The sequence below is a fragment of the Aeromonas sp. 602396 genome, assembly GCF_049173735.1.
Classification (GTDB): domain Bacteria; phylum Pseudomonadota; class Gammaproteobacteria; order Enterobacterales; family Aeromonadaceae; genus Aeromonas; species Aeromonas veronii_A.
In genome coordinates this window covers 1-115,343 of the sequence record NZ_JAAKSD010000006.1, presented here as the reverse complement: position 1 = coordinate 115,343, position 115,343 = coordinate 1, and the positions used below count along the sequence as shown (strand labels likewise).

At 58.8% G+C, this 115,343-nt stretch carries 102 protein-coding genes, 4 tRNA genes, 1 pseudogene and 1 other annotated feature (1 of these 108 running past the window's edge); of the genes and pseudogenes, 51 read left to right on the top strand and 56 right to left on the bottom strand.

Features of this window, described 5'->3' with window-relative positions:
* The 3 genes in view from plsX to yceD are tightly spaced (at most 19 nt apart) and all read right to left on the bottom strand, a layout consistent with a single transcriptional unit that may run on beyond the window.
* Positions 1-250 carry the 5' portion of a phosphate acyltransferase PlsX gene (plsX, locus tag G5229_RS09800; RefSeq protein ID WP_224970102.1) on the bottom strand. 770 nt of this gene lie to the left of the window's left edge, so the window shows 250 of its 1,020 coding nt (coding positions 1-250); it begins with the start codon at positions 248-250; the stop codon falls past the left edge of the window.
* A gap of 9 nt (positions 251-259) precedes the next feature.
* The gene (rpmF, locus tag G5229_RS09795; protein ID WP_005300935.1) at positions 260-427 is read right to left on the bottom strand and encodes a 50S ribosomal protein L32; all 168 of its coding nucleotides are present in this window, start codon (positions 425-427) and stop codon (positions 260-262) included.
* Positions 428-446: 19 nt separating this feature from the next.
* Positions 447-968 carry a 23S rRNA accumulation protein YceD gene (yceD, locus tag G5229_RS09790; RefSeq protein ID WP_421209031.1) on the bottom strand — a complete coding sequence of 174 codons (522 nt, stop codon included), beginning with the start codon at positions 966-968 and terminating at the stop codon, positions 447-449.
* Between the two features lie 118 nt (positions 969-1,086).
* Between yceD and G5229_RS09785 the strand changes: the two genes are divergently transcribed.
* Entirely contained in the window at positions 1,087-1,668 is a 582-nt protein-coding gene (locus G5229_RS09785; protein ID WP_421209030.1) for a Maf family protein, read from the top strand.
* Positions 1,669-1,768: 100 nt separating this feature from the next.
* Here G5229_RS09785 and G5229_RS09780 read toward each other — a convergent pair whose 3' ends face one another.
* On the bottom strand, positions 1,769-2,431 hold the full coding sequence (locus tag G5229_RS09780; protein ID WP_421209029.1) for an HAD family hydrolase: 663 nt from the start codon (positions 2,429-2,431) through the stop codon (positions 1,769-1,771).
* Positions 2,431-3,372, bottom strand: a complete 942-nt coding sequence (rluC, locus tag G5229_RS09775) for a 23S rRNA pseudouridine(955/2504/2580) synthase RluC (protein ID WP_421209028.1) — start codon at positions 3,370-3,372, stop codon at positions 2,431-2,433. The genes G5229_RS09780 and rluC overlap by 1 nt, the downstream gene beginning before the upstream one ends.
* Before the next feature lie 413 nt (positions 3,373-3,785).
* On the opposite strand from rluC, the gene rne reads away from it, so the two are divergent.
* Positions 3,786-6,878, top strand: a complete 3,093-nt coding sequence (gene rne, locus G5229_RS09770) for a ribonuclease E (RefSeq protein WP_421209027.1) — start codon at positions 3,786-3,788, stop codon at positions 6,876-6,878.
* Between the two features lie 446 nt (positions 6,879-7,324).
* Here the strand turns inward: rne and G5229_RS09765 are convergent.
* From G5229_RS09765 to apbC, 5 genes and pseudogenes are all read right to left on the bottom strand, one after another.
* A pseudogene (locus G5229_RS09765) lies at positions 7,325-7,947 on the bottom strand (IS3 family transposase); the annotation flags it as partial.
* Positions 7,948-8,063: 116 nt separating this feature from the next.
* Complete coding sequence (locus G5229_RS09760; RefSeq protein WP_216950818.1) at positions 8,064-9,533, bottom strand: inorganic phosphate transporter; 1,470 nt, start codon at positions 9,531-9,533, stop codon at positions 8,064-8,066.
* A 377-nt stretch (positions 9,534-9,910) separates the two neighbouring features.
* Positions 9,911-10,492: a dCTP deaminase gene (gene dcd / locus G5229_RS09755; RefSeq protein ID WP_005336719.1), complete on the bottom strand. Its 582-nt coding sequence runs from the start codon at positions 10,490-10,492 to the stop codon at positions 9,911-9,913.
* A gap of 63 nt (positions 10,493-10,555) precedes the next feature.
* Positions 10,556-11,200 (bottom strand): uridine kinase, encoded by a 645-nt coding sequence (gene udk / locus G5229_RS09750; RefSeq protein WP_005345570.1) that lies wholly within the window; start codon positions 11,198-11,200, stop codon positions 10,556-10,558.
* Between the two features lie 110 nt (positions 11,201-11,310).
* Positions 11,311-12,393 (bottom strand): iron-sulfur cluster carrier protein ApbC, encoded by a 1,083-nt coding sequence (gene apbC, locus G5229_RS09745; protein WP_005345574.1) that lies wholly within the window; start codon positions 12,391-12,393, stop codon positions 11,311-11,313.
* Between the two features lie 186 nt (positions 12,394-12,579).
* Here apbC and metG point away from each other — a divergent pair, with 186 nt between their 5' ends.
* Complete coding sequence (gene metG / locus G5229_RS09740; RefSeq protein WP_026034905.1) at positions 12,580-14,613, top strand: methionine--tRNA ligase; 2,034 nt, start codon at positions 12,580-12,582, stop codon at positions 14,611-14,613.
* A 137-nt stretch (positions 14,614-14,750) separates the two neighbouring features.
* On the opposite strand, the gene G5229_RS09735 is transcribed toward metG, so the two are convergent.
* Both G5229_RS09735 and G5229_RS09730 read right to left on the bottom strand, forming a co-directional pair.
* Positions 14,751-15,617 (bottom strand): CHAD domain-containing protein, encoded by an 867-nt coding sequence (locus tag G5229_RS09735; RefSeq protein ID WP_421209026.1) that lies wholly within the window; start codon positions 15,615-15,617, stop codon positions 14,751-14,753.
* A gap of 15 nt (positions 15,618-15,632) precedes the next feature.
* Positions 15,633-15,905 carry an acylphosphatase gene (locus G5229_RS09730; protein ID WP_005345583.1) on the bottom strand — a complete coding sequence of 91 codons (273 nt, stop codon included), beginning with the start codon at positions 15,903-15,905 and terminating at the stop codon, positions 15,633-15,635.
* A gap of 82 nt (positions 15,906-15,987) precedes the next feature.
* Between G5229_RS09730 and G5229_RS09725 the strand changes: the two genes are divergently transcribed.
* From G5229_RS09725 to G5229_RS09715, 3 genes are all read left to right on the top strand, one after another.
* Positions 15,988-17,418: a methyl-accepting chemotaxis protein gene (locus G5229_RS09725; protein WP_421209025.1), complete on the top strand. Its 1,431-nt coding sequence runs from the start codon at positions 15,988-15,990 to the stop codon at positions 17,416-17,418.
* A gap of 113 nt (positions 17,419-17,531) precedes the next feature.
* Positions 17,532-18,725 (top strand): class I SAM-dependent methyltransferase, encoded by a 1,194-nt coding sequence (locus G5229_RS09720; protein WP_236281124.1) that lies wholly within the window; start codon positions 17,532-17,534, stop codon positions 18,723-18,725.
* A gap of 346 nt (positions 18,726-19,071) precedes the next feature.
* Complete coding sequence (locus tag G5229_RS09715) at positions 19,072-20,256, top strand: acyltransferase family protein (protein ID WP_421209024.1); 1,185 nt, start codon at positions 19,072-19,074, stop codon at positions 20,254-20,256.
* A 34-nt stretch (positions 20,257-20,290) separates the two neighbouring features.
* Here the strand turns inward: G5229_RS09715 and G5229_RS09710 are convergent, their stop codons facing one another.
* Positions 20,291-20,719, bottom strand: a complete 429-nt coding sequence (locus G5229_RS09710; RefSeq protein ID WP_167567727.1) for a GNAT family N-acetyltransferase — start codon at positions 20,717-20,719, stop codon at positions 20,291-20,293.
* Between the two features lie 405 nt (positions 20,720-21,124).
* Here G5229_RS09710 and selD point away from each other — a divergent pair, with 405 nt between their 5' ends.
* From selD to G5229_RS09695, 3 genes are read left to right on the top strand one after another with little or no spacing between them, the layout of a single operon-like run.
* A complete protein-coding gene (gene selD, locus G5229_RS09705) occupies positions 21,125-22,162 on the top strand; it encodes a selenide, water dikinase SelD (RefSeq protein WP_128815504.1) in 1,038 nt (345 codons plus the stop codon).
* Positions 22,159-23,274, top strand: coding sequence for a tRNA 2-selenouridine(34) synthase MnmH (gene mnmH / locus G5229_RS09700; RefSeq protein ID WP_167556447.1), 1,116 nt, complete (start codon positions 22,159-22,161; stop codon positions 23,272-23,274). The genes selD and mnmH overlap by 4 nt, the downstream gene beginning before the upstream one ends.
* Before the next feature lie 22 nt (positions 23,275-23,296).
* Positions 23,297-23,941 carry an MBL fold metallo-hydrolase gene (locus G5229_RS09695; protein WP_421209023.1) on the top strand — a complete coding sequence of 215 codons (645 nt, stop codon included), beginning with the start codon at positions 23,297-23,299 and terminating at the stop codon, positions 23,939-23,941.
* A gap of 189 nt (positions 23,942-24,130) precedes the next feature.
* On the opposite strand, the gene rnd is transcribed toward G5229_RS09695, so the two are convergent.
* The 7 genes from rnd to G5229_RS09660 form a co-directional block, all read right to left on the bottom strand.
* Positions 24,131-25,243, bottom strand: coding sequence for a ribonuclease D (gene rnd, locus G5229_RS09690; RefSeq protein WP_058059758.1), 1,113 nt, complete (start codon positions 25,241-25,243; stop codon positions 24,131-24,133).
* 108 nt (positions 25,244-25,351) lie between these two features.
* The gene (fadD, locus tag G5229_RS09685; protein WP_085942148.1) at positions 25,352-27,028 is read right to left on the bottom strand and encodes a long-chain-fatty-acid--CoA ligase FadD; all 1,677 of its coding nucleotides are present in this window, start codon (positions 27,026-27,028) and stop codon (positions 25,352-25,354) included.
* A gap of 198 nt (positions 27,029-27,226) precedes the next feature.
* Entirely contained in the window at positions 27,227-28,105 is an 879-nt protein-coding gene (locus tag G5229_RS09680; protein ID WP_265783315.1) for an alpha/beta fold hydrolase, read from the bottom strand.
* Between the two features lie 8 nt (positions 28,106-28,113).
* The gene (locus G5229_RS09675; protein ID WP_021230054.1) at positions 28,114-28,629 is read right to left on the bottom strand and encodes a Slp family lipoprotein; all 516 of its coding nucleotides are present in this window, start codon (positions 28,627-28,629) and stop codon (positions 28,114-28,116) included.
* 119 nt (positions 28,630-28,748) lie between these two features.
* Complete coding sequence (gene tsaB, locus G5229_RS09670; protein ID WP_338454717.1) at positions 28,749-29,450, bottom strand: tRNA (adenosine(37)-N6)-threonylcarbamoyltransferase complex dimerization subunit type 1 TsaB; 702 nt, start codon at positions 29,448-29,450, stop codon at positions 28,749-28,751.
* A 93-nt stretch (positions 29,451-29,543) separates the two neighbouring features.
* On the bottom strand, positions 29,544-31,463 hold the full coding sequence (locus tag G5229_RS09665) for an ATP-dependent DNA helicase (protein WP_139461532.1): 1,920 nt from the start codon (positions 31,461-31,463) through the stop codon (positions 29,544-29,546).
* 67 nt (positions 31,464-31,530) lie between these two features.
* Positions 31,531-31,776, bottom strand: coding sequence for a hypothetical protein (locus G5229_RS09660; protein WP_216978817.1), 246 nt, complete (start codon positions 31,774-31,776; stop codon positions 31,531-31,533).
* A 188-nt stretch (positions 31,777-31,964) separates the two neighbouring features.
* Positions 31,965-32,089, top strand: a sequence feature (His leader region).
* Positions 32,090-32,117: 28 nt separating this feature from the next.
* On the opposite strand from G5229_RS09660, the gene hisG reads away from it, so the two are divergent.
* The 8 genes from hisG to hisIE are packed head-to-tail and all read left to right on the top strand — an operon-like array spanning position 32,118 to position 39,366.
* A complete protein-coding gene (gene hisG / locus G5229_RS09655; protein WP_042056018.1) occupies positions 32,118-33,014 on the top strand; it encodes an ATP phosphoribosyltransferase in 897 nt (298 codons plus the stop codon).
* Between the two features lie 12 nt (positions 33,015-33,026).
* Positions 33,027-34,352, top strand: coding sequence for a histidinol dehydrogenase (gene hisD, locus G5229_RS09650; RefSeq protein ID WP_421209022.1), 1,326 nt, complete (start codon positions 33,027-33,029; stop codon positions 34,350-34,352).
* A complete protein-coding gene (gene hisC, locus G5229_RS09645) occupies positions 34,349-35,419 on the top strand; it encodes a histidinol-phosphate transaminase (protein WP_421209021.1) in 1,071 nt (356 codons plus the stop codon). Before hisD ends, hisC begins: the two co-directional genes overlap by 4 nt.
* A 15-nt stretch (positions 35,420-35,434) precedes the next feature.
* Positions 35,435-36,559, top strand: coding sequence for a bifunctional histidinol-phosphatase/imidazoleglycerol-phosphate dehydratase HisB (gene hisB / locus G5229_RS09640; RefSeq protein WP_371167710.1), 1,125 nt, complete (start codon positions 35,435-35,437; stop codon positions 36,557-36,559).
* A complete protein-coding gene (hisH, locus tag G5229_RS09635) occupies positions 36,559-37,203 on the top strand; it encodes an imidazole glycerol phosphate synthase subunit HisH (protein WP_421209020.1) in 645 nt (214 codons plus the stop codon). Before hisB ends, hisH begins: the two co-directional genes overlap by 1 nt.
* The gene (hisA, locus tag G5229_RS09630) at positions 37,204-37,965 is read left to right on the top strand and encodes a 1-(5-phosphoribosyl)-5-[(5-phosphoribosylamino)methylideneamino]imidazole-4-carboxamide isomerase (RefSeq protein ID WP_323905429.1); all 762 of its coding nucleotides are present in this window, start codon (positions 37,204-37,206) and stop codon (positions 37,963-37,965) included. It begins immediately after the preceding gene.
* Positions 37,965-38,738 (top strand): imidazole glycerol phosphate synthase subunit HisF, encoded by a 774-nt coding sequence (gene hisF / locus G5229_RS09625; RefSeq protein ID WP_421209019.1) that lies wholly within the window; start codon positions 37,965-37,967, stop codon positions 38,736-38,738. The genes hisA and hisF overlap by 1 nt, the downstream gene beginning before the upstream one ends.
* Positions 38,731-39,366, top strand: coding sequence for a bifunctional phosphoribosyl-AMP cyclohydrolase/phosphoribosyl-ATP diphosphatase HisIE (gene hisIE / locus G5229_RS09620; RefSeq protein WP_421209018.1), 636 nt, complete (start codon positions 38,731-38,733; stop codon positions 39,364-39,366). The genes hisF and hisIE overlap by 8 nt, the downstream gene beginning before the upstream one ends.
* A gap of 33 nt (positions 39,367-39,399) precedes the next feature.
* Here hisIE and G5229_RS09615 read toward each other — a convergent pair whose 3' ends face one another.
* Positions 39,400-40,932 carry a KAP family P-loop NTPase fold protein gene (locus G5229_RS09615; protein WP_421209017.1) on the bottom strand — a complete coding sequence of 511 codons (1,533 nt, stop codon included), beginning with the start codon at positions 40,930-40,932 and terminating at the stop codon, positions 39,400-39,402.
* A 359-nt stretch (positions 40,933-41,291) separates the two neighbouring features.
* On the opposite strand from G5229_RS09615, the gene G5229_RS09610 reads away from it, so the two are divergent.
* Positions 41,292-42,581, top strand: coding sequence for a sensor domain-containing diguanylate cyclase (locus tag G5229_RS09610; protein WP_421209016.1), 1,290 nt, complete (start codon positions 41,292-41,294; stop codon positions 42,579-42,581).
* A gap of 86 nt (positions 42,582-42,667) precedes the next feature.
* On the opposite strand, the gene G5229_RS09605 is transcribed toward G5229_RS09610, so the two are convergent.
* Positions 42,668-44,290, bottom strand: coding sequence for an acyl-CoA synthetase (locus G5229_RS09605; RefSeq protein ID WP_421209015.1), 1,623 nt, complete (start codon positions 44,288-44,290; stop codon positions 42,668-42,670).
* Positions 44,291-44,869: 579 nt separating this feature from the next.
* Here G5229_RS09605 and G5229_RS09600 point away from each other — a divergent pair.
* Positions 44,870-46,396, top strand: a complete 1,527-nt coding sequence (locus G5229_RS09600; protein ID WP_266134680.1) for a YfcC family protein — start codon at positions 44,870-44,872, stop codon at positions 46,394-46,396.
* A 62-nt stretch (positions 46,397-46,458) separates the two neighbouring features.
* Here the strand turns inward: G5229_RS09600 and G5229_RS09595 are convergent, their stop codons facing one another.
* Positions 46,459-46,647: a hypothetical protein gene (locus G5229_RS09595; RefSeq protein WP_266134681.1), complete on the bottom strand. Its 189-nt coding sequence runs from the start codon at positions 46,645-46,647 to the stop codon at positions 46,459-46,461.
* A gap of 500 nt (positions 46,648-47,147) precedes the next feature.
* On the opposite strand from G5229_RS09595, the gene G5229_RS09590 reads away from it, so the two are divergent.
* Positions 47,148-47,687, top strand: a complete 540-nt coding sequence (locus G5229_RS09590; protein ID WP_088868906.1) for a glycine zipper 2TM domain-containing protein — start codon at positions 47,148-47,150, stop codon at positions 47,685-47,687.
* 117 nt (positions 47,688-47,804) lie between these two features.
* Here the strand turns inward: G5229_RS09590 and xdhC are convergent, their stop codons facing one another.
* The 10 genes from xdhC to ygfK form a co-directional block, all read right to left on the bottom strand.
* Positions 47,805-48,290 (bottom strand): xanthine dehydrogenase iron sulfur-binding subunit XdhC, encoded by a 486-nt coding sequence (gene xdhC, locus G5229_RS09585; RefSeq protein ID WP_005336775.1) that lies wholly within the window; start codon positions 48,288-48,290, stop codon positions 47,805-47,807.
* Positions 48,287-49,165, bottom strand: a complete 879-nt coding sequence (xdhB, locus tag G5229_RS09580; RefSeq protein ID WP_266134682.1) for a xanthine dehydrogenase FAD-binding subunit XdhB — start codon at positions 49,163-49,165, stop codon at positions 48,287-48,289. The genes xdhC and xdhB overlap by 4 nt, the downstream gene beginning before the upstream one ends.
* On the bottom strand, positions 49,158-51,476 hold the full coding sequence (gene xdhA, locus G5229_RS09575) for a xanthine dehydrogenase molybdenum-binding subunit XdhA (RefSeq protein ID WP_421209014.1): 2,319 nt from the start codon (positions 51,474-51,476) through the stop codon (positions 49,158-49,160). Before xdhA ends, xdhB begins: the two co-directional genes overlap by 8 nt.
* Positions 51,477-51,840: 364 nt before the next feature.
* Positions 51,841-53,142 (bottom strand): NCS2 family permease, encoded by a 1,302-nt coding sequence (locus tag G5229_RS09570; protein ID WP_180343373.1) that lies wholly within the window; start codon positions 53,140-53,142, stop codon positions 51,841-51,843.
* Between the two features lie 397 nt (positions 53,143-53,539).
* Positions 53,540-54,856 (bottom strand): guanine deaminase, encoded by a 1,317-nt coding sequence (gene guaD / locus G5229_RS09565; protein ID WP_058056844.1) that lies wholly within the window; start codon positions 54,854-54,856, stop codon positions 53,540-53,542.
* A gap of 38 nt (positions 54,857-54,894) precedes the next feature.
* Complete coding sequence (locus G5229_RS09560) at positions 54,895-56,412, bottom strand: nucleobase:cation symporter-2 family protein (protein WP_421209013.1); 1,518 nt, start codon at positions 56,410-56,412, stop codon at positions 54,895-54,897.
* A 95-nt stretch (positions 56,413-56,507) separates the two neighbouring features.
* Entirely contained in the window at positions 56,508-59,405 is a 2,898-nt protein-coding gene (locus tag G5229_RS09555; protein WP_421209012.1) for a molybdopterin-dependent oxidoreductase Mo/Fe-S-binding subunit, read from the bottom strand.
* Positions 59,402-60,178 (bottom strand): molybdopterin-dependent oxidoreductase FAD-binding subunit, encoded by a 777-nt coding sequence (gene ygfM / locus G5229_RS09550; protein WP_421209011.1) that lies wholly within the window; start codon positions 60,176-60,178, stop codon positions 59,402-59,404. Before ygfM ends, G5229_RS09555 begins: the two co-directional genes overlap by 4 nt.
* 80 nt (positions 60,179-60,258) lie before the next feature.
* Positions 60,259-61,587 carry a putative aminohydrolase SsnA gene (gene ssnA, locus G5229_RS09545; protein ID WP_421209010.1) on the bottom strand — a complete coding sequence of 443 codons (1,329 nt, stop codon included), beginning with the start codon at positions 61,585-61,587 and terminating at the stop codon, positions 60,259-60,261.
* Positions 61,588-61,617: 30 nt separating this feature from the next.
* The gene (gene ygfK / locus G5229_RS09540) at positions 61,618-64,728 is read right to left on the bottom strand and encodes a putative selenate reductase subunit YgfK (RefSeq protein WP_421209009.1); all 3,111 of its coding nucleotides are present in this window, start codon (positions 64,726-64,728) and stop codon (positions 61,618-61,620) included.
* 136 nt (positions 64,729-64,864) lie between these two features.
* Here ygfK and G5229_RS09535 point away from each other — a divergent pair, with 136 nt between their 5' ends.
* Entirely contained in the window at positions 64,865-65,092 is a 228-nt protein-coding gene (locus G5229_RS09535; RefSeq protein WP_421209008.1) for a hypothetical protein, read from the top strand.
* A 109-nt stretch (positions 65,093-65,201) separates the two neighbouring features.
* On the opposite strand, the gene mocA is transcribed toward G5229_RS09535, so the two are convergent.
* The gene (mocA, locus tag G5229_RS09530; protein WP_128816469.1) at positions 65,202-65,861 is read right to left on the bottom strand and encodes a molybdenum cofactor cytidylyltransferase; all 660 of its coding nucleotides are present in this window, start codon (positions 65,859-65,861) and stop codon (positions 65,202-65,204) included.
* Positions 65,862-65,865: 4 nt separating this feature from the next.
* Here mocA and yqeC point away from each other — a divergent pair, with 4 nt between their 5' ends.
* Together yqeC and yqeB are read left to right on the top strand one after the other, a co-directional pair.
* Positions 65,866-66,702 carry a selenium cofactor biosynthesis protein YqeC gene (yqeC, locus tag G5229_RS09525; protein ID WP_201966318.1) on the top strand — a complete coding sequence of 279 codons (837 nt, stop codon included), beginning with the start codon at positions 65,866-65,868 and terminating at the stop codon, positions 66,700-66,702.
* A 39-nt stretch (positions 66,703-66,741) separates the two neighbouring features.
* Positions 66,742-68,334, top strand: coding sequence for a selenium-dependent molybdenum cofactor biosynthesis protein YqeB (yqeB, locus tag G5229_RS09520; protein ID WP_421209007.1), 1,593 nt, complete (start codon positions 66,742-66,744; stop codon positions 68,332-68,334).
* A gap of 119 nt (positions 68,335-68,453) precedes the next feature.
* Here the strand turns inward: yqeB and G5229_RS09515 are convergent, their stop codons facing one another.
* From G5229_RS09515 to ygeW, 7 genes are all read right to left on the bottom strand, one after another.
* Positions 68,454-69,539, bottom strand: coding sequence for a calcium/sodium antiporter (locus tag G5229_RS09515; protein ID WP_236322171.1), 1,086 nt, complete (start codon positions 69,537-69,539; stop codon positions 68,454-68,456).
* Between the two features lie 160 nt (positions 69,540-69,699).
* Positions 69,700-70,623: a DMT family transporter gene (locus G5229_RS09510; protein WP_159158877.1), complete on the bottom strand. Its 924-nt coding sequence runs from the start codon at positions 70,621-70,623 to the stop codon at positions 69,700-69,702.
* A gap of 193 nt (positions 70,624-70,816) precedes the next feature.
* Positions 70,817-71,749, bottom strand: a complete 933-nt coding sequence (gene arcC, locus G5229_RS09505) for a carbamate kinase (RefSeq protein ID WP_421209006.1) — start codon at positions 71,747-71,749, stop codon at positions 70,817-70,819.
* A 59-nt stretch (positions 71,750-71,808) separates the two neighbouring features.
* Entirely contained in the window at positions 71,809-73,227 is a 1,419-nt protein-coding gene (hydA, locus tag G5229_RS09500) for a dihydropyrimidinase (RefSeq protein WP_421209063.1), read from the bottom strand.
* Positions 73,228-73,332: 105 nt separating this feature from the next.
* Entirely contained in the window at positions 73,333-74,550 is a 1,218-nt protein-coding gene (locus G5229_RS09495) for a YgeY family selenium metabolism-linked hydrolase (RefSeq protein ID WP_033113252.1), read from the bottom strand.
* Positions 74,551-74,689: 139 nt separating this feature from the next.
* On the bottom strand, positions 74,690-75,889 hold the full coding sequence (dpaL, locus tag G5229_RS09490; protein WP_043850868.1) for a diaminopropionate ammonia-lyase: 1,200 nt from the start codon (positions 75,887-75,889) through the stop codon (positions 74,690-74,692).
* A 156-nt stretch (positions 75,890-76,045) separates the two neighbouring features.
* On the bottom strand, positions 76,046-77,233 hold the full coding sequence (gene ygeW, locus G5229_RS09485; RefSeq protein ID WP_033113254.1) for a knotted carbamoyltransferase YgeW: 1,188 nt from the start codon (positions 77,231-77,233) through the stop codon (positions 76,046-76,048).
* A 552-nt stretch (positions 77,234-77,785) separates the two neighbouring features.
* Here ygeW and G5229_RS09480 point away from each other — a divergent pair.
* Together G5229_RS09480 and G5229_RS09475 are read left to right on the top strand one after the other, a co-directional pair.
* Complete coding sequence (locus tag G5229_RS09480) at positions 77,786-79,018, top strand: esterase/lipase family protein (protein WP_421209005.1); 1,233 nt, start codon at positions 77,786-77,788, stop codon at positions 79,016-79,018.
* Positions 79,019-79,144: 126 nt separating this feature from the next.
* Positions 79,145-79,348, top strand: a complete 204-nt coding sequence (locus G5229_RS09475; RefSeq protein WP_033113256.1) for a hypothetical protein — start codon at positions 79,145-79,147, stop codon at positions 79,346-79,348.
* A 77-nt stretch (positions 79,349-79,425) separates the two neighbouring features.
* On the opposite strand, the gene G5229_RS09470 is transcribed toward G5229_RS09475, so the two are convergent.
* The 8 genes from G5229_RS09470 to cmoM form a co-directional block, all read right to left on the bottom strand.
* On the bottom strand, positions 79,426-80,256 hold the full coding sequence (locus G5229_RS09470) for a hypothetical protein (protein ID WP_421209004.1): 831 nt from the start codon (positions 80,254-80,256) through the stop codon (positions 79,426-79,428).
* A 49-nt stretch (positions 80,257-80,305) separates the two neighbouring features.
* Positions 80,306-80,809, bottom strand: a complete 504-nt coding sequence (def, locus tag G5229_RS09465) for a peptide deformylase (protein WP_421209003.1) — start codon at positions 80,807-80,809, stop codon at positions 80,306-80,308.
* A gap of 42 nt (positions 80,810-80,851) precedes the next feature.
* A complete protein-coding gene (locus tag G5229_RS09460) occupies positions 80,852-81,430 on the bottom strand; it encodes a hypothetical protein (protein ID WP_156852723.1) in 579 nt (192 codons plus the stop codon).
* An 80-nt stretch (positions 81,431-81,510) separates the two neighbouring features.
* Entirely contained in the window at positions 81,511-81,897 is a 387-nt protein-coding gene (locus G5229_RS09455; protein ID WP_421209002.1) for a septal ring lytic transglycosylase RlpA family protein, read from the bottom strand.
* Between the two features lie 220 nt (positions 81,898-82,117).
* Complete coding sequence (gene mukB / locus G5229_RS09450) at positions 82,118-86,545, bottom strand: chromosome partition protein MukB (protein WP_421209001.1); 4,428 nt, start codon at positions 86,543-86,545, stop codon at positions 82,118-82,120.
* A 3-nt stretch (positions 86,546-86,548) separates the two neighbouring features.
* Positions 86,549-87,268, bottom strand: coding sequence for a chromosome partition protein MukE (gene mukE / locus G5229_RS09445; protein WP_005336835.1), 720 nt, complete (start codon positions 87,266-87,268; stop codon positions 86,549-86,551).
* Entirely contained in the window at positions 87,249-88,583 is a 1,335-nt protein-coding gene (gene mukF, locus G5229_RS09440; protein WP_421172332.1) for a chromosome partition protein MukF, read from the bottom strand. Before mukF ends, mukE begins: the two co-directional genes overlap by 20 nt.
* A 103-nt stretch (positions 88,584-88,686) precedes the next feature.
* The gene (cmoM, locus tag G5229_RS09435; protein ID WP_031227571.1) at positions 88,687-89,463 is read right to left on the bottom strand and encodes a tRNA uridine 5-oxyacetic acid(34) methyltransferase CmoM; all 777 of its coding nucleotides are present in this window, start codon (positions 89,461-89,463) and stop codon (positions 88,687-88,689) included.
* Positions 89,464-89,564: 101 nt separating this feature from the next.
* On the opposite strand from cmoM, the gene elyC reads away from it, so the two are divergent.
* From elyC to pfkA, 3 genes are all read left to right on the top strand, one after another.
* Positions 89,565-90,335, top strand: a complete 771-nt coding sequence (gene elyC, locus G5229_RS09430; RefSeq protein ID WP_421209000.1) for an envelope biogenesis factor ElyC — start codon at positions 89,565-89,567, stop codon at positions 90,333-90,335.
* A 135-nt stretch (positions 90,336-90,470) separates the two neighbouring features.
* Positions 90,471-91,226, top strand: coding sequence for a triose-phosphate isomerase (tpiA, locus tag G5229_RS09425; RefSeq protein WP_120414341.1), 756 nt, complete (start codon positions 90,471-90,473; stop codon positions 91,224-91,226).
* Between the two features lie 149 nt (positions 91,227-91,375).
* Positions 91,376-92,347 (top strand): 6-phosphofructokinase, encoded by a 972-nt coding sequence (gene pfkA, locus G5229_RS09420; protein ID WP_005336840.1) that lies wholly within the window; start codon positions 91,376-91,378, stop codon positions 92,345-92,347.
* A gap of 1,617 nt (positions 92,348-93,964) precedes the next feature.
* On the opposite strand, the gene G5229_RS09415 is transcribed toward pfkA, so the two are convergent.
* Entirely contained in the window at positions 93,965-95,206 is a 1,242-nt protein-coding gene (locus G5229_RS09415; RefSeq protein WP_040069277.1) for a dicarboxylate/amino acid:cation symporter, read from the bottom strand.
* Between the two features lie 270 nt (positions 95,207-95,476).
* Here G5229_RS09415 and G5229_RS09410 point away from each other — a divergent pair, with 270 nt between their 5' ends.
* The 3 genes from G5229_RS09410 to G5229_RS09400 all read left to right on the top strand — a co-directional run bounded on the left by G5229_RS09410 (position 95,477) and on the right by G5229_RS09400 (position 98,945).
* Complete coding sequence (locus tag G5229_RS09410) at positions 95,477-95,761, top strand: pyrimidine/purine nucleoside phosphorylase (protein WP_005336842.1); 285 nt, start codon at positions 95,477-95,479, stop codon at positions 95,759-95,761.
* Positions 95,762-95,913: 152 nt separating this feature from the next.
* Positions 95,914-97,299: an L-serine ammonia-lyase gene (locus G5229_RS09405; protein ID WP_421208999.1), complete on the top strand. Its 1,386-nt coding sequence runs from the start codon at positions 95,914-95,916 to the stop codon at positions 97,297-97,299.
* A 275-nt stretch (positions 97,300-97,574) separates the two neighbouring features.
* Positions 97,575-98,945: an L-serine ammonia-lyase gene (locus tag G5229_RS09400; protein ID WP_005336844.1), complete on the top strand. Its 1,371-nt coding sequence runs from the start codon at positions 97,575-97,577 to the stop codon at positions 98,943-98,945.
* Between the two features lie 851 nt (positions 98,946-99,796).
* On the opposite strand, the gene G5229_RS09395 is transcribed toward G5229_RS09400, so the two are convergent.
* Positions 99,797-100,075, bottom strand: a complete 279-nt coding sequence (locus G5229_RS09395) for a YcgL domain-containing protein (RefSeq protein WP_263086163.1) — start codon at positions 100,073-100,075, stop codon at positions 99,797-99,799.
* A 107-nt stretch (positions 100,076-100,182) separates the two neighbouring features.
* Here G5229_RS09395 and minC point away from each other — a divergent pair, with 107 nt between their 5' ends.
* The 5 genes from minC (at position 100,183) to mtgA (ending at position 103,302) form a co-directional block, all read left to right on the top strand.
* Positions 100,183-100,902: a septum site-determining protein MinC gene (gene minC, locus G5229_RS09390; protein WP_013723728.1), complete on the top strand. Its 720-nt coding sequence runs from the start codon at positions 100,183-100,185 to the stop codon at positions 100,900-100,902.
* An 18-nt stretch (positions 100,903-100,920) separates the two neighbouring features.
* A complete protein-coding gene (gene minD, locus G5229_RS09385) occupies positions 100,921-101,733 on the top strand; it encodes a septum site-determining protein MinD (protein WP_005336847.1) in 813 nt (270 codons plus the stop codon).
* Between the two features lie 2 nt (positions 101,734-101,735).
* Positions 101,736-102,002, top strand: a complete 267-nt coding sequence (gene minE, locus G5229_RS09380; RefSeq protein WP_005336848.1) for a cell division topological specificity factor MinE — start codon at positions 101,736-101,738, stop codon at positions 102,000-102,002.
* Positions 102,003-102,199: 197 nt separating this feature from the next.
* Positions 102,200-102,526: an HI1450 family dsDNA-mimic protein gene (locus G5229_RS09375; RefSeq protein WP_005352317.1), complete on the top strand. Its 327-nt coding sequence runs from the start codon at positions 102,200-102,202 to the stop codon at positions 102,524-102,526.
* Positions 102,511-103,302 carry a monofunctional biosynthetic peptidoglycan transglycosylase gene (gene mtgA, locus G5229_RS09370; RefSeq protein ID WP_410489648.1) on the top strand — a complete coding sequence of 264 codons (792 nt, stop codon included), beginning with the start codon at positions 102,511-102,513 and terminating at the stop codon, positions 103,300-103,302. Before G5229_RS09375 ends, mtgA begins: the two co-directional genes overlap by 16 nt.
* 3 nt (positions 103,303-103,305) lie before the next feature.
* Here the strand turns inward: mtgA and G5229_RS09365 are convergent, their stop codons facing one another.
* Positions 103,306-103,434, bottom strand: a complete 129-nt coding sequence (locus G5229_RS09365) for a hypothetical protein (protein ID WP_019445852.1) — start codon at positions 103,432-103,434, stop codon at positions 103,306-103,308.
* 147 nt (positions 103,435-103,581) lie between these two features.
* On the opposite strand from G5229_RS09365, the gene G5229_RS09360 reads away from it, so the two are divergent.
* Complete coding sequence (locus G5229_RS09360; RefSeq protein ID WP_005336851.1) at positions 103,582-103,905, top strand: HI1450 family dsDNA-mimic protein; 324 nt, start codon at positions 103,582-103,584, stop codon at positions 103,903-103,905.
* Positions 103,906-103,960: 55 nt separating this feature from the next.
* Here the strand turns inward: G5229_RS09360 and G5229_RS09355 are convergent, their stop codons facing one another.
* Together G5229_RS09355 and G5229_RS09350 are read right to left on the bottom strand one after the other, a co-directional pair.
* A complete protein-coding gene (locus G5229_RS09355; protein ID WP_108614012.1) occupies positions 103,961-104,272 on the bottom strand; it encodes a DUF1289 domain-containing protein in 312 nt (103 codons plus the stop codon).
* Position 104,273: 1 nt separating this feature from the next.
* Positions 104,274-105,134: a CvfB family protein gene (locus G5229_RS09350; protein ID WP_005336853.1), complete on the bottom strand. Its 861-nt coding sequence runs from the start codon at positions 105,132-105,134 to the stop codon at positions 104,274-104,276.
* Between the two features lie 231 nt (positions 105,135-105,365).
* Between G5229_RS09350 and G5229_RS09345 the strand changes: the two genes are divergently transcribed.
* From G5229_RS09345 to G5229_RS09330, 4 genes are all read left to right on the top strand, one after another.
* On the top strand, positions 105,366-106,580 hold the full coding sequence (locus G5229_RS09345) for a UPF0149 family protein (protein WP_421172328.1): 1,215 nt from the start codon (positions 105,366-105,368) through the stop codon (positions 106,578-106,580).
* A gap of 170 nt (positions 106,581-106,750) precedes the next feature.
* Complete coding sequence (locus tag G5229_RS09340) at positions 106,751-107,215, top strand: MarR family winged helix-turn-helix transcriptional regulator (RefSeq protein ID WP_005336856.1); 465 nt, start codon at positions 106,751-106,753, stop codon at positions 107,213-107,215.
* 2 nt (positions 107,216-107,217) lie between these two features.
* The gene (locus G5229_RS09335) at positions 107,218-107,406 is read left to right on the top strand and encodes a DUF4250 domain-containing protein (RefSeq protein ID WP_309506784.1); all 189 of its coding nucleotides are present in this window, start codon (positions 107,218-107,220) and stop codon (positions 107,404-107,406) included.
* 162 nt (positions 107,407-107,568) lie between these two features.
* The gene (locus G5229_RS09330) at positions 107,569-107,748 is read left to right on the top strand and encodes a hypothetical protein (protein WP_421172327.1); all 180 of its coding nucleotides are present in this window, start codon (positions 107,569-107,571) and stop codon (positions 107,746-107,748) included.
* A gap of 184 nt (positions 107,749-107,932) precedes the next feature.
* Here G5229_RS09330 and G5229_RS09325 read toward each other — a convergent pair whose 3' ends face one another.
* On the bottom strand, positions 107,933-108,520 hold the full coding sequence (locus G5229_RS09325; protein WP_005352326.1) for an FMN-dependent NADH-azoreductase: 588 nt from the start codon (positions 108,518-108,520) through the stop codon (positions 107,933-107,935).
* Positions 108,521-108,746: 226 nt separating this feature from the next.
* Between G5229_RS09325 and G5229_RS09320 the strand changes: the two genes are divergently transcribed.
* The 4 genes from G5229_RS09320 (at position 108,747) to G5229_RS09305 (ending at position 112,162) form a co-directional block, all read left to right on the top strand.
* The gene (locus G5229_RS09320; protein WP_224967576.1) at positions 108,747-109,637 is read left to right on the top strand and encodes a DMT family transporter; all 891 of its coding nucleotides are present in this window, start codon (positions 108,747-108,749) and stop codon (positions 109,635-109,637) included.
* Positions 109,638-109,722: 85 nt separating this feature from the next.
* Positions 109,723-110,901 carry a formate-dependent phosphoribosylglycinamide formyltransferase gene (gene purT, locus G5229_RS09315; RefSeq protein ID WP_216978854.1) on the top strand — a complete coding sequence of 393 codons (1,179 nt, stop codon included), beginning with the start codon at positions 109,723-109,725 and terminating at the stop codon, positions 110,899-110,901.
* 126 nt (positions 110,902-111,027) lie between these two features.
* The gene (hxpB, locus tag G5229_RS09310; protein WP_139478532.1) at positions 111,028-111,687 is read left to right on the top strand and encodes a hexitol phosphatase HxpB; all 660 of its coding nucleotides are present in this window, start codon (positions 111,028-111,030) and stop codon (positions 111,685-111,687) included.
* 271 nt (positions 111,688-111,958) lie between these two features.
* A complete protein-coding gene (locus G5229_RS09305) occupies positions 111,959-112,162 on the top strand; it encodes a CPXCG motif-containing cysteine-rich protein (protein WP_005336871.1) in 204 nt (67 codons plus the stop codon).
* A 174-nt stretch (positions 112,163-112,336) separates the two neighbouring features.
* Here the strand turns inward: G5229_RS09305 and G5229_RS09300 are convergent, their stop codons facing one another.
* Positions 112,337-112,954: a riboflavin synthase subunit alpha gene (locus tag G5229_RS09300; RefSeq protein ID WP_216978855.1), complete on the bottom strand. Its 618-nt coding sequence runs from the start codon at positions 112,952-112,954 to the stop codon at positions 112,337-112,339.
* A 132-nt stretch (positions 112,955-113,086) separates the two neighbouring features.
* Between G5229_RS09300 and G5229_RS09295 the strand changes: the two genes are divergently transcribed.
* The 6 genes from G5229_RS09295 (at position 113,087) to G5229_RS09270 (ending at position 115,342) form a co-directional block, all read left to right on the top strand.
* Entirely contained in the window at positions 113,087-113,293 is a 207-nt protein-coding gene (locus G5229_RS09295) for a YaeP family protein (protein ID WP_005345813.1), read from the top strand.
* 149 nt (positions 113,294-113,442) lie between these two features.
* Positions 113,443-114,822: an MATE family efflux transporter gene (locus tag G5229_RS09290; protein ID WP_040069252.1), complete on the top strand. Its 1,380-nt coding sequence runs from the start codon at positions 113,443-113,445 to the stop codon at positions 114,820-114,822.
* Positions 114,823-114,981: 159 nt separating this feature from the next.
* Positions 114,982-115,058 (top strand) — tRNA-Val (locus G5229_RS09285).
* A gap of 13 nt (positions 115,059-115,071) precedes the next feature.
* Positions 115,072-115,148: transfer RNA gene (locus G5229_RS09280), tRNA-Val, on the top strand.
* An 18-nt stretch (positions 115,149-115,166) separates the two neighbouring features.
* Positions 115,167-115,243 (top strand) — tRNA-Val (locus G5229_RS09275).
* Positions 115,244-115,268: 25 nt separating this feature from the next.
* Positions 115,269-115,342: transfer RNA gene (locus G5229_RS09270), tRNA-Val, on the top strand.
* Position 115,343: the final 1 nt, after the last annotated feature.

The following is a 115,343-nucleotide window of genomic DNA, read 5'->3' as shown; positions in this document are numbered from 1 at the left end:
CTTTCAGAGTACGCAGCGCCACGATCGGTTTATCGCCCATGCCAACCACTTGGGATGCATGTACGAAACGAACGCGGGGATGATTCAGCAAGCCATGTTGCTGCAGCAGAGAGAAGGTCTGGTGCTGGTCGCCGACCAGGATCAGTTTTAGCTGGGGTAAAAGAGACAGTGCCTGCACGGCGGCAGGCACTGTTTCCGAGGGGCCAATATCTCCCCCCATGATGTCTAGCGCGACAGTTTGCGTAGACAAAGGCAATCCTTAAGCGATTACCTTTTTACCGCGGTAGAAACCATCGGCAGTCACGTGGTGACGACGATGAATTTCGCCACTGGTCTGATCAACAGTCAGGGCAGCGGTGGTCAGCGCATCGTGGGAACGACGCATGCCACGCTTGGCACGGGTTTTACGGTTCTGTTGTACGGCCATTGTAGGCTAACTCCTAAATTCACTTACGTTTAAGCTCTTCAAGAACTGCAAAGGGATTCGGCCGCTCATCAGCAGGTTCGATTTCACCCCAGGTCATCTCCATGTTTCCTCTCGGGCATGCATCCAGAGAATGCATTGCGACTTGAGGCAACGAGAGGATGAGTTCATCCTCCAGGATTTGATGAAGATCTATCTCGCCGTTTTCGTCCAACTCAATGGGCTCATAAGCTTCCGGCAGTTCTTCCTCGTTTGTTCTTTCGAACAGCGGAGTGTAGATAAATTCAGCTTCACAGAGGTGTTCGAATGTCTCCCCGCAACGTTGGCAAACCAGGTTAACCTTGGCATGGGCAGTGCCTTTCATAACGGTCAACTTCTGGACATCTTTGCCAAAGTGCAGTGATACATCGATATCACTCTGCAAGCCAGCGGTTGATTCCTCCAGCCTGGGCATCTGCGACTTTTCCACTATCCCGATGTAATCGAGCAGCTTCAAGGCACTACGGACTGGATCAACCTTAACGGGCAACTTCACCTTTTGCATAGGGCGCGAATAATATAGGTCCAACAACTGATAGTCAAAGGAAAAAGTCCTTACCGCCGATGATTTTAACGTCACAAGTCCCTAGAATGCCGGTACTCGCTTTCATCGGTACCTGATTATGCCACAGAATCTGATCCTCGCCTCAACTTCTCGCTATCGTAAAGCCCTGCTGGAGAAGCTCGGCCTCCCCTTTGAATGTGCGGCTCCCGACGTAGACGAGCGACCACTGGCAGATGAATCCGCTCAGGAGCTGGTGGCCCGACTTGCCCGGGCAAAGGCCCAGGCCATTGCAAATAGTCGTGATCACGGGCTGATCATCGGATCTGATCAGGTTTGTGTCTGCAATGGCCGCATCCTCGGCAAACCGGGCACCATCGACAATGCCATCGCCCAGCTGATGGCGGCTCAAGGTCGCAGCGTCACCTTTTACACCGGGCTGTGCGTACTTAACGCTGCAACCAATGAGATTCATCAATTGATTGAACCGTTTACGGTCCACTTTCGCGATCTCGACGAATCCGCCATTCGCCGCTATGTAGAGGCTGAGCTGCCCCTCGATTGTGCGGGCAGTTTCAAATGCGAAGGGATGGGGATCGTGCTGTTCAAGGGGCTGGAAGGGCGCGATCCTAACGCCTTGATCGGTCTGCCGCTGATCGGCCTGATCGAGCTGCTGGAGCGCCACGGTATTGCCCTGCCCTGATCGCGGACGAATAGATAAGCTAGATCGAGCATATAAAAAGCCCGGTCAATAGACCGGGCTTCTGTTATCAATCAGATCGATGTCTCTTAAAGAGAGGCGTCTATAACAGCCCGCGAAGAGCCGCCATAGAATCCACCACCGCCACTGGCCCGTGACGACTGAGGGCATCGCGGCTATCCACCCCCCAGGTGACACCAATACGCGGCATGGCGATCGCCTCGGCCATCGCCATATCGTGAACAGAGTCGCCGATCATTACCGCCTGCCGGGGTGACAGCCCCAGCTCGTCCAGGATCTGCTCAAGCATCAGCGGATCAGGCTTGGAGCGAGCCTCATCGGCCCCGCGACTGGTTAAAAACAACGGGCGCAGTCCGGTCTCATCCAATACCCGATCCAGCCCACGGCGCGATTTGCCGGTAGCGACGGCCAGTTGCAGCCCTCGTGACTGCCAGTCATGCAGCAACTCCCCTGCCCCGGAAAACAACGGGCTGGGGGTGGCATCGTGCAGATAGTGATGACGATAGCGATCGATGAGCGCGGCAATCTGGCGCCCACCGCTGGTGGCGCCACTGCCACTGCATAAGGGGAACAGACGGGACATGGCGACATCGAGGCTCAATCCGATGATCTGCCGGATCTGGGTTGGTGCAGGAACCACCAGCTCACAATCTCTGGCGGCCCCCTGCACACAGGCCACAATCCGGCCCACCGAATCCATCAGGGTACCGTCCCAATCGAAAATGGCGAGCCGGATATCCTGCATCAGCGTGGCAAGCCGTTGAGGAAGTTGTCGAGTTCAGGTGCCAGCGGCGCTTCTACCTGCATTTCGCGACCATCGGCCGGATGGGTGAAGCTGAGCTTCCAGGCATGCAAAAAGAGCCGTTTCAGACCTTGGCTGCGCATTTTATCGTCAAACGCCGCTTCACCGTACTTATCGTCACAGGCGATCGGATGACCGGCATGCAGGGTGTGCACGCGGATCTGGTGGGTACGACCGGTGATGGGGCTGCACTCGACCAGGGTCGCTTCGGCGAATTGACGCACGATGCGAAAGCGGGTCTCCGAGGGCTTGCCATCGGCGCTGACCCGCACCACCCGCTCGCCAGACTGCAGATCGTTCTTGCGCAGCGGTGCATTGACCACTTTGACGTGAGCCTGCCATTTGCCGCGTACCAGCGCCAGATACTGTTTGCGCATGGTCTTGACGCGCAACTGCTCATGCAGGCTACGCAGGGCGCTGCGCTTCTTGGCAACCAGCAATACACCAGAGGTGTCGCGATCCAGTCGATGAACCAATTCGAGGAAACGGGCTTCCGGCCGCAGGGCTCGCAGCCCTTCAATCACGCCAAAGCTCAGGCCGCTGCCACCGTGTACTGCCATGCCGGAGGGCTTGTTCAGCACGATCATGGCATCGTCTTCGAACAGGATCTGGCTCTCCAAACGCTGGATAACCCCGAGGTTAGCTGAAGGCAGCTCATTCTTCTCGGCAACGCGCACGGGGGGCACCCTCACCTCGTCACCTGCGCAGAGTTTGTACTCCGGTTTGATGCGCTTTTTGTTTACCCGCACTTCGCCTTTGCGAAGGATGCGATAGATCAGGCTCTTGGGGACGCCCTTTAGCTGAGTCTTGAGAAAGTTGTCGATGCGCTGCCCGTCATGCTCAGCTTCGATGGTGAGCAGCTGCACTTGTTGTATCTGTGTCATGGCGCGGATTTTAACACTGCCAGCGCCCCTTGGCTGCATGGTTTGTTGAAAAATGGCGCCTTGCTATAAAAGAGGTTTAAATGGGATAATAAACAAGGTTTTGTCATTGTGTTCAAGCCTTGTACTAAGTGGCCAAAAAGTATGCCACCCAATCCCGAAACACCGTGTATACAAGAACATGACGGTTCCCGGGTGCGAGGTACAACGCATGGAGAACACAAACATCACCGTTTATTTGTCTCCATTTCGGCATCCTTATTCATTCCTTCTCGAGAAGTGATGACCAGAACGCCCTTAGTTTGCGCCTCATGCATACCCCAACCGGGAGGTTGCCCCAGTATGCTGAAGACCCGAGGCCGGCGCTGGCAGGACCCAGATGGAGGAAATCAAAATGACACAATAATGAGAACTCAATGAAAAGAATGCTTATCAACGCAACTCAAGAAGAGGAGTTGCGCGTAGCGCTGGTTGACGGACAACAGCTCTACGATTTGGATATTGAAAGTCCGGGACACGAGCAGAAGAAAGCGAACATTTACAAGGGTAAGATCACCCGCGTAGAACCCAGCCTTGAAGCTGCTTTTGTCGACTACGGCGCCGAGCGCCACGGTTTCCTGCCGTTGAAGGAGATCGCCCGCAATTACTTCCCCTCCGGTTACTCCTATCAGGGTCGTCCCAACATCAAAGAAGTGGTTCGCGAAGGTCAGGAAGTTATCGTCCAGATCGACAAGGAAGAGCGTGGCACCAAGGGTGCAGCCCTCACCACCTTTATCAGCCTGGCAGGTAGCTACCTGGTACTGATGCCCAACAACCCCCGTGCCGGTGGTATCTCCCGCCGTATCGAGGGTGATGAGCGGACTGAACTGAAAGAAGCCCTGAGCGGATTGACCGTGCCGGAAGGCATGGGCCTGATAGTACGTACCGCAGGTGTGGGCAAGTCGCCAGAAGAGCTGGAGTGGGATCTGAACGTTCTGCTCAACCACTGGGACTCCATCCACAAGGCCTCTCAGGAGCGCGCCGCGCCGGTGCTGATCCACCAGGAAAGCAACGTCATCGTGCGTGCCATCCGTGACTATCTGCGTCGCGATGTGGGCGAGATCCTGATCGACAATCCGGTGATTTTCGAACGCGCCAAGGCTCATATCGAGCTGGTACGTCCCGATTTCCTCAACCGTGTAAAGCTGTACAAGGGTGAAGTTGCCCTGTTCAACCACTTCCAGATTGAGAGCCAGATTGAATCAGCTTTCCAGCGTGAAGTGCGCCTCCCCTCCGGCGGCAGCATCGTTATCGATCCGACCGAAGCACTGACCTCCATCGATATCAACTCCTCCCGCGCCACCAAGGGCGGCGATATCGAAGAGACTGCGCTGCAAACCAACCTGGAAGCGGCCGACGAAATTGCCCGTCAATTGCGTCTGCGCGACTTAGGGGGACTGATCGTTATCGACTTCATCGACATGACCCCGGTTCGCCATCAGCGCGAAGTGGAAAACCGTCTGCGTGAAGCGGTTCATCAGGATCGTGCCCGCATCCAGCTGGGCCGGATCTCCCGTTTCGGTCTGCTGGAGATGTCTCGCCAGCGTCTGCGCCCTTCCCTCAACGAATCCAGCAGCCATATCTGCCCCCGTTGCCAGGGTCAAGGCGTGATCCGTGACAACGAATCTCTCGCCTTGTCCATCCTGCGTCTCATCGAAGAAGAGGCCATGAAGGACAACACCGAGCAGGTTCACGGCCAGGTGCCGGTGGATGTTGCCGCCTATCTGCTTAACGAGAAGCGTGCCGCCATCGCCAGTCTGGAGCAGCGCAATGATGTGCGTGTTTACATCATTCCGAACCAGCATCTGGAAACCCCGCACTACGAAGTAACCCGCATTCGTCAGAACGAGATCCCGGAAGCAGCCAGCTACGAGCTGAAAACCGAGATTGCCAAGCCGGTCTACCAACCGAAGCAAGCTCAGGTGATCGAGCGCGAGCAACCGCTGCTGCAAGGCTTTGCCCAACCGGCACAACCAGCCCCTGTTGCACCGCAACAGCCAGCGGCTCCCGTTGCTGCGGCCCCTGCCGAAGCCGGTTTCTTCAGCAAGCTGATCAAAGGCATTACCGGCCTGTTCAGCAGCGATGCAGCCCCTGCCGACGTGAAAGCGCCCGCCGAGAAACCTGCTGCTCGTGAAGCACGCAAGGATGAAGGTCAACGCCACCAGCGCGAAGAAGGTCGTGGCCGTGGTCAGCGTCCCCGTCGTGACGACAATCGTGGCAACCGCAACAATGCGGAAGCTGGCGAGAAGCGTGAAGGTGGCAACCGCGAAGCCGGTGAAAACCGCAATCGCCGTCCCCGCAAAGAGCGCGAGCCTCGTCAGGAGCGTGAAGCCCGTGGTGAGGTGCGTAGCGAACAGCGCATGGAACGTGAACCCCGTCAGGAGCGCGAACCTCGCGAGCCGCGCCAGGAACGTGCGCCACGTCCAGCCCGTGAACCTCGTGCTCCCCGTGAGCCGCGCGCCGAAGTCGTTGTTGAAGCGGTAGACGGCGTTGATGCAACTGCCGTCCAGCCACGTCAGGAGAAAGAGCAGAAAGTGGCCGAGCGCCGCGAACGTCGCCAACTGCGCAAGCAGATCCGCGTCGATGTCGCCGCTGCTGACACCCCTGCCCTGCCGATTGACGAAGTACCAGCGCAAGCTGAAGTGATCGATGCCACCGTGGGTAACGAGCAGGAAGAGCAGAGTGAAGGCCAGCGCCGTTCACGCCGCACTCCGCGCAGCCAGCGTATCGAAGGTCAGCGCCGCAAGCGCATCAACGAAGATGTCCGCAGCCAGCGTGACGAAGAACAGCAAGATACCACCACTCTGACCACCGCAGCCCAGGCAGATATTGCCAAAGCGCAGGTTGAAGAGCCGGTAGTGCCTGTTGTTACCATCCCGAGCGCTGAAGCCGTCGCTGCTGCTCTGCAAGCCTCTGCGGCACTGACCGAGCATGTGGTTGTCGAAGCCGTTGCTGAAGAAGCGGCCGAGCAGGCTGCTGCCCAGGTCGAAGCAACTCCAGCCGATGTGGCTGCCAGCCCGGTTGTTGCAGCTGTCGCTGAGGTCGTGGTTGCAGCAGAGCCGGAAGTTGCCGTTGTCGACGCTCCGGCTGTCGACGTGGCTGCCGCAACCGTGGTTGAAACCGCTCCGGTTGTTGAAGAAGCCCCTGCAGTCAACACTCCTGTCGTGGAAGCTGTACCTGTTGCAGTCGAAATGCCAGCTGCTGTTGTCGAAGCCCTGACTCCTGTCGCTGCCGTTGCGGTGGAAGAGACTCCGGCCGTCACCAAACAGGTAGCTCACGGAGCTGGCCTGCTGGCTCGTGCCCGCAAAGCATCCGCGCCGATGGCAACCCCCGCCGAAGCCCCTGCCCTGCCTGCTCGTGAGCCGGTTAACTACCCGCCGCTGGTACGCAACGAAGTGAGCACATCAGGTCGTCACGGTGGCAGCACTGCCGCCGTCAACGTGGCCACCTGCCCGGCCGGCCGCCCCTGATATCCACCGGTAACGACTAAATCGAGAGCCACACCATTGTGTGGCTCTTTTTTTATCTTCATGACATAGATTGCTCGAGCTTCATCGATAAGGAGTTTGGATGAGGAACCTAATGCAAATATCCTCTTGAACACCCGACTCCGGTCAGTAATACCTCGGATATGGACAAACAAATCCGCTACCGATACGCCGCATGGCATTGACCAAGCCACAGACTGGCTCATGACTCTCTCCTCTGTTTGAACCGGGAGCTTGGCGACAGCAAACTGTGTCTGTGTCGTAAAGGTTTGTTAAACCGGCTCAAGATTTTCATTCTATCTTCCGACTCGTTAAAAATGATATTCGATTTCTAGTCTGTTGGCATATAACAGCAAAGCATCGCTCAGTGCATACACAATACAAACAGGGATTAATCGGCATTACTGCGCGACGAGGAAACCCTAGACTGGGCTGCACCAGTAGCGGTACTCGGCCAATATCCGAAACAGCCTGTCCCGCCCGACCTTGAACTAGGCATCATCCTGACCCTGAAGCAGATAATGCAGCTTGCTAGTGCCGACCTGCAGTTGTCGCAGCTGAACCTGACGCACAAATCGCACCACCTGCAGCCCCTGAGCTTAGATGTCCGTCCGCAACCCGATTGCGCTTGTAGAAAGCCTGCCGGCTTATTCCCAGAAACAGGCAAGCCCTGACAATGGTCAGCCTCTCGACCTGCCGCTGCGAGAGGACTTGTCGGGTCGCTTTTTTACGATGGAAACGCCTAGTCGTTCTTCAGCACATCGACGACTTGGGCCTTCAGGCTTATCAGCGCCAGCTGCTCGAGCTCTTTGATACATTGTTGGTGCGTCTGTTTGTCGGGGTCAGGCATGGTGATGCTATTGCCGGCGGGTACAGATACCTCAGGCTCCAATCTTGCCAACCATGTTTACGCAAACCACACCAGAATGGTCGAATTGCCCTGAATGCCATATCGGGCTTGTGCTTGCAGGCAGCTGAGCTCGCCTTTTTCAATCTGTTCGACCAACGCCAGTTTAAACGTCAGCGAGTCATCGCGCGGTGTCCGTTTCACACCTTATCCCATAGGACTGTTCATTTATTGGGGGGAAAGGTGTAAACCGTATTCAGGAGAGGACAGGAAACACAAAAAAGGGCCCGCAGGCCCTTTATCGAATATGGTATTGGCATTTAGCCAAACAGATGATGGCTGACGATGAACAGGCCGCCGGAGAGCAGCATGGTCAGCGGCAGGGTCAGCACCCAGGCCATCAGGATGGTCTTGATAGTCTGGCTCTGCAGGCCGGATTTGTTGGCAATCATGGTCCCCGCCACCGCAGAAGAGAGGATGTGGGTGGTGGACACCGGCATACCAGTCAGACTGGCGACTCCGATGGAGGTCGCAGCCGTGATCTGGGCCGCGATGCCCTGGCTGTAGGTCATGCCGGTCGTGCCGATCTTCTCTCCCACGGTATGGACGATACGACGCCAGCCCACCATGGTGCCACAACCGAGCGCCAGTGCGATGGAGACGATCACCCAGGTCGGTGCGTATTCAGCGGTCGCGGTCAGATCCTTGCGCCATTTGGCCAGGTCGGTCAGCTCCTTGGCGGGCAGCGGCAGCTTGGCAACCTTGCGGGCAGTGTCATCGATACAGAGCAGCAGACGACGCACTTCGCGACGGTCGGTCAGGCTCATCTGATCATAAGTACGCACAGCCCCCAGACGGGCATCCAGGGTGGCCATCGCCTGCAGCACGCCATCGGCGGAGCAGTGAGTCATCAGCTCTTCCTGAGCCGTTGCCGGTGCAGAGAAGTTGATGACACCAGAGAGGGCGGACTGGTTGCGCTGGTAGATCTCCATGATGCGCTGGTTGGCATCCTGGGTCCGATCCAGGTCATAAGAGCGGCTGTTCATGTCCAGCGCGAAATAGGCGGGTGCCATGCAGATCAGCACCAGCATCACCAGACCGATACCCTTCTGGCCATCGTTGGAGCCGTGCACGAAGCTGACGCCCATGGCCGATGCCACCAGGGTCAGACGCGCCCAAAACGGCGGGTGCTTCTTGCCATCCACCAGCTGACGCTCTTCCGGTGTTTTGTGGATCTTGTTGCTGGTCCAGATGCGTTTCATTGCCAGCAGCAGCAGCGCCGCGATGATGAAACCTATGGTGGGAGAGATGATGAGGGAAAGCATGATGTCGATCGCTTTGCCCACGTTGATCCCTTCTGTCACCGGTTTATGGGTGATCCAGGCATAGGCGCCGCCTACCCCCAGAATGGAACCGATCAAGGTATGTGAACTGGAGGCCGGGATCCCGAAGAACCAGGTGCCCAGGTTCCACACGATGGCGGAAAACAGCAAGGAGAAGACCATGATCAACCCTTGGGTGGAGTCCATCCCAAGCAGCAGGTCGATGGGCAACAGATGGACAATGGCATAAGCCACCCCCAGACCGCCGAACATGACGCCAAAAAAGTTGAAGATCCCCGATGCGACAACCGCCAGGTGAGCCGGCATCGCCTTGGTATAGATAACCGTTGCTACCGCGTTGGCGGTATCGTGAAAGCCGTTGATAAATTCATAGGCAAGCACAAAAAAAACGGCCAATACCAAACCGATTGACCACCACAAACCCAAACCACTAAACATTTCAAACATAAAAAAAAGCCTGTTTATGAGTTGCGGCGGATTATGCCAGATGGCGGCCAACACCATAGCCACCATTGAAATATTTCAGCCATAAAAAAAAAGAGCTTTTTGGAAAAAAATATCCTAGAGCCAGTCCTCATACGGCTTGCCATCGATTAATTAAAGCCATCAATGATTGCAGGAAATGGCAAAATTAGCTGACAATTAAGCCAATGATTTCATTTTTATGACGTTTTTATGACATAAAAACAGGCAAAATTGGTGATAAAACACCCCTACCCCACCAATCTCATCCGACCAGCACCATCAATCCCATATCCGTTTGATTCCAGATGCAAAAAGGGAGCACCTTGTGCTCCCTTGAATCGTTGCTGTGTTGCCAGTTATCAGTCCTGATTGATGCGGCTGGCGACGGCGCCCTGCTGGCTCTTGTACTTGGCATTTTCCCGCTTGTTGTAGGGACGGGCCGCGACGCCGGAAAGCATCTCGAAGTTCAAGGCGCCGATCTTCATCTTCGGGCGCAGCGCCAGCGGCAGCTTGCCGCCGTTGTAGAACTCCAGCACGATGCGACCGGACCAACCCGGATCGATGCGGTGCGCGGTCACGTGCACCATCAAACCCAGGCGCGCCAGTGAAGAGCGGCCATCCAGCCAGCCAACGATATCGGCAGGCAGGGTGACGGATTCGTAGGTCACCGCCAGCGCCAACTGACCCGGGTGCAGATAGAAGGCTTCGCCATCGGGGATATGGATCTCGTCACTCATCACCCGATCGATGGCATCGGCCATCTCGCTGCTCGGGCCGCTCAGGTCGATATAGGGCGCGGTATGATCGCGAAACACCCGAAACTCGTTACCCAGCAGCACATCGACACTGACACCACTGATCCGCTCTACCCCGGGCCGTGGCTCAATGACGATCTTGCCTTCATCCAGATGGCGTTCAATATCGGTATCACACAGACGCATTGGGCGACTCTCCTGACAAATTGTGCTTTTAAAAAAGCCGGGCATCACCCGGCTTGTTTCATCTTAACCGATCAACATGTGGCGAATACGCGCCTTGAGCATGTCGATGGCGATGCGGTTCTTGCCACCACGGGGCACGATCACATCGGCATACTGTTTGGACGGCTCGATAAACTGCAGGAACATCGGACGCACCGTCTTCTGATACTGCTTGAGCACGGAGTCCATGGTACGGCCACGTTCCTGCACATCACGCACCAGACGGCGCAGCAGGCAGATGTCGAGCGGGGTGTCCATGAAGATGGAGGCATCCATCAGATCCCGCAGACGGCTGTCGGTCAGCAGCAGGATCCCTTCCAGAATGATCACCCGGCGCGGCGCAAACGGGGTCACTTCGCTCATCCGGGTGTGTTCGGTGTAGGAGTACTGGGGAATGGCTACCGCGTCACCTTTGACCAGCTGGCTCAGGTGCTGTACCAGCAAGTCGTGATCCAAGGCATTGGGGTGGTCATAGTTGGTCTTGACCCGCTCTTCCATGGTCAGGTGGGTCTGATCACGGTAGTAGCAATCTTCGGTGATCACACCAATCTGACCTGCGCCCAGTTCGGCCACCAGCTCTTCATAAATGGTCTGGGCTATAAGACTTTTGCCAGACGCAGATGCGCCCGCAATACCGATGATCACACACGAATGTTGAGTATCAGACATGACAAATACCTAAAAGAGAAGAGCAGTGGGGATGGTTTAAACCGATCCATTATATAAAAAAGGGTGGGTCATGCCCACCCTCAATTCCCTTTCAAGTGACCGACCGCCGATTATTCATCCAGCGCCATGGCATAGAGGGGGGTCGCAATCGGTTTTGCGCTGAAAAAGAGTTCAGCCCCTACCCTGCGCGCCAGCTTCAAATAAGCCTGAGCCAGGCTCCCTTCCGGTGCGCCGAACACCGTCGGACAGCCATCATCCATGTGTTGGCGGATATCGATGTGCAGCGGTAATTGACCAAGCAGTGCCACTTGATACTGCTCTGCCATCTTCTGGCCGCCACCGGTACCAAACAGCGGCTCATGATGACCACAGGCGCTGCAGACGTGATAACTCATGTTCTCGATGATGCCAAGCACCGGCACATTGACCTTGTTGAACATGGCGATCCCCTTGCGGGCATCGGCCAGCGCCACATCTTGCGGGGTGGTGACGATCACCGCCGCCGAGGTGGGCACCTGCTGAGCCATGGTGAGCTGGATATCGCCAGTGCCCGGCGGCATGTCTACCACCAGATAATCCACCTCGCCCCAGCGGGTCTCATGGAGGATCTGCGCCAGCGCCTTGCTCGCCATCGGGCCACGCCAGATGGTGGCATCCTGCTCGGAGACCAGATAGCCGATGCTGTTGCTCTTGAGGCCGCAGGCCATCACCGGCTCCATCAGCTTGCCGTCATGGCTGACCGGGCGCTCCTTGAGGGTGCCCATCATTGTGGGAATGGAAGGGCCATAGATATCGGCATCGAGAATAGCGACCCGCGCCCCCTCTTTTTGCAGCGCCAGCGCCAGATTGACTGCGGTGGTGGACTTGCCTACCCCGCCCTTGCCGGAAGCAACCACGATGATGTTGCGAATGCCCTGCACGGCATTGAGGCCCTGCGCCCGCGGCATGCTGGCGACGTCAATCTCCAATGCCCAGTCGATACGGGCAGCGCCGGTGGCACTACGCAGCCTGGCATCGTAGTTCTCTTTGAGCTGATCGAGCAGCGAGAGACCGGCAAACGGCAAGACCAGCCGGATAGTAAGCCCCTGACCCTGATTGATGATCTCGCGAACGAATCCGGCATCCACCAGATCCTTGTGCCAGCCTGCTGGCTTAAATTCGGCGAGGATCTGTTTTACTGAATCAATCACCATTAACTCCTCATTATCTTGTCATTATCTTGAGGTGAACGGTTACCGCACACAAATCAGTGGCTTGCCTGCCATCATAACGGCAGGTGCTGCCAAGGTTGGCATAGCCACAACCCTAGGCAGGCTACCCCCAATTCGGGTAACATGCACGGCACTCTATCATCCCAACAAGCACATCAAGAACGTAATATGGCAACTGATCCTCGTAAAATGCTGGTAACCTGCGCCCTCCCCTATGCCAATGGCTCCATCCATCTTGGCCACATGCTGGAACATATCCAGGCCGATATCTGGGTTCGTTATCAGCGAATGCGCGGCCATCAGGTGCACTTCATCTGTGCCGATGATGCCCACGGCACCCCGATCATGCTCAAGGCACAGCAGATGGGGATCACCCCGGAAGAGATGATTGCCGCGGTCTCCAAGGAGCACCAGGCCGATTTCGCCGGGTTCAACATTAGCTTTGACAACTATCACTCTACCCACAGCGACGAGAACCGTGAGCTGGCGGAGCTGATCTATGGCCGCCTGAAAAATGGTGGTTTTATCAAGAGCCGCACCATCTCCCAGCTGTTCGATCCGGAAAAATCCATGTTCCTGCCGGATCGTTTCGTCAAGGGGACCTGCCCCAAGTGCAAATCTCCGGAGCAGTATGGCGACAACTGCGACAGCTGCGGCGCCACCTACAGCCCAACCGAGCTGATCGATCCGAAATCTGCCGTCTCCGGCGCGACTCCGGTAATGAAGGACTCCGAGCACTTCTTCTTCGACCTGCCGCAGTTTGAAAAATGGCTCTCTGAGTGGGTGCGCGGCTCCGGCGCCATTCAGGAAGAGATGGCCAACAAGATGCAGGAGTGGTTCGAAAGCGGCTTGCAGCAGTGGGACATCACCCGTGATGCCCCCTACTTCGGGTTCGAAATCCCCGGCGCCCCAGGCAAGTATTTCTACGTCTGGCTGGATGCCCCCATCGGTTACATGGCCTCTTTCAAGAACCTGTGCAACAAGCGTGGCGACATCGACTTTGACAGCTACTGGAAAGCGGACTCCGACGCCGAGCTCTACCACTTCATCGGCAAGGACATCGCCTACTTCCACTGCCTGTTCTGGCCGTCCATGCTGGAAGGTGCCAACTTCCGCAAGCCGACCAAGGTCAACGTGCACGGCTATGTAACCGTCAACGGCGCCAAGATGTCCAAATCCAAGGGCACCTTTATCAAGGCATCTACCTACCTGAACCACCTGGATCCGGAGTGCCTGCGTTACTACTACGCCGCCAAGCTCAACAGCCGCATCGATGATCTGGACCTGAACCTCGAAGATTTCGTGCAGCGCGTCAACGCTGACGTGGTCAACAAGCTGGTTAACCTCGCCTCCCGCAACGCCGGTTTTATCGCCAAGCGCTTTGGCGGCAAGCTGGCGGCAACCTGCGCCGAGCCCGAGCTCTACGCCGAATTCGCCAATGCCCGTACCGCCATTGCCGAAGCCTATGAGAGCCGCGAGTTCAGCCGTGCCATCCGCGAAATCATGGCGCTGGCCGACAAGGCCAACCGCTATGTGGATGACAAGGCTCCTTGGGTCATCGCCAAGCAGGAAGGGGCTGACGCCGAGCTGCAAGCTGTTTGCTCCGTCGGTATCAACCTGTTCCGCGTACTGATGGCCTACCTCAAGCCCGTCATGCCGCTGCTGGCCGAGCGTGCCGAAGCCTTCCTGGCCGAAACCCTCAGCTGGGATGGCATCGAGATGCCGCTGGTCGATCACACCGTGGCACCGTTCAAGGCCCTCTTCTCACGCATCGAGCCGGCGAAGATTGAAGCCATGATCGAGGCCTCCAAGGAAGACCTGGCCAAAGAGCAGGCACCGAAAGTGACCGGCCCGCTGGCTGATGACCCCATCAGCGAAACCATCACCTATGACGATTTTGCCAAGATTGACCTGCGCGTCGCGCTGATCAAGAAGGCCGAAGCGGTACCGGAAGCCGAGAAGCTGCTCAAGCTGCAACTGGATATCGGCGGCGAAACCCGTCAGGTGTTTGCCGGTATCAAGTCCGCTTACAACCCGGAAGATCTGGAAGGCAAGCTGACCGTGATGGTGGCCAACCTGGCGCCGCGCAAGATGCGTTTCGGCATGTCCGAAGGCATGGTGCTGGCTGCAGGCCCGGGCGGCAAGGATCTCTGGATCCTGGAGCCGCAGGAAGGCGCCCAGCCGGGCATGCGCGTCAAGTAAGCGTATCGCTGACTGCGACCACAGCCAGATAGAGAAGAGAGGCCAAACGGCCTCTCTTTTTTTGTCTCACATATTTGGCTTGGATAGTTTCTGTAGATGCTGGTCGCGGATGACTTTCGTAGATTGCGGCCTCGGGGCTATCCACAACCGGGATTCGCGGTCGATACATTTTGTTCTGAATACCTGATCACCCGACTTGGCATGTCATTCATGTTGTGGCCTGCCTGCATCGCCAGTTTGAGCGCCACCAGCTCCGCCTGCTGGCAGTCCAATTGACGCAAACGGGTGGTGATCTTCCCCTTCAACTGCTGCCGCAGTTTCGTCTGCTTGCGGGTGTTCCCCTGCTCTGCTCGCAACCTCTGCCGCCATTGACGCCAATCCTGCAACTGGCCGAGTCGTTCCTGCCAGTGAGTCAGGGTGCTCAACCAGCCGGGATCTCCACTCCCCAGATCCAGCAACAGTTCCACGCCATAACGGGCCTGCTTGATCTCGAGGCGCAGCCGATGCCAGCGGCGCAACTGTTGCTGACGGGAGCTGGCAGATTTTCCAACGCAGGGAATAGGTTCATCGAGAGCGCCCTGCGCCTCATCAAGGCGCAGGGCCAGATGCTGCTGATAGAGCGATGCCAATGCCCGCGCATCCGGCACCTGCGCCACCGCTGCAAGCCAGCGGGCCAGTCGCCTCGACAACAGGGGCACGCGACAGGCCGATTTGTGGGTATTGCCCGTGCTGGCAGGCGGCTTGCCAAAACGCTCGGCGTAGACCTGAGCATCCCGCAGCGCCGAAAGCCGCCCGACCGAGCGCAGCAGACGCCGCTCCAGCTCGGGATGATAGGCGAGTGGTCGCCACAGGGCGAGCAGTGCCAGCAAGCGGCGCGCCGCGATACGGTAGCCATGCACGGCCGGTTCGCTGGCCTCTTCGCGCACCGCTCGCGCCGCCTCCTGATAACGGGCGACCCAGCTTGTTGCCTGAGTCAGCAACAGACTTTCCTTGTCAGCGTCCATCTCGTCCCCGCCCCTTCAGTTGGTGTGAAAGCCCTGGCCAGTGGGCGGCAGCGCCTCTTCATACTCCATCCGGGTCACCCTGGCGGTGCGCGGGCCATGCTCCAGCCAACCCAGCATCATCTGCACCCCCTGCGCGGGGCCGCTGATGAGGATCTCCACCGAGCCATCCTCCAGGTTGTAGGCATGGCCCCGCAAACCCAGTTGCAGCGCCCGCTCACGGGTGAAATAGCGAAATCCCACCCCCTGCACCTGCCCCCACACCCGAATGACAAACGATTGCTCTCCCATTTCTCACACCTTCCGCTTAAGAAAAAAATTCCCGAGACGATAATGTGCCCGACACTCTATCTCTGCAGGATGCAGCTCCATTATGAAAGAAGTTAAATTCCGGTGGGTTGACCGCTATCTCATTCACCTCACCATCAGTGAAAAATTCCATATCGCGTTCTGGTTACCTCTCTTCATCATCGCCTTTCTCAGCTGGTATATGCTGGCGGCCAGCCATCAGCAGGAGATCTCCCTGCGGGTAGCGCAGTTGCAGCAACGGGTCGAGACCACAGCGCAGCTGGTCAGCCAGCAGCCCACTCTGGTGTTGCCTGCTGATCTGCGTCTGACCCGGCAAGGCAGCAGCGGGTTGCAACAGCAAGGGGAGCACTACCTCTTTACCGCGCCAGCAGGTCAGGCAGGCTACGTCACCGGTGATCTCGATACCAGCAACCTCTCCATGTGGGAGGGTCAGGGCTCGACCCTGCTCCTGATCGGCGCGCTGGCCGCCCTGATGGCACTGGTGATCCACTACATGATGACCTTTGTCTCCGGTGCGCTCTACTCCACCAACAAGGCGCTGCAAACCGTGGCGGACGGGGATCTCACCTTCCGTCTCAACTTCTTCCCGGTGCGGGACGAGTTCTCCACCCTGGCGGGCAGCATCGACCGCTTTACCGACCGCCAGCATCAGATCGTCAAGCTGGTCGAAGAGTCTGCCGAAGCGCTGACCCTGGCCGCAGACGAGTTTCGTGACCATGCCCGCGAAGGCGAGACCATGGCGCGTTCCCAGCGCCAGCACATGGATTCACTGGCCACTGCCATGGAGCAGATGTCGGCGGCGATCCGCGAAGTGGCGCGCAATGCCAACGACACCCTGCAGCAGACCCGCCAATCGAGCGAAGAGGCGGCCAATGGCGCCAACCGGGTAGCCCGCACCATCGAAGCGATCCGCACCCTGGCGGACGAGATTGGCAATGCATCGGGCGCGGTCGAGCGGCTGACTCACAACGCCAATCGCATCAACGAAGTGGTCAACGTCATCAACGCCATCTCCCAGCAGACCAACTTGTTGGCCCTCAACGCCGCCATCGAAGCGGCCCGTGCCGGTGAGCAGGGTCGCGGCTTTGCGGTGGTGGCAGATGAAGTGCGTACTCTCGCCAGCCGTACCCAGCAGGCGACGGTGGAGATCCAGCAGATGATCGAAGAGCTGCAGACCGGTACCGGCGCGCTGAACGAGATCATGGAGAAAACCGTGGGGCGCGCCGCCAGCAGCCAGCAGCTCATCAGCGAAGTGGGGCTCGATATCGAAAAGCTGAGCAACCACAGCGATGCGGTGCTAGAGATGAGCACCCAGATCGCCACCTCCAGCGAAGAGCAGAGCTCGGTCGCCGCCGAGATCACCCACAATCTGGATCAGGTGCGCCATGAAGCGGCGCAGGTGGAAGAGTCCGCCAGCGCCTCGGTAGCTGGCACGCAGGGGCTGAAAGCCACCGCCAGCGAACTGACCCAGGCACTCAAGGGGATTAAGCTCTGACCATATGAGGTGTCAGATCAGGGCAACCCCATCCATTACACAGGGTTGTTTGAGTTTTACCTGCGGGCCACATAGAATGTGGCCCCTTTTCTTTCTACCATCGGCAAACATCCATGAGCGCTTCCATCTATCTCGTCAAAGGCCGCGAAAAATCCCTGCTGCGTCGCCACCCCTGGATCTTCTCCAAGGGGATTGAGCGGGTTCAGGGCAACCCCATTGACGGCGATACCGTCGAGATCTATGCCAACGATGGCAAGTGGCTCGCCCGTGGCGCCTGGTCAGGCAGTTCCCAAATCCGTGCCCGGGTCTGGACCTTCGACAAGGATGAGACCGTCGATCTCGACTTCTTTATCCGTCGTCTCAAATATGCGCAGGAGTCTCGCGATCCGCTGATCAAGCGTCAGGGTCTCACCGGTTATCGCCTCTGCGCCGCCGAATCCGACGGCCTGCCGGGTCTGACCATCGACCGTTATGCCGATTTTCTGGTGTGCCAGATCCTCTCTGCCGGTGCCGAGTTCCAGCGTGAGCTGATAACGCAAGCACTGCGTACCCTCTACCCAGAGTGCAGCATTTATGAGCGCTCCGACGTGGCGGTACGCAAGAAGGAAGGACTGAAAGAGCGCACCGGCGTTATCTATGGCGAGACCCCGAACGAGCCGGTGGTCATCGAAGAGAACGGTGGCGTCAAGATCCTGGTGGATATTCGTAACGGCCACAAAACCGGTTTCTATCTGGATCAGCGGGACAACCGTCAGGCTGCCGCCAAGTACACCGAAGGCAAGCGGGTGCTCAACTGCTTCTGCTACACCGGCGGGTTTGGCGTTTATGCCCTCAAGGGCGGCGCCAAGGAAGTGGTCAACGTCGATCTCTCCCAGAATGCGCTGGATATCGCCCGCCAGAACGCCGAGCTGAACGGGCTGGATACCAGCAACACCCAGTTTATCCGTCACGACGTATTCAAGCTGCTGCGGGAATACCGCGAGAAGGGCGAGAAGTTCGATGTCATCGTGCTGGATCCGCCCAAGTTTGCCGAGAGCAAGGCCCAGCTGCTTGGCGCCTGCCGTGGCTACAAGGACATCAACATGCTGGCGTTCCAGCTGCTGGCACCGGGTGGCGTGCTCTTGACCTACTCCTGCTCCGGCCTGATGGAGCAGAGCCTGTTCCAGAAGATCGTTGCCGATGCGGCGCTCGATGCCGGTCGCGATGCCCAGATCCTGGAGCTGCTCTCCCAGGCCTCTGATCACCCTATCGGTACCGCCTATCCGGAAGGCTTCTACCTCAAGGGGTTGGTGGTACGCGCCCGCTGATCGGCCCCCCCCTCCCCTTGTGATCAATCAGGCCCCTTGCGGGCCTGATTGTTTTGCATCGCGCCGTATAGGCCTGAGCCTGACGCTCGCCCCGATTCCCCTCTCTGCTTTATTGGTGTTTCCTCTCTTCCTCTTTCCCTACCTGCTCTCCACGGCTTCTCTGTTTAAATTTTTTTGCACAAAAGCTGCACATTTATGATTTAAATCACACCCGTATGACTCTCTTTTCCGTAGTGTGATCCCGCCTGCGGCAGCCGAGCCGGGTCAACCGCCCCATCAGGATTGATGGGCGGCACAACAACAAAATAGATGTCAGGCCAAGCTGAACATCACAAGGGATCCCGTTATGAATCAATCATTGCCGCTGTTAACGCCGCTGCGGGGCATCGCTGCCCTGATGGTGGTGCTGTTTCATGCCCGCTTGCTGCTCTTTCCCCAGTGGATGGCGTCGATCGCAGGCCACACCCAACTCATCGAGAATGGCTACCTCTGGGTCGATCTGTTCTTTATTTTAAGCGGTGTGGTGCTGGCCCATGTCTATGGGGAGGCTTTCACCCGAACTCCCCGCACTATCGGTTATGGCCGCTTTCTCTGGCTGCGGCTGACCCGCGTCTACCCCCTCTATCTGGTGACCCTGCTGTTGCTGGTTGGCTGGGAGCTTTACAAGGCACAACACGGGGTGGGCTTCTACGCCGGCCCCTTGTTCAAAATGTGGGAGTGGGAAGGGATGCCGCCTTTCGGTTCCCCCTTCACCCCGGCCGAGGCGCTGCCAAGCGCCTTCCTGCTGCTGCAGGTGGTGACCGATCACGGGCTGACCTGGAACTTCGCCGCTTGGTCGCTGAGCGTAGAGTGGATTAGCTACCTGCTGTTCCCGCTGCTGATTCCGCTGGCGGTCACCCGTAGTCGCTGGAGCCATCTCGTCCCCCTGCTGGCGCTGACGGTGCTGGCCTTTATCGTACACAGTCGCGGCACCCTGGATGTCACGAGCGGGGCGCTGGCGGTGGGACGCGGGGTGAGTGAATTTGTGCTCGGCCTCTGGCTGCTGCCGAGGGTGAAGGCCGCGAAAGGCTCGCCCATGATGAAGCATGATCTGCCGCTCTTGATCGCCTTTGTGCTGCCCTTCGCGCTGATGCAGTTCGCCATGACGCCGCAGCTGACACTGCTGCTGATCAGCTCCTACGTGCTGCTGATCTGGATTTCAGCCGCCCAGGGGGAGCGCCGGAGCCCGCTGCTGCGCCTTTTGGATAGCCGCTTCACAAACTGGCTGGGGGATCTCTCCTACTCCATCTACCTGCTCCATGCGCTGGTACTGCTCACCGGCTGCGAGCTCATCCACTATCTGGCGCCGGGGCTCACCGAGTGGTGGTATGCCCAAACCAATCCGCTATTGGGGGTAGTGGCAACCTTGCTGATGCTGGCAGTGCTGATCAGCCTCTCTGCCTTGAGCTACAACCTGCTGGAGCGACCACTACAACGGCGCCTGCGCCGCTGGGGCAAGTCACGGCAACCGGCGCTGGAGCAAGCCGGATAAGCTAATCTCGCCCTGTCTGGATGAGTTGACGGTTTTATGCCAACTCATCCAGTACCAGTTCATCCAGATTGCTCATCACCCAGGCGCTCGGGTGCTGGCTAAATCCGAGCTTGGGGTAGTACGCCACCGCCTGCGGTGCGGCCAGCAGGATCAGCTTGCAGCCGGGCTGCAATTGCAAGAATGTCTCGCGAATAAGGGCTTTGCCAATCCCCTGCCCCTGCACCGACTCGGCCACCGCCAGATCCGAGAGGTAGCAACAAAAATGAAAATCGGTCACCGAGCGGGCCACCCCGACCAGGGTCTCACCCTGCCAGGCGGTGATCAGCAGATTGGCGTGATCCAGCATGCCCTGCAGGGTGGCCGGATGGTCCAGCGGCCGTCTCGCCCCCAGCGAGGTCTGCGCCAACAACGCCGCAAACTGTGCCGTGGTGATGGGGTGGTTAACCAAAAATGTGGTGGTCACTAAGCTCTCCTGTTGTAGATCGGCAGTTGCGTGCTGTTGCTCTCTTTGACGTTCTCTTTTCTGCATCTGTACTGCAATCAATCAGCCAGCGCCGGATCCAGACCGATGACAGGGAAGTGCGGGCAATTCCCTGCTGTTTATGTGAATTCCTGTTCGAACCCCAAGAGGCAAATGTGGCATAATGCTCCGTCCTGTGGCCCTTGGCGGGGCTGCGCTGGCGCACCTTGTCGCCCTTTTCTTCCCCGTCCGGCCTGGCGGTCTTTCATAACTGCCAGTCATCGCTGCCCCTGTTGGCACCGAGGCCACCCATATTTGCGGCTTCTTGTCATTCTCTCTACAAGACCGCCCATTGACCAAGACGGCTCCACAGAGCCTCTGCTCTGTTTGCAAATAAAAGGGGTAAGTATGTCTTCCATTCGTCTGACCCAATACAGCCACGGCGCTGGCTGCGGCTGCAAAATCTCTCCCAAGGTACTCGACACCATCCTCAAGAGCCAGATCCCGGGCTTCAACGACCCGACCCTGATCGTTGGCAACAGCAGCAAGGATGACGCGGCCGTGGTCGATATCGGCAACGGTCAGGGCATTGTCTCCACCACCGACTTCTTCATGCCCATCGTCGATGACCCCTTCACCTTTGGCCGCATCGCCGCCACCAACGCCATCAGCGATATCTACGCCATGGGCGGCAAGCCTATCGTTGCCATCGCCATCCTCGGCTGGCCCATCAATACCCTGGCGCCGGAAGTGGCCCAGCAGGTGATCGACGGCGGCCGTCAGGTATGCCACGAAGCGGGCATTTCGCTAGCCGGTGGCCACAGCATCGATGCCCCCGAGCCCATCTTCGGCCTCGCGGTCACCGGTATCGTGCCCCTGGACGCCATCAAGCAGAACGACACTGCCAAGGTGGGTGACACCCTCTATCTGACCAAGCCTCTTGGTATCGGTATCCTCACCACCGCCCAGAAGAAGGGCAAGCTGAAGCCGGAACACGAGCAACTGGCCCCCAACGCCATGTGCACCCTCAACAAGATCGGTCAGCGTTTTGCCGAGCTGCCGGGTGTCCACGCCATGACCGACGTGACCGGTTTTGGTCTGGCGGGCCATCTGCTGGAGATGTGCGAAGGATCCAATGTCAGCGCCCGCCTCGACTTCAAGGCACTGCCGCTGCTGGATGAGGTGGATTACTACCTCGCCGAGGGCTGCGTACCGGGCGGGACCCTGCGCAACCACGACTCCTACGGCCACAAGCTCGATGCCATGGACGATCGCACCCGTAACATCATGTGCGATCCGCAAACCAGTGGCGGCCTGCTGGTCGCAGTGGGTAAAGAGAGCGAAGCCGAGCTGCTCGCCATCGCGCACGAAGCTGGCCTTGCGCTCTCGCCCATCGGCCAGATCAAGCCCCTTGAGGGCTCCCGCTTTATCGAGATTGTCCAATGAGTGAATTGCCACTGGCCACGGACTACGCCGAACTCTTTTTGGACGATGTGCCGTTGATTGATGTGCGCGCCCCCATCGAGTTCAAGGAGGGGGCCTTCCCCTGCTCGACCAATCTGCCCTTGATGACAGACGATGAGCGCGCCCAGGTGGGGACCTGCTTCAAGAAGCAGGGTCAGGCCGCCGCCATTGAGCTTGGACACAAGCTGGTGGGGGGAGCAGTACGTGCCGAACGACTCGAAGGCTGGCTGGCGCAGTTGCGCCAGCAGCCCGATGCCGTGCTCTACTGCTTTCGCGGCGGCCTGCGCTCGCAAACCGTACAACAGTGGCTGGCTGATGCGGGGGTGACTCGCCCCCGCGTCGCCGGAGGCTACAAGGAGCTGCGCCGTTTCCTGATCGACACCCAGGACAAGGCCTCTGCCGAGTGTCGCTGGACTGTGCTGACCGGCATGACCGGCTCCGGCAAGACCCATATGTTGGACCACGTAGCTCAGGCGCTCGATCTGGAAGGACACGCCCATCACAGGGGCTCCTCCTTCGGTCAACTGCCCGGCGGCCAGCCCAGCAACATCAACTTTGAAAACAACCTCGCCATCGAGCTGCTTAAACGCCGCCATCGCGGCGAGCAGACCTTCGTGGTCGAGGATGAGAGCCGCCTGATTGGCCGTTGCTGCCTGCCTCTCTCCCTCCATGAAGCCATGAGTCAGGCACCGCTGGTGGTGGTGGATGTTCCGCAGATCGATCGGGCCGAGCAGATCCGTGAAGATTACGTGCACGATCTCTGGCTGCGCTATCAAGCCATGTATGGCCAGGAAGCCGGCTGGCCGCTGTTTGCCGCCTACCTCACCGATGCGCTGGCCCGTCTCAAGCGCCGTCTTGGCGATCAGGCCCACCGCGAGCTGGATGCCCTGATGCAGACCGCTCTCACCGAGCAGGAAAAGAGCGGTGATACCGCGCTGCATCTGGCCTGGATCACGTTGCTGCTGACCCGCTACTACGACCCCATGTATCTCTATCAGCTTGGCAACAAGCAGGAGCGCATCGTGTTTCGCGGTGACAAGCAGGCCTGTCTCGACTATTTCGCCGAGCAGCATGCCAGCGCGCTGCGCGGCTGACCCATCCCAAGAGAGGAACTCTATGTTGAAATTCGAGGTGATCCCGGTCACCCAGTTCGCCCAGAACTGCTCCCTCATCTGGTGTGACGAGACCCATCAGGCGGCCCTGATCGATCCGGGCGGCGAAGCGGACAAACTGCTGGCGGCCATCGCCAAGCGTGGCCTGACCCTGACCCACATCCTGCTCACTCACGGTCATCTGGATCATGTGGGTGCCGCCGCCGAGCTGCGGGAAAAAACCGGCGTCGCCATCACCGGCCCCCACAAGGAGGACGCCTTCTGGCTCGACATGCTGCCCCAGCAGAGCCAGATGTTCGGCTTCGCCCATACCCCCGCGTTCACACCGGATCGCTGGCTTGAGCAGGGTGACAAGGTGCAGCTTGGCCAGTGCGAGCTGAACGTTTACTTCTGCCCCGGCCACACCCCGGGCCATATCGTGCTGCTCTCCCAAGCCGAGCAGCTCGCCTGGGTTGGCGATGTGCTGTTTGCCGGCAGCATCGGCCGCACCGACTTCCCCCGTGGCGATCACGGGACGCTGATTAAGTCGATCACCGAGACCCTGCTGCCCCTTGGCGATGAGATCGTCTTTATCCCGGGCCATGGCCCCAGCTCAACCTTCGGCCGCGAGAAGGCGAGCAACCCCTACCTGACCCAGCCTATCTGGTGATCAAAAATGGCAGCGGTGTTAGCCGCTGCCTTTTCTTCTCTGCTCTCTTTTTCACTCTCGACTCCTGCCATCCGGCCAGCCACGTCCCACCAGCGTTTCCCATTTCGGCATGCCCATTTGTCTCTTTCGCCCAATAAAAATCCCCACCCGAGGGTGAGGATTGATTTATAGGTGCAACCGTCTGGTGGCTTATTGTGCCAGCAGGTGACCTACCAGCTCATGACGCCACCCTTGCAGCAGCATCGGCTTGTCGCTGCGAGCCCGCTCTTCGTCGTTCATCCGCCAGCTCCAGGTGAAGTACTGGTGAATGATCTTCTTGCTGGCAATCAGCTCGGGCGGAATATTGCTCGCCTTGGCCTTCTCTTCCACCATGGCCTTGATGCGCTTGAGCTCGGCCTTGTACTGGGGAAAGTCCACGAGCCGGCGAATGGGCTCGGGCCAGCTGTCAGGATCGCTCTGCTGCGCCTTGGCGACAATATCGAGCATCCGCTTGCCGTGGATCTTGATCTCGATGGGCGAGAGGCCGAGCTCGTTGAGATCCCGCAGGGAGGCAGGACGACGCTCCGCCACCTTGAACAGGTGCAGCTCTTTCACCACAAAATTGAGGGCCAGATCCCGGCGCACCGCCTCTTGCTGGCGCCAGGCGGCCAGCTCGCGCAGAATGGCGAGCTCGCGGCGACCCAGTTGCCAGGCGTTGACGATGTCAAGATATGCCTGACGGGGATCGCTACCCTGGGTCTTGCGGGCGGAGTGGTTCTGGCACTCCTGCTCGAACCAGGCAAACTTGCCGCTTTCCCGCAGTTTGGCCATCACCTTCTCGTAGAGCGGCATCAGGTAGAAGACATCCGCCGCCGCGTATTCGAGCTGACGCGGTGTAAGCGGGCGTGCCAGCCAGTCGGTGCGCGCCTGATCTTTTTCCAGCTCGACCCCGAGGAATTCATTCACCAGCGCACCAAAGCCGACCGAAACGCCGTAACCGAGAAAGGCGGTAGCAAGCTGGGTGTCGTGCATCTGGTTGGGCAGGTGGCCAGCCTGATGCTGGATAAGCTCCAGATCTTCGCCAGAGGCGTGCAGGATGGCGATCTGCCCTTCCCTGCCCAGTCGTTGCCAGAGGGCGGAGAGATCCAGGGTAAGCGGATCCAGCAGCGCCAGATGCTCGCCGTCATAGATCTGGAACAGGCCAAGCTGGGGATAGTAGGTACGGGTGCGAACGAATTCAGTATCGATAGCCAGGGGAACGTCGGCCAGAGAAGCGAGATACTGCTCAAGTTCGTCTTGCTGAGTGATAAGTTGATAGTGCATCTGTGCCTGCGCGGTTGATCAGGGCCAAAAAGAAAAAACCGTGGGATGACCCACGGTTTTGCATAACGACGGTGCTGGTTTGCAGAGGCTTCTGCAGCCACAGTCCGGTTATTGCTTGGCAATCTCCTCGTCGCGCAGTACGCGGCGCAGGATCTTGCCCACATTGGTCTTGGGAAGTTCGTCACGAAATTCTACCAGTTTCGGCACCTTATAGGCAGTCAGATGTTTACGGCAGTGGGCAATAATCTCGTCCTCCTGCAATTTTGCATCTTTCTTGACCACAAAGATCTTCACCAGCTCGCCGGAGACCTTGTGCGGCACGCCGACAGCGGCCACTTCCAGCACTTTCGGGTGCAGGGCAACGACATCTTCGATCTCGTTCGGGTAGACATTGAAACCGGAGACCAGGATCATGTCCTTCTTGCGGTCAACGATCTTGAAGAAGCCCTGCTCGTCGCAGACGGCGATATCACCGGTACAGAGCCAGCCATCCTGCATCACTTCGGCGGTCGCCTCCGGGCGCTGCCAGTAGCCCACCATCACCTGCGGGCCGCGCACCTGCATTTCGCCCGGGGTGCCGAGGGCGTGGATCACCTGACCGTTGTCATCCACCAGCCGGATCTCGGTAGAGCAGACCGGCAGACCAATGGAGCCGTTGTAGTCGGTCAGATCGTAGGGGCAGACGCTCACCAGCGGTGAGCACTCGGTCAAGCCATAGCCTTCCAGCAACGGGGTATCGGTCAGCGTCTTCCACTTCTCCGCAACCGCGCGCTGCACCGCCATGCCACCGCCGATGGTCAGCTTGAGCTTGTCAAAGGCGATGCCCTGAAACTCTTCGTTGTTGACCAACGCATTGAACAGGGTGTTAACCCCAGTAATGCAGGTGAAGGGGTACTTCTTGATCTCTTTGACAAAGCCCGGGATGTCGCGCGGGTTGCTGATCAGCAGGTTGTAACCGCCGATACGCATAAAGAGCAGGCAGTTCACGGTCAGGGCGAAGACGTGATAGAGGGGCAATGCGGTAACCACAAACTCCTTGCCACGTTCCAGCATGGGGCCGTAGACACCGAGGCACTGCTCGACGTTGGCAATCATGTTACGATGAGTCAGCATGGCCCCTTTGGAGAGGCCGGTGGTGCCACCGGTGTACTGCAGGAAGGCGAGATCGTCGTTGGTGATCTCCGGCTTGATGTACTGCAGGAAACGCCCCTTGGAGAGGGCCTGACGCATGGTGGTAGCGTGGGGCAGATTGTATTTCGGCACCAGCTTCTTGACGTACTTGACCACGAAGTTGACCAGGGTGCCCTTGGCCAGCCCCAGGTTGTCCCCCATCCGGGTCAGGATAACGTGCTTGATCGGGGTGTCGTAGACCACTTTTTCCAGGGTATGGGCGAAGTTGGAGACGATGACGATGGCTTTGGCACCGGAATCTTTGAGCTGGTGCTCCAGCTCGCGCGGGGTATAGAGCGGGTTGACGTTGACCACTATCATGCCGGCGCGCAGGATGCCGAACACGGCGATGGGATATTGCAGCAGGTTGGGCATCATCACCGCAACCCGATCCCCTTTCTCCAGCTTCAGCTCGTTTTGCAGGTAGGCAGCAAAGGCGCGGGACTGCTCTTCCAGCCGGCGGTAGGTGATGGTTTGGCCCATGTTGACGAAGGCAGGCTGATCGGCAAACTGGGTTACCGAGGACTCGAACATCTCGACCAGGGAGCTGTATTGGTCTGGATTGATCTCGGCGGGGACCCCTTCCGGATAACGTTTCAGCCAGACTTTTTCCACAAACTTCTCCTGCATAACTAGCACCTGTGCGCTCACTGTGTTGCCTCCGTCCCGGTTCACATCCATTTTAATCGGTTGTTTTAAGCTGATGCTCTAATGCCGCACATATTTACACAGCGCAACATCAATTAACAGCAAATTAACAACAGAAAAATGTGAGGGAGAAAACAAACCTGGAATTATTGAAAGCTGGCGATTCTACCGAACTTGACAAAACTTTACGATACAAACGGCCGTATCAACCGAATTTTCCATATGAAAATGGTGGTTTCCACCCAATATGACCCGCTCGATCTGCTGGAAGGCATCCTGACGGGCCTGCCATTGGGCTTCAAGCGCAGCAAAGCCCTGCTCCCCCTGAATCAACAGCACAGGACAACGGATAGCCACCATCAATGCACGAGCCTGTCCTTCGCTCATTCTCAGGGGTGAAAGATCCCGCAAGCGGGGGTCGCTGCGCCAGTACCAGCGCCCTGCCCGCTCTTCAAGCTGCCGTTCACAGATAAGGCGCGCCGCCTGCGGCGTGATATCCGCCACTTTGCAACGGGCGGCGACAGCCTCATCGATGGAAGCAAAGCCGTTGGCACTGCGCTCCCGGGTGCGACTGCGGTTTAAAATCGCACGTCGCAGCTGGGCAGGTACCTCCTCATCGGGCTGACTGAGCGGGCCCAGCCCCTCCAGCATGATCAACCGCTCCACCTGTTCGGGAAACACCCCGGCATAGGCCGAGGCGATCAACGCCCCGAGGGAGTGACCGAGCAGAGTGAAGCGTGACCAGCCCGCCGCCTGCACGATCTGGTAGAGATCGTCCAGCCAGTCGACAAAGACATAAGGGGTGGTCTTGTGATCGGAGTGACCGTGCCCCGGCAGATCGACACAGATGAGGTGAAAATCTCCCAGATGCGGCGCCAGCGGCAAGAAGCTGGCGCTATTGTCGAGCCAGCCATGCAGGGCGATCAGCAGAGGTTTGCCCTGCTGATCATGCTCCGCAGACTGGTTATCCAGCAGGGCTACCCGCCGCCCATCTGCCAAGGTCAGCAGACGTTCGTGCAGAGTGCTTTTGATGCTGTTGATCATGGCAAGCCTTAGCGACGCAGCGGCCGTCTCGGCCAGAAGGGATCATAGAAGGGGTCGTAGAAGTAGGGGTCCATATAACGTACCTCCACCTCCTTGACTGGCGGCCACAGCTTGCTGCCCGTCACATTGAGCACAGAGAAGCGGTACTTGTGCTCGCCAATCTGGCTATCAACCGGTTTGCCTATGGTGCCAAGCACAGTCAGGCTGCGCCCCTTGGCGTAGAGGGTCGGATCGACAAAACCCTTCATGATGGCCAGAAAACGGCCCGGGCTCTGCTCGGTCTGCTCCGGCACACCGTTGGACTTGAGCGGCAGATAGACCACTTCAATAACGCTCTGATCCGCCTTGTTGTGCACCGCAGAGATAACGCCGCTCCAGCGGGCCGGTTTGCCCTCCATTCCGCCAAGGGCGGGTTGATAGGCCACCAGCTGGTTCTCTGGCTCATAGGCCAGCTCCTTGGGGACCGAGCTGCAGGCCCCGAGCAGCAGGGCCAGCGCCCCGACCACCATAGTGCGTTTCATCATGTCGCTTCTGGACTTACACATCATGTCACTCTCCCGTTGCCGGCGTGGCCCGTAGGGGCCATCCGCTCGTGTTACAGCTGATGAGCGGCAAGAGCGACATGAAATCAGCGCTCCTGCCCTTATTCGCGACCCGGCAGTTTTTTCCAGGTCACCTTGTCACGCAAATAGACCGGCGTCGCCTGCTCCACCGGCACCGCCTCCCCCGCCAGCCAGGCGGCGCGGGCCAGCGGCAACATATCTTCTGCCGCCGGGAAACGCACCTGGCTCACCTCCAGCTCATCGGCCAGACCACTCAGGGTCTCGCCATAGGTCTCAAAACCAGTGCCGACGCAGGTCACTGGGCCCGCCAGCTTGCCACGGACGTCAACCAGTGCCGCGGGCTCGCTCACCACCTCGTCCCCCACCAGCTGCATGCGGCCATCAATCAGCTCATAGCGGCCGAAATAGACCTCGTTCATCCGCGCATCGATGGCGGTCAGCACCTGCTCGGCGCCATCCAGTCGATAGGCGCCTTGCGCCATGGCGGCCAAGGTCGAGATGCCAATCAGCGGCACACCTGCACCAAACGCCAGACCTTGCGCCACACTGATGCCGATCCGCACGCCGGTAAAGGAGCCCGGGCCGCGGCCGAACGCGATGGCATCGAGGTCACTCAAACTTATCCCGGCATCCTCTAACACAGCCTGAACCATGGGCAGGATTTTTCGGGTGTGATCCCGTGGCGCCTCCTCCCAGCGGGAGAACAGCTTGTCACCCACCAGCAAGGCGGCGGAGCAGGCTTCGGTAGCGGTATCAACGGCCAGGATCTTCAACTCGTTCATGCTTTCCAATCTCTATAAAATCAGTCAATTACATAACCGGCAAGCGAGATATGCTCACCCGTTGTTTAAATCTGTTATCTGGCGGCACACTTATTATTCACCGCGTTCAGTGCGATCGAAAAAGCTCCCCAACGTTCCCAACTCCCGGGTACGGGGGATGGCGGGCAGACTCTTGATAAAGGTGGCGCCGTAAGGTTTGTTGACCATTCGGGGATCACAGATCACCAGCACCCCGTGATCAGTGCGATCACGAATAAGCCGCCCCACCCCCTGCTTGAGGGCAATCACCGCCTTGGGCAACTGCAGCTCGGCGAAGGGATCGCCCCCCTTGAGCTTGCAATCATCCACCCGCGCCTTGAGCAGCGGATCATCGGGGCTGGCAAACGGCAGCTTGTCGATGATAACACACGACAACGCCGCCCCTCGCACGTCGATCCCCTCCCAGAAACTGCTGGTCGCCACCAGCACGGCACGGCCATTCTCGACAAACTCCTTGAGCAGCCGCTGCTTGTTGTCCTCCCCCTGCAACAAGACGGTGCGGCCAATCTCCCGGCGCAGCACCTCAGCCACCTGACGCATCACCTGATGGCTGGTGCAGAGGAAGAAACAGCCCCCCGGTGTCTTGTTGATGAGGGGGATCATCAGATTGGCCAGCTGCTCGCCACGGCCAAAGGCGTTGGGTTCCGGCAGATAGCGGGGCACACAGAGCCGCGCCTGCTCGCCATAGTCGAACGGGCTGTCGAGAATAAGCTCGGCGCTGCCTGCCAGCCCCAGCTCGGCCTTGAAGTGATCAAAGCGCATATCCACCGTCAGGGTGGCGGAGGTGAAGACCCAGGCCACTTCCGGTCTTTGCACCTCGGCACTGAATCGCTCGGCCACCGACAGCGGCGTCAGATTGAGGGTGAAATGAAGCCGTGAGCAGTCGTACCAGTAGGAGAAACCGGTCTGGTTGACCGCCAGCACTTCACCCAGGCGGGTGCGCAGTTCACTGATTCGCTCGAAGGCGTGATCCAGCTGCTCGCCACGGCCAAGAGCCAGTTTCAGCACCTCGTAGCAAAGCCCGATGGCATCGTTAAGACGAGCCAAAGCCTGCCCCCAAAGCGGCTGGCGCAGCATGTCGCGGGTATTACCACGACCGCCATCCACCCCGAAGGCGAGCCGCAGATCCTGACTGGCGATGGCAAGCCTGTCCGCCGCCTTGCCGAGCTGGGCCATGTCGTGGGCCTCTGCCCGATAGGCCAGCTGGATATCCTGCGCCAGATCCTGAATCGTTCGGCTGCCTACCGACTTGCCGAAGTAGTTGGTGGCGATCTCCGGCAGCTGGTGCGCCTCGTCAAACACATAGACTTGCGCTTCGGGCACCAACTCACCAAATCCGGTGTCTTTCACCGCCATATCGGCGAAGAAAAGGTGGTGGTTGATCACCACCACCTGGGCGTCCATGGCGCGGCGTCGGGCCACCACCAGATGGCAGTCGTCGTAATAGGGGCAGTCGCGACCGAGGCAGTTGTCGTTGGTGCTGGTGACGTGGGCGAGGATCTCGGCGTTCTCCTGCAATCCCGGAATATCCCCCACATCGCCGTTATCGGTGGCGGTGGACCAGGATTTGACCTTCACCAGATCGTTCAGGATCTCAGGCTTTTGCAGATGGGATTCGCTCAAGAGCCGGTTCATCCGCTCGATGCAGAGATAGTTGCTGCGCCCCTTGAGCAGGGCCACCGGCGGGGTGTAGGAGAGCGCGCCTGTGATGGTCGGGAGATCCCGATAGAAGAGCTGCTCCTGCAGGTTCTTGGAGCCGGTGCTGATCACCACCCGTTTGCCGGATTCCAGCGCAGGCACCAGATAGGCGTAGGTTTTGCCGGTACCGGTCCCCGCCTCCACCAGCAGACGGCCACCACTTTTGATGGCGCGCGCGACCGCTTCGGCCATCTCCAGTTGGGGAGCGCGGGCTTTGAAACCGTCGATATGGCTGGCCAGAGGGCCATCTGGCTTGAACAGGGTCTGGATGGTCAAAAGGGCGTCCCGCAGCAAAAGCGGCCATTATGCCAAAAGCGCGGCAAAAGCGGGACAGATAATCTGCCTAGACAAACAGATCGATCTGATGCTCGGGATCCGGCTTGTGATCAACCTCCTCCGCCTTGGGCTGATCACGCTTGGCGGGCGTGCTATACGCCTGCTGGCGCTGCTGGGAGTCACTGTTGTCAGTGCTGGTCTTGCGCAGCTGGTGCTTTTTGCTGATCTGGTTCACTTCCCGCTTGATCTCTTCGCTGCCGGGCGCGGCGGGCGCCCGGGGCAAAATGGGGAACAACAGGTCCTGGCTGGGCATGATGGCGACTCCTGCAAGGGGTTATTGTCTAGTTATCGGCCAGAAAACCGTTTTCGCCACTTTAATCGATCAAATCACAATTTCGGGTTGCATTTTCTGTCAAGGCAGGTAGTTTAAATCAGGCGTCAATTACGACATCTTATTTTGTAAAGGATTGATTACATGAAGTTCGCCACCCTGAAGACTCATCACCACCATCATCATCCCGAATAGTCTTTCAGGAGGTTGACTGCTGGAAGACACGTTACTGGTGACTTCCAAAAGGACCGCAAGATTCATAAACCCTCGGAAGCCCCCACTTCCGAGGGTTTTTTCGTTTTTGACTAGAAGGAAATCGAGCAATGGAAACACAACGTCTACGTATCGCCATGCAAAAGTCCGGTCGTCTGAGCCAGGACTCCCAAGCCCTGTTCAAGAGCTGTGGCCTGAAAATCAACCTGCGCGAGCAGCGCCTTATCGCCCATGTCGAGAACATGCCCATCGATATCCTGCGGGTGCGTGATGACGACATCCCGGGGCTGGTAATGGAAGGGGTGGTCGATCTTGGCATCATCGGCGAAAACGTGCTGGAAGAGGTGCAGCTTATTCGCGCCTCACAGGGACTGCCTTTCGAGGTCAAAACCCTCAAGCAGCTGGACTTTGGTGGCTGCCGCCTCTCGCTGGCGGTGCCGGAAGATGTGAACTATACAGGGCCAGCTAGCCTTGCCGGCAAACGCATCGCGACCTCCTATCCCGGGCTGCTCAAGCGCTTCTTTGACGAAAAGGGTCTCGGCTTCAAGAGCGTGATGCTGGGCGGCTCGGTGGAAGTGGCACCCCGAGCGGGCTTGGCTGATGCCATCTGCGATCTGGTCTCCACCGGCGCGACCCTGGAAGCCAATGGCCTCAAAGAGGTGGAGGTGATCTACCGCTCCAAGGCGGTACTGGTCCAGGCCCCCAGCCCCTTGTCTGATGCCAAGCAGAAGCTCATCGACAAACTGCTGCCCCGCATTCAGGGGATGCAGCAGGCCCGCGAGAGCAAATACATCATGCTGCACGCCCCCAAAGACAAGCTCGATGCCATCACCGATCTGCTGCCGGGTGCCGAGCGCCCCACCATCATGCAGCTGGCCGGTGACACCAATCAGGTGGCCCTGCACGTTGTCTCCAGCGAGACCCTGTTCTGGGAGACCATGGAGCAGCTCAAGGCTCTGGGTGCCAGCTCCATTCTGGTGCTGCCCATCGAAAAAATGATGGAATAAGGAAGGGATAACATGCAGACCCTGATCTGGAAGACCCTCTCCCCCGCCCAGCAGACCGACGTGCTGACCCGACCGGCCTTGAGTGACGAGGCGGATATCGGCGCCGTGGTGCGAGATATCATCGCCGCGGTGCGCAGCCGTGGCGACGAGGCCTTGCGCGAGCTGAGCCAGCGCTTCGAGCGCGCCCCCCGTGAGCAGCTGCGCGTTAGCGAAGATGAGATTGAAGCTGCCTGCGCGCGGCTGGATGACGACATCAAAAATGCCATCGAAGCGGCGATTGCTAATATTCGCACCTTCCACGCCGCCCAATTGCAGCCAGTAGTACGGGTAGAAACCCAACCCGGGGTAGTATGCGAGCTGCGCACCCAGCCCATCAGTCGGGTCGGCCTCTATGTGCCGGGGGGCAGCGCGCCGCTCCCCTCCACCGTGATGATGCTGGCTATTCCGGCGGCTATCGCCGGTTGCCGTGAAGTGGTGCTCTGCACCCCGTCTCCGGCCAGCGACGAGATCCTGTTTGCCGCCCGCGCCTGCGGGGTCGAGAAGGTGTTCGCCATTGGCGGCGCCCAGGCCATCGCCGCCATGGCTTATGGCACGCAGACGATCCCCAAGGTGGACAAGATCTTCGGCCCGGGCAACGCCTATGTGACCGAAGCCAAGGGGCAGGTATCCCGCGACTGGCGCGGCGCCGCCATCGACATGCCCGCCGGCCCCTCCGAGGTGCTGGTGATTGCCGACGAGAGCGCCAACCCCGCCTTCGTGGCGGCGGATCTGCTCTCCCAGGCCGAGCACGGCCCCGACAGCCAAGTTGTGCTGGTGACCACCTCGCCCCTGCTGGCCGATGCCATCGCAGGGGAAATCAAGAGCCAGCTGGCCAAGTTGAGCCGCCGCGATATCGCCGCCCAGGCGCTCGGCAGCAGTCTGGTGATCCTCTGTGACGATCTGGCCGAGGCGTGTGCCATCTCCAACGCCTATGCGCCGGAACACCTGATCGTGCAAACCCAAGCGCCTCGTGATCTGCTGGATAAACTCGAGAACGCCGGTTCCATCTTTCTGGGAGCATGGACCCCCGAGTCGGTCGGCGATTACGCCAGCGGCACCAACCACACCTTGCCTACCTATGGCTATGCCCGCACCTGCTCCAGCCTTGGCCTTGCCGATTATCAGCGCCGCTACACGGTGCAGGAGCTGAGCGCCGAAGGTATTCGCGGCCTTGGCCCCATCGTCGAGCGCATTGCTCAGGCCGAGGGGCTTGATGGCCACAAAAATGCCGTCACCCTTAGATTGAACGCCCTGGCCGCCGCGCCCCAACCAACAGCACAGCAGAAGGATTTGTCATGAGCATTGCCAATCTGGCGCGCCGCGTGGTGCGGGCCCTCACCCCTTATCAATCCGCCCGCCGTATCGGTGGCAAGGGCCACGTCTGGCTCAACGCCAACGAGGCGCCGCAGGCCTATCCCTTCACCATCGAGGGGAGTCGCCTCAACCGCTACCCCGAGTGCCAACCGACCGAGGTGGTGAACGGCTATGCCGCCTATGCCGGGGTTAATCCCGATCAGGTGCTGGTGAGCCGCGGCGCCGACGAGGCCATCGAGCTGCTTATTCGCACCTTCTGCGAAGTGGGTGAAGATCAGATCCTCATCTGCCCGCCGACTTACGGCATGTACGCCATCAGCGCCGAGACCTGCGGCGTCGGTATCGTCGAGCAGCCGCTGACCGCCAGCCGCCAGCCTGACTGGCCCGCCATCGCCGATCGCCTCAGTGACGTGAAACTGGTGTTCCTCTGCTCCCCCAACAACCCCACCGGGGATCTGGTGGGTCGCGACGGTCTCATCGCTTTGCTGGAGAAAGCCCGGGATCGCGCCATCGTGGTGGTGGACGAAGCCTATATCGAGTTCTGCCCCGAGGCTTCCGTGGTGGACCTGCTGGCCCGCTTCCCCAATCTGGTGGTGACCCGCACCCTCTCCAAGGCTTTTGCCCTGGCGGGGATCCGCTGCGGCTTTACGCTGGCAAGTCCCGAGGTGATCGCCATGCTGGCCAAGGTGATCGCCCCCTACCCCATCCCCGAGCCCATCGCCCAGATCGCGGCGCAGGCCCTCTCCCCCATGGGGCTGGAGTTGATGTGCGAGCGAGTAATAGAGCTCAACAAGCAAAAAGCCGCCTTCAAGGTAGAGCTGGCAACGCTTGCCTGCGTGAAGGAAGTATTCGAAGACAAGGGCAACTTCGTGCTGGTGCGCTTTGTGGATGGCGCCGCCGTCTTTGCCGCCATGAAGGCCGCCGGCATCATACTGCGGGATTTCTCGACCAAACCCGGCCTTGATAACAGCATTCGCGTCACCATCGGCTATCAGGGCGAGATGGATGCCGTGCTGGCGGTACTGCGTGATCTGCCCTCTCCCACTTTGTAAGACAAGGATGTAGCGATGAAGACCCCGTTTTTGTTTATCGACCGCGACGGCACCCTGATTGAAGAGCCGGTGACCGACAAGCAGGTGGATAGCCTCGCCAAGCTGCGCTTCGAACCCATGGTCATTCCGGTGCTGCGCGAGTTGCAGACCGCCGGCTACGTGCTGGTGATGGTGACCAATCAGGACGGGCTGGGCACCGCCAGCCTGCCGCTGGAGAACTTCCAGCCTCCCCACGACCTGATGATGCACCTGTTTGAATCGCAAGGGGTGAAGTGGGAACAGGTGCTGATCTGCCCGCACTTCCCCACCGACGGCTGCAGCTGCCGCAAGCCCCACCTCGGGCTGGTGAAGGAGTATCTCGCGTCCGGTCGCATCGACTTTGCCAACTCCTTCGTGATTGGCGATCGGCAGACCGATCTGCAGCTTGCCGAGAACATGGGCATTGGCAGTATTCGCTACCACCCGCAGGATCACAACTGGCCCGCCATCCGTGATCAGCTGTTGTCCAAGGGGCGTGTGGCCGAGGTTGAGCGTTACACCAAGGAGACCCGTATTCAGGTGACGCTGGATTTGGACCCTTCCGCCACAAACAAGAGCGGCGGCAACCAGATCGCCACCGGTATCGGCTTCTTTGATCACATGCTGGATCAGATCGCCACCCACGCCGGTTTCCAGCTCAAGCTGAACGTCAGCGGTGATCTGCATATTGACGATCACCACACGGTAGAGGATGTGGGGCTGGCCCTCGGCCAGGCGCTGCGTCAGGCCCTTGGCAACAAGCGCGGCATCGGCCGTTTCGGCTTTGTGCTGGCGATGGACGAGGTGCAAGCGGTGATCGATGCGCGCCCGCTGACCGAGCAGGAGGTGAGCACCGCGCTGGATCTCAGCGGCCGCCCCTACTTCGTGTTTGACTGCCCGAGCGGCTTTGGCCGCGACAATGTGGGCGAGATGGCCACCGAGATGGTGCCCCACTTCTTCCGCTCGCTGTCGGATGCCATGGCCATCACATTGCAGATGAAGGTGGGCAGCGGCAACACCCACCATCAGGTGGAGGCGCTGTTCAAAGGCTTTGGCCGTGCCCTGCGTCAGGCCATTCGGGTGGAAGGGAGCGAGCTTCCCTCCAGCAAGGGAGTGCTGTGATGGATGTAAGCAAGCAGAAGCTGGTCATTATCGATACCGGCTGCGCTAACCTGGCCTCGGTCAGAATGGCGTTCGAGCGCCTCGGCATGCAGCCGCTGGTCTCAAGCGTGGCGGCCGATATCGAGCAGGCGGACAAGCTGATCCTGCCCGGTGTCGGCACCGCGGTGGCCGCCATGAAGAACCTCAATGAGCGGGGGCTGGTACCCCTTATTCGCGCCGCCAAGCAGCCGCTGCTGGGCTTTTGCCTCGGCATGCAGATGCTGGCGGAGGCCTCCGAAGAGAGCATGGGTACGAATGACTCGTCAGAGCGGCTTATCGACTGCCTTGGCATAGTGCCGGGCAAGATCCGGCTGATGGAGGTGGGCACCTTACACCAGTCAAGCATGCGCCTGCCCCATATGGGCTGGAACCAGATTGAGCATGACGAGACCCATCCTCTGCTCAAGGGGATCCCGAGCGGCAGCTACTTCTACTTCGTTCACTCCTATGCGCTGGAAGTGACCGAAGCGACGCTGGCGACCTGCGACTACGGCAAGCCTTTTACCGCGATTGTCGCCCGTGACAACTTCTTTGGCGCCCAATTCCACCCGGAGCGCTCAGGCGCAGCCGGTGCCCGTTTGCTGCAAAATTTTCTGGAGCTATGAATGATCATTCCCGCAATTGACCTTATCAACGGTCAGGTGGTTCGCCTCTATCAGGGGGACTACGAGCAGAAGACCGAATACAGCAGCAGCCCGCAGGCCCGCTTCGACGAATATGTCTCCCAGGGGGCGGTGCAGCTCCATCTGGTGGATCTGGACGGTGCCAAAGATGCCAAGGCGCGCCAGCTGCCCCTGCTGACTCAACTGCTGTCGGCCACCGAGGCGCCGGTGCAAGTCGGCGGAGGCGTGCGCACCGAACAGGATGTGGCGGATCTGCTGGCCGCCGGTGCCAGCCGGGTGGTGATTGGCTCCACCGCCGTCAAATCCCCGGATCTGGTGGCAAGCTGGATGGAAAAATATGGTCCCGAGCAGATCGTGCTGGCGCTGGACGTCAATATCGATGAGCAGGGCAATCGCCATATCGCTGTGGCGGGCTGGCAGGAGAACAGCGGTGTGACCATCGAGGCGCTGATCGAGCGTTTCCTTCCCGCCGGGCTCAAGCATGTGCTCTGCACCGACATCAGCCGTGACGGCACCCTGGCTGGCACCAACGTCGATCTTTATCGGGATCTCTGCGCCCGCTACCCGAGCGTCGCTTTTCAGGCTTCCGGTGGCATTGGCGGCATAGAAGACATCGAGGCGCTCAAGGGCTCCGGCGTCAAGGGGATAATCCTTGGCCGCGCCCTGCTGGAGGGCAAATTCTCGGTAGGTGACGCCATCGCCTGCTGGCAAGCCCCCGCAGCCGATACCACAGGAGGCAACTGATGCTGGCAAGACGCATTATCCCCTGCCTCGATGTGAAAGATGGCGTGGTGGTCAAGGGGGTGCAATTTCGCAACCACGAGGTGATGGGCGGCATTGTCGAACTGGCACGCCGCTACGCCGAAGAGGGTGCTGACGAGCTGGTGTTTTATGACATCACCGCCTCCAGCGATGCCCGGGTAGTGGACAAGAGCTGGGTGAGCCGGGTAGCGGAGGTGATCGATATCCCCTTCTGCGTCGCCGGTGGCATCAAAAGCGTGGAGGATGCCCGCCAGATCCTCGAATTTGGCGCCGACAAGGTCTCCATCAACTCTCCTGCGCTGGCCGATCCGACCCTTATCAGCCGACTGGCCGAGCGCTTTGGCGTGCAGTGCGTGGTGGTGGGCATTGACTCCTACTTCGACGCCGACACGGGCCACTATCAGGTCAAACAGTTTACCGGCGACGAGAGTCGCACCCGCACCACCGCCTGGCACACCCTCGACTGGGTGCAGGAGGTGCAAAAACGCGGCGCAGGCGAAATCGTGCTGAACGTGATGAATCAGGACGGCATGCGTCAGGGTTATGATCTCGACCAGCTCCAACTGGTGCGCAGCGTCTGCAAGGTGCCGCTGATTGCCTCCGGCGGCGCCGGTGCCATGGCACACTTTCGCGATGCCTTCACCCTCGCCGATGTGGACGGGGCGCTGGCCGCCTCTGTGTTCCACAAGGGCCTTATCCCCATTCCCGAATTGAAACGCTGGCTGAAAACCGAAGGAGTCGCCATCCGTGAATAATCAAGAGATTGCAAACCAGATCCCGCTCGTGGAGCAGCTCGACTGGGAAAAGTGTGACGGCATGATCCCCGCCATCGTCCAGCACGCCGCCAGCGGCGAGGTGCTGATGCAGGGCTTTATGACCCGCGAAGCGTTGGAAAAAACCCAGACCACAGGTCAGGTCACCTTCTTTAGCCGCAGCAAACAGCGGCTCTGGACCAAGGGTGAAAGCTCGGGCAATGTGCTCCAACTTGTGGCCATCAGCACCGACTGCGATCAGGACTCCCTGCTGATCGCCGCCAACCCCGTCGGCCCCACCTGCCACAAGGGCACTACCTCCTGCTTCCATGGTCATCCACTGCCACCGCTCGGTTTTCTGGCAGAGCTGGAACAGGTGCTGGCCGCCCGCAAAGGGGCCGATCCGGCCACCAGCTACACCGCCAGCCTCTACGGCAAAGGCACCAAGCGCATCGCCCAGAAGGTAGGCGAAGAAGGAGTGGAAGTGGCACTGGCCGCCATGGCCAAGGATCGGGAGGAGCTCATCAACGAATCCGCCGATCTGCTCTACCACCTGACTGTGCTGCTGCAAAACGAAGGGCTGGGATTACAGGATGTCGTTCAGCGACTTTACGAGCGGCATAATAAATAAGTTGATAGTAAAGCCGGGTTATCCCGGCTTTATTTAGTCAAGATGCACGGCTAGCTCAACTAAATTTTTATACGTTGTTAAGCGTCGCTCCAATAGTGACAGTTCCTTTTCTGCCAAAATAGTATTTTCTTCTACAGTCAAATTCCGCATACGCCTAACACAATCTATTGTTAACGAGATAAAACGAGATGAATATTCATCATCTAAAGTCGGCTTCAATAGCCCCTCATAAGACATGACTAAAATGTTTCTCAAGGAAACCATATATTCACTATCTTTAAATGGATTTGCATATCGTTCACCATCGACATACTTAATATAACTTCCTATAGTACTCCCTGCTTTTATAAAACATTGAAAATGTTGTTCTTCATACTCACTTGTCAGACTATTAAAACCTTTCAAAGTAGGATGGTTATCTGTCTTAGGCATTTTGCCATCCGCTACAGCGCGATAATCTTCATTATTTTTCTCGCATAGAGAGAATAGGTAAACAAGAAAAATCAGATTTAATGTGCAACCTTGGTAATTTACGATGGACGCGATCGTTCGATCCAACACTTGCTCTGTTTTTCTTAAGCTCAATGAAAAATGATCACAAACAGCAGTTAATACATTTACCAACACTTGGCTATTAGTGATCTCAGGCCATACAGTGACATGCTCAAAATGCAATTTTTTATCTACAACTGCCTGCTTAATAAACTCTCGCCGAGAGATACTGCCTAACGTAAATCGTCTATGAAAAAATCGGCCAAGATAACTTTCTGCATCAAAACCATCGCCATAAATTACCTTGATAGCATGCTGTAACTGCTCGGTATCGGTTGCAAGTACAAACACCACGCCGGGAATATCAAAAATATGTTTGATGGTCTCCAGCATTTCTACCGCATAGGAGGGGCGACAGCGATCCAGCTCATCAATCAGAATAAAGGCGGGATAATCCAATCGACCTTGGCCATCCAATTGGTCTAAGTTTGCTGAAACCGCAGCTTCAACCCATTGCCGAATTTCTTGTTTAAGATACTGGATAGATTCATAACGCTCTTTGTGATTGCTGCAAAGTGTATCAACCAGCTTATCTGCGTCTTCGCCTTCCACAGAAAAATCACCATCTTCAAGTCCAGCTTTTTTAATAGCAGACTTGAGCACCAATTTTCCGCCCAGCTTGAGCAAACCCAATAGCTTGGGCTTGATGCCATCAGGTATGGAAACCTTATTTCCTGTTGCATCTTTCAATTGATCGATAATCGACGAAATCACCGTCAATAAGGGATCATCGGAAAAGTCCTGCTGCCAGGCGTCGATATAGACAGTGGGATAGTGCGCTTTCAGCTCCATATACCAGCGCTTGATAAACCAGGTTTTACCCGCCCCCCACTCGGCATTGAGGTTGAGCACATAGTTGCGCTGCTTGCCTTCGGCGGCGAGGTAGTTGGTCAGAAATTCGGCATAGCGGGCGCGATCCAGCCGATCTGCGCTCAAACTCTCTTCGCTACCCGCAATGGCCCCCGGCCCGTCCCACTGAACTGCGTCATTCCAATTAAACGGTGCCACTACCATCTCGTATCTCTCCATATTGCGTTGCTGGAGATGATATCAGGGACACCGAGGAAATAGTTTGACTAAAGACCTGTTCGTTACCCTTTTTGCCACTTGGGGAGGTTTATTTAGCTGTTGTTCAACTTCTCTGCCGAGAGCCGATGATAGAGGGTCGATACATGGTGGCAAGCTATCTCAACAACCATGGACTCAACTGATTTCCTTTGATTTGCTCAGAGGTTACAACCATGTGACATAACGCAGAACCTGCGGAAATAAATGAGAAATATGCCGTGAAGAGTGCTTAATTTAAAGCAGTTGATGCACGTTGGCCTCGTGTTCAGCCAACCAATCACAGCGACCCAAGGATGGCCAACTTCATGAAGGATGAACCCTTCTCCACCCGATTGCAGCACGAGCTGGATCACCTCAGATCCATCTTTAACGAGATGGGGGCTTACCTCTTTACCAAGGATCTGGATGGCCGTTATATCTATGCCAATCAGGCTGTGCTGGATCTCTTTGGTTGTACCCTGGCCGAACTGCAAGGCAAGGATGATCGCGCCTTTTTTGACCTCGACTTCTCGGAAGATCTGAGACGAAATGATCGTCAGGTGCTGGAGCAGCAGGTCGCCATCGCCCGGGAGGAGATCAACTACCTCAAACCCACGGGAGAGAAACGGGTCTACTGGAGCGTGAAAAAGCCGATGTACGACCGGGATGGCACGCTGATCGGTCTGTGCGGCATCTCCACCGATATCACGGAACACAAGCTGATTGAGGCCCGTATGGCCGAGCAGCATCAGTTGCTGGAGATCATCCTGGCCAACGTGGATGCCCATATCTATATGAAGGACAGCCAGCACCGCTTTCTCTACGTCAATCAGAAGGTGTGTGCCCTGCTCGGTTTACCCGCCGAACAGATCATCAACCGCAGCGATAATGAGCTGTTCTCCCCACACGGAGCCAACCAGCTGTGGCAGCTGGACAACCGGGTGTTCGAAACGGGTGAGCTGCAAGCCGGTGAAGAGTCACTGACCGATACCGAAGGCAAGCAACATTACTACTGGTCTGTCAAAGTCCCCTTCAAGCTGGCTGATGGTACCCCCACCCTGATCGGTATCTCCTCCGATATCACCGAGCTGCACCAGCTCAAGGAACAACTGCAATATCAATCGGTTCGTGACAGCCTCTCCGGACTTTATAACCGCCGTTTCTTCTTCGAGGTGTGCGAAAAGAACCTGAGTATGAACATGCGCCACCAGCTCACCTCGGTGCTGATAGTGCTGGATGTGGATCAGTTCAAATGCATCAACGATCGCTACGGTCACCCGATGGGCGATCAGGCGCTGATCCATCTGGGCAGGGTGATGCAATCGGTGCTGCGCAGCGAAGATGTGCTGGCCCGCATCGGCGGTGACGAGTTTGCCATCTTGCTGCCCAACACCACCCTCTCGGCCGCCGCATCACTGGCCGAACGGCTGCGCAAGCAGGTGATGCAAAGCCCGTTACCCCTTGCCGATGGGGATGAGCTGGTTATCACCATCAGCGCCGGGCTGGTGGAAAATAGCAAGGGGGAGCAGATGGAGAGCCTCTACGCGCGCGCCGATCAGATGCTCTATCAGGCCAAACAGAGCGGCCGCAACTGCGTCGCCTGCAAGACCCCCTAGCCACACAACGGGAGGGCCCGCAGCCCTCCAGACCCCTTGTATCTCCCTCCTATGAATGGCTGTGCAGGCTCCTTACGTACAGGCTGCTACCCCAGCTGTTTGCGCAGCACAAACTTTTGCACCTTGCCGGTGGAGGTCTTCGGCAGCGGGGTAAAGATGATCCGCTTAGGCGCCTTGAAGTGGGCCATCTGCTCACGGCAAAAGGCGATCAGCTCCGCCTGGGTAGTCTCTCGCCCCTCTTTCAGTTTCACGAAGGCGCAGGGCACCTCCCCCCACTTCTCATCGGGCATGGCGATCACCGCCGCTTCGTCCACATCCGGATGGCGATAGAGCACATCTTCCACCTCCAGACTGGAGATGTTCTCCCCGCCCGAGATGATGATGTCCTTGGATCTGTCCTTGATCTCCACATAACCATCCGGGTGCCACACCGCCAGATCCCCACTGCGAAACCAGCCGTCCGCCATCGCCTCGGCGCTGGCCGCCGGGTTCTTGAGATAGCCTTTCATCACCACATTGCCCCGCAGCACTATCTCCCCCATGGTTTTGCCATCTTTGGCCACCGGCTCGCCACTGACCGGATTGATGACCCGCATTTCCCCCTGCAGGGGTGAGGCTACCCCCTGGCGCGCCTTCAAACGCGACAGCGTGGTGGCATCCTGCCCCTGCCAGCGTCTTTGCGGCTCGCACAGCACGCAGGGACCATAGGTTTCGGTGAGGCCATAGACGTGGGTCACGGCGATCCCCATCGCCTCCATGCCGGCGATCACGGTGGCGGGAGGCGCAGCGCCAGCGGTCATCACTTTGATGGGGAGATCCAGCCCCTGCTTGAGCGCTGGTTCGGCATTGTTGAGCATATTGAGCACGATGGGCGCTGCGCAAAAGTGACTCACCTTGTGCTCGTGCAGCGCCTCATAAATGGCGTCTGCCTGCACATGGCGCAAGCAGACACTCACTCCGGCGGTGGCCGCCAGCGTCCAGGGGAAGCACCAGCCGTTGCAGTGAAACATCGGCAAGGTCCAGAGATAGACGGAGTGCTTGGGTAGCTCCCAGGAGAGTACGTTGTTGATGGCGTTGAGGTGGGCACCGCGATGGTGATAGACCACCCCCTTGGGGTTGCCGGTGGTGCCGGAGGTGTAGTTAAGGGAGATCGCCTGCCACTCATCTTGTGGCAGCCAGCCGGGCTCATCGCCGTTACCAGTGGCAATAAAGGCCTCATAGTCGAGGTCACTGACAAGCGCCCCCTCCCGGTAGAGGGGATCGTCGATGGCGATGACCAGCGGTTGGCGCTCCAGCAGATCCAGTGCCTTGCGCACCACGGCGCCAAACTCCCTGTCCACCAGCACTACCTTGCTCTGGGCATGCTGAAAGATAAAAGTCATCGACTCGGCATCGAGCCGGGTATTGATGGTGTTGAGCACGGCGCCGCTCATGGGCACCCCAAAGTGGGCTTCAAACATCGCCGGGATATTGGGCGCAACGATGGAGACGGTATCCCCCTCCCCGATACCGTGAAGCCGCAGGGCCGAGGCAAGCTGGCGGCAACGGCGGGCGGTCTCGCCCCAGCTCTGGCGTAGCGAGCCGTGGATCAGCGCCAGATAGTCGGGATAGACCCGCTCCGCCCGCCCCAGAAAGCTGATGGGGGTCAGGGCCTCGAAATTAGCGGCGGTTTTGGCAAGGTCGCGCTCATAGATGTTCTGCACTGTCATCGGATTCCTTCCTCACAGGTGGCACAAAACGGGCAGTTTTGGGATCAATCAGAGATCAGCAAGCGACATGGGCATCCTGCTGCCAACAGGGGCCACCTGTTTTCGTTGCAAAAAAAATATTTCATTACGGGAAAGCGTGCCATTTTTTTCACAGGCTGTTTTTGGCGAATAACGAAATATGACGATAATGGAATATTATTCCGTCAAAGCTGCTTTATATGCCACTCCATTCATCTCGGCGCGCACTATTTTCATAACTTTTATTTAAGGCAAGCCACGTTAAACAAAAGCTGAAATAGTTATTGCATAATAATTTTTATTTCATCCCAGCTGTTAAATCCATGACAAATAAATTCTGTGAGCCATCCCATAAAGCGAGCATGGCGCCATGTTCATCCAGCCGCGCACGGGTTACGGTTACAACGTGAAACAATCTACCGGATGTTCAATATCAGGCCAGATTTCTCGCCAATCACTACGCAATACACAGTGAGTTTGCGTACCTTGGATGTATGACGCAGAAACCCTATCGACCCGATATTCCGCCGAGCCCAAACCTGCTTTATCAAGGAGCATTTTATGTGTGCCGTGCCGAATACCACACCACGCAGACAATTCCCTACTGCATTTACCATTCTGTTTCTTATTATGTTACTGGCCATTGCGCTGACCTGGATAATTCCGGCGGGCGCCTATGCCAAGCTCTCTTATAATCCGGCCAGTGAAAGCCTGATGGTCAATAGCCCACAGGGGGAAATAAGCCGACTTCCCGCAACCCAGGATGCCCTGGCAAAACTCAATATCAATATTGCGGTGGAGCAATTTACCAACGGCACCATCCGCAAGCCCATCGCTATCCCCGGTACCTATGAGCGACTGGCCCAAGCGCCCAAGGGGCTTTCCGACGTGGCGGTGAGCATGGTCAAGGGTACCATAGAGGGGGCCGACATCATTGTCTTCATCCTGGTACTGGGGGGACTGATCGGCGTCATCAACAAGACCGGCGCCTTCAATGCCGGGCTGGTCGCCCTCTCGCGCAAGACCCGGGGCAATGAGTTCCTGTTTGTGGCGCTGGTCTGCTTTGTGATGGCGTTGGGGGGCACCACCTGTGGGCTGGAAGAAGAGGCTGTCGCCTTCTATCCCATCCTGGTCCCCATCTTTCTTGCGCTCGGCTATGACTCCATCGTCTGTGTGGGGGCCATCTTCCTTGCCGCCTCCATGGGCACCACCTTCTCCACCATCAACCCCTTCTCGGTTGTGATCGCCTCCAACGCCGCCGGCATTCCCTTTACCGAGGGGCTGATCTTTCGCGCCATTGGCTGTCTGGTGGGCACCCTGGTGGTGATCAGTTATCTCTACTGGTACTGCAAGAAGATCAAGGCCAACCCTGCCTTCTCCTACACCTATGAGGACAGAGAGAGTTTTCGCGCCCGTTTTCTCAAAGAGGGCTCTATGGACGAAGGGGTGCCCTTCACCCTGCGCCGCAAGATCATTCTGACCCTGTTTATCCTCGCCTTCCCGCTGATGGTGTGGGGCGTCTCCATGGCCGGTTGGTGGTTTCCGCAGATGGCGGCCTCCTTCCTGACCATCGCCATCATCATCATTTTTATCTCGGGTCTCAAAGAGAAAGAGGCGGTCGAGGCCTTCACTCAGGGGGCGTCGGAGCTGGTGGCCGTCTCCCTCATCATCGGGCTGGCGCGGGGGGTCAATCTGGTACTGGATCAGGGGATGATCTCGGACACCATTCTGGCCTACGCCTCCGATCTGGTCTCCGGCATGCACGGCGCCGTGTTCGCGGTGGCGCAGATGCTGGTGTTCACCCTGCTGGGGCTGGTGGTGCCCTCCTCCTCGGGGCTCGCAGTGCTCTCCATGCCCATCATGGCGCCGCTGGCAGATACCGTGATGATCCCCCGCTATATCGTGGTATCGGCCTACAACTGGGGGCAATACGCCATGCTGTTCCTGGCACCCACCGGACTGGTGCTGGTCACTCTGCAGATGCTCGGCATCCAGTTCAACAAGTGGGTCAAGTTCGTGCTGCCCATGGTGGGCTTTGTGTTGGGATTTGGCGCCCTGATGCTGGTGGCGCAAGTGATGTTGGCCTGATGGAACTTTGATATATGAGTGACAACACCCCGTGCCTGGCGCGGGGTGTTCTTTTGTCAGCCTTAGTGGCGTACCCGCCCCTGCTGGCGGAAGCAGTAGAGTCTAAGGCTGATGTCGGCGATATCGGCAGGAAGCTCCTCTCCCTGCTCGGCTAGGGGTCGGTAGAGGGATGAGAGCAGACGTTCGGCCTGCTGCACCGTGATGATGTTGGCCTGGATGGCCGGAGTGATCCAGCTGGGTAACATTGACATATCTCCCCCTCGTTGATCCGGTGATCTCGGGTGAATCTCTTCATTTCAGGTCTTACGCAGTTGTCTGCCGACCCGCTCACCCTCTGCTTCACCCAATCAAAGCAAAATGCTTGCCGTGATCTCTTATCGGCCAACATCCGATGGGGCTGGAGCCATTTATCAACCACTTGCGTGGCCATCTCAACGAACAGAGCCCTTGTTCAGACCTCCCTTGACCTGTCCCCGTCAGCACTTTGCCACTCTGGCATTCTGCTCACCGCCCGCTTTGCAAATTGCGACTCGAATTGCCCCTTATCACAAAAGCAAAGCCCGCCATGCGTCGGAAACTGGTCACTTTTAGTCCGTTGTCGCCAAAGCCAGACACTTTTTCATGGTGGCTGTTTTTTGACCTTGCCAGTGCCTGTCGCAAGCCCATCCCCCTCGCCTTGTCCGGCCAACCGGTTATGACAAGATGGCGCCAGATTGGAACAGCCCGTATGGGTATACAGGAGAACCATAAAATGAACAGATCCATGATGGCAGGTATCGGTATTGGCATCGCCTCGGCCCTGGCGCTCTCGGCGGCGGCCAGCGGCTCCCTCTTTACACCCCAGCCCACCTTTGCTGAGGTGATCGCAAGCAAGCCGATCACCGAGACCATCAAGACCCCCCGCCAGGAGTGTCGCAACGTCACCGTGACCCACCGTAAGCCGGTACAGGATGAGCACAAGATCCTCGGCACCGTGGTGGGCGCGGCGCTGGGTGGCGTGGTCGGCCACCAGTTTGGCGGCGGCAGCGGCAAGAAGGTGGCTACCGCCGCCGGGGCGGTCGCGGGAGGTTATGCCGGCAATCAGGTGCAGGGCAATATGCAGGCGGGCGATACCTACACCACCACCGAGCAGCGCTGCAAAACCGTACAGGATACGAGCGTCAACACCATTGGTTATGACGTGACCTATCGCCTCGCAGGTCAGGAGGGGGTGATCCGCATGAAGCAAGCCCCCGGCGCCACCATTCCGGTCAAGGAAGGCAAATTGGTGATCGACCAGCCAAAAGTGTGATGTCTCCAGACCCCACTCAGCAGCAGGCCCGCCTCTTTCGAGGCGGGCCTGTGTTTTTGGGCGGCTTGATTTCCTTTTTTCAAACAACGGCACGCACCACTCACGGCACCCGAACTATCACCCTTTGCAGCACTTCTTCACCGCCCGTACCACGTTCTGATAACCGGTACAGCGGCAGAGGTTGCCCGACAGCCCGCGGCGGATCTCCGCATCGGTCAGCGGACGACGTTCGGTCTTGTCGAGCAGGGCGGCGCTCGCCATCACGAGGCCCGGGGTGCAAAAACCGCACTGCACCGCCCCCTCGTCGATAAAGGCCTGCTGCACGTCGGAGAGCTCGTTCCCTTTGCGTTCCCCCTCCACGGTACGAATGGATTTGCCATCGGCCCACACCGCCAGATAGAGGCAGCTGTCGATGGCAGTACCATCCACCCGCACGGTACAAGCGCCGCACTCACCGACACTGCACCCCTCTTTCACGCTGATAAGCCCCTGCCCGCGCAAAAAGTGGAGCAGCGACATGGTGGGCGGCACTGCATAGGAGTAAGGCTTGCCGTTGATCTCGCACTGGATCTCCACGGCGGGACAGCTTTGCGGTTGCATCATAGGATCTTCCCTCCGGCACGTTCGACTGCGCAGGCGACCACCCGCTGCGCCAGGGTTTTGATAAGGTGCAGGCGAAACTCCTTCTCCGCCCGCCAGGAGGATCGCGGCGCCACATCGGCCACCACAGCCTCGGCAATCGCGGCCAGTGTGGCGCGAGTCAGGGGTTGCCCTTCGGCTGCCGCTTCTGCGTGAGGCGTGCGCACCGGGGTCGGGGCCGCCACCCCATAGGCCAGCCGCAGGCGCTTGAAGTGACCATCCTCAATCTGGCAGTAGGCGGCGCAGCCGATGGTGGCGATATCCATGGCATCGCGCATGGCGTATTTGAAGTAGTGGGAGCCCACATGGGGGTGAGAATCCGGCGCAAAGTGGAACGCCACCAGAATTTCCGCCGGTTGTAGCGCCACCTTGCCGGGACCGGTGTGAAAACCGGCGATGGATATGCGGCGCGTACCATCGGGGCCGGCGATTTCCAGCTCCGCTTCCAGCGCGACAGTCGGCGCCGCCGAGTCTGCACTGGTGGCGCCGTTGCAGATGTTGCCGCCATAGGTGGCGACGTTGCGGATCTGCGGGCCGGCGATGGTGGCGGCCGCTTCAGCCAGCATCGGCAGGCGGCGCTGCACCAGCTCGTTTTCAATCAGCTCGGTAAAGGTGGTGCCGGAGCCGATACGGATCGATCCGTCCGGCAACTCGCTCACCCCTTTGAGTTCGGGCAAGTCGTGAATATCGACGATATGGCGATAGGCGGCGTTGAGGTGATGCAGCTGGATCATCACATCGGTGCCGCCTGCCAGCAAACGCGCCTCGGGGTCAGCCTGACGCAGGGCGACCGCCTCGGCCACACTGTGCGCCTTGTAGTAACGGGCAATATCAAACATGGTGTTGCTCCTCCCCTGCTCCCTCGCCAATCAAACCCGCCGCGACAAACTCCCGGAACAGGGTCTTGGGGGTGATGGGCAGCTCGTTGATGGCGACGCCGGTCGCCATGCGAATGGCGTTACGGATGGCGGGGCCCGGCGAGATGATAGGCGGTTCCCCCAGGGATTTGTGGCCATAGACCGACTGGGGCTCGTAGGTCTGCACGAAGTCGCATTCAAGCTCCGGCAAATCCAGCATGGTTGGGAACTTGTAGTCGAGCAGGTTGGGGTTGCGCACCACACCGGTCTTGGCGTCGATGATCATCTCCTCGAACAGGGACCAGCCGATCCCCATCCCCATGCCGCCATGCACCTGTCCCTCCGCCAGCTGCGGATTGAGGATCTTGCCTGCATCGTGCAGGTTGATGATGCGATTGATGGTCACCTTGCAGAGATCGATATCGACGCTGAGATCGACAAAGGTACAGCCGAAACTGGGCGGGTTGGTGGTGGTCTTGTGGGAGACCTCGGAGGTGATCTGGCCACCGATGGTGAGGTGGTAGTAGGCGTTGACCGACACCTCGGCGACGCTGATCAGCACCTTGTCCGGCGCACCGGCCAGCACCACGTAGCCGTCGATCAGGGTGAGCGATCCCACATCCTGATGGCAGAGTTGGGCCGCCAGCGACAAAATGCGGGCCCGCAGCTGCAGCGCCGCCTGATGGATGGCGGGGGCCGCCACATAACTCTGGCGCGAAGCGAACGAGCCAGGATCATAGGCGGTGATGTCGGTATCCTGGGTCGAGATGACCCGGATCTGCTCAAACGGAATGCCCAATGTCTGGGCCGCCATCTGGGCAAAGACGGTATCCGATCCCTGCCCTATCTCTGTGGCGCCGATCTGCAGATTGACGGTGCCATCCTGATTGAGCAGCATGCGGGCGCCGGCAATTTCGACCCCCACCGGGTAGGTGTTGGAGCCGTAGCTAAAACACGCAACCCCGATGCCACGGCGTACCCGACTTGCCGGATCCTGCGCCAGACATTCGGCCTTGAGCCGTTCCCACTGGAACTGCTCGCCGCCCCGGCGCAGACACTCAGGGAGCCCTGCGCTGTAGATGGTCTTCTGGTTGACCTGATTGACATCCCCCTCGCGCGCCACGTTGGCGATGCGTACTTCGAGCGGATCCAGACCCAACTCGGCGCAGGCATCATCCAGCATGCATTCAAGGGCAAACACCACCTGCGGCGCACCGTAACCGCGCATGGCACCGGCGGTGGGCAGGTTGCTGTAGAAGGTTTTGGCGTCGTAGCCAAAGGCGCTGCGCGGATAGAGGTAGCTGATCTTGTTGGCGCCGGCGCTGGCGATGGAGTGGCCGTGGGAAGCATAGCCACCGGTGTTGGAGAGCACGTCGAGCTGATAGCCCTTGAGGATGCCATCCCGGTTGATACCGATGATGCCGTCGATGGCAAAGCCGTGGCGGGTGCGGGAAGCAAAGAAGCACTCCTCCCGGCTCAAGGTAACCTTGACCGGCACGCCGCCGAGCTTGTAGCTCAAAAATGCCGCCATCGGCTCTTCCAGCACATCCTGCTTGTTGCCAAAGCCGCCGCCCATATAGGGCTTGATCACCCGCACGCTCGACCAGGGCAGACCGAGGGATTTGGCCACCCGGCTGCGCACAATCTGGGGGATCTGGGTGCTGCTGACCACTATGATGTGGTCCGGCTGATCCATATAGGCGTAACAGGTCACCGTCTCCAGATGGCAGTGCTGTACCACCGGTGTCTGATAGTGCGCCTTGAACTGCAGATCCGCTGTTGCGATTGCCTGTTCCGGCTCACCCGCCCGGATCTGGCTTTGCCGCAGCAGGTTGCCATTCGGATGGATGGGATAAGCATCCTCGGCCAGCGCACTGTGGGCATCCGTCATCACCGGCAGCGGCTCGTAGGTGACCTTGACCAGGGCGGCAGCCTTCTCGGCGACCAGCGGATCGCGCGCCACCACGATGGCGACCCCATCGCCGAAGTGGCGCACATGGTCTGTGAGCAGACGGCGGTCTTTTACATCCCGCTTGGCCTCATCGAGGGACCAAGCGTGGCCGGCAGTGCGAAAACAGGTGGTGGGCACATCTTCATGGGTGAACACGGCTTCGACCCCGTGCAGCGCCAGCGCCTCGCTGGCGTCGATGGCAAGCACCTTGCCGTGGGCGATATTGCTGCGCACGTACTTGGCGTGGCGCATGCCGAGCATGATGTTGTCATCGGTATAACGGGCACTGCCGGTCACCTTGGCCTCGGCATCCACCCGCTTGAGCGGTAATCCTATGGACATATGCAAGTCCTTTTTCGAATGGAAAAATCTGGAACCGGCATTAAAAACAGCAAGATATGCGCCTGTTTCCCGCCATCGTCAGGAGAATGGGGAGAAGTGTGAAGGGGATCCCATCTAGCCCGCTTTTGTTGGCTCGCAGCGACAAGCCAAGGGCAGCCCCTGAGCAAACGGGGCACATCAGCGGTGAAAAAAACGGCAGAGCGAGGAGAGCAAAGGTGGAAGCCTATCAATCTGGTAGGGGGATTTATCAAAATGGTATCGCGATGGCACCAGCGGCTAAGGCATGGTAACCAGCGTTGACGGTCAGAGCGCCGCAGATATAAAAATGGGGCCGCCAGAGCGACCCCAAACGGGAGGGTTATCCCTAAATAGCCCACCCCCCAGCATAAAAGAGCACCAGTGCCAGGGCGATGACCACGGTGCCGACGTTGAGCTTGTGCCACTCCTTCGAGCAGATGCGGCCGATCACCAGCGAGCTGAAGCCAAGCATGATGCCGGTCACGATGTTGCAGGTGAGTACGATAAAGACGGCGCACACCAACCCAGACATGGCCCCGACAAAGTCATCGAAATCGAGCTTGGTGACGTTGCTCAGCATCAAGAGCCCCACATACATCAGCGCCGGTGCAGTGGCATAGGCGGGCACCAGATAGGAGAGCGGCGAGAGGAACAGCATCAGCAGGAACAGGCCGCCGACCACAGTCGCGGTCAGGCCGGTTTTGCCCCCCGCCGCCGTGCCCGCCGCCGATTCGATATAGACGGCAGCCGGGGCCGCCCCCACCAGACTGGAGAAGATGCTGCTGACCGAGTCGGCACTGAGCGCCTTGCCGCTGTTGATGATGTGACCATCCTTATCCAGCAGGTTGGCCTGCCCCGCCACGGCGCGGATGGTGCCGGTGGCATCGAATACCGCCGTCATCACCAGCGCCAGCACGCTGGGCAACACCAGCGGCGAGAGGGCCCCCATGATATCCAGACTGAAGATGAGGGACTTGCCCTGATCGTCCGAGAGGCTCGGCAGGGCGAACAGTCCCTGATACTTCACCGCCGGATCGAAAATCAGGCCGAAGATGGAGATGGCGATAATCACCAGCAGGATCCCCCCCGGTACTCTCAGCTTCTCCAGCCCGAAGATCACCGCAAGGCCGATCAGGGACATGATGACCGGCATGGAGGTAAAAGCCCCCAGCGCCACCGGCAGCCCCTCGAGCGGGTTCTTGATCACCAGCCCCACCCCGTTGGCGGCAATAAGCAGCAGGAAGAGACCAATCCCGATGCCGGTGCCGTGGGCAATCCCCATCGGCAGGTTGTCGAGGATCCAGCTACGCACCCCGGTCACCGAGATGGCGGTAAACAGCACCCCCATCAGGAAGACGGCCCCCAGCGCCACCGGAATGGGGATCTGCTGCCCCAGCACCAGACTGAAGGCGGTAAACGCCGTGAGGGAAATCGCGCAGCCGATGGCCATCGGCAGCTTGGCCCAGAGCCCCATCAAGAGCGAACCAAAACCGGCCACCAGACAGGTGGCGACAAACACGGCGCCGGGAGGAAAGCCCGCCTTGCCGAGCATGCTCGGCACCACGATCACCGAGTAGACCATGGCTAGGAAGGTGGTGAGGCCCGCCAGCACCTCCTGTCTGACATTGCTGCCCCGCTCGCTGATCATAAAGTAGCGATCAAGAGCCGTGAGCGGCTGTTGCTTTGCTGCGCTAGGGCTGGCGTCATCATTGGCCAGCTGTTCCACGCTGTTTGTCCTGCTGTTTGCTTGGGTCATACCCAACTCCTTCACACGCGCCTGAATGTTCCATGACGAAATGGCGACAGGATCTGCGGGTCTGCCTCGCGCCAGTCTGATGAGAAACAGGCGATGGAGGCAGAGGATGCGACAGACAGACCAGGGCAGGCAGCCTTGACTCAAACGTTTGCCTTGCTGGTCAAAAAAACCGGGCCATTTCACGTTCTATGCGGGGAGATCCCCTGTGGTGCGGCAAGACTGGCGCCCCTGTGGGGCACGCCAGCCGCCGTATTCGTCGGGGCTGCGCCGCGGCAGCCCACTCCAGCCCCTACCCCCGTTCATGCACCAGTTGGCCATCCACATAGGTGCGGTAGATGGATCTGTCATCCCCCAGGGTCAACAGCACAAAGAGCTTGTCCCGCAAGGTGGTGGAGTTGTCATAACGCAGTTGCTGCAGCGGGGTGGCGACCGGGTCGAGCACCACGAAGTCCGCCTCCTTGCCCACCGCAAAGCTGCCGATCTTCTCGTCCAGCCCCAGCGAATGGGCGCCGCCCAAGGTGGCCAGATAGAAAGCCTGATAGGCCGAAAGGCGCTCACCCTGCAACTGCATCACCTTGTAGGCCTCGTTGAGGGTCTGCAGCATGTTGAAGGTGGTACCGGCGCCGATGTCGGTGCCCATCCCCACTTTCACCTGCTTGCGCCACGCCTTGTGCAGCTTGAACAGGCCACTGCCGAGATAAAGGTTGGAGGTGGGACAAAACGCGATAGTGGAGTTGGTCTCTTTCAGGCAATCCCACTCCTGCTCTTCCAGATGGACGCAGTGGGCAAACACGCAGTTGTGACCGGTCAACCCATGCTGGTGATAGACGTCGAGATAACCCTTGTGCGCCGGGAAGAGGGATTTGACCCAGGCGATCTCGTCCTTGTTCTCGCACAGATGGGTGTGCAGATAGGTGGTGGGAAACTCTTCGCGCAGTCGCCGCGCCATCGTCAGCTGCTCGGATGTCGACGTGGGTGCAAATCTTGGTGTGATGGCATATAGAAGCCGACCGTTACCATGCCAGCGCTCGATAAGCTGCTTGCTCTGCACATAGCTGCTCTCGGCGGTATCGAGCAGATAGTCGGGCGCGTTGCGATCCATCATCACCTTGCCCGCGATCATTCGCATATTGATGCGACTGGCCGCCTCGAACAAAGCATCCACCGACTCGGGGTGAACGGTGCCGAACACCAGCGCCGTGGTAGTGCCGTTGCGCAGAAGCTGCTTGATAAAGAAGGTGGACATCTCGCGGGCATATTCGAGATCGTTGTAGCGCCGCTCGGCCGGGAAGGTGTGGCGGTTTAGCCACTCCAGCAGCTGCTCGCCATAGGCCCCCACCATCTCGCTCTGGGGATAGTGAATGTGGGTGTCGACAAAGCCCGGCACTATCATCTTGCCGCGGTAATCCCGCACCCGCACCTCGGCCGGAATGCGATCCTTCCCCTCCTCCCACTCACCGAACCAGTCGATGCATCCGTTGCGAATGATCAGCAGACCATCCTCGATAAGACGGGCGTTGGACTCAATTTCCTCGGGCTGATCCACCACCCGGGTGATGTCGAAGAAGCTGCCGCGCACGGCTTTGACGGAGTTGTCGTATTTCATACCTCGTTCCCCTACTTTTTATTGTTCTGTTGTGACCATCAAACCCGTTCGACCTGGACGGCGGCGACCGGTTTGGCATCGGCCAGCGCCTCTTCATCGCGGCGGTTCGCGGTGCTGACAGGACGGGCCGTGAAGGTCACGTCCGGTTTGTCACTCAGCTGGATCACCTCCACCGCCTCGGCATCCCTGACGGCCGCCTTGCGTTTGCGGCTTTGCGGCAGCACCAGATTCATGATGATGGCGGTGATGCCGCCAGCGCAGATGGGGTTCTCCACCAGCATGTAGATACCCGCCGGCAGCACCTTGAAGACGTTCGGGTCATAGGAGACGCCGAGCCCAAGACCCAGCGAGGTGGCGACAATCAGGGTCTCCCGCCGATCGAAACCGTGGCTGATGATGATGCGACCACCGGCGATGGCGATCATGGAGAACATGATGACCATGGCGCCCCCCATTACAGGTGACGGGATAGTAGTGAAGAAGCGCCCTACTACGGGGAAAAGCCCCAGCAGCACCAGGATGACGGCGATAAACTTGCCCACATGGCGTGACGCCACTCCGGTCATCTGGATGACGCCGTTGTTCTGGGCAAAGGTGGTGAGTGGCAAAGAGCCGAGGGCCGAGGCGATCACCGATACCAGACCGTCCGCCAGTACGCCGCCGGAGAGCCGTTTTTGAAACTCGGGGCCCTGAATATCCCGGTGGGAAACCATGGCGGTGGCGGTGATGTCCCCCACCGCCTCCAGCACGCTCAACAGATAGATGGTGCCCGCCAGCATAAAGGCGTGAAAATCGAAGGAGAAACCGTACTTGAACGGGATCGGCACCGTAATAAGCGGCAGGTTTTCAAGGGCGGAGAAATCCACCATGCCGAGCATCAGGGCCACCGCATAACCCACCATCAGACCGATGGCAATCCCGCTCATCCGCAGCAGCGGGCTTCGGCTGCAGTTAAAGGCGACGATAACGCAGAGCACCAGCAGCCCCAGCCCGATGTGCTCATATTTGCCAAAGGTGCCGCTGCTCATGGCGGAGAAGCCGCCGCCAAAGTCGATGATCCCCACCTTGATAAGGCTCAGGCCAATCATCAGTACCACCACCCCGCTCACGGTCGGGGTGATCACCCGCTTGAGGTAGGGCAGCACAAAGGAGGAGCTCATCACCAGAAAGGCACCGACAAAGGAGACCCCGAGCAGGGTCGAGACGATCAGCTCCTCGTGGATGCCATCTTTTTTCATGGCGCCGCCGAGGGCGATCATCACTGTGACGAAGGAGAAGTTGACCGACTGAATGGAGAGCAGCCCCGAACCGATGGGGCCATAACGATTTACCTGCAGCCAGGTGCCGATACCGGAGGCGATCATCGCCATGGAGACCAGATAAGCGGTGATCTCGGTGGAGAGGCCCAGGGCGCCACCGACGATCAGCGCCGGGGTCACCATGGGGACAAAAATGGCCAGCAGATGGGTCACTGCACCCATCAGGGTTTGATAAAACGGGGGTTTGTCTTCCAGCTCGTAAATGAGATCCGAGTGCTTGCGTGTTGTTTTAGACATCGTGTTTGTCCCATCACACAGAATGTAGGCGGAGTACTCATTCCGCCGTCAGGCGCTGGGGGCGAGCTGGCGCCCGCCCCTCACCTTTTCTTTTGTTATGCCGACACTTTTTGCTCCAGCTTGCCCAGCTCGCGCAGGATCTGCTCCGGCGTGAAGTGCCACTTGCGCAGCCAGACACCGCAGGCGTCGTGGATGGCGGTGGCGATGGCAGGCGCCGCGCCGTTCACCCCGATCTCCGAGATGGACTTGGCGCCGTAGGGGCCGACCTTGTCGTCACTCGGCACCAGGAAGGCCCGAAAATCGCGCGGAATGTCGCCAATCTTGGGCGCGCCATAGCTCTTCAGATCCCGGGTGAGCGGGATGCCCTTGCTGTCGTAGCAGATCTCTTCGGTCATGGTGTGGCCGATGGCCCGCATGGTCGCCCCGTAGATCTGGCCGAGGGCCAGCTCCGGGTTGATGGGGGTACCGCAGTCGAGCAGGGCGTAGAACTTGTCGAGCCGGATCTCGCCGGTTCTGACGTTGACCGCCACCTCGGCGAAGTTGGCCCCGTATGGGAAGGCAAGCTCCGAAGTGATGTAGCTGGCGGTGCCCACCAGAATGCCGAAGCCGGTTCCTGTCTCGGCCTTGTGGGCCAGCTTGGCGAGGCTCACCTCCCCCTGCTTGCCGCGTACTATGCCCGGGTGAACCAGCTCCACATCCTCCACCGACTCGCCCAGCATGGCGGCGCCATGGAACAGGATCTTCGCCTTGAGGTTCTCGGCCGCCATCTTGGCCGCGTTGCCGGAGAAGCAGGTACCGGACGAGGCGTAGGCCCCCTTGTCAAACAGGGCGTGGTCGGTGTCGCCGGAGATCACATGCACATCGCTGAGCGGGCAACCGAGCACCTCGGCGGTCAGCTTGGCCACCACGGTATCGAGGCCGGTGCCGATATCGGCGCCACCGGAGTGGACGATAAAGGTGCCGTCAGACTCCAGCTTGACCATGCAGTTGGCCTGATCGATATCCGGGATCCCCGATTTTTGCATGATGATGGCGACGCCGCGGCCGATGCGCCAATCCCCGTCGGCGGGTTTGGGACTGTCCCAAGCGATAAGCTCTCGACCCTGTTTGAGGATGGGCTCGAGGGCACAGCTGGCCGCATGGGGCACAGAAGTCGGCATCTTGCCCTCGCCGATGGCCCCCAGCACCTTGAGGAGGTCCCCTTCGTGCACCCGGTTGTGCTCCACCATGTCGAGCTGATCGATGCCCAGTTTCTCGGCCAGCTCGGCAATGGCCATGGTCAGGGCGAAGTTGCCCTTGGGCGCGCCATAACCCTGATAGGCCCCGGTCGGACAGATGTTGCTGTAGTAGGTGTTGACGGTAAAGCGCACGTTGTCGCACGGATAGAGCGGCAGGGAGAGCGCCGGGCCGTTGCTCGGCACCGTCAGAGAGTGATTGCCGTAAGGGCCGGTGTTGGCGCGAAAATCCATCTCGATGGCGGTAATGGTGCCATCTTTTTTGGCCCCTATTTTGACCTTCACCTTGGCCACGTGGCGGGAGGTGTTGCTGATGAACTCCTCTTCACGGGTGTAGCGGAAGGTGACCGGACGGCCGGTAACCTTGGTCGCCCAGGCGCACACCTCTTCCAGCAGGATGTCCTGCTTGGAGCCAAAGCCGCCCCCTACCCGCTCCTTGATCACGTGCACCTGGTGCTGCTTCATGCCGACAATGCGCGCCACCTGACGGCGCACGTGCCACGGCACCTGAGTAGAAGCGTGAATGACCAGACGCTCCCCATCCATATAGGTGAAGCAGATGTGCGGCTCGGTCGGGCACTGCTGGGCCTGGGTCGATTCGTAGGTGCGTTCGACTATCTCGTCCGCCTCGGCAAAGCCTTTTGCCACGTCACCGATCTGGCCATGGACGCTGGCGGCCAGGTTCTCGTGCGGGCGGGAACCAATGGGGAAGTTGATGATCATATGCTCGTCGCCACGGCGTACCGAGCAGGCGTTCTGCTGCTCGAGATCCGCCGGCGCCCCGGCCATATAGATAATGGGTTCGTCATGCACCAGGGGTGCATTGGGGGCCATCGCCTCGTCAATGTTCATGACCGCCGGCAGAACCTGATACTCGACCTCGATGAGCTTGAGCGCGGCCAATGCGATGGCTTCGCTCTCGGCCACCACGGCGGCGACCCTGTCACCGACGTGACGTACCTTGCGGCTGAACATGCGGCGATCGAGCGGTGACGGCTCGGGGGCACTCTGGCCACCCGGGGTGTAAAACACATCCGGGCAGTTGAGGTGGGTAATGACATGCACGACGCCCGGCAGCGCCTCGGCGCGGCTCACATCGAGTTTGGTGATCACCGCATGAGGATGGGGACTGCGCAGCATCTTGATGATCAGCGCATCTTCAGTAACCCGATCCTCCACGTAGCAGGGCTTGGCCTGCACCATCTTGGCGGCGTCCACTTTCGGACAGCTCTTGCCGATATGGCGCAAATCGTCGCGAAACTCGGGGGCGATCTGGCACAGGTAATCGGGATCCTTCATCCGTGAACAGGCAAGCTCGATGGCCTGATAGAACTGCTGATAACCGCCATCGCGGTGAAACAGGCCCGAGAGGGCATCGTCGATTTGATCACGGGTGGGGCTGGGGTGGCGATCAAGCAGGTCGGTGACGATGAGCGCCGCAGCCGGATCGTTGTAACCTGACTGCACCACACCCACATCCACCATGGCCTGCTGCACCAGACTGAGCTGGTTCCAGCTGCCCAGCGACTCGGCGGTACGCACTTCTGCCCCATCCAGCTGGGCGGCGATCAGCAGGGAGGCGTTGATCACCTTGCCGTTGAAGAGGATTGCATCGGAGCCGGCAAAGCCAAAGCCGTCGTCGCTGTTGCGCACCGAGTGCATCCGGCACTGGTTGAACAGCACCCGCTGGGCATTGTCACCGGCCTTGCAGATGACGGTGCGCAGGGCACCGTTCAGGGTAAAGTTGAGTTCCATCATGCTTGCACCTCCTGCTGCTGGCAATCCACCAGCAGATCCGCCACCACTACCCCGCTGATATACCGCTTGTAACTCACGCTGCCCGCCAGATCCTCACGGGGCGCAATCAGCTCGCTCACGGCGGCCTCCAGCGCGGCATCGTGCAGTTCGCGGCGCTCCAGATCCCGCAGGCGCATCGGCTGCGGGGTAACGCCAGCGACGGCTACCCGCATTTCGCCAATGCTGTCGAGGGCTACCGCGGCGGTCATTACTGCCAAGCCATCGGCGTTGCGGCTGATGCGGCGGGTGGCGCAGCGCAGTTCGGGCTCCGGCAGCACAACTCCCAGCACCAGGGCATTGCGCTGACCCGCCAGATAGGCGTCGATGGGTTGCAGCAGGTTGTTCTCCAGCACCACCACGGCTTCGAGCACCAGAAGTACCGGCAACAGCGGGGAGTCTTGCTGCTGGCAAGCAATTTCGCCGCCGAGGGTGGCCTGATTGCGCAGATGGCGAGAATAGACAAACCCCAGCGCATCGCACAGGGCGGCCGGGGTACGGGGATCCTCTTTCAGGGTCTGCAGGGTGACGGTGGCGCCGATATGGAGCTGGCCGTGCTGCTGCTCAATCTGGTCAAGCCCCAGCCTCTCCAGCGAGATAGCGACCTTCTTGTCGGTGCGGGTCGGGGCTGCGTTAAGCTTGCTGCCGCCTCCCATGTAGACGGCGTCGCTGCCGAAGCTGGCCTTGAGTTCCAAAGCCTGACCCAGTTGCTCGGGTCGGAAGAATTGCTCAATCATGTGTCGTCCTTACTCTTGCTGCCCGCCGCCGGGGAGATCCACAGGGCGGGCAATCCGGTCCAAAACTGTGGAGGGTGGCCCTAGGCCAGCTGATCCATCCGTTGCCACAGGCGGCTCGCCACCTTGCTGGCCTGCTCATAAATGGGCGCGACATCGAACGGGAACTCGCGATCCTGATAGACCATGCGCCCCTCCACCATCACGCTGTTGACGCTGTTCGATCCCATGCCGAAGGCGAGATGGCCACCGAGGTTACGCGGCGCCAGCGGGGTCGGTGCGTCGTAGTCGCAAATGGTGAGGTCGGCCTTGTATCCCGGCTCCAGGCGGCCAAATTTGGCGCCGAAGTTGCGCTCCAGCAATGTGTTGCCGTTCCACAGGAAGCGGGCAAAGCTGTCAGGCCACAGGGCGCCACCGGCATCCTTGTGTTTGAAGTAGGCGAACTTGAGCTCTTCGAGCATGTCGGAGCCGATACCATCGGTGCCGAGCGCCAGATTGCGATACTCCGGCAGGTGCATGTTGTAGCCCACATGGTTGTTCATGTTGGAGCGGGCGTTGTGCACCAGGAAGGCATCGCGGCTGTTGAGCAGTTCGATGTCAGCCGGGCTCAGGTAGATGCCGTGGGCGATCAGGGTCTTGCTGTCGATCAGGCCAAACTCGTCCAGCCGGGCGATGGGCTCCTTGCCATAGTGGTGGTGACCGTGGGCCATATCGTAGCGGTCTTCCGCCACATGGATATGCAGACCACGACCGGTGACCTGCACCGCTTCGCGCAGCATGGCGAGTCCCTCGTCGGGCACGGTGAAGGGGGCGTGGGCGCCGATATGAGCCTCCACCAGATAAGGCTCGCTCCCCTTGGCTTTGGCCGCATCGATCTGTTGGGCGAACAATATGTTCTCCTCCACCCCGGCCTGCAGCTCGGCGAGGCCGCCGTTGCGATCAGTGGTCTCGAAGCAGGTCATGCCGCGCAGACCCGCCTCCATAAACCCTTTGCGCAACACATTCAGGGAGCCCTTGATGAAGTTGGGCGAAGCGTGGTGGTCGATCACCGAGCTGCAGCCGCTCTTGATCGCTTCCAGCGAGCAGATAAGGCCGCTGTAGTAGAGGGACTCTTCATCGAGCGCCCGATCGAGCCGCCACCAGAGGTTTTTCAGGGTGGAGATAAAGTCCGGGCAAGGGGCGATATTGGCCATGATCCCCCGCGACAGGCCGGAGTAGAAGTGGTTGTGGGCACAGACGATGCCCGGCATCACCAGCTTACCGCCCATCTCCCGATAGTTGGCCTCCGGGTAGAGGGCCCGCAGATTGGGCCCCACCGCTTTGATAAGGGTGCCTTCGATGGCGATATCCACCCCTTCCAGCACCCGGGTCGGCTCCAGCTGGACAGCGGTGACGTTTTTCAGAATAAACATGGTGTGCTCCTTCGCTTATTCGTGGTTCGCTCAGGCCTCGACGGCCCCCAGCAGGTAGTGGTGATGAGCATGGACATGGCTGATGATCCGGCACATATCGCCAAGGGCCGCTGGCGCATCCTTGATCCGGCTCTGGGCGTCTATGGTCAGGCGATAGGTCTCGCCACCCTGACGCACCCGCAGTTCGCCACCATCCGCCAGATAGAAACCGGGGTTGCGGCTGTTGTCGAAGTCCTCGGGCAGGCTGAAGATGGTGACCTTGTCCTGATAGGGCTTGCCCTGCCACGGGCAGAACTGGGCGCAGTTGCCACATTCGTTGCAGTAGGCATCCAGGTGCAGGGTCTGGAACTGATCCTTGAAGCCCGGCACCGCAATGGCGACGTTGGCCCGGTTGGGGCAGACATCCACGCACTTGCTGCAGAGGTAGTTGCACTCGAGGCAGCGGTGAGCCTCTTGCGCCACGAAGGCATCCCGCTCATTCTTGTCGACCATAGTGACGGCGATGCTCCCCTTGCGACGGTAGATCTCATCCTTGCCCGACGGCTGGATGGTCACTTCACTCTGCTGGCTGGCGATATGCTCGCGAGAGAGCACCAGATCCGCGGCGCGGCGGGCACCACCGATGGCACCGACGATGGAGGACGGGCCGCTCTGCACGTCACCGATGAGGAAGACGTTGCGACGGCTGGTTTCGCCGGTCTGGCTGTCCACCTCGGGCCAGCCATCGCTGCCCAAGGGAATGCCCATCGCTTTCAATACTTCACAATCAGGTTGCTCGCCGATGGCGGTGATCAGGGCATCCATCTGCATCACTTCGGTCTGCTCGGTGGGCACCGGACGGCGGCGGCCCTGCTCGTCAGGTTCCCCCAACGCCATCATCCGCACGGTGAGCTTGCCATCTTTGTCAAAGCGCTCCGGATTGGTGAGGAAGCAGAAACGCACCCCATCCTCCACCGCTTCCAGATACTCCTCGCGATAGGCGGGCATCTCTTTCTCGCTGCGACGGTAGATAACGGTCACATCGCTGACACCCGGCACCTTGAGGGCAGCGCGGGCGCAGTCCATGGCGGTGTTACCGGCGCCGATCACCGCCACATGGCGGCCGAGCGGCAGCGGTTTGCCCTGATTGAAGCTGCGCAGGAAGTGGAAGGATTTGTAAATCCGCTCGTGTCCCCCTTCGAGACGCATGCCGCCATTCTTGTCGGCGCCGATGCCGACGAAGACATAGGTAAAGCCCTGGGCGTGCAGCTTGTCGACGGTGAGCGCCGGATCGCAGCCAAACTCGAACTTGACCCCGTGGGCGGCGACAAAGTCGATGTCATGCTGGATAAGCTCGGCCGGAATGCGGAACTCGGGGATGATGTGCTTGACCACGCCACCGGCATCGGCTTCACGCTCGAACACGGTGACCGGGTGACCGGCGCGGGCCAGGAAGTAACCAGCGGAGAGACCGGCGGGGCCGGCGCCAATGACCGCGACCGGGTGCTTGTCACCACTGCCTGCCGGTTTGTGCCAGCGAGCCTTGTACCCTTCCCAGCCGCGCTCCAGCGCCACCTTTTTCAGCTCGCGGATGTTGAGCGCGCTGTCGTAGTCGAGACGGGTGCAGTTGTACTGGCACTGGTGATCGCAGATATGGCCGGTGATGGCGGGCAAGGCGTTGCGCTGATAAATCAGCTCAAGGGCTGCCACATACTGCCCCTCGCCCATCAGGCGAATGTACTCGGGGATATCCTGATGCACGGCGCAGGCAGTGACGCAGGGCGCCACGTAGCAGTCGGTCAGCGGCAGGCCGCCACCCACTTCGATGCGATCCTCGGACTTCCACTCCTTCTGGGTGTAATCCATGGTGAGGGCCTTGGCGGCAAGCGCCTCCAGCTTGGCCACATCCACCTGACTCATGCCCCAGCTGCCCGACGCATCGATCTCTTTGAGACACTCGATCTGGCGCAGGTAGCCACCCGGTTTGAGCAGGTCGGTGGCCATGGTGATGGGGCGGATACCGGTCTCGAAGATCTCGGCGATGTTGAACTTGCTGGCACCGCCCGAGTAGGAGATGGGCAGCTTGCCATCGAAGGCGCGGGACAGCACAGCGGCCACGTTGATGGAGAGGGGGAACAACGCACGGCCGGACATGTACATCTCATCCCCCGGCAGCGCCCCCTTGCGGTTGATGGTGCCAAGGGTATTGGTGAGCTTGACCCCGAAGGTGAGCCCCTTCTCGGCGCCCAGTGCCATCAAGCGAGTCAGCATGGCTTTGGCCTGATCCAGCTTGAGGTCGTGATCGAACGACGCTTCGCCGAGACCAATGTAATCAAAGCCGCAGGTATCGAGGATCTCGCGCACCCGCGGGTAACCCAGCAGGGTCGGGTTCAGTTTGACGAAGGTGTTGAGCCCCTTCTCTTCCAGCATGTAGCGGCAAATGGCCTCAATTTCGTTGGGCGGGCAACCATGCATGGTGGAGAGGGTAACGCCGTGCACCAGATTGGCCGGGATACGATCCACCAGCTGTTGCAGGCGATCGCGGCGCGCCCCCAGTCCCAGCTCAGCGATAAACTGCTCGTCGGCAACCAGCTCGCGTACCACCTGCTGGTACTCGGCAAATTTCGGATTGCTGCTGGCATCCATCAGGCTGTGGATGAACTGCTGCATCGGTGGCTGTTTGATGCCATCGAGGTTGTAACCCACGCTCATGTTGAAGATAAAGGACTTGGCCTCTCCGTCGAGGCGCGGGTCGAACACCTCCTCCAGCAGATAGAGGGCAAACCAAGCCTTCAGATACTCGTCAAACGCCTTGGGCAGGGTGAACTCGGTAGACCACTCGGTGTTGAAGCACTCGTCTTCGGCGTCGATGCAGGGCTTTTCCAGTTCGAGACGGTCCAGGATCTGCACCGTCTTGAGCTCGATAAAGCGCCCGCCGGTCAGCCAGGAGGTGACGATGTTCTGGGCCAACTGGGTATGGGGGCCGGCTGCCGGGCCAATGGGAGTCTCGCAGGTTTCACCGAACACCTTGATCTTGCGCTCGTCCTGCTTGCGATAAAATTGTGCGGCGGGAATACCGAAAATAGTCTGACTCTCTTTATATTCCGCAAAAATACGGGTCAGAAGGTTCTTGAAGGGAACGGGTCGCATAATATCGCCCATGGCTATCTCCTTGCAGCTGTTCTGCGCATTGGCAGCATGAATAAATGGGGTATCCCGCACGGGCATTACCCCTTGGCAAGGAGAGGAGCAACTATCAGGCCACTCCATCGGCAAAACTATTTTTTAGGGTAAAAGCGTGAGATGGCTCGAATTAATGAAGGCGGTTTGGCATGTCGCCATTATGATTAATGAGAGTGGTTCTCACTCACTTGATATTTTATTCAAGGCAATGCCAGAGAAAAATGAAAAGTATCAAATCGGCAGCGATAAATATCACTTTGATAGGGTAAAAATCATCCAGCATTATCGCAAGCAAACCCCGGCCAATATGGCCGGGGCTGGCTTAAAAGTCACTGCTATATAAAAGGCAGTCGTCGCTATTTCGGTTTATCCAAAGGCTGCGAGATGACTCGGCGTTACCGCCCCGCTGGCTGCCATTGCACGCAGAGGGAGGTGGGCCCCAACGATGCGACTCAGCCCTGCTCGGTCGTAAACTCGTCGGCAGAACGCAGCTCCAGTTCGCCACGGATCAGCGCCTGATAGCGCTCGGGGGTATCGATATCAAAGAGGATGGCAGGACTCTCGACCGGTATGGTGCGATGGGGACGTTGCAGCAACCAGCGGCGCACCGAACCCTGTGCCGGCGCGGCAGCCAGCTCCCTTGCGAGGGATTTTGGCAGCAAGACCGGATGACCCGCCTCCCCCTCAAAGCTCGGGAACAGGGCGAGCTCTCCGCGCGCCTGCCACAACTGCTGATAGACCTCGCACGGGATACAGGGCAGATCCCCGTGGCTGATAAAGAGGTAGTCAGCATTGCTGGCCGCCAGAGCGCAGCGGATGGAACTGCCCAGCCCCAACTCATAGTCAGGGTTATGGACGATGAGAATGTCGGGGCGATTCCCATAACAGGCAGCGAGTTCGGCCCCGCGATGACCCACGACCAAAATAATCCGGGAGCAGAAGGCCAGGGCATTTTTGAGACTTGCATCAAGAATTGTCCCCGAGCCATAAGGTAGCATCATTTTCCATGCCCCCATGCGGGATGACAAACCTGCTGCGGTAATTATACAGTCACACTGTTCACGCCCCCGAGCCTGCACCTTTTCATTCACCTCGCTATTTATTTCGGTCATTGCCATGTCCTTGCCACACTCTGTTATTCACGCGTTTCCGGATATTGGTTCGCTTTTAAATCCACTGCTTGAAAATAGTGACAACCATACCACGCTAATTAGCCTTTGTGGTGCCGGCGGAAAAACCAGCACCCTGTTCTGGCTGGCGGAATATTTTTATAAGCAGGGTAAAAGGGTGCTAATTACCACCACCACCCGGATGTTTCTGCCAGCCCCGTCACACTATCGGGAATTGATTATCGAGACGGATCCCGTTCGTCAACTTACCCGCTGTCAGGCTCTGCCGGATGGCCCGACCCTGGTTGCCCTGTTCAGCCATCTTGACGAGCGCACCGGCAAGGTTGCAGGGCCGGATCTGCGCCAAATCGACCTGCTCAAAGGACAGCAGCGCTTCGATCTCATCCTGGTCGAAGCGGATGGCGCCCATCACAAGTTATTGAAAGTGCCCGCTTTGCACGAACCTTGCATTCCACACCAGAGTGACTGGGTGATCGCCCTGCTGGGCGGCGCCATGGTGGGAGCCAATGCCGAACCGGCGCAGATCCACCGCTGGGCTGAATTGCAGGCCCTGTGCGGGATTGCGGCGGGTGAGCCACTTGACTGGGCACTGTTTGACAGGCTGATCTCCCACCCCGAGGGGGTGTTCAAGGGCACCCCGCCCGGGGCGCGCCGGATCTGGTTTATCAATGGCGATTATCAAAATGAGGCGTCGTGGCTGGCGGAATTGATAAAGCTGCAGAGCCGCCACCCCGAGATCCACGCCATCTGGCAGGGGGCCGTGCGCGAATCCCCCCCCATCCGTCACCTGATCTGCACAGCTCCGCACGGGGAGGCGCTTTAGCCTCACCCCTGACGTTTTAAGGATGAAAAGAGGTACCTTATGAATCTGTTTGCACACGCAGCCCGACTGGAACAGGAGAACACGCCGTTTGCCATGGCCCAGATCATCGAGAGCCGGGGCTCCACCCCGCGCCATCAGGCCCAGATGCTGGTAATGGCAGATGGCCAGATCCTCGGTACCATCGGCGGCGGCATGATCGAGCGGCTGGTGATCGAGGAAGCGATGGCCGCCATTGCCGAGCGCAAGCCGCGCATCTTCCACGGCCGGATGGCACGCAACGGTGAGCATGCGGTCGGGTCGGATTGCGGTGGAGCCATGTCGGTCTATATCGATGTCTATGGCCTGCGCCCCCGGCTGGTGCTCATTGGTGCCGGTCACGTCAACCGGGCGCTGGCCCATGCTGCGGCGCCACTGGGTTTTGATATCCATGTGGGCGACTGTTTTGAAGGGAGCCTCAACCCCGATCACTTCCCCGTCGGCACCCATCTCAAACAGGCCGATACCATCAGCGCGGTGATCGAGAAACTGGCCATCGAGCCCGCCAACTTCGTCATCATCGCCACCAACCATCAGGACAAGGAGGCGCTGGATCGGCTCATCAGCCGTCCCCTCGCCTATCTGGGGCTGCTCGCCAGCAAGCGCAAGGTGCAGACCTTCACCCAGGCGCTGCGCCAGCAAGGGGTGAGCCAGGAGCAACTGCAGCAACTGCACGCCCCCATCGGCTACAACATCGGCGCCGAGACCCCCGAGGAGATCGCCATCAGCATTCTCGCCGAGTTGTTGCAGGTGAAAAACGGCAAGGCAGGCGGTCTGATGCAGGATGATGTGCGCCTCAAGCGGGATCAGCTGGTGGTGATGCGCGGCTCCGGCGATATCGCAACCGGGGTGGCGCTGCGCCTGCACAATGCCGGCTTCAAGGTGGTGATGCTGGATCTCGACAAGCCCACGGTGATCCGCCGCACCGTCGCCTTCGCTCAGGGGATGTTCGACGGCGAAACAAGGGTCGAGGGAGTGCGTGCCAAGCGGGTCGAGAGCGTCGAACAGGCGTTCGAGCAGCTGGATCGGGGCGTCATTCCGCTACTGGTTGACCCTGACTGTGCCACCCTCGCCGAGCTCAAACCCCGCTATCTGGTGGATGCCATCCTCGCCAAGCAGAATCTCGGCACCCACAAGGAGATGGCCCCCATTACGGTAGCCCTTGGCCCGGGCTTTGAGGCGGGGCGCGACTGCGATGCGGTCATTGAGACCAACCGCGGTCACCATCTGGGCCGGGTTATCTATCAGGGCCCCGCCCAGCCCAACACCGGCATTCCCGGGGTGATAGAGGGGCACTCCGCCCGCCGGGTGGTGCGCGCCCCCGCCCCCGGTGTGATGAAGAGCCTGATCAAGCTCGGTGATCTGGTGCAGGAGGGAGATGTGATCGCCCATGTAGGGGATACCCCCATTATCGCGCCACTCTCCGGTATGGTGCGGGGGCTGCTCAGCGATGGCATCGAGGTGACCGTCGGCTTCAAGATCGGTGACATCGACCCCAGAGGCGAGCGGGCCGACGCCACTACGGTATCGGACAAGGCACGCGCCATCGGCGGCGCCGTGCTGGAAGCCATGATGCATCTGGCCCAGCGCAGATAACGGCTCTTCGCGTCCCTCTTCAGCACCAGGTTCAGCACCAAGCAAAAGCCCCACCATGATGGTGGGGCTTTTTTCCGCCTGTCGGTTGATGCAGAGCCTTTACATCAGGAGAACCTGCATCACGACCGGGTTCGTTGCAATCGCCAGGCTCGCACCGCCAGCACAACCAGAGTGATGGCGGTGAGCGGCAACACAAAACCGGTTAGCGCTGCACTGAACTGACCTTGCAGCGGACTGGATGTGGCGTGGAGGATCAGCCAGCAGGTGTAGCCGATGTAGTAGGCCAGAAACAGCGCCCCTTCCCAGCGGGCGATGGTGTAACCGGTAAAGAAGATGGGCAGGCAGGCAAGCGCCACCGCAATCATTACCGGAATATCGAACTGAAGGGCGGTGGCCGACACTTCAAGCCCACCGGGAGTGACGATGGAGGTGAGCCCCAGCACGCAGAGGATATTGAAGATATTGCTGCCCACCACGTTCCCCACAGCGATATCCCGCTCCCCGCGCAGGGCTGCGACGATGGAGGTCACCACTTCGGGCAAGGAGGTACCGGCCGCCACTATGGTCAAGCCGATGATCAGATCGCTCACCCCGAAGTAGTGGGCAATCTCCACTGCACTGCCAACCAGCAGGCGGGAGCCGAGGATCAGCAGACCCAGACCTGCGGCAATAAAGAGCAGATTGCGCAACCAGTTGCCCGCCGTACTCGCTTCACGGGTACCAAACTCCTGCTCGTACTCCGCCTGCACCGCTTTGTTTTCCCGTCGACTCTGGACAAAGAGAAACCCGGTGTAGGCGATGATGCTGGCAAACAGCAGCGCCCCTTCCAGTGGCGCAATACGGCCATCGTAGCCCAGCAACAACACCAGAAAAGAGACCACTATCATCAAGGGAACGTCGAGACGTACCAGTTGCTGGGAGACGGTCAACGGTACGATCAGTGCCGAAATACCTAAAATAAACAGCACGTTGAAAATATTGCTGCCGACCACGTTCCCCACCGCTATCCCTGCCTGCCCCTCGAGGCCAGACTGGATGCTCACCGCCAGCTCGGGAGCACTGGTCCCAAAGGCCACTATGGTCAATCCCACCACCAGTGGCGATATCCCCATCATGGTGGCGAGGCGAGATGCGCCCCGCACCAGAGATTCGGCCCCCACAACCAGACACACCAGGCCTACAGCCAACCACACCAGCGTCATCATACGGTCTCATCCTTGCCGTTAGGTTCGTTGAAATAATCACAATAAATCAGATACCTGTGCTCCAGCACAGTCAGACCACGCCATTGTAACTAGGGGCTGGTCCCCTGTCGCGGGCTCTTTTGAGTGCCGTTTATCGTAGCACTGGCAGCTCAGTCACCACTCAACCGTGCTTGATACGGGTTTCCCCCGCCACCGACACCACAGAGCGCTTGCCCTTGCGGCTGATGACGAGAAGCGCCAGCACGATAAGGGCAATGCCGCTCCCCTCCACCGGCCCCGGATTTTCGCCCAGCAGCCACCAGGAGAGCAGCACGCCGCTCACCGGCACCGCCAGGGTACTAAGACTGGCGATACCCGCCGGCAGTTTTTTCAACACAAACAGCCAGAGACTCCAGGCAATGGCGGTGGCAAAAATAGCGCTATAGGCCAGCGCCCCCATCACGTAGGGCTGCCAGTCGATGGGGCGCTCCGGCACCAGCGCGGCCACCAGCGTCATCACCAGGGTGGCGTAGATCATCTGCCAGGTGGTGAGGGACATCAGATCCACCCCAGGATGGCGGGCATACATCCGTTTGGCGATGATGGCGCTGATCCCCCAGCTGATGCCGGAGAGGATCGCCAACAGCGCACTCTTGAGGGACTCAAGATGCAGCAACCAGGGCTGGATCACCAGCAGCAGCCCGCAGGCGGCCACCCCGACCGCCAGATAATGTAGCTTGCGCATCCGCTCGCCGAGAAAGAGCGCCGCGAAGATCACCACCCAGAACGGCATGGTGTAGCTCAGAATAGCCACCTTGCCCGCCCCGCCGCTGATCAGCGCCCACTGGGCCAACCCCACCATGCCGCAGGTCTGGAACAGGGCGATGGCGAGGGTATAGCGAAACGGGGTGGGTTTGAGATAACGCCGCCCGCGCAGGGCCAGTACCAGCAGCAGAACCAGAGACCCGCACAGGCAGCGCAGGGCGGTGAACTCGAAGGCCCCCGCGTAGAGCATCACCTGCTTCATCACGATCCAGCTGTAACTCCAGATGGCGGTGAGCAGGATCAATCCCACCAACGCCGCCATATTGATCTTTCCACTCATCTCTCACCACGCATAGCTCTGCCTTTCGCCTTTTGTTCCGATGGGCCAACCCTTATCGGGGTGGCTATCTTACCCCTGTGCTGGCAGGCTGCCCACGATCTATGGGAAATCGACCTCAGCAACAGTAGCGCCCGAGCCAAAAACATCAGGGGGCCAAGGCCCCCTGTCTATCACCCCGTCATCGCGTTGCACGCTACAGGCTGATCACGGTACCGGTCTTGCCAGCGATCCCCTCGGCTGCCTTTTCCAGCAGGGTGATGAGGGATTTTCGCCCCGGCAGAGATGTGGCAAACGAGAGCGCCGCCTCCACTTTGGGCAACATGGAGCCCTTGGCAAACTGTCCCTGTGCAATAAAGCTGTTGGCATCGGCCACGCTCAGGGTATCGAGCCACTGCACATCGGGTTTGCCGAAATTGATGGCGACTTTCTCTACCGCGGTAAGGATGATCAGCATGTCGGCATCAATCAGTTCAGCCAGCCTCGCACTGGCCCAATCCTTGTCGATCACCGCACTGGCACCGCGCAGGTGATTGCCCTCGCGCAGCACCGGAATGCCGCCGCCACCGACGGTGATCACCACCTGACCGGCGGCCAGCATGGCAGAGACGGTCTCTTTCTCGATGATATCTACGGGTTTGGGAGATGCGACCACTCTGCGATAGCCACGGCCGGCATCCTCTTTGAGCCGCTCGCCCTTGGTCATCAGCGCCTCGGCCTCCTCCTTGCTGAAGAAGCCGCCGATGGGCTTGCTCGGGTCAAGGAAGGCGGGATCGTTTTTATCCACCTCAACCTGGGTCACCAGCGTGGCAACCGGCTTGTGGATGCCGCGTTCCAGCAGGGCTTCACGCAGGGCATTTTGCAGGTCATAACCGATATAACCCTGACTCAGGGCCACGCAGACCGACATGGGCAGATGGGGGGATTTGGGCTCGTGGCGAGCCGCCACCTCGAACGCCTGCTGAATCATCCCCACCTGCGGCCCGTTGCCGTGGGTCACCACCACCTCATGCCCCTGGGCGATCAGGTCGGCGATGGTGCCCGCCGTGCTCTGCACCGCCTTCATCTGCTCGGGCAGGTTATTGCCCAGAGCATTGCCCCCCAGGGCCAGTACGATACGCTGTTTCATCTTGTGCTCTCCGATGATAAGGGTGGGCCGGTGTCATACCGGCTCGGTTGTTCTGTCTATCACTGTGCTAATTGCTGTTCTCTGACCGCTTCGCCCAGCAGTGGATCAAAGGGTGCTCTGGCCAGAAAGCGGCCATGACCACGCCGTCCCAGAAACTCGCCATCGCGAGCGACTATCTCGCCGCGACTGAGGGTCATCCTGATCTGGCCGGGACAATGCATCCCCTCGTAGGGGCTGTAGTCGCCATTGTCGTGCAGCAGTGGGTGAGAAATCACGGTGTCACCGCGGGGATCCATGATCACCAGATCGGCGTCAGACCCCGCTTGCAGATTGCCCTTGCGCGGCCAGAGGCCAAACAGGCGCGCCGGGTTGGCGCTGGTGAGGGCCACGAAGCGGGACGGCGAGATGCGCCCGCCCAATACCCCGTGGGCAAACAGCAGCAGCATCCGGTTTTCGACCCCGGGCAAGCCGTTGGGGCAGCGGCTGAAATCGCCCCCCGAGAGGGTCATGCGCTGGGCGTGGGAGAAGTTGCAGTGATCGGTCGCGACGGTGTCGATATCGCCAGCTGCGATGCCGACCCACAGCTTGTCCTGCTCGCGGCGTGAGCGCAGCGGCGGGCTCAACAGATAGTCGACCCCGTTCTCCTTGTAATAACACTGCTCATCGAGCAGCAGATATTGCGGGCAGGTCTCCACCCAGACAGGCTGCCCCTGACGACGCGCCAGTTTCAGATACTCCAGCCCCAAGCCGTTGGAGAGGTGGACGATATAGAGCGGCGCATTGCCAGCGAGCCCCGCCAGATTGATCATCCGGGCGATCGCCTCCGCCTCGCACTCCAGCGGGCGGCTTTGCGGGTGATACCAGGGTTCATGGTGACCGGCGGCCAATAGGGCCGCACGGCGCGCCGCGATGGCGGCATCGTTCTCGGGATGGACGGTGGCGAGCGCCCCCACCTCCTTGAGGCGGGCCAGGGCGCGCAGCACGTCGTGATCCCCCAGCTTGTACTGGTAGGTGAGATAGAGCTTGAAGCTGCTAATCCCCTCCTCCTGCACCATGGCGGCCATCTCGTGGAGGATGGCGTCATCCACATGCTGGACAACGCCGTGAAAGCTGTAATCGACCACCGCCTGCTCGGCGGCATAGTCGTGATAGCGGGCCAGCTGGTGATGCAGATTGCACCCCGCCGGGCCAAATCCCATGTGATCGACGATGGTGGTGGTGCCACCACAGGCGGCAGCACGGGTACCGCTGAAAAAGTCATCGCAACTGCGGGCAATGCCGACATCGATGTTGAAGTGGGTATGGACGTCGATGCCACCCGGCATCACATAACAGCCGCTGGCATCGATCACGTCGGTCTCGCCATCGGGCTGGATAGCGGTGGCCCGCGCGCGGATCACCCCGTTATCGATCAGCAGATCCTGACGATATTCACCCTGTGCATCGACCAGCACACCGTTTTTGATCAGCCGTTTCATCCCCACCACCTCGAACATCACTTCAAACAGCAAAGCCCCGCCTCAATGGAGACGGGGCACTTGCAACAGCCGAGCGGTGATGAGAGTCACCACCCGGCAGACCCCTTACTTGTCCAGCTCGGCCAGATAGAGCATGGGGATCACGGCGTACATGGCGGCGCACTTGACCAGATGCTCTTTCCAGGTCTTCTCGTTCGGGGCGTGGGCCTCCGGCTCTTTACCCGGGCCAAAACCGATGACCGGAATACCGTGGCGACCCATGATGGAGACCCCGTTGGTCGAGAAGGTCCACTTGTCCACCACCGGCTCCTTGTTGAACAGCTCGCGATACGCCTTGGAGAGGGTTTTGACGGTGATGTGATCCTCTTCCACCTTCCAGGTCGGGAAGTAGCACTCGGTCGGATAGACCAGACCGGTGTAGGCCGGACGGTCGTATTGGTACATGGAGACCTCGGCACCGGCGGCTTTCACCGCAGGCAGGGCGCGGATCTCGTCGAGCGCACCTTGCCAAGTCTCGCCCCAGGTGAGGCGGCGGTCGATGGAGACGGCGCAGCTATCCGCCACGGCGCAGCGGCTCGGCGAAGTGAAGAAGATCTCGGAGACGGTCAGGGTGCCCTTGCCGAGGAAGTCGTCATTGCCGAGGTTGTGGCTGAGCTCTTGCAGCTCGCCAAGGATGGGGCCCATCTTGAAGATGGCGTTGTCACCGCGCTCCGGTGCGGAGCCGTGGCAGCTGACCCCCTGCACATCGATGCGGATCTCCATGCGGCCACGCTGGCCACGGTAGATCTGGCAGTCGGTGGGTTCGGTACTGACCACGAACTCGGGGCGGATCTTGCTCTGCTCGATGATGTACTGCCAGCAGAGGCCATCGCAATCCTCCTCCTGTACGGTGCCGGTCACCAGCAGGGTGTACTGATCTTCCAGCCCCAGATCCTTGATGATCTTGCCCGCATAAACCATGGAGGCCATGCCACCTTCTTGGTCAGATGCGCCACGACCACCAATGATCTCGTGATCTTCCATCCCCTCATAGGGGTCGAACTTCCAGTTGGCCATGTTGCCGACGCCCACGGTATCGATGTGGGCATCCATGGCGATCAGGTGCGGGCCGTGGCCGATATAGCCCAGCACGTTGCCCATGGGATCGATCTCGACCTTGTCAAAGCCAACCTTCTCCATCTCCTGCTTGATGCGCAGCACGACGCGCTCTTCATCGCAGCTCTCGCTCGGGATGGCAATCATGTCGCGCAGGAACTGACTCATCTCGGCCTTGTACTGGTAGGCCTTCTCCAACACCATTTCAAACGGAATTTGCTTGCTCATTGTGATTCTCCATAACAACTGAGAGTGCGCGGCCTGTTCGTCGGCAGCGCCCTGTGCCCGTTACCGCGCCCCGTTGGCGAGGCGCGATCAATGCTTCAATTCGTCTCTCTGCTCTCGCAGGGATTACTCACAGCCGGGGTTAATCGCAGGCAGGATGTTTGCCTTCCCACACCACTTCCCGGTAGTGCTTCACATCGGTGTCCCCTTCGGTGTTGATGATGAGTACCACCGAGTTGCTATCCAGCCCCAGACGTTCCATCAGCGCCGCGCGATCCGGGTGGTGACGCACTGCCGCCAGTACGCCGGTACCGACCGAGCCGGACTCACCGGAGATGATGCGGGGGTCATTGCCAAGAGGGTTGCCAAGCACTCTCATGCCCAGTGCCGACACCTTGTCGTGGCAGGAGATGAACTGGGTGGTGCAGCCCCTGAGCAGCGGCCAGCCGAGCGGATTGGGTTCGCCGCAGGCGAGACCGGCCATGATGGTGCGCATGTCGCCCCCCACGTTGACCATCTCCCCCGCCACGCCGGAGCGGTAGATGCAGTCGGCCTGATCCGGCTCGACCACGATGCTGTGCAGGTTTTTCGCCCCGAAGCAGTCCACGAGATAACCGAGCACGCCGCCCGCCAGCGCCCCTACCCCGGCCTGCAGCAGCACGTGGGTGGGCTGCTTGATGCCCATATCCTGCATCTGCTCGACCGCTTCGTCGGCCAGAGTGGAGTAACCCTGCATGATCCAGGTCGGGATCTTGGTGTAGCCCTCCCAGGCGGTGTCCTGCACTATGTGCCAGCCGCGCTCTTCGGCCATCTTCATGGTCAGGCGCACGGTGTCGTCATAGTTCATATCGGTGACAATGCACTCGGCACCTAGATTGAGAATGTGGTCAACCCGCTCCTGGGCAGAGCCCTTGGGCATGTAGACCACCGCATGCTGACCCACCTGCTTGGCGGCCCAGGCGACGCCGCGACCGTGGTTGCCATCTGTGGTGGTGGCAAAGGTCATCGGCTCCTTGATGGTGCGCTTGATGAGATCGAAGGAGAAATCCTCGACTGCCACCCCGTATTTTTCACAGAGCAGGTTGGCAATGGCGTAGACGCCACCCAGCATTTTGAAGGCATTGAGACCAAAGCGTTTTGACTCATCCTTGACCAGAATATTTTTTACTCCGATATAGGCGGCCAGATCTTTCAGGTCGCACAGGGGTGTCGGTTCATAACCGGCCAGTTTTTTATGAAAGGCACGGGCCTTTTGTGCTTCGGCGCGAGAAAACAGGGGAGATGGTTCACCGGTAAAAAAACGGTTATCGGCAATATCCATCTTCAGAGAAAATTGGGACATGCGTACCTCATCCAGATTATGGGGTCGGGAGCCATCTCACCGGGAAATCCGATATTCAGATACCACGGGGAGAAAACTCACGACAATTCCGCTGTTGTAGCAGGCAGGGGAATGATTACCCCTGCCATTTCTTTTATTTATTTCAGCCAACGCTATTTATTTAACCCGCTTCTGGGCCTCTTTCAGCAGCGTTTCGAGGGTCTCTCCCGGGGCGGAGAATTTACGGGCCATGATCATGGCGGCGATAATATAGGGCTTCCAGCTCGCCTCTTTATAAGTGGCGATACGATATTTCTCGAATACCCCTTCGGTTACTTCGCCCTCTTTACAGGAGACACCGGAAATATCGGCCGGGAGGCAGTGCATATAGAGCGCTTCGCCACCCTTGGTGAGCTTCATCATCTCTTCGGTGCAGTGCCAATCCTTATGCTTGGCGTTCTGCTCAAGGCAGTGTTTCTCCAGCTCCTTGAGGCCGGCGTGGTCATTGGCACGCAGCAGTTCGGTACGCTGCTCCATCACCTTGTAGGGGGCCCAGGACTTGGGATAGACGATATCGGCATCCTTGAAGGCCTCTTCCATGGAGGTGACCTGGCGGAAGCTGCCGCCGGATGCCTTGGCATTCTCCTTGGCCACTTCGATCACGTCCGGGATCAGGTCATACCCTTCCGGGTGGGCCAGGGTCACATCCATACCAAAGCGGGTCATCAGGCCGATGATGCCCTGCGGCACGGAGAGCGGCTTGCCGTAGCTCGGGGAGTAAGCCCAAGTCATCGCAATCTTCTTGCCCTTGAGGTTTTCCAGGCTGCCGAAGTGCTCCTGCAACCAGGCGAGATCAGCCATAGACTGGGTCGGGTGATCAATGTCGCACTGCAGGTTGACCAGTGCCGGACGCTGGGGCAGCACCCCCTTCTCGAACCCTTCGTCCAGTGCGGCGCCCACTTCACGCATATAGGCGTTACCGGCCCCCAGATACATGTCATCGCGGATACCGATGGCATCGGCGCAGAAGGAGATCATATTGGCGGTTTCACGGACGGTTTCACCGTGGGCGATCTGGGATTTGCCCTCATCCAGATCCTGTTGGGCCAGACCGAGCAGGTTCAGTGCAGAGGCATAAGAGAAGCGGGTTCGGGTGGAGTTATCGCGGAAAACCGAGATACCGAGCCCGCTGTTAAACAGTTTGGTAGCAATATTTTCGGCACGCAGTGTCTTGAGGGATTCGGCCAGTTTCAATACCAGTTCAAGCTCCTGAGGTGTTTGCTCCCAGGTCAGCAGAAAATCTTTTTCATGCAGGTTGGATTTGAGTGCTTTGATCTCTTTGATTAACTCGTTCACTGCTTTCATCGTTCGCCCCAATTCGTTGGATGAGATATGGATAGCTCCCCTTTCACTCACGATGTCACCAGCATCCCGGTTATGGGTGAGCTCATCGGTTAGCGTCGATATAGGGCAATCAATAAGCGTGCCAAGGTAAAGATTTGCTGTGGAATAATAAAAAATGGCAAAAGTATGTGATGAGCGCCACAAAAATAGTAGCGATTAGCCCTATTTGGCTGATGAGGTAATGCGCGCACTGAATTTATCCTGCTGCGACCACATACCTATGGGGTGATAAAACCGAGTCACGGTAGAGATAATTATCATCCGGACGCATCGCTCGGGGCTGAAATGATATAAAGCAGACCAACTTTATCATTATGATAAGCAGCCGGGAGGTGACGGCCTCCTCTCTGCAGCCTTGCAAAGGGCATTGAGCCATATATGCCACATCTGTCCGAATACCCGAGCGCCTTTCCGAGACTGGTAAACACAGGCCAAAGGGAGCAAGCTGGTTTGGCCTGCAGACCATTCGCAGCATGGCTCCGGCCACTTTATCCACCACAGCAAGGAGTGCTTATGACCGATGCCGCTGACAAGTCGCCCTCCTCCTGGCAGCTTTCGGATATCCGCGAGCTGGCGCAACTGCTGACCCAGGCACTGCCCGCTACCGTGCAGATAACGGAAGCTGTGCATCAGGCGGTGCTGGGCGGTATGGGTATTAAGGGACGGGACAAGGGTAAAACAACGGGGCTCACCGGGCTTATTTACAAGGGAGTTCACGGGGCCGCCAATAGCCTCGGCAGTGGTATCAATGGCCTGCTGGCCCGCCTGCCACTCCCGACGCAACATTCTGTGGCAGAGACGCCCAAGCGCGCTGCTCTGCTTGCCACCCTCAATGGCGTGCTGGGGGACAAGCTGGTCGAGCAGCAAAACGCCCTCGCCACCCCGATGACTCTGCGCTATCAGGGCAAGCCGCTCGATTGGCAGACCATGCCAGCCGACCTTCCCCACACGGGGCGAGTGCTGCTGATGATCCATGGCCTCTGCATGAACGACTTGCAGTGGCAAACCAGCTATCAGGGGAAGTCCGTCAACCATGGCGAAGCGGTGGCCAGGGCGCTTGGCTATCTGCCTCTCTATCTGCGCTACAACTCGGGTCTCTCCATTGCCAGCAACGGGCAGGCGCTGGCGCTGCAGCTGGAGGATCTGTGTGACCGATGGCCGGGGGCCATCAAGCAGCTCAGCGTGCTGGCCTACAGCATGGGGGGACTGGTTATCCGAAGTGCCTGCCATTACGCCCAAATCCACTCACTGCGCTGGCTCAAGCGACTGCGGCATCTGATCTTTCTTGGCACCCCGCACCACGGCGCGCCGCTCGAATCCGCTGGCCACTGGCTGGAGCAACTGCTGCCAGTCACCCCTTACAGCATGCCCTTTGTGAAGCTGACCCGCATACGCAGTAAGGGCATTCGGGATCTTCGCCATGGCAAGGTCATCGATGCCTCCCGTCATAACAAGGAGCGCACCATAGGGCGCGATCCCCGCCAACCGCTCCCGCTTCCAAGCGGCGTAGCCTGCTTTGCCATCGCCGGCACCACATCCGCCAAACGCACCCTGCTGGCAGAGCGGCTGATTGGCGATGGACTGGTCCCCCTGCGCAGTGCGCTGGGCCTGCACCGGGAGCGCGCACATCAACTCGACTTTCCTCCCGAACATACCCTGATCGCCTATCGCACCACTCATATGGCCCTGCTCGGCAGCCCGGAGGTCGGTGCACAACTGCTGGACTGGCTTGACGATGCCAGGTGATCCCGCTTCTCTTTGCATGCCGTTTCAGAAATTTGGTCGAACAGCGCCAATCGGGCGCCGCATGCTGTGCTCGCAGCAACTAGCCTTGGAGGCAGTGTTTGATATGAGCCAGCAGTGGAGCGCCATATGTTCTCTTACACCCTCACCTTCAAAGATGATGTCGACCGCCTGACCGCCCCCGAGCAGGAGGTCTCCTTGCAAAGCCCTGCCCAGGCGGGCGATTTCCTTATCCTCTCCGACGGTAGCCGCCATCAGGTGATGTTTGTCACCCACAGGGCCAACTACAGCAGCCTCTATCTCGATAAAGGGGTCAGGGTGCCGCAAAGCTAGCGAATCATCTGTCAGTTAGCGCAAGCAAAAGAGCGGCACCTGGCCGCTCTTTGATCTCTCTTTATGTGGATTTGCTGTCACAGCACCTTGATCACCGGTTGGTGCACTATCTCGACGTCATCTTTATAGACCACCAGCTCACCCGGTGGCACGCCTCGTTCACCCAGTACGGTGACGACGCACTCGTAGCGATAGGGGCCGCTCGTGAACAGATAGGTATGATTGCCCCCCGTCCCCTCCACCCTGACGGTGCCATTTTTCAGCACCAGATCCGGCTTGTCGGCGAGCGTCTTGCCCCTGGCCCAGGAGGCATAGCGATAGTGGCCATCGTCCAATTCGTCGATGCGGATGATAAATTTCTCGGTCTGCCACATCAACGCGGGGCTCTTGTACTCTCGTACACTGGGATGCAGACCGCTTTTCTGCCTGGCGATAAGCTCGGCTTTCAATTTGGCCGCCTGCGCCGTCTGATGATTGATACCGATGACCTTGCCATCAAAATCCATCCAGACCTCACCACTGCCCAGCATGATGCCGCGCCAGCCCATAGCCTGCCAATCCTGCCCGACCCGGGAGGTAGCGATGCTTGTTAAAATGGCGTCATCAAATACCTCGTCAAAACGGGTCAGCATCTCCGCCGGGGTTTTGATGGCGGGAATGGGATACTCCTGCTTGAAGGGGTACTTCATCTGGTTGGCAAGGGCCTGATGATCCCGGGCTTCTGCCGCATCGACCAACTGCTGCACAAAAGGGCGATATTCGGCCGGCAGCTGCTCTTCGTCGGCTGATACGGGGAGAGCTACCCACAATGTTCCCAGCAGCAACGCAGCACATAAGCCATAACGCCCCTGCCCTCCTTTGCTATTGCGGCCAAACAGCGCCCTGACATTCCACCTTGCCACTTTCATTCTGCCTGCTCTCCACATAACTAAAACGGCCAGCCACTATCTGCAAACATTAGCTGGCGGACTTCAGAAATTTTTTAACTCGTTTGAGTGCCATCTGCCGCTTGAGCGGTGACAGGTAATCAATGAACAAGTTGCCATCCAGATGATCAATTTCATGCTGCATGACAATGGCCAAAAAATCGCTGCTTTCGATGGTGATCGGATTGCCTTTTCGATCCAGTGCAGATACCACCACCGAGCTGTAACGCTCAACATCCGCGTAGTAATCCGGCACGGAGAGACAGCCCTCTTGTCCAAGCACCTTTTCAGTACCGCTTATCACTTGTGGATTAATCAAAACCAGCGGCTGATCCCTGCTCTCGGACAAGTCGATAATAACGACGGCCTCTTTACGCCCGACTTGAGTCGCGGCCAAACCAATCCCGTTTTCCGTCGCATACAGGGTTGCCAGCATGTCATCGATCAGCCCCTGTACGGCAGCGATATCCTCAACTCGCTCGGCCTTTATCCTCAACCTGGGATCGGGAGCCGTCAAAATATTCAAAATCGCCATAATTACTCTCCAAAATGTACACGAACTGTGTCAATCCTCACCTTATAAAGGAGGGATATTCAATGCTTCAAGTGCTTTATTTAGCTCCACTTGATTATTATGGCCTTCTGAATACTTAAAAGTGGATGTATTGTTCAACTTGTTGCAAATCCAATAGATACTTGCCGTATATTTAATGGATCTTTTAAAATCCAGTGAACTTTTATTTTTGCTAGAGATTAAGTTAACCAGCTGATTATTAATCTCATTAAACTCTTTGATAAGAGAAATCAATGCTTTGATTGCCTTACGTTCATCAAAGCTGAGCCGTGAGTATGCTGTTTTAAGTACATCATTTAAAAAATAAACCTCTATAGTATTCAACCCATAAAACATAGCATAATTACTTTCACCAGACTTATACTTTTCCAGTGTTAAATGAGAGGCATATAAATCAACAGATAGATTCTTAGTCTGTATTTCAATGTCTTTCAACTCTTCTTTATAGTTGGATAAAAGTTGTGAAATAGCAGATTTATTTTTCATTCTCTCTATTATTGGTACTACATAGACGCCACAGGCTGCACCAATAAATGGAGATATAACTGTCACAATAGTGCTAACCACATCGGTTGTACTCATTACACTCAATCACCCTCTGAAAAATTACTATTCGTTTCTCTCAACATTTCAATACATCAACTTTGACGCCAGGAGTTCCCTTACAGCACCTCAACCTTGACCTTGATAACACCTTCGCGAATATTGGCGATGGAGCCGAAGGCTGATTTGGAGAGATCGATAATACGCCCGCTTTTAAAGGCGCCGCGATCATTGACCTTGACCACTACGCTCTTGCCGTTGGCGAGGTTGGTGACCCGCACCATGGAACCAAAGGGCAATTCCATATGGGCGGCGCTATTGAGATTGTTGCGATAGAGCTCGCCGCTGGCGGTCTTTTTGCCGTGATAGCGGTCGGCATAATAGCTGGCATAGCCGGTTTCGCTATAGCCGCGCCAGCTGCCGCCGTGGCTCTCGTCATAACGGCTGCTACAGGCCGCCAACAGCAGACAAAGAGATAACAGCAGCCCTTTCTGGATATGTTGCACCTTTCCCCTCTCCTCTCTTCTTCTTTCCACTCTGCGCTATTTTTGCATCTTCGATGCAGCCGGTGACACTGGCGGCATGTTCGCAAGCAACTTCTCGCCTTATTGTCAGGCCGCAGCGATGGTGCGGCTACTTTGCCATATCTTCCATGTAAAAAGGGAGGCAAATGCCTCCCTTTCAACTAGTTACCGGTCATCCCGTGTCGGATGGGCCAGAGACTTTTCAGGCAATCAGCTTGTCGTCGGCGAAGCCGAAGCCCCGCAGACCCACCACATGCACGTGTTCGTGCTTGCCCTGCACCTTGCGGATGAGCTTGTAGGTCGTGCCCTTCTCGGGGCTGATGTTCTCCGGCGCCGCGATAAGCAGCTGCATATCCTGCCGCTCGCACAGCTCGAACAGGGTGGCGATGGATTTGCCATCCAGACGGGCCGCTTCGTCGAGGAACAACAGACGGCACGGGGCGATATCCTTGCCGCGCAGACGGCGGGACTCCTCCTCCCAGCTGATCAGTACCATCAAGAGGATGGCCTGACCGGTACCGATCGCCTCACCGGTGGAAAGCGCACCGCTCTCGGCACGCAGCCAGCCATCGGCCCCGCGCTGCACCTCAATCTCCAGCTCCAGGTAGTTGCGATAGTCGAGCAGCACGTCACCCATCACCTGATAGCTGCGATCCCCCTGCTCGATCTGCGGATTGAGGCGCTGGAACAGCTTGGCCATCGCCTCGGAGAAGCTGAGCTCCTTGTCGGCGAACAGATCGTTGTGCATGGCGGTTTGATCGGCCAGCGCCGTCAGCAGTCGGGTATGGGCCTCGCGGATATTGACGTTGAGGCGCACCCCGCGCACCAGACCGAAGGCGATGTTCTGCAAGCCCTGGTTGAGCACCCGGATGCGGTTCTGCTCGCGGCGGATGATGTTGGTGATCTTGGCCGCCACCTCGTGGGAGGAGAGCGACAGATGGGTTTCCCGCTGCTTGAGCTCGTCAGCCAGACGGGCCAGCTCGATCTCCATCTCTTCGATCGCCTCGACCGGATCATCGGAGCGGATGATGTCGTTGCGAATGCGATCCTTGAGGTAGCGGTAGACCTGCACATAGAAGGCGACCTTCTGCTCGGTGCTGCGGTTGCCCTCCGACAGTCGCAGCGCATCGCGCAGGGCCTCGTCGTGGGCCACCGCCACCCGCAGGGCGCCGAGGGCCTTGTCCGACATGGAGCGCAGCTCGTCGCTGTCGAGGTAGGCCAGTTCACGCTTGTTGAGGCGCTTCTCGACATCGGTCTCCCGCGCCAGACGCACCACCCGTGACCAGCTCGCCTTGTGACCCACCAGAGATTTACGGGCGCTGTAGTAATCCTTGCCTTCGAGCTTGAGACGACCGCCAAGGGATTCGATCTCGCGCTTGGTTACCTGCAACTGGGCCTCGGCGCTGGTGCGACGGGAACGGGTGCGGATCAGCAGCTCTTCGATCTCTTTCTTGTGGGCGCGCGCCTTCTCTTCCATATCGTCAGAGAGGGTCAGCCCCATGGCCGCCAGCTCCTGCTCGAACTCGGTCAGGGTCTGGCGCTTGGCCTCGACGCTGGAGTTGAGCGCAGTGCGCAGCTGCAACGCCTCGGTGTGGCGCTGGGCAATCTGCTTGTGCTGCTCGCCAGCGGTACGGGCCGCCAGCTCAGCCGCTTTCAGCTTCTCTTTGAGTCGCTCGCTCATCTCGGAGGCCTTGCCCAGCAGGTCTTGTGCATCCTGATAGGCAAAGTGCGGCAGACGGGCGACCAGCTGATCGAGGGCGTAGCAACGGCGTTTCTGCTCGGCCAGCAGGTCGCTCACCTCATCATAGGCAGCCTGCAGCGCAGCCAGATCCTGCGGATCCTGACGCAGCACCTGCACCATGGATTCCAGTTTTTCCAGCGACTTGCCGTGTTTGGCGATAAAGGCTTCGGCCTGTTTCAGGGCTTCCACATCGGCGTGAGCCGCCTCGAGGCGGGCCGCCAGATCAGTCTCGGCAAACAGGTGGGCAAACGGCAGCATGCCCTGCACCAGCTGGATATGGCGGGTCAGCTGGGCGGCGGCCGCTTTGGCCTCGGCCAGCTGCTTGTCGCACTCACCGATGGCACCTTGCAGCGCGCGCAGTTCGGCCTGTTTGGCCTGCACTTCGGCTTCGGGGTCGGGGCGGAAGGCGATATCCAGATGCTGACCGATAAAGTCGCGGAAGTGACCGTAGAGACGGTGATACTTCTGCTGCTCAAACGCGGCCTTGGCGTAGCCCTCGATCAGCCCTTCACGCTCAAGGTCGAGCTGCTCGATCCGTTTTTCCCGCGCGGCGCGACCAAACAGCGGCAGCTCGGGGTAGCGGGAGAAGCGCACCTGACGCTTGCTGGTGCGCACCAGCACGGCATCCCCCAGCTCGTCCGCTTCCACCAGATCCTCGTCAAAGGAGTCGGGGTTGCCCTGAATCAGGTAGATATCCTCCGGGCAATCTTCCAGCTTTTTCAGCCGCTCGATGGCGCCCTCAAGGTCGAGCACCACCAAAGCGCTGCGAGCCGGGCCGTAGAGCGCCGAGTAGTAAGGGGCATCGTCGATGGAGATATCGTCATAGACGTCGGAGAGCAGCACGCCCCCCACTTGCTCGGCAATGCGGGCAAGACGGGGATCCGCCTCGCCGGCTCCCAGCTGCAGGTTGCGAATTTGCAGCTCCAGCGCCTGTTTCTGCGCCGCGATGCGATTGCTCTCCTGCTCGAACTCGCGCTCCTTGTCGAGCACAGTCTGCATACCGGCCGAAAGCTCTTCGGCGGTGGCAAGCGGCAGGCCGCTCTGCTCGCGCAGCTGCTCGAGCTTTTCAAAGGATTTGAGCCAGCGTGGCGCCAGCTTGGTGAGCTCCGCAATATCACGGCCCAGCTGGGTGCCCTGATGCTCGAGGCTGGCGCGGCGCTGGTTCACCTCCGCCTGCTGTTCGGAGAGCTCCTCCTGACGGGTGCGCTGGGCTTCGAGGAAGATCTCCAGCTCGTCGCTGCTGGCGATAAGCTGGCCAGAGGCCTGCTGCAGCTCGTCACGCAGCTTGAAGAGGCTCTTCTGGCTTTCGCTCTCTTTCTCGAGGCGAGCCAGCGCGGCGCGCAGCCCCTGCCCCTGCGCGATGCGAGCCTTGTCTTCGATGTGACGCTTGAGCAGCGCCTGCGCGGTAGGCCAGGCGGCCTCGCGCACTGTTTCCGGCGCGATGCTGAGCAGCAGCGCCAGCGCCGCTTCGTGCTCGGCCACTGCCGCCTTGGCCAGTGCCAGCTGTTGCTCGGCCCCCAGCACCCGGCTGGTGAGGCTCTGCTCGGCTGCGCGGAACTGGTGCAGGGTGTCGCTCGCCTGTTCGGCGCTCAGCCCCGGCAGCTCGCACTGCTCGCGGGCAGCATCGAGGGCCTGCACCGCCTGACGGTACTGGATGGCGCGGGTCTGCTGGATATCGAGCGCCTGCTGGTAGTCGGCCAGCTGGGTCTTGAGGCTGTCGACTTCTGCCTGCGCCAGCTCCTTGCGCTCTTCCACTTCCAGCAGCTGGCCGTGGATCTCTTCCACTACCGCCTGCTGCTGCTCGAGTTTGTCAGAGAGATCCGCCAGATCGGCGCGATACATCTCGATCTTCTTCTGCAAGCTGACGGCCGCCATCACCTTGGCCAGATGCTCGGAGGCAGACTCCAGCTCGTCGGTCAGCAATTTTTCGCGGTTGGTGAGCTGCTCCACCTCGTCGGCCAGATAGATGGCGCGCTGTTTCTCTTCGGCCAGAATGCGGCGCTTGTCGGCCAGCTCCTGGCGCGCCTTGAGGGCCAGCTCGGAGAGACGGCTCTTCTCGGCGGCGTTGCGCACATAGTCGGCGGCCACATAGTGGGTGGTCTCGGTGATCAGGTTCTTGAACAGATCCCGCTGCCCTTGCGTCTCCTTGATCGCTTCCAGCGTGCGGCGGTTTTCATAGATGGCCGCCTCCATGTCTGCAAACGCCTTGCGCACCCCGGAGTTCTCCGGCAGCAGGTATTCGCGCAGGGAACGGCTGATGGACGAGGAGATGCCGCCGTAGAGGGAAGCCTCGATCAGGCGATAGAACTTGCCGCGATCTTTTTGATCGCGCAGCTTCTTCGGGGTGATGCCGAACTCGAACATGAAGTTGTGATAGTCGGTCACCGTATTGAATTTGGCGACTTTCAGCGCCCCCAGCTCGGCGGCCGCTCCTTTCAGGTCGGTAAAGGCGCGCACCCGCCCCTTGCCGCCATCAAGCTTCTCCAGCAGCAGATCGGTCGGCGCCAGATTCTCCGGCACATCCACCAGCGCAAACGGAGTGATGTTGACCTTGTTGTCACGGTTGGCCACCTGCTCGAGGTGCACGCCGACCCAGATCCGCTGTTCGCGGCTGTTCATCACTTCCAGCAGGGAATAGCAGTGGCCGCGCTGCAGCTTGCCGTAGAGCCCCTTGTCACGGGAGGCGCTGCTCGATCCCGCTTCCGTGGTATTGCGGAAATGGAGCAGTGACTGGTCGGGGATGAGCGCCGCGATAAAGGCCGCCATGGTGGTGGACTTGCCCGCGCCGTTGCCGCCGGAAAGGGTGGTGACCAGCTGGTCGAGATCGAAGGTCCGGGCAAAGAAGCCGTTCCAGTTGACCATGGTCAGGGATTTGAACTTGCCTCGCACCGGTTATACCTCCAGATCCAGTTGTTCTTCATCGAGATCCGCCTCGATGTCATCAAAGAGCGAGTCGCTGCTCGGCATTTCATCGTCGTGGAAGATGGCTTCACCCTCCTGGATCATCCGCAGCTGAACGGCGCGCGGATCTTCATCGGAACGCACGTCGGCGGCGAAACGGAACACCGATTCGTTGACCCGGAATTTATCCCCGTTACCAAGGGCGGTGATCATGCCAAGGCGGCGCAGACGGCGCATGGAGGTACGGATCTTTTCGAGCAACTTCTTCTTGTCGAGATCGGTACCGCCGGAGCGGCTGTTGACCATCCGCAGCAGCTGCTTCTCGTCGGCGAGGCTCAGCACCTCTTCCTGCAGCTCGGCCATGGCGAACACCCCTTCCGAGGCGAGACGATCCGGGCTCAGGTAGAGGTAGCAGAGCACCTTGCCCACCAGCATATCGAGCTCGGAGAGCACAGTGGTGCCGATGTCGGAGCTCGGGCGCGGACGCAGGTAGAAGAAGCCTTCCGGCGCCTTGATCAGCTCCACCTGATAGCGGCCGTAGAAGATCTCCAGCTCGCTGTGATACTCGACCAGCGCCGAATGCTGCTCGAACTCGTCGGCACTAATGTGGCGGCCGGAGCGCAAGGCGGTGTCGATGCGCGGAAACAAGGGGTTGGCAATCGCCTCTGCAAGGCGCAGCGGCAAGGGAAACTCAGAATTGATCAATGACATAGGCCTGAACCTTGGATCCAGCTTGGTTAATGGGTTTCCATGCGGGTTGGCGATGCAGTTCGCGCTCGCCGCTGGCATGGCCCAGGCGCACGGCCTGGTCGATCAGAAGACGCGCCACATCGAAGTGGGCATGGGCCGGGTAGTCCAGCAGGTATTCCCGCAGCACATCGGCCAAGTCCAGCTGCTGGCCCTGCTCGGGGTAGCGGGCCAGATAACGCTCGATGCGCTCAGCCAGCTCCTGGTTGATGTCCACCATCTCGACGTACTCCATCTCGAGTGGCACCTCACCGGTCACCTCCTCGTCGTGGATGGCGATGGTTTCGTCGCGCAGCTCCAGCAGGCGGGGCTCTTCGGCCACCCGCAGCTGCCAGTTGTGCTGCTCGAAGTTGCGGATGGACTCGCGCAGCCGCTGGCTGAAGGCGCGGTTCTTGTCCATATCGATGGCGTTGCGGATAAATTTGTGGACGTGTCTATCGTAGCGGGACCAGAGCTCGATGCACTGCTGACCCCAGCTGGTGATGATGTCAAGGCGACCTTGCAAGGCGTGAGTCAGCTCCTCGACGTGGAACAGATCGTCGCGCCCCTGCGCCGCCTCCTGAATATTGAGCAGCCCCGCCTGCAGGCGGTGGCCGGCAGCATCCAGGGTATCCTGCAGCTCACGCAGGGTCTGGCCGGTCTCGTGCAGCAGCTTTTCGCAGCTGTGAATGGCATCGACCCAGTTCTGGGTCAGCAGGGCCGCAATCTCGCTTTTGACCTGATTCTGCTGCTCATCCATGGCGCGCTGGGTGAGATCGATCCGCCCCAGGGTCTCTTCCAGCGAGAAAGTGAGGCGCGGCAGCACCTCGGCATCCCACTGCTCGCGAGTGTTGGTCTCGAGCGCCGCCTTACGGGCGGTGTCGAGCTCGGAGGCCAGGTGTTCAAGCAGGATGGAGAGCTTGATGGAGTCGACCTGACGCTGATCCATAAAGAAGTCGACGATGCTCACACCCAGACGCGACAGGCGGTAGAGGCTCTCCCCCGCCACCATGTCGGTGTTGAAACGCGACAGCAGCTGCTGGCGAATGAGATCGTTGATGGCGTTGTTGGCGCGACCGGTGAGGGTCTCGTCCATCTGGCCAAAAGCGCTGCTGACATAGCCAAAAGCGTCGTGCAGCGCCGCTTCCGACAAATCCGACTCATCTTCGGACAGGGTCTTGATTGCAATCAGAAAGGCCAGCCGGTCGGTTGGCAGGCTCAACGCCAACCCCTCCTGCCTGACCCACCCTACTAGCTCCGGCAAAGAACGCTCTGGCAGGGTACGGGATGTACTCATCATGATGTTGTCATCTCGTTGTTGTATTGGGCGCAAAATCGTGCGCGCGGCTACATCCGGTAGCATCGAAAACATGGTTCACATTATTGACGTGAACCGCGAGCAGTCAGCTGGCCGGCTTCTGGGCCATCACATGGATATAGCGGCCGAGGGCGACAAAAGGCTCCTGACGGCAATATTGCTGCTCCATGGCCAGCAGATCGTCGAACTTCTCCACCTGATCCTGCTTGTGACGCATATAGTCGTGGATGACCCGCACCCCCGTCTTGCCGATGATGCGCAGCCCCCCGCGACCAATCCAGTCATAGACCTGCTCCGGCAACTGGGGGTTGGTGGGCGTAAGCGCTGTCTGGCGCTTCTTGCGAAGGCCAAGGCGCACATAGTCAAAATTGCCCACCACCAGGCTCTGGAACAGCAAACCATGACGGTTGTAGAAAAGCAGCGACAGTATGCCCCCGGCATTGACGAAAGGGAACAGACCCAGCAAGGTCTGGCGCGGCTCGGCAAGCCACTCCAGCACCGCATGGCAGAGCACCAGATCAAAGGTACCGGTCACGTGTTGCTTCAGATCCTGAATGGGGCAATGGATGAGACGGATTTTGTCTTCCAGCCCCTTCTCGGCGATCTGGCTGCGGGCCAGTTCCAGCATTTCTGCTGACAGATCGCACAGCTCCACCTGATGGCCCATGGCCGCCAGCTTCTGGGCGAAATAGCCAAAACCGCCCCCCGCATCGAGGATGCGCAGCGGTCGGTTGCCAAGGCGGGCCAGGCAGGCTTCGATGTCGCTCCAGACAATGGTGGTGCGGATGCGCCCCTTGGTGGAGTCGTAAATGTTGCGGGCGAACTTGTCGGCGCGCCCGTCAAAACTCTGATCGTGCTTCAAGGAGAAACTCAACATTAGCGCCACAGGGTTGTGGCCATCCCAAAAAAGAGAGGTATTCTGTCACATCCCGAATTTGCTGAAAACTCAAGGAAGTGTCTGTCGTGTTTGTGATTAAAAAGTGGCTGGGTCAGCTGTTGATGCCGCTCCCCTTCTCCCTCTCCCTGCTACTGGTCGCCCTGCTGCTGCTCTGGTTCACCCGTTTTCAGAAAACCGGCAAGCTGCTGGCCACCCTCTCGCTGCTCATTGTGGCCCTGATGGGGATGCGGCCGGTGAGCTATGAACTGGCCCGCGGGCTGGAGCAGACCTTCCCGCCGTTCGAGGTGAGCCAGCATCCCAACATCGATGCCATAGTAGTGCTCGGCAACGGCCATGTCAGTGACCCGGCGGTGCCCGAGCGCTCCTGGCAAAACAATATCGCCCTGGCACGGACTCTAGAGGGGGTTCGCCTTGCCCAGGCCTATCCCGACGCCGAGCTGGTGTTCTCCGGTTATGTGTCGGGGGATACCCTCTCCAATGCCGAGGTCAATGCCCGGATGGCCGAGAGCCTTGGCATTCCCCGCGCGCGAATGACGTTGTTTGAAAACAACAAAGACACTCATGATGAAGCGGTCAGTATCAGCCGCCATCTGAAAGGAAAAGAGGTGGCGCTGGTCAGTTCGGCCACTCATTTGCCACGTGCCATGGCCCTCTATCAGGGTCAGGGACTCAAGGCCGTGCCGGCCCCCACCGATTACACCGCCAAGCAGAGCCAGGTACCCCAGCCGCTCTACAGTTTTTTACCCAAAGGACGTTATCTGATGTATTCCGAAGCTGCCATCCACGAATGGATTGGGGTATGGTGGGCTCGCTTGCGGGGGCAGGTTAACGAATGAGCGATCAAGCGTTTCATTCCTGATTTGGATCAGGAAAGCGAAAAAAAATTACGTCATTTGCCGCCGGGTCAGCTATCTTGGGCTCGGTTCAATTCATATAATGTCGCGCAATCAAATGCCTAGGAGATATACAAGATGAGACAGCACCTGGTAATGGGTAACTGGAAACTGAACGGCACCAAGGCTTCTGTAGAAGCTCTGATCAAAGGACTGACCCCGGCTGCTGCCGCTCATCCTTCTGTACAAGTCGCCGTCTGCCCGCCGGTTATCTTTTTGGGTCTGGTTGAGCAACTGACCGCTGGCAGCAAGATTGCCTACGGTGCCCAGAACGCTGACGTTCACGAGTCTGGTGCCTTCACCGGCGAAAACGCCCCCTCCATGCTGAAAGCTTTTGGTTGCACCTACTCTCTGGTCGGCCACAGCGAGCGTCGTACCCTGCACGCAGAGAGTGACGACGTGGTTGCTGCCAAGTACGAAGCGATACAGAAAGGCGGCCTGATCCCGGTTCTGTGCATCGGTGAAACTCTGGAGCAGTTCGAAGCCGGCGTGACCAAGAACGTGGTTGAGACCCAGCTGAAAGCCGTTATCGACCGTTGCGGCATCGCCTCCTTCAACAACGCCGTTATCGCTTACGAGCCGGTATGGGCCATCGGTACTGGCAAGACTGCCACTCCGGAGATCGCTCAGTCCGTTCACGCTCACATCCGTCAGTACCTGGCCGGTTTTGATGCCGCCGTTGCTGCCAAAGTACAGATCCTGTACGGCGGTTCCGTCACTGGCGCCACTGCAGCCGACCTGTTCGGTCAGCCGGACATCGACGGTGGCCTGGTCGGTGGTGCGTCCCTGAAAGTGGACGACTTCTCCCAGATCATCGCTGGCGCTGCCAAGTAATCGCTGATTACGGCAAAGAGAGGGGCTGGTCCCCTCTCTTGTATCGCTTTTCCTATGGTGGCCCCCGCATCCCATATGAAAGCCGATATAGTAAAAGTGGCTTGTCTATTTAAACATTCGTATTTGACAACTCAGATCCAGAGGCACTCATGACCAAACAAATCAAACGTATTGGTGTTTTGACCAGTGGTGGCGACGCACCCGGTATGAACGCAGCCATTCGCGCCGTGGTTCGCGCCGGTTTGCATCATGGCCTGGAAGTTTACGGTATTTATGATGGCTACCTCGGTCTGCACCAGGATCGTATCGTCAAGCTGGAGCGTCACAGCGTCTCCGACGTGGTGAACCGTGGTGGTACTTTCCTCGGCTCCGCCCGTTTCCCTGCCTTCAAAGACCCCGCAGTGCGCGCCGAAGCAATCGAAAACCTGAAAAAGCACGGTATCGATGCGCTGGTCGTCATCGGTGGTGACGGCTCCTACATGGGTGCCAAGAAGCTGACCGAAGAGGGTTTCCCCTGCATCGGCCTGCCGGGCACCATCGACAACGACATCGCCGGTACCGACTTCACCATCGGCTTTGATACCGCTCTGAACGTAGTTGTTGACGCCATCGACCGCCTGCGCGACACCTGCAGCTCCCACCACCGTATCTCCGTGGTCGAGATCATGGGCCGCCACTGTGGCGATCTGGCCATGTCCGCCGCCGTTGCCGGTGGTGCCGAATATGTGATCGTGCCGGAAGTAGCCTTCGACAAAGAGAAGCTGCTCAAGCAGATCAAGGAAGGCGAAGCCAAGGGCAAGAAGCACGCCATCATCACCATCTGTGAGCACGTTACCGACGTGAATGCGCTGGCCAAGGACATCGAAGCCCTGACCGGTCGTGAAACCCGCGCAACCATCCTGGGTCATATCCAGCGTGGCGGTGCCCCGACTGCTCGTGACCGCATCATGTCCAGCCGTATGGGTGCTTACGCCGTTGAGCAGCTGCTGGCTGGTCACGGTGGTCGCTGCGTCGGTATCCAGCGCAACGAGCTGGTACACCACGACATCATCGACTGCATCGAGAACATGAAGCGTCCGTTCGATCAGGAGTTGTACAACCTCTCCACCACCCTGTTCTAAGCCACGCGGCTTTTAACCGGCTGTTGATGACAAAAACCCTCCATCGGAGGGTTTTTTATATCTTACAAAAACGTGGGCATCGGCACGCTGTGTGGCCCTCACCATACGGGTTGCCTGATTCCCAACCCTTGCGCCATCTGACTGATCACTAGCCTTCCTCTGCTCACAGCAACCGGCTTCAGCCTACGAACAGAGTTCCGGTATCGTCGTGGATGTGTTTTATTACTGCGAACCGGATTGCGTTGACCTGTGCTCTGTCGACCCTGAAACGAGCTTGTTCAGCCTCCTCGTCATACGCCGCTTTTTATATCTCAATCTTGTAGAAGGGATTCAGATATCTTCCCCAACCATGCTCCGGCGCAGTTCTCGTATTGCACTCACATGACTCACTCAGGTGCATCGCCCACGCAGATCGCTGCTCGCGCCCAGCCCAGCCCAGCCCAGCCCAGCCCAGCCAGAGAATACGCCTCTGGCCTATTGCCCACCTCACTCTTGCTGCGGCCATGTCTATTCCGAGGCCAACGGGGAAATTGGCGGTGATAAAACAGCCAGCTGCTACTCTGTATCCCCCCGATGCACGGCTCTCATCCCTATGAACCCAATGTATTGTGTATAAATGCGGAGACTCCGGACTGATAAAGTGATGGTGCGACAAGGGCTGGCGACCAGATTGTCTCCATAGACTTATTTTGGATGGGCTATCTACGTCAGGTATCGTCAAATCATTACCTCGTACACTTTTCATGGCCTTAATGACGCCATTACGAGGGTGAAAACTTATAAAACCCCATTGAAGCCCCATGCAAAACCCATTACCAAGCCAACCAGCAGCTCACCAACCAATTGAATTTAAATGAAATAATCATAAGGACAGCGTCTTGAATGCCTCCCCTGCCAGATAAGGTGATAAAATAAGCTCAATATGACAAAAATAGACATCTCAACCAACCACGCACACAAAGAAGCTATTTTATCAATTTACACCTTGTTTTACCCCCTTGTTATGGTATCTTGACTACATCAACCAACAACTTAGGGAGAGAAAAATGAAAGAGTTTGTCGTTACTGCCGTTTTCACGGTGTTTTTCACCCTGGTTGCTGTCTCTCTGCCCTCACTGTCACAGTTCTGAGCCGGATAGAGAGGCATCAATCCGGACCGACCCTCTTTGCCATGTCTGTTTAATCGCCACCAACTGGCGCTTTTCAGTGACAATGCCGAGATGGTCAACATAGATATGATTTCATCACGTTGACGCTGTTTCTTTCGCCACAAGGGTGTAACCAGGATGGTTTAACCATATGGCCTGATGGAGTAGAACCAGCAGCAAATCATATCCGAGGGGAGCGAGGCTCCCCTTTTTGTTACCTGTCTTTGACAACCCCATTGCCCCGGCGGCCACACAGGCAGCCATCCGTCACAAGGCCCATGCCCACGACTGATGTTTTCCCCTCCTGTACTCTCCATTCAACACAGCTACATCCGTTAGCAATCTCTTGAGCACACCTTTGCTCTGATACTTGTCCGGCAGATATAAAAAAGCCCCCGCCATCATGGCAGGGACTCGCGTTACGCAGTGTCAGCTTAAGGCTGTTATATCTCAGCCCAGCTCAAAGCAGTTATGCCTTGTTCCAGCGCTCTGGGTCATATTCCGGGCTGAAGCGGTCAACAATGACAGCACAGGCCGCATCGCCGGTGATATTGAGGGAGGTGCGGATCATGTCGAACAGACGGTCCAGCGCGAACAGCAGCGGCAACCCTTCGATGGGGATCCCGGCCGCCAGCAGCACGGCAACCACCAGGAAGCTTGGGCCCGGCACACCGGCCTGACCGATCGCCCCCAGAGTGGAGGTCACAATGATGGCCGCCCAGGCACCGACGCTCAGATCGATGTTGTAAACCTGCGCGAAGAAGATGGCGACCAGACCGTAATAGATGGCGTTGCCGCTCATATTGATAGTGGCACCCAACGGCAACACGAAGGAGGCGGTCGCGTTGGTCACTTTCAGATCATGCTCGCAGGTCTCCATATTGACCGGCAGGGTCGCCATGGAAGAGGCGGTGGAGAAGGCCACGATCTGCGGCTTCTTCATGGCAGAGAGGTACTTCATCACCGGCGTGTTGGAGAACATCATCACCAGCAGCGGATAGACCACAAAGCCGAAGATAAGGATGGCAGCCACATAGACCACGAACAGCTTGAGTACCAGGGTCAGCACATCGAAGCCATAGGTACCGATGGCCTCAGCCATCAGACCGAACACCCCGAGCGGCGCGATGATCATCACCTTGTTGATCATCCAGACGAAGGCATCCACCAGGGTATTGAGCCCATCGACCAGTGGCTTGGCCCGCTCGCGCGGCTGTTTGGCCAGCGCAATGCCGAGGAACATGCAGAACACCAGGATCTGCAGGATGTTCGCTTCGTTGAGGGAGTTGAAGACGTTGGTGGGGATCATGCCAAGCAAGGTGGCGACTGCATCCGGCAACGCCCCTTTATCGGCATAGTCACCGCCAAACATGGAGGCAACGGAAGCGAAATCGACCCCGACACCCGGTTTGAAGATCTGCCCCATCACCAGTGCCAGCAACACGGCCAACGCTGAGGTCACGAGGAAGAAGGCCAGCGTAGCCGCACCGATCTTGCCCGCAGCGGGGCTGGCGCCCAGATTGGCGGCGCCGGAGAGGATGGCTACCGCCACCAGCGGGATCACCAGCATCTTGATCAACTGGATAAACAGGGTACCGAGCGGTGCAAACACGATGGCTTGTTCACCCATGAACGCGCCGACCACTGCGCCCAGTACCATGGCGACCACAACCTGGAAGCCGATGTTTTTAATGAGTCCTTTAGTTAACACAATATGTTCCTTTATGTAGCAAAATTCACACTTTTCCCAGTGCAATTAACCAAACAGGGGAATGAGCGGCTGCCCATTCCCCTGTTTGCGCGTGTTATCTCACATTTAATTGCTGTTTTAAATCAGCAAATCATTAACCTTGGCTATTAATAAGTTTGCGAAAAAGTGAAGATTCAAAGCGGCCTCGGCGATTTTTACCTCATCCCCCATGACAACTGGCAAAAGATTGTGCTAGTTTGGCTGCACAAACGTACACACAGGGATGTAAAGATGCTGAAAGTTAACGAGTATTTCGACGGAAATGTAAAATCCATCGGTTTCGAACAAAAAGGCGAGAAATCAACCGTCGGGGTGATGAACGCCGGTGACTACCTGTTCAACACTGCCGCCCCCGAACGGATGACAGTGATCAAGGGCGCCCTCACCATCCAGCTGGCTGATGAAGATGAGTGGCACACCTACAGCCAGGGTGAATCCTTCCTGGTGGCCGGTCACTCCTCCTTCAAACTGGAAGTGAAAACCCCCACCGCCTACCTGTGCGAATTTCTCGACTGATCAGGCCGGTTGAAGGGGAGCCCCCCCTTCAACCTTATTGGCCCCCCCAGCCCCATTATCTGTGTCCATGTCACAGCACCGCACATCCCCGCTTTTCATCCATGGCAAAAATCCTAGAATAAACAGACATAAACCATCACCGGAGTGGTGTCATGATCAGTGTGTTTGACCTTTTCTCTATCGGTATCGGCCCCTCCTCTTCCCATACAGTCGGTCCTATGCGCGCCTCTTATGCTTTTGTGCAGCAGCTCAAGCTCCATGGCCATCTGCCTCATACTGCGCGAGTCGAAGTGGAGTGTTACGGCTCGCTGGGACAGACCGGCAAGGGACACGGTACCGGCAAGGCGATCATTCTGGGGCTGTCGGGCTTTGAACCGGAATCTGTCGATATCGATGCCATCCCCGCCATTCTGGCACACGTGGAAAAGGAGCAGAGCCTACAGTTGGCTGGCGAACAGCCAAGCTATTTTCCCCGCATCGGTGCCATCATCTTCAACCGCCGCAAAACCCTGCCGGCCCACACCAACGGCATGACTCTGCGGGCCTTTGATAAAGAGGAAAACCTGCGCTTCAGCCAGACCTACTACTCCATCGGGGGCGGCTTCATCATTGAAGAGAGCCACTTTGCTACCGCCAAGGAGGAGGCCGCCAAGTCCGATGCCGAACACCCTGTCCCCTATCCGTTCGACAGCGGCGCCCAACTGCTGGCCCACTGTCAGGAGAGCGGCCTCTCCATCTCGGGGCTGATCCTGGCCAATGAGCGGGTCTTTCGCAGCGATGAGCAGATAAAAGCGGGGCTGCGCAAGATCTGGCAGGCGATGCAAGGCTGCGTCGATCGTGGCTGCAAGAGCGAAGGGGTGCTGCCGGGCGGCCTCAAGGTTCGGCGCCGCGCCCCGGGGCTGTTCCGCCAGTTAAGCTGCGAGACCAACTTCAACAAGGATCCGCTGATGGTGATGGAGTGGGTCGATCTCTTTGCGCTGGCGGTCAATGAAGAGAACGCCGCCGGTGGCCGGGTGGTCACCGCCCCCACCAATGGCGCTGCGGGCATCATCCCCGCCGTGCTGCACTACTACGATCGCTTCGTGCACAAGGTGGATGACGAGACGCTGATCCGCTACTTCCTCACCGCGGCTGCCATCGGCATCTTATATAAGAAGAATGCCTCCCTGTCGGGAGCGGAAGTGGGCTGTCAGGGTGAGGTTGGCGTGGCCTGCTCCATGGCGGCCGGCGCGCTGACCGAACTCTTGGGTGGCAGCCCGGCCATGGTGGAAAACGCCGCCGAGATCGGCATGGAGCACAACCTCGGGCTCACCTGCGATCCTATTGGCGGGCTGGTACAGGTGCCCTGCATCGAGCGCAACGCCATGGGCGCAGTGAAAGCGATCAATGCAGCTCGTCTCGCCCTGCGCGGCACCGGCGAGCACAAGGTGTCGCTGGACAAGGTGATCAAGACCATGTGGGAGACCGGCAACGACATGAAGACCAAATACAAGGAGACGGCCCGTGGTGGCCTCGCCGTTAACATTACCGAATGTTAAAAAACGGAAAGTGAATCCATTTGGTTCCGAAATGCCCGGCATCGCCGGGTATTTTTATGGGCAAACGCTTAACAAAATGGATAAGCACAAAAATAAATTTTATACTCGCGCCTCAGATTCAACAAAAATAGATCTATTTCAACTTTTTTTAGGTCTGGAGCCGTTACACTACGGTTATCTGGTTCTGTGACCTGCGCTGACAAGCGCGTTCCATGGATCTCCCAAATTTCTGTGAGTGGGCATGCCGCCCCCTTCTACCCTGAGGTAATAGTGACATGATCAGCGTTTTTGATATCTTCAAAATCGGTGTAGGCCCCTCTTCTTCCCACACTGTTGGCCCGATGAAAGCGGCCAAGCAGTTTGTTGACGAGCTGCGCGCGGGCGGCAAGATCCGCGATGTAACCCGGATCAATGTCGATGTCTACGGCTCCCTCTCCTGGACTGGCAAAGGCCACCATACCGACACTGCCATCATCATGGGCCTGGCTGGCAACCTGCCGGAAAATGTCGATATCGATGCCATCCCCGAGTTTATCTCCCGTGTTGAGCAGACCGAGCGCCTGCCGATCGGCCTGCACTGCCACACCGTCAGCTTCCCGCGCGACGCCATGGTATTCCACGACGAAGCCCTGCCGCTGCACGAAAACGGCATGAAGCTGACTGCCCTGATCGAAGATGAAGTGGTCTACAGCAAGACCTATTACTCCATCGGTGGTGGCTTTATCGTTGACGAAGAGAACTTCGGCAAGGCTGACAGCGGCGACATGTCCGTACGCTATCCGTTCAAGAGCGCCGCTGAGCTGGTTGCCCATTGCAGCCAGACCGGTCTCTCCATCTCTGCCCTGATGATGGAAAACGAGAAGTGCTTCAACACTCCGGAAGAGATCTACAAGAAGTTCGGCAAGATCTGGAACACCATGCGCGAAGGTATCGAGCGCGGCTGCCGTACCGAAGGCGTGCTCTCCGGCCCGCTGCGCGTACCCCGTCGTGCCGCGCCGCTCTACCGTCAGCTCAACACCAACGAGAACCTCTCGAGCGATCCGATGAACATCGTTGACTGGGTCAACATGTTCGCTCTGGCCGTGAGTGAAGAGAACGCTGCCGGTGGCCGCGTGGTCACTGCCCCGACCAACGGCGCTGCCGGTATCATCCCGGCCGTACTGGCTTACTACGACAAGTTCATCCAGCCGGTTGGCCGCGACGAGTACACCCGCTTCTATCTGGCTGCCGGTGCCGTCGGCATCCTCTACAAAATGAACGCCTCCATCTCCGGCGCCGAAGTGGGCTGTCAGGGTGAAGTGGGTGTCTCCTGCTCCATGGCCGCTGCCGGTCTAACCGAGCTGATGGGCGGTAGCCCGGAGCACGTTTGCGAAGCCGCTGAAATCGGTATGGAACACAACCTGGGTCTGACCTGTGATCCGGTTGCCGGTCAGGTACAGGTGCCTTGCATCGAGCGTAACGCCATCGCCGCCATGAAGGCAGTCAACGCCTCCCGTATGGCCCTGCGTCGTACCTCCAAGCCGCGCGTCTCCCTGGACAAGGTGATCGAGACCATGTACATCACCGGCAAGGATATGGACTCCAAGTACCGTGAAACCTCCCGTGGCGGTCTGGCCATCAAGGTGATGCAGGTTGCCTGCGAATAAATAAGGGTTGCGACCCTCATCTGAACAAAGGCGGGATATCCCGCCTTTTTTATTGCCCGAATGGGATGCTGAGCACTTATACCGGCATACCGACCATTTCACTGTTGGGCGTCGCTGATATACCCTGCTACGCCACCGCAATGCGGATTGCCTTGTCTGCATACCTCTCTAATTACATGCCTTGATTAACTCTTCTCAATGCATTGAGAGAGACATTACGCCCCGACATGAAACCTTTACCTGCTATCTTGCCCCAGCCACGCTTTCACACCTAATCGATATCGAGATGGTCCCTCATCTCAATATCCCCCTTTGGTCATACCCTTGTTTGGCAAGACGTGGTTACCGCTCACCCTGCGGATTATCACGCCGCCACATTGATTGCCTCCTATGTGGCACTTTCGTGATCAGGGCAAACAATCAAGTACACAAACAGGGGGTTAGCTCATCATTTTGGCCACAGCGCATCGTTCAAACTGGTTTTAGCACAGTTATCACCGCCCTCTTTACGCCCTATTTGATGTAAAACGCATCGAGCAGTGGAGGCCAAAAGCGCCCAAGGAAGAGGCTGAAAATAATCGATGAATGGGCTAATAGCCGTTGAAATGGAGGATATGAGTACGCGCCACTCGCTATTTTTGTGAGCGCCAGCAAAGGTTGAGGATATGGTGTCGGGAGCAGATTGACTTTCTATTTAAACAGCGAAAAGTGAATATCACCAAAGGGGGGAGTTAATTTGGCCAGATCCTGTCACGGGATTATCGCAGGCCACCTCTCCGGGGCCGGAATGCGTCATGCAGAGTCACAAAGAATTAGCCCCGCTGGGCAGAACATACAACGGGGCTGGATATTCAGGATAGTTTTTTCAGGCTGGCCTTGTGCTGCTCCAGCAAATTCTCAGGGGGCGGCGGCACCTGCAGGTAGAACCCCTGGTTGGTCAGCGCGGCCATCACCTTGCCGACATCAGCCAGCCCCAAGGGCTTGGCCGGATCCAGCTTGGTCATCAGCACCAGCTCGGGACGCCCGAATGCGCTCAGTAGTGGCTCGGGAACGCGGGAAAAATCCTCTCTTTTTTCAACAAAAAGGTAGGTCTCGGCTTTTTTGCGACTTTTATAGACTGCACACAACATGGAAATTGATATAATCCGACGAGTTTATTGCCTCTGATGGGGGCAAACTATAACATCAGGAATTGAATAACAATAACGGATTAGCATCTCTGCCTCGGGGAAGATTCATGGTTGAGCGCGATAACGAATTGAAAGGGACCACCTTCACTATTTCTGTGTTGCATATCAGCGATGGCGAGCCTGAGCGGATACGTCAGTTGTTGGCCGAAAAAGTGGCCCAGGCACCCTACTTTTTTAATTGTGCGCCGCTGGTGATCAATGTTTCCCGACTGGAACATATTCCCGATTTCGAACAGCTCAAGGAGCTGGTGGAGTCCGAAGAGTTTGTGCTGGTTGGCATCACGGGGGCGCGCAGTGAAGAGATGAAGACGGCCGCCAAGGCGGTGGGACTGGCAGTGATGGCCTCGGGCAAGAGTCGCAAGAGCGAACCGGAACCCGAGCCTGCCCCCGCGCCAGCCGCCCCTGAGGTGGTTCCCGAGCCCGAACCCGCCCCCTTGATCCCGAGCAAGGTACATGTGGGACCGGTTCGTTCCGGCCAGCAGATTTATGCCGCCGGTACCTCGTTGGTGGTGCTGGGGTCCGTCAGTCCAGGAGCCGAAGTGCTCGCCGACGACAGCATTCATATTTATGGCACCCTGCGTGGCAGAGCCATTGCCGGTGCCCGGGGAAACACCCAGGCCCGGATCTATTGCCAGCAATTACAGGCCGAGCTGCTCTCCATCGCGGGCACATTCCAGCTGAGCGATGCATTGCCGGCAGGCCTGATCCAGCAACCGGTACACGTCCGGCTGGACAATGAACAACTCCGAATAGACCGTATCAAATAGAGTTACAAGGAAGCGAGAATGGCGCGAATCATAGTCGTTACATCGGGTAAAGGTGGCGTTGGCAAGACCACAACCAGTGCGGCCCTGAGCACCGGCTTAGCCCAGCGTGGTCACAAGACAGTGGTCATTGACTTTGACATCGGTCTGAGAAACCTGGATCTCATCATGGGCTGCGAGCGGCGCGTGGTGTATGACTTCGTCAACGTCATCAATGGGGAAGCAAACCTCAATCAGGCGCTGATCAAGGACAAACGCTCGGAAAATCTGTTTATCCTGCCCGCCTCCCAGACCCGGGACAAAGATGCCCTCACCCGTGAGGGGGTCGAGAAGATCCTGGATCAACTGGCGGAGATGAAGTTCGATTACATCGTCTGCGACTCCCCGGCGGGGATCGAGGCGGGCGCACTGATGGCGCTCTATTTTGCCGATGAAGCGATCGTCACCACCAACCCGGAAGTCTCTTCCGTGCGTGACTCCGACCGCATCCTTGGCATCCTGGCCTCCAAGTCTCGCCGCGCCGAGCGTGGCGAAGACCCCATCAAGGAGCACCTGCTGCTGACCCGCTACTGCCCGACCCGCGTCAACCGCGGCGACATGCTGAGCGTGCAGGATGTGCAGGAGATCCTGGCCATCCCGCTGCTCGGGGTGATCCCGGAGTCCCAGGCGGTGCTGCGCGCCTCCAACTCCGGCGAACCGGTCATCCTGGACAAGGAGTCCGATGCCGGTCAGGCCTACGAAGATGCGGTGTCCCGCCTGCTGGGCGATGCCAAGGAATTTCGTTTTCTGGAAGAAGAGAAGAAGGGCTTCTTTAGCCGACTGTTCGGGAGTTAAACATGTCATTATTGGATTATTTTCGTTCCAACAAGAAACAGAACACCGCACAACTGGCCAAAGAGCGGTTGCAGATCATCGTTGCTCACGAGCGTTCATCCAGAGGGGGGCCGGATTACCTGCCCCAGCTCAAGCAGGATATCCTCGATGTGATCCGTAAATACGTCAACATTGATCCGGAGAAGATAACCGTTCAACTGGATCAGAAGAGTGATGAGCTGTCAGTGCTGGAGCTCAACATCACCTTCGCCGATGACAAGAAGGGATGAGCTGACGCCCTATGCGTGACCCCTTCCCCCAATGAAGACCGGATCCTGTCACTGGATCCGGTTTTTTATTGGCACAAAAACAGGTCACAGCGGCTCGCCTCATCTCGCCAAGGGGTCTGCCGACCGCTAGAATAGCGCCGCCCCGCAGGCAGTGATCTGCGCTGGCACCTTTTTCTCTTTTCTGGAACAGACCGCTTATGTCTATGAATGACGAAATGCACAGCGTCGAGGAACTGCTCGATACCGCCCTCGAACTCTTTATGGAGCTGGCCTCTGACAACCTGCCGGAGCAGGAGATCGCCCGTTTCAATCAGGAGTTCAACGACCGCGGCCTGCTGGCCGAAACCGACCCGGCCGATGACTGGGAAGCGGACGTGGGTTTTGCGGTGAGCGACACCGACTATGCCGAGATCTGGGTTGGCCTTGGCAATGAAGAACAAGAGTATGAGCATCTGTTTGCCCGCATGCTGCTCTCCCGCCGTGTTGACGAGAAGTTCTGCCACATCGAATGGCTGCCCCAATAATTCCGGATCCCGATGATCCCAGCCACTATCAGTGGGAGTCTAGCCCTGACGCCGTGGCCCCCGTACGCCCATCTGCATCCCTTGGGCGCCGGGTGTTGAGGTGGGCAGGCAAGATCGCGCTGGCCGGGCTGCTCTGCTCGGTCGGCTCGGTCGCCTTGCTGCGCTTTATCGATCCGCCGATGTGGAGCTGGCGTATCGAGCGGGCCCTCTTTCCGCCCGCCAAGATCACCCAGGTGCGCCATCAATGGGTAGATCTGGAGTCCATCTCCAAGGAGCTGCAACTGGCGGTGATCGCCGCCGAGGATCAGCGCTTTGCCGATCACAACGGCTTTGACATGGATGCCATCAACGCGGCCCTCAAGCACAACCAGCACAGCGAACGGGTGCGCGGCGCCAGCACCCTCAGTCAGCAGACCGCCAAGAACCTCTTTATGTGGAGTGATCGCAGCTTCCTGCGCAAGGGGCTGGAGGCCTGGTTTACCCTGCTGATGGAGCTGGGTTGGGACAAGGCCCGTATTCTCGAGGTCTATCTCAATATCGTGGAGTTCGGCCCCGGCATCTATGGCGCCGAAGCCGCTGCCCGCACCTACTTTGGCAAACCGGCCAGCCGCTTGACCCGCTACGAGTCATCCCTGCTGGCTGCTGCCCTGCCCAATCCGTGGCGCTATCGGGTCAAGCCCCCTTCACCCTATGTGCAGAAGCGCTCGGTCTGGATCCGCCGCCAGATGGGACAACTGGGCCAGATCACCCTCAATCGGGTGCATCAGGCCGACTGATCCTCAGGGCTCATCGGGTTTCTCCGGTGGGCCCAGATGGCCGCCCACCGTTTCGCGGTGAAGCGGCAGATAGTGCCACCACCAGGCCTCGCGCCGTCGCTTGATCTGTTGCCGCCGTCCCCGCTGCTTCATCCCCTTACTCCCTGCCAGCTGATCCGCGCCTTAACCATACTCCCCCAACGGCAACTTGGACAGGCCAGCCACGCCCGGCGCACTGGTCTGGCCGCCACAGCCAATAATTGTTACAGTAACGAACCTCGATGTATCTGGAGTGATTTCATGGAACAGCGTACCCCGGATCAGCTGGTCGAATGGGCCTATGATCAGTTTCTTGAGCAGGCCGCCGATATGCTGGCCCCCGAACAAATAGTCGACATCACCCTGGAGTTTGAGCAGCGTGGCGCCGTGGAGGCGACCCTGCCCAATGCCGACTGGTCGACCGAGCTGGGTGAACCGGTCGATATGGAGCGCTGGGTCGAAGTGTGGGTCGGTTTGCTGGATCATCAGGATGAGTTTGAGGTGATCTTCGCCACCTTCCTGCTGCCCCGTCTGCTGACCGAAGATCAAGTGCATGTGCGCTGGCATCGCCAGCAGCAGGCATAAAAAAGGCGCCATCGGCGCCTTTCTTGTTTCTATTTTCACTTAATTCAGTTTTCTGCTAATCCTGCGCCGCGATGGCCTTGGCCAGACAGCGGCGGCACCAGCAAGCGCTGGCCTCCTGCATCGGCAGTACCGGCAACTGGCTGCACCAGCACTGCGCAATGGTCTGACCGGCAGAAACGGCGCAATAGGCCGGTTCGCCACAACCCGGGCAGCGGTGGGTGCTTTTCGAGCCATCCAATTCGGCCATCACCGCCAGCTGGGCCTTGCTATCCATCGCCGACCAGTGGCCGATCTCGCTCAGGGTGCGGCCACAACCAAGGCAAAGCCCGTCTTTCGCCTTGCAGAGGCCAACACAGGGGCTCGGCATCTTATTCGCTATCCACTGCCGAGTCGGTCTCTGTGGCCACCAGAGTGATGGCATTGTCTTCGATGACAATCTTGCCCTGCTTGTAGAGGCCGCCGATCGCCTTCTTGAAGGTGCCCTTGCTCATGCTGAACAGCTTGTAGATGAGTTCGGGTTCACTCTTGTCACCCACCGCCAGACTGCCGCCCTGCTTTTTCATCCGGCTCAGAATGCGCTCACCGGCATCATCAACCCGCGCCAGACCCGGCTTTTGCAGGGTCAGATCCAGCTTGCCATCTTCGCGAACCTGCTTGACCCAAGCGGTTTGCGGCCGACCGGTCATCACCCGGCCAAACACCTCGTTCTTGAACAGCATGCCGGGATACTGACCGTTGACGATCACCTTGATGCCAAGGGGCGAGTGCTCCCCCGGCAGCGCGGTCACTTCGTCACCGACCTTGAAGTTGCTGCCGGCCGGGGTCAGGAAACGCTCGATGCGGCTGGTGCCGACCATGCGCCCTTCATTATCCAGTTGCAGACGCACCAGATAGACGTGGCCCACCTGCATCGGCTTGTTCTGCTCACGGCTGGGCACAAACAGATCCTTTTTCATGCCCCAGTCGAGGAAAGCACCAATCTTGTTGGCATTGACCACTTTCAGACCGGCAAATTCGTCCACCATGGCAAATGGCTTGTCGGTGGTGATCACCGGCTCGCAATCGGCATCCAGATAGAGGAAGACCTGCACGCTATCCCCCTCTTTCACCCCTTCCGGCAGTTGACGCTTGGGCAGCAGCAGTTCACCGTACTCATCGGCCGCAAGCCAGGCGCCACGGTCTTCGAGTTCAACAACGGTGAGGGTGTTCATCTTGCCAATCTGTATCATGGTGCTCTCTTTTTTCATTACCCGGATGGGCCAACTGAACATGGCCCCTATGGGCGCGCATGTTACCTCAAGAGCGGTGATCCGGCCTAGTCCCCAAGCCACCACTGGCCGCTCTTTCGCCCTTACCTTATCCGCCAATGGTGATTAAATCGCCAAACAGGCGGCCATTTGCTGCAAATAACCCCACTTTTAGGTAGACTCCGCGGCTGTTCAAATCCAGAGGAACTGTCGATGAACCCATCCACTCGTACCCGCCATCTTAATCAATGGATCCAGAGCCACAGCGATCAGGACATGACCTACCCGGCCCTGCACGGTTTTCTCTGTGCTCGTCTGGTAGGGCCGGAAAGCCCTGACTGGCAACGCCCGTTGGCTGGTCTGCTGGAACAGGATGCCGAGTTGGATGAAAAAAGCGCAGAAGCCCTCAACCACCTGATCGCCGAGCTGGAATCCCAGGCCGACGACGCCCAGCTGGCCCTGCCGAGTCAATGCCGCCTGCCCAGCGATAACCCCGAGCAGGTGTTCGAACAGAGCCACCCACTCGGTCAATGGTGTTATGGCTTCAGCATGGGTTTTGCCACCTGGCCCAAGCCGAAGGATTTGAACGACCCGACCACCCAGTACCGCTTCAGTCTGGCCGCCGAGCTGAGCCTGTTTCGCGACAAGCAGATGGCCCAGATGCTCTATAGCGCCGCCGCCAGCGAACTCCCCTTTGTCGAGTTCTGCAAACGCCAGCGCCAGAACATGAAAACCGCCCTCAACCAGTTGCTCAACCTCGACCAGTATCAGGCCGCCCCCAGCGCTGATGTGGCCCTCAATAGCGAGCAGGCCCAACAGTGGCAGACCTGGTTCGAGCTGGCCGACAGCTGCCGCGATCATCAGGCCCGCCTAGGCTGGTTCGAGAAGATCATCGCCGATGCCACTCCACTCTTTGATGAAGCCTTCTGGCAGCAAATCGCCGGCCACGGCTGGAGTGCCCCCGAGCTGCGTCCTCTGCTGGCCGCCAGAGCCGGCCGTGCCGACTGCCTTTTGCGCCTTGGCAAGCTGGACGAGGCCAAAGCGGAGTATCTGGCGCTGCTGACAATCTGCATGGCCGATGAGCTGGGTTGCCGCTACAACCTCTCCACCCTCTATGCACTGCAAGGGGATTGGCAGGCGTTGGCCGCCCTGCTGGTGCGCTTCGATGAAGCCTCCAGCTGGTTGCTCTATAACAAGGCGCTGATGGTCTTTGCTACCGAGGGTGCCGAGGCAGCCAAGCCCCATCTGCTGGTCGCCATCGAGGCCAACCCGCACATTCCGGCCTGCCTGCTGGGTCAGCGCAAGCTGCCCAAACAGGAGCCACAAAGCTGGCAAGCGGGCAGCCGCGACGAGGCCGCGCTCTACGCTATCCACACTCGCGAGGCTTGGCTCAAGCAGAACGCCCTCATCTGGTTGCGTAAAGGCTGAACAACGTTGGCTTAAAATCCCGTCGGTCAGACCCGGTTTTTCCTTGAGGGCGTGCGCCACCGCACATTTCATCGCAACCGGGTCAGACAAATCAGCTTGAGTTTCGTATCATCAATGTCAAAGTATCAAAAGAAACTGCATCTGATGCAGCCGTCACAGCAGGGTGTAATATGTCAAAAATCATAGCGTTACTCGCTCACTACCCGCCCTATCAGTTGGTACATGCCGCCGAGATGCTACGGGATACCTTCGAACAGTTTTATGAACAGCGTTACCAGCTGACCGTGCCGCAATGGCGCCTGATGATGGTGCTCGGCCCCAACTACCCCATCAGCCAGAAAGAGCTGGTCGAGGCGAGCGGCATGGACAAGGTGCGCATCTCCCGCGAGATCCGCCGTCTGGTCGAAAAAGGGATCATCTTTACCGAGAGCAGCGAGCAGGACAAACGCATCAGCCTGGTCTCCCTCACCAATGCCGGGCTCGCCCTCTTCCTGCAGCTCAAGAGTGAAGCGGGCAGCTGGCAACATACCCTGACCGACTATCTGCCTAGCGAATCCCGCGAGGCGATCCGCCAGCATCTGCACAGCGTCAGCGCCGCCATTGAGCAGTTGCAATCACTGGATCGGGAGAAATAATCATGGATTTGAAAAAGTTCGCCACCATGGACATCAACATGCTGCTGAGCGTCGTCAATATGCAGCTGCGAGATCGCTATGACGATCTGAATGATCTCTGCAAAGCGCAGGAGATCGATCAGGCGGCACTGGAAGCGCGGCTCGCCAGCGGCGATTTTCACTACCAGCCAGCGCAGAAACAGTTCAGATAAAGAGAGCTAGCGGGATCGGGATCACAGCGCCAGTGATGGCGCTGGCTCTGCGGTAAAAACCTGATATGGTCTGAAGAGGCCAACAGGGTGATGCACGGATACATCACCCTGTCACAAGAGGGCATTAAAATCGTTTCAGGTGAGCAAACCAAGGATGACCCCATGATATTGATGACCCGACAGAGCCTGTTGATCACGCTCTGTACCCTGTTGATGATCAGCCTCTTCACACCCTACTTGCCGCAAAGTACCGAACAGTGGCTAACCACCCTCTTGCTTGGCCTGCTGGTCATGGTGGCATTGCTGCTGGTACGTGGTTGTCGCCGCTTTATGATGGAGTAGTGACTCCGCCAGAGCGTCTATACCGACCACTTGCCGCGATACTCTCTGTAGCAGCAACGTCTGTCGCAATCATATCTAACCAAAAAACAAACGCAGCCTGATGGCTGCGTTCTTGTATCTCGCAGGGCAACCCCTTGAAGAGATAACCCCTGACGGGATAGAGAGCCCTTATAAAAGAGAGCCCTTAGATAGCCAGAGCCTCAAGCTGCGCTTTGGCCGCTTCCATCCCCTTGCTCTGGGCATCCGGGCCCATCCCCATCCCTTCGGCGTAGATGAAATCCACCTCTTTGATACCGATGAAACCGAGCACGGTACGCATGTAGGGAGTGACCAGATCGGTGGCGCTGCCGACGTGCATGCCGCCGCGGGGGCTGATCACCAGCGCACGGGTATTTTCAACCATACCCACCGGACCGGTCTCGGTGTAGCGGAAGGTGACGCCAGCACGAGCCACCAGATCGATCCAGTTTTTCAGCTGGGTCGGGATGTTGAAGTTGTACATGGGGGCCGCAATCACCACCAAGTCGCTCGCTTTCAGTTCGGCGATCAGCTCGTCGGACTGGGCGATCACCGCCAGTTGACGCTCATTGAGGTTATCACCACCACGCAGGCCGGAGGCCAGCTCGCCATCCAGCACCGGCAGGTTGAGGGCCGCCAGATCACGCACGGTGACGGCATCATCCTGATGATCAGCCAGGAAGCCGTCGATCAGGGCGTTGGATTGGGAATATTGACCCAGGATGCTGGATTTGAGTACGAGGATATTGGCCATGGTGAAACTCCATTTGGTTGTCGGTTGAACAGCCTTGCTGTCGATGGAGGTCACTCTAAACATTGTGCTTATTTGCTGATAGCGAAAATAGATGCTCAACTTGTTCAAATTTTTTGATGCAAGGCCACTTCCTCGCCAGCCAACCCTGCGGCCGCGCTTCCACCCTTGGCAGAACAAACGATTGCCGTTATGATCCGCCGCACTTTTTTCCAGCGACCCGGATCCCATGATACCCTCGCGCAGGCACTCTCCTTTGGCCGGTGCAGTCTGGATGATGGTGGCAGGACTCTGCTTCGCCGCCGTCAACAGCCTGAGCCAGTATGTCAGCTTCAAGCTTGGCCTCCCATCGACTCAGGTCGCCTTCCATCAATACCTGATCGCCCTGATCTGCCTACTGCCCTGGCTGGTTCGTCATGGCTTGCGCCAATCCCTGATGACCAATCAGTTCCGGTTGCACCTGTTGCGGGTATTGCTGGCAGTGATCGGCATCCAGCTCTGGCTCTGGGCACTGGCGTACCCCGTCCCCATCTGGCAGGGGATCGCCCTGCTGATGACCTCACCGCTGTTTGCCACCCTGGGCTCCGCCCTGCTGCTCAAGGAGCAGGTGAGCCGCACCCGCATTCTGGCCACCCTGGCGGGCTTTGCCGGCGCCATGCTGATCCTCGCCCCCTGGACTGACGAGTTCAACTGGGCCTCCCTGCTGCCGGTGGCGGCGGCGCTGTTCTGGGCCGGCTACTCCCTGATGGTGCGCTATCAGGCGGCCAACGAATCATCCCACACCATTGTGGTCTATCTGCTTATCTTTAGTACCCCGTTCAACATCATGCTGGCCCTGCCGGAGTGGCAGTGGCCAAGCGAGAGCCAGTGGCTGCTGGTAGCCGCCTCCGGCGTGCTGACGGCACTGGCCCAAATGTCCATCGCTCGCGCTTACAGCGTGGCAGAGGCCTCCTTCGTGCAGCCTTTCGATTTTGCCAAGCTGCCGATGAACGTGCTGGCGGGCTGGCTGGTATTTGGCTGGGCGCCCCCCGGCCGTCTGTGGCTTGGCGCCGCCATCATCATTGGCGCCATTACCTTGCTGACCCATCTGGAGCAGCGCGCTCACAAACCCGTTTCCTGAGGTACGCCATGCGTGCCTCTTTTTTTGTCCGCTATTCGTGCGATAGCGATCATCAACAATGACCATCGACATCAGGAGAGATCGTATGTTTGGAACCGCAACCCGCCCCGGCGCCACCCGTGCCCTGCTGCTGGGCTCCGGCGAACTTGGCAAAGAGGTCGCCATCGAGTTGCAACGGTTCGGGATCGAAGTGATCGCCGCCGACCGCTATGCCAACGCCCCCGCCATGCAGGTGGCCCACGCAGCCCACGTGCTGGACATGCTCGATGGCAACGCCCTGCGTGCCCTGGTTGCCGAGGTTAAACCCGACCTCATCATCCCCGAGATTGAAGCGATTGCCACTGATACCCTGGCTGCCCTTGAGCAAGAAGGGGTCAAGGTAGTGCCCAACGCCTGCGCTACCCAACTCACCATGAACCGGGAAGGGATCCGCCGCCTCGCCGCCGAGACCCTGGGTCTGCCCACCTCACCCTATCGTTTTGCCCAAAGCAAAGAGGAGTTTGTCGCCGCCGTCGAGGCTATCGGCCTGCCCTGCGTGGTGAAACCTGTGATGAGTTCGTCCGGCAAGGGGCAGAGTGTACTGCGCGATCTCGCCAAGCTGGATGAGAGCTGGACCTACGCCCAGGAGGGTGGCCGCGCCGGTCGTGGCAAGGTGATCGTCGAGGGCTTCGTTCCCTTTGAGTACGAGATCACCCTGCTCACGGTACGCGCCGTCGATGGCATTCACTTCTGCGACCCTATCGGCCACCGGCAGGAAGATGGCGACTACCGCGAATCCTGGCAGCCACAGGTGATGAGCGAGCTGGCGCTGGTCCGATCCAAAGAGGTAGCGGCCAAGGTGGTCGAGGCCCTCGGCGGTTACGGCCTGTTCGGGGTCGAACTCTTCATCAAGGGGGATGAGGTGTGGTTCAGCGAAGTCTCCCCCCGCCCCCACGATACCGGCATGGTGACCCTTATCTCGCAGGATCTCTCCGAGTTCGCCCTGCACGTGCGCGCCATTCTGGGACTGCCGGTCGGCACCATCACCCAGTACGGGCCGAGTGCCTCCGCCGTGGTGTTGCGCGAAGGGCACAGCCAGGACATCCGCTATCAGGGAATTGGTGAGGCATTGGCGCTGGTGCCGGGCGCCCAGCTGCGGCTGTTTGGCAAGCCGGAGATCGCCGGTCGCCGCCGTCTTGGCGTGGCGCTGACCCGCGCAGCGGATTGCCAGGATGCGGTGGAAAAAGCCAAAGCTGTGGCCGCCAAGGTCGAAGTACTGTTCTAAGGGCTTTTTTGCCACAGCAAAACAAACGTTTGCCGATGTGATCGAGCGCAAGGGGCATGGCAATGCCCCTTTTGCATTTCCCCGTCAGGCTTATAATCCCCTCTTCAAATTTGTCAGGAGTACAAGATGTTAGCTGCCGTGATCTTCGATATGGATGGTGTTCTGATCGACTCGGAACCCTTTTGGCAACGGGCCCAAATCGCCGTTTTCTCCGAACTGGGTCACCCCCACACCGTCGAGGATTGTGAGTCGACCATCGGCGTGCGCATAGATCAGCTGGTTGCCCACTGGTATCGCCTGCGCCCGTGGAGCGGCCCGACTCAGGAAGAGGTGGTACAGCGCATTCTGGATCGGGTCAACGCCCTGATCCTCTCCGAAGGTCAGGCCAAAGCCGGTGTGCAGGAGGCGCTCGACCTTATCGAGGCCCGCGGCCTGAAAGTGGGTCTGGCGACCTCCTCACCCTTTGCCATGGTAGAAGCTGTACTCGGCAAACTCGGCATTCGCGATCGCTTTATGGCGGTTCACTCTGCGGAAATCGAGCGTTTCGGCAAACCGCACCCGGATGTCTATATCCACGCCGCCGAGAAACTGGGGGTGGAACCGGTGCACTGCTTGGCCATCGAAGACAGCTTTACCGGTTTGCTGGCGGCCAAGGCGGCCTCCATGACAGCGCTGATCGTGCCGGATCCCGCTTTAGTGGGCGACCCACGCTTGGCCATCGCCAACTACCAGCTCGGCTCGCTGGCCGAACTCAATGCCGACATGTTGGCCAGCTGGGTCAAATAGCGCCTATCGGCGCCTTGCTGCGCTCGCGTTCTCATATCCGCAGGGGGCTCCAGCCCCCTGTTATTGCCAAACAACCGTTGGCAATTCCCCTCTTTTCACCCGTCAATCACAACCGGATTGTGCTTATCGCACACGACCAGTCCAGCCGGTTTCACCTTGCCATCCCTCAGGCTTGATCTCTGTCATAAACGTGCGTTTGCTCGCGGTTAACCCCCTGCAGCCCGACTAGAATCAGGGTAGATAGGCGGCCTCAGGGCCCGAGGAGGTTATCATGATCGAGTACACCAGCAAGCGCATCGTCTGCCCCCACTGCGGCCACCATACCCGGGTCGAGCTGGATGCCAGCCAGGGTGATCAGGAGTTTTACGAAGATTGCATGGCCTGTTGCAATCCGATCCATCTGCGGCTTCACCGCGACGAAGCACGCGACTGTTTGCAGTTGTTTGTGGATGCAGACGACGAGCAACTGTTTTGATTACGAGTCACAAAAGGCCGAGCAGCTGTTTTGCATGCAAGTCGCAAAGAGCTGAGCAGATGTTGTGACTGCGAGCCATAAAAAGTTGAGTGGATATTTTCACCATGTAAATAACAAGGGCCTGCACACTGCAGGCCCTTGCTTATGAGACGATTGAAACCGAGCCGGTTCCTTTCAGTTACCCCCGCGTGCCGCCAGCACCCGCTCCACGGTATCGACGATGGCCTGGGTCTGAGGATCGATCTCGATATTGGTCTGCCAGCCAGCCTTGGCCCAACCCAGGTTGGTGCGGGCCAAGGTCTCGGGGATCAGGTGGACGCAGAACTCCCGCTCACGCACCTCGCCGATGGTCAGACTGATGCCGTCAATGCCGATGTACCCCTTGGTCAGCACATATTTCATCAGCTCGGGAGCAAGGCGATACCACACCTGACGGTTGTTGGGTGTGTCGATCACCGAGGTAACCTCTGCCATGCCGATGATATGGCCAGACATGGCATGACCGCCGATCTCGTCGCCAAAGCGGGCAGCCCGCTCCACATTGACCTTGTCCCCCACCTGCAGCTTGCCGAGGTTGGTCAGGCGCAGGGTCTCCTGCATCAAATCGAAGCTGACCAGCTCCCCCTCGACCCGGGTGACGGTCAAACAGCAGCCGTTGTGAGCGACCGAGGCACCGAGGGCCAACCCTTCCCCCCACTCCCGGCTGGGCATGCGGATCACATGGGTACGGAAGTTGGGTTGCTCTTCGATGGCCACCAGTTCGGCGGTCCCCTGCACTATGCCAGTGAACATCTCTCGTCTCCTGCTACTGCAAAAAGGGCAGGTTAACCTCGGGCAGAGGGTGAGACAAGGGTACAGGCTGACAAGCTTGCGCCCGATCGCTATAGTGACGCCGTTCACATCCGGGTAAACAAGGAAAAAGAAATGCAGGTATATCAATGTTGTGAAGCGATCCGTATCGCCTATAACCAGATTGGCTCCGGCGAGCAGGGCTATGTGCCAAACGCCATCGCCGCTACTATCCGCGCCCTCAACGCGGTCGCCGCTGATGAGCGGGTACCCGCCGAGCTGCGCGAGCAGGCTGCCTATGCCGCTGCCAACCTGCTGATCAGCGATCACGAAGACGCCTGATCCTGCCCCTTGGGGTGGCAACTATTTCGTCCTGGCTGAATTTCAGGCTAGAATGCCTCCCCCACCCTTTGCACTTTCGTCCGAAAGTGCAAAGGCTCTTCCCGATTTCCGCTCTTTTTTACTCTTATCTGATCCACTCGGAGGTGTCAGTGCAACGTTATTGGTCCGAGGCGAAGCAGCTCGTCCGTCTAGCCAGCCCCATTCTGGTCGCCCAGGTGGCTCAGGTCGCCATGAACTTCGTCGATACCGTGATGGCGGGTCAGGTGAGTGCGGTCGATCTGGCCGCCGTGTCGGTGGCGTCCAGCTTCTGGCTACCGGTGATCCTGCTGGTGCAGGGGATCATCATGGCGCTCACCCCCATCGTCTCCCAGCTCAATGGCGCCCGTAAACGCGAAGCCATTCGCCCGGCCGTTCATCAGGGTTTCTGGCTGGCACTGATCGTCACCCCGCTGGCGATGATTGCGCTCTATTACAGCCCGCTGGCGTTGCAGTTCATGGATGTGGAGCCTGTGATGGCCGCCAAGACCACTGGTTACCTGCACGCCATCCTGTGGGGCCTGCCCGCCTTCGTGATGTTCCAGGTGCTGCGCAACTTCAGTGAGGGGCTCTCCCACACCATGCCCACCATGGTGATCGGCTTTGTCGGGCTGGCGGTCAATATTCCCGCCAACTACATCTTCATCCACGGTCACTTCGGCATGCCCAAGCTTGGCGGGGTGGGTTGTGGCGTGGCCACGGCAATCGTGCTGTGGGCCATGCTGCTGGCGATGATCCTCTATGTGAAGCTCTCCCGTCACTTCACCGAGATCCGGCTCTTCTCCCAGCTGGCTCGCCCCAACGGCAGCCGGATCTGGCGCTTGTTCCGCTTAGGGTTCCCCATCGCCATGGCGATCTTCTGCGAGGTGACCCTGTTTACCGTGGTGGCCCTGATGCTGGCCCCCTTCGGCGCCGAGACGGTGGCGAGCCACCAGATTGCGCTGAACTTCTCCAGCCTGGTCTTTATGCTGCCCCTCTCCATCGGGGTGGGTGTCACCATCCGGGTCGGTCACAGCATCGGCGAAGGGCAGCCCCATCATGCTCGGGTGGCGGCTCGCACCGGCTTGATGCTGGGGATGGCCATTGCCGCTGCCACTGCCGCCATGACGGTGTTACTGCGCGAGCAGATCGCCTCCATCTATACCGATGATCAGCAGGTGATCGTTCTGGCGGCCATTTTGCTGTTCTTCGCCGCCATCTATCAGATCTCCGACTCGGTACAGGTGGTCGCGGCCGCCGCACTGCGCGGTTACAAGGATACCCAGGCGATTTTCTACGTCACCATCGTCGCCTACTGGGGACTGGGGCTGCCCACCGGCATGATCCTGGGTCTGACCGACTGGCTGGTGCCACGGATGGGGCCGCAGGGTTTCTGGATCGGCTTTATCGTCGGCCTCACCAGTGCGGCCCTGATGCTGGGGGCAAGATTGCGCTACATCTACGGCCGTTTTGCCACTCCGGAGGCCTGCACTACCCTGTCGCGATCTCAGTAACAGGGCTTGGCAAGCGACAACTCGCCTGCAAAATCAACAGGCTGCGCAAGAACTGGGCAAACAGTCTCCTTTGTGCATATGGCCTGTTGACAGCCTTGGGGGGCATGGGTAGTATGCCGACCACGTCAGCAGCGCTGGCGTAGTGAAGTAAGAGAAAGTGGGTTTATAGCTCAGTTGGTTAGAGCACTACCTTGACATGGTAGGGGTCGTTGGTTCGAATCCAATTAAACCCACCACTTCTTCTGTGATGCGTCCTTAGCTCAGCTGGTTAGAGCACCACCTTGACATGGTGGGGGTCGGTGGTTCGAATCCACTAGGACGCACCATTACAGAACACTGATTATGCGTCCTTAGCTCAGCTGGTTAGAGCATCACCTTGACATGGTGGGGGTCGGTGGTTCGAATCCACCAGGACGCACCATTCAGTTTGAAAGAAATGCAGATGTGGGTTTATAGCTCAGTTGGTTAGAGCACTACCTTGACATGGTAGGGGTCGTTGGTTCGAATCCAATTAAACCCAC

Bases quoted from the DNA above. Each gene is read 5' to 3' on its own strand.
- G5229_RS09590 (WP_088868906.1), top strand. From the start codon at position 47,148: ATGAACAGATCCATGATGGCAGGTATCGGTATTGGCATCGCCTCGGCC.
- hxpB (WP_139478532.1), top strand. From the start codon at position 111,028: ATGTTAGCTGCCGTGATCTTCGATATGGATGGTGTTCTGATCGACTCG.
- mukF (WP_421172332.1), bottom strand. From the start codon at position 88,583: ATGATGAGTACATCCCGTACCCTGCCAGAGCGTTCTTTGCCGGAGCTA.
- guaD (WP_058056844.1), bottom strand. From the start codon at position 54,856: ATGAAATACGACAACTCCGTCAAAGCCGTGCGCGGCAGCTTCTTCGAC.
- udk (WP_005345570.1), bottom strand. From the start codon at position 11,200: ATGTCTGATACTCAACATTCGTGTGTGATCATCGGTATTGCGGGCGCA.
- G5229_RS09375 (WP_005352317.1), top strand. From the start codon at position 102,200: ATGTCTATGAATGACGAAATGCACAGCGTCGAGGAACTGCTCGATACC.
- G5229_RS09785 (WP_421209030.1), top strand. From the start codon at position 1,087: ATGCCACAGAATCTGATCCTCGCCTCAACTTCTCGCTATCGTAAAGCC.
- G5229_RS09715 (WP_421209024.1), top strand. From the start codon at position 19,072: ATGAATCAATCATTGCCGCTGTTAACGCCGCTGCGGGGCATCGCTGCC.
- purT (WP_216978854.1), top strand. From the start codon at position 109,723: ATGTTTGGAACCGCAACCCGCCCCGGCGCCACCCGTGCCCTGCTGCTG.
- G5229_RS09410 (WP_005336842.1), top strand. From the start codon at position 95,477: ATGCTGAAAGTTAACGAGTATTTCGACGGAAATGTAAAATCCATCGGT.
- yqeC (WP_201966318.1), top strand. From the start codon at position 65,866: ATGTCCTTGCCACACTCTGTTATTCACGCGTTTCCGGATATTGGTTCG.
- ssnA (WP_421209010.1), bottom strand. From the start codon at position 61,587: ATGTTTATTCTGAAAAACGTCACCGCTGTCCAGCTGGAGCCGACCCGG.
- G5229_RS09350 (WP_005336853.1), bottom strand. From the start codon at position 105,134: ATGATACAGATTGGCAAGATGAACACCCTCACCGTTGTTGAACTCGAA.
- G5229_RS09365 (WP_019445852.1), bottom strand. From the start codon at position 103,434: ATGAAGCAGCGGGGACGGCGGCAACAGATCAAGCGACGGCGCGAGGCC.
- G5229_RS09735 (WP_421209026.1), bottom strand. From the start codon at position 15,617: ATGGACGCTGACAAGGAAAGTCTGTTGCTGACTCAGGCAACAAGCTGG.
- G5229_RS09720 (WP_236281124.1), top strand. From the start codon at position 17,532: ATGAGCGCTTCCATCTATCTCGTCAAAGGCCGCGAAAAATCCCTGCTG.
- G5229_RS09680 (WP_265783315.1), bottom strand. From the start codon at position 28,105: ATGATCAACAGCATCAAAAGCACTCTGCACGAACGTCTGCTGACCTTG.
- minC (WP_013723728.1), top strand. From the start codon at position 100,183: ATGGTTGAGCGCGATAACGAATTGAAAGGGACCACCTTCACTATTTCT.
- G5229_RS09515 (WP_236322171.1), bottom strand. From the start codon at position 69,539: ATGATGACGCTGGTGTGGTTGGCTGTAGGCCTGGTGTGTCTGGTTGTG.
- xdhA (WP_421209014.1), bottom strand. From the start codon at position 51,476: ATGTCCATAGGATTACCGCTCAAGCGGGTGGATGCCGAGGCCAAGGTG.
- xdhC (WP_005336775.1), bottom strand. From the start codon at position 48,290: ATGATGCAACCGCAAAGCTGTCCCGCCGTGGAGATCCAGTGCGAGATC.
- metG (WP_026034905.1), top strand. From the start codon at position 12,580: ATGGCAACTGATCCTCGTAAAATGCTGGTAACCTGCGCCCTCCCCTAT.
- G5229_RS09780 (WP_421209029.1), bottom strand. From the start codon at position 2,431: ATGCAGGATATCCGGCTCGCCATTTTCGATTGGGACGGTACCCTGATG.
- yqeB (WP_421209007.1), top strand. From the start codon at position 66,742: ATGAATCTGTTTGCACACGCAGCCCGACTGGAACAGGAGAACACGCCG.
- G5229_RS09570 (WP_180343373.1), bottom strand. From the start codon at position 53,142: ATGATCAGCGAGCGGGGCAGCAATGTCAGACAGGAGGTGCTGGCGGGC.
- dcd (WP_005336719.1), bottom strand. From the start codon at position 10,492: ATGCGTCTGTGTGATACCGATATTGAACGCCATCTGGATGAAGGCAAG.
- G5229_RS09330 (WP_421172327.1), top strand. From the start codon at position 107,569: ATGATATTGATGACCCGACAGAGCCTGTTGATCACGCTCTGTACCCTG.
- G5229_RS09480 (WP_421209005.1), top strand. From the start codon at position 77,786: ATGACCGATGCCGCTGACAAGTCGCCCTCCTCCTGGCAGCTTTCGGAT.
- G5229_RS09675 (WP_021230054.1), bottom strand. From the start codon at position 28,629: ATGATGAAACGCACTATGGTGGTCGGGGCGCTGGCCCTGCTGCTCGGG.
- def (WP_421209003.1), bottom strand. From the start codon at position 80,809: ATGGCGATTTTGAATATTTTGACGGCTCCCGATCCCAGGTTGAGGATA.
- ygfK (WP_421209009.1), bottom strand. From the start codon at position 64,728: ATGGGCGATATTATGCGACCCGTTCCCTTCAAGAACCTTCTGACCCGT.
- ygeW (WP_033113254.1), bottom strand. From the start codon at position 77,233: ATGAAAGCAGTGAACGAGTTAATCAAAGAGATCAAAGCACTCAAATCC.
- G5229_RS09460 (WP_156852723.1), bottom strand. From the start codon at position 81,430: ATGAGTACAACCGATGTGGTTAGCACTATTGTGACAGTTATATCTCCA.
- G5229_RS09730 (WP_005345583.1), bottom strand. From the start codon at position 15,905: ATGGGAGAGCAATCGTTTGTCATTCGGGTGTGGGGGCAGGTGCAGGGG.
- hisF (WP_421209019.1), top strand. From the start codon at position 37,965: ATGCTGGCAAGACGCATTATCCCCTGCCTCGATGTGAAAGATGGCGTG.
- G5229_RS09600 (WP_266134680.1), top strand. From the start codon at position 44,870: ATGTGTGCCGTGCCGAATACCACACCACGCAGACAATTCCCTACTGCA.
- G5229_RS09355 (WP_108614012.1), bottom strand. From the start codon at position 104,272: ATGCCGAGCCCCTGTGTTGGCCTCTGCAAGGCGAAAGACGGGCTTTGC.
- hydA (WP_421209063.1), bottom strand. From the start codon at position 73,227: ATGAAACGGCTGATCAAAAACGGTGTGCTGGTCGATGCACAGGGTGAA.
- apbC (WP_005345574.1), bottom strand. From the start codon at position 12,393: ATGGTGATTGATTCAGTAAAACAGATCCTCGCCGAATTTAAGCCAGCA.
- G5229_RS09595 (WP_266134681.1), bottom strand. From the start codon at position 46,647: ATGTCAATGTTACCCAGCTGGATCACTCCGGCCATCCAGGCCAACATC.
- mocA (WP_128816469.1), bottom strand. From the start codon at position 65,861: ATGACCGAAATAAATAGCGAGGTGAATGAAAAGGTGCAGGCTCGGGGG.
- mukE (WP_005336835.1), bottom strand. From the start codon at position 87,268: ATGTCATTGATCAATTCTGAGTTTCCCTTGCCGCTGCGCCTTGCAGAG.
- minE (WP_005336848.1), top strand. From the start codon at position 101,736: ATGTCATTATTGGATTATTTTCGTTCCAACAAGAAACAGAACACCGCA.
- rnd (WP_058059758.1), bottom strand. From the start codon at position 25,243: ATGCACTATCAACTTATCACTCAGCAAGACGAACTTGAGCAGTATCTC.
- G5229_RS09325 (WP_005352326.1), bottom strand. From the start codon at position 108,520: ATGGCCAATATCCTCGTACTCAAATCCAGCATCCTGGGTCAATATTCC.
- G5229_RS09360 (WP_005336851.1), top strand. From the start codon at position 103,582: ATGGAACAGCGTACCCCGGATCAGCTGGTCGAATGGGCCTATGATCAG.
- arcC (WP_421209006.1), bottom strand. From the start codon at position 71,749: ATGAAACAGCGTATCGTACTGGCCCTGGGGGGCAATGCTCTGGGCAAT.
- G5229_RS09300 (WP_216978855.1), bottom strand. From the start codon at position 112,954: ATGTTCACTGGCATAGTGCAGGGGACCGCCGAACTGGTGGCCATCGAA.
- tpiA (WP_120414341.1), top strand. From the start codon at position 90,471: ATGAGACAGCACCTGGTAATGGGTAACTGGAAACTGAACGGCACCAAG.
- G5229_RS09295 (WP_005345813.1), top strand. From the start codon at position 113,087: ATGCAGGTATATCAATGTTGTGAAGCGATCCGTATCGCCTATAACCAG.
- G5229_RS09725 (WP_421209025.1), top strand. From the start codon at position 15,988: ATGAAAGAAGTTAAATTCCGGTGGGTTGACCGCTATCTCATTCACCTC.
- hisC (WP_421209021.1), top strand. From the start codon at position 34,349: ATGAGCATTGCCAATCTGGCGCGCCGCGTGGTGCGGGCCCTCACCCCT.
- G5229_RS09605 (WP_421209015.1), bottom strand. From the start codon at position 44,290: ATGACAGTGCAGAACATCTATGAGCGCGACCTTGCCAAAACCGCCGCT.
- G5229_RS09320 (WP_224967576.1), top strand. From the start codon at position 108,747: ATGATACCCTCGCGCAGGCACTCTCCTTTGGCCGGTGCAGTCTGGATG.
- G5229_RS09760 (WP_216950818.1), bottom strand. From the start codon at position 9,533: ATGTTTGAAATGTTTAGTGGTTTGGGTTTGTGGTGGTCAATCGGTTTG.
- hisB (WP_371167710.1), top strand. From the start codon at position 35,435: ATGAAGACCCCGTTTTTGTTTATCGACCGCGACGGCACCCTGATTGAA.
- G5229_RS09400 (WP_005336844.1), top strand. From the start codon at position 97,575: ATGATCAGCGTTTTTGATATCTTCAAAATCGGTGTAGGCCCCTCTTCT.
- rpmF (WP_005300935.1), bottom strand. From the start codon at position 427: ATGGCCGTACAACAGAACCGTAAAACCCGTGCCAAGCGTGGCATGCGT.
- tsaB (WP_338454717.1), bottom strand. From the start codon at position 29,450: ATGAACGAGTTGAAGATCCTGGCCGTTGATACCGCTACCGAAGCCTGC.
- hisD (WP_421209022.1), top strand. From the start codon at position 33,027: ATGCAGACCCTGATCTGGAAGACCCTCTCCCCCGCCCAGCAGACCGAC.
- G5229_RS09495 (WP_033113252.1), bottom strand. From the start codon at position 74,550: ATGAGCAAGCAAATTCCGTTTGAAATGGTGTTGGAGAAGGCCTACCAG.
- G5229_RS09475 (WP_033113256.1), top strand. From the start codon at position 79,145: ATGTTCTCTTACACCCTCACCTTCAAAGATGATGTCGACCGCCTGACC.
- G5229_RS09335 (WP_309506784.1), top strand. From the start codon at position 107,218: ATGGATTTGAAAAAGTTCGCCACCATGGACATCAACATGCTGCTGAGC.
- G5229_RS09345 (WP_421172328.1), top strand. From the start codon at position 105,366: ATGAACCCATCCACTCGTACCCGCCATCTTAATCAATGGATCCAGAGC.
- G5229_RS09555 (WP_421209012.1), bottom strand. From the start codon at position 59,405: ATGATGGAACTCAACTTTACCCTGAACGGTGCCCTGCGCACCGTCATC.
- mtgA (WP_410489648.1), top strand. From the start codon at position 102,511: ATGGCTGCCCCAATAATTCCGGATCCCGATGATCCCAGCCACTATCAG.
- rluC (WP_421209028.1), bottom strand. From the start codon at position 3,372: ATGACACAGATACAACAAGTGCAGCTGCTCACCATCGAAGCTGAGCAT.
- G5229_RS09610 (WP_421209016.1), top strand. From the start codon at position 41,292: ATGAAGGATGAACCCTTCTCCACCCGATTGCAGCACGAGCTGGATCAC.
- hisG (WP_042056018.1), top strand. From the start codon at position 32,118: ATGGAAACACAACGTCTACGTATCGCCATGCAAAAGTCCGGTCGTCTG.
- rne (WP_421209027.1), top strand. From the start codon at position 3,786: ATGAAAAGAATGCTTATCAACGCAACTCAAGAAGAGGAGTTGCGCGTA.
- pfkA (WP_005336840.1), top strand. From the start codon at position 91,376: ATGACCAAACAAATCAAACGTATTGGTGTTTTGACCAGTGGTGGCGAC.
- G5229_RS09340 (WP_005336856.1), top strand. From the start codon at position 106,751: ATGTCAAAAATCATAGCGTTACTCGCTCACTACCCGCCCTATCAGTTG.
- ygfM (WP_421209011.1), bottom strand. From the start codon at position 60,178: ATGATTGAGCAATTCTTCCGACCCGAGCAACTGGGTCAGGCTTTGGAA.
- G5229_RS09695 (WP_421209023.1), top strand. From the start codon at position 23,297: ATGTTGAAATTCGAGGTGATCCCGGTCACCCAGTTCGCCCAGAACTGC.
- G5229_RS09660 (WP_216978817.1), bottom strand. From the start codon at position 31,776: ATGCCCAGCCAGGACCTGTTGTTCCCCATTTTGCCCCGGGCGCCCGCC.
- selD (WP_128815504.1), top strand. From the start codon at position 21,125: ATGTCTTCCATTCGTCTGACCCAATACAGCCACGGCGCTGGCTGCGGC.
- minD (WP_005336847.1), top strand. From the start codon at position 100,921: ATGGCGCGAATCATAGTCGTTACATCGGGTAAAGGTGGCGTTGGCAAG.
- hisA (WP_323905429.1), top strand. From the start codon at position 37,204: ATGATCATTCCCGCAATTGACCTTATCAACGGTCAGGTGGTTCGCCTC.
- G5229_RS09615 (WP_421209017.1), bottom strand. From the start codon at position 40,932: ATGGTAGTGGCACCGTTTAATTGGAATGACGCAGTTCAGTGGGACGGG.
- mnmH (WP_167556447.1), top strand. From the start codon at position 22,159: ATGAGTGAATTGCCACTGGCCACGGACTACGCCGAACTCTTTTTGGAC.
- xdhB (WP_266134682.1), bottom strand. From the start codon at position 49,165: ATGTTTGATATTGCCCGTTACTACAAGGCGCACAGTGTGGCCGAGGCG.
- yceD (WP_421209031.1), bottom strand. From the start codon at position 968: ATGCAAAAGGTGAAGTTGCCCGTTAAGGTTGATCCAGTCCGTAGTGCC.
- G5229_RS09395 (WP_263086163.1), bottom strand. From the start codon at position 100,075: ATGTTGTGTGCAGTCTATAAAAGTCGCAAAAAAGCCGAGACCTACCTT.
- hisH (WP_421209020.1), top strand. From the start codon at position 36,559: ATGGATGTAAGCAAGCAGAAGCTGGTCATTATCGATACCGGCTGCGCT.
- G5229_RS09510 (WP_159158877.1), bottom strand. From the start codon at position 70,623: ATGAGTGGAAAGATCAATATGGCGGCGTTGGTGGGATTGATCCTGCTC.
- G5229_RS09470 (WP_421209004.1), bottom strand. From the start codon at position 80,256: ATGAAAGTGGCAAGGTGGAATGTCAGGGCGCTGTTTGGCCGCAATAGC.
- G5229_RS09405 (WP_421208999.1), top strand. From the start codon at position 95,914: ATGATCAGTGTGTTTGACCTTTTCTCTATCGGTATCGGCCCCTCCTCT.
- dpaL (WP_043850868.1), bottom strand. From the start codon at position 75,889: ATGTCCCAATTTTCTCTGAAGATGGATATTGCCGATAACCGTTTTTTT.
- G5229_RS09305 (WP_005336871.1), top strand. From the start codon at position 111,959: ATGATCGAGTACACCAGCAAGCGCATCGTCTGCCCCCACTGCGGCCAC.
- G5229_RS09560 (WP_421209013.1), bottom strand. From the start codon at position 56,412: ATGTCTAAAACAACACGCAAGCACTCGGATCTCATTTACGAGCTGGAA.